Consider the following 115,343-nt stretch of genomic DNA (forward strand, 5'->3'; position numbering starts at 1 on the left):
GGTTTTGTTCGCGATCGCCAATCGGTAATTGAGAAAGCAGTGTTTCAAGTGCAATATCACTTCCTGTTACACCAAAAAACTCATTTCCACGATAGATAGGAACGAGCACACTCACAACCCATTTGTGCCATATATTATCGTAATAAACATTTGACCAAACAGCTTCACGACTTGGGTTGGTAGCTTCTTTAGCGTAGTTAAAGGTTTTACCAGTCGTAAAATTAAAATCGCCCGGAACATTTAGCGCCCAGTTAGGCGGCGCAATACGAATAAAATTGTCTTTTGTGATCAGATAGAAATTGAAAAAGTCTTGGATTAAGGTAGGTGAAACAATTTTCCATAATGACTCGGAATCATTAATTAATTGTTTGTAAAACGGTGAGTAATTTTCTTGTGGTATAAATGCAGCTGATAACCCATCAGCAGAAGTGCTACGAATACTGCCGTCTACAGCAAATTTAATTTCTGAGTTAAAATTACTTTGCAAATGAGAGTCGCTTTGTAGCAACTGACTACTAACAACGGAATTAGCCTGTTCCGCAATATTAATTTTAGTGTTGATTAAATGATTAAACTGCTTTGTTAAGCGTTCACTTGAGTGCTTTAAGAGATCATGCTCTTCAAACACGAGTTGCTTCTCTTCGGATTTGAGCATTAAAGCCGCTGCACAAATACCCGCAATTAAACAAATCGCAGAGATCAGCAGCGACAATTTCATACTTAATGAATTCACACCAAACCGTGATGGCGGTCGTCGATACACCACAGGACTACCTTATTAATAATTGTTATTATTTATTATGCAAAAACAAATATACCAGATTCATTTTTATATTTATAAATTTTTTATGAAGATTAATGAATTTTCCTAATCAGTGTACTCATTTATAAATTACTGCGATATGCAGTTGACTTTGTGTACAAGTGTTTTTACATTAAAGCAATGAATAAAATTATCTCTCGCACACGTTTTTCGTTTTTTAGCTTCTTTAGATAGAGGAGGCTTAACTGTTTGCGAGATAAATTCACCGAATAGCTAAAGCCTCCCTCTTGGGAGGCTTTTTTGTTTGTGCACTGTTTTGGAATGAGGAAACCAACATGAGCAATGATGTATTAAATGCATTACGACACGATATCAATGAAATAGATTCAGATTTATTAGTCTTACTGGCCAAAAGACGCCGAATAAGCCATAGCGTTGTTGAGTATAAAATTGCTAACAATAAACCAATACGAGATGAAGCACGTGAGCAAGCGTTGCTCGAAAAGCTAATAAGCTATGGTAAATCACTTGGCCTAGACGCCTACTACATAAACAATGTCTTTCAGACCATTCTTGAAGACTCAGTTTTAAATCAGCAAGCCATGTTGCAAAAGAACCTCAACCCTGAAGCAATGAGCGAAACACACCGCGTAGCATACTTAGGTGGACAAGGCTCATATAGCCAACTAGCTTGCCATAAATATTTTAGCCGTCGCCCAGGTAAAGTAATTGAAATGGGCTGTACTAGTTTTGATCAAATCACAGGTAAAGTAGAAAGTGGTCAGGCAGACTTTGGCTTATTGCCTATTGAAAATACCAGCTCTGGCAGTATTAATGAGGTGTTTGATTTATTACAACATGCGCAAGTATCCATTGTCGGTGAAGTGACACACAGTGTTGAACATTGCCTATTAGCGATGCCTGGCACGGAGCTTTCTCACATCAACAAAGTGTTTGCTCACCCTCAGCCTTTTGCTCAATGCAGCCGCTTTATCCAAGGTTTGGGAGATATTCAGCATGAAACCTGCGACTCAACCTATCACGCCTTAAAATCAGCTGTTGAAACACCTAACAGTGCCGCAATTGGTTCAGCACAAGCCGGTAAAAATGTTGGCCTAGAGGTTGTTAAGTCAGGTCTTGCTAATCAAAGTGAAAATCATAGCCGCTTTATCGTTGTAGCACGTAAGCCGCTACAAGTTTCAAAGCAAATTCCGACCAAAACCAGTTTAATTATGGCTACAAAACAACAAGCCGGTTCTTTGGCAGATGCACTGATGATTTTCAAACACCATCAGATCAATCTAGTAAAGCTTGAATCTCGCCCTGTACCTGGTAACCCATGGGAAGAAGTGTTTTATGTCGACCTTGAAGCGAACCTTGATGACTTACATGTTAAACAAGCGCTCGAAGAGCTAAAAGAACACACCCAGTACACCCGTGTATTAGGCTGTTATCAAAGTGAATCATTACAAGCAGTAAGCGTTTAATCCACCTTATTCTATTAGTTAAATAAAGGAGCCAACAGGCTCCTTTTTGTTTAATTTTATCGCAGAGACTTGCACCCCCTTCCCAGTGTAAGCATAATCTTGAAAACATTTTTAAACTGGAACATACATGAATTGGTTAGCAGAATTAGCAACTAAAAGAACACCTTGGCTATTATTAGCCGTGATATCCTTAGCATTTGAAATCACCGCATTGTTTTTTCAATACAATATGGGTCTTGAGCCATGCATCATGTGTATTTATCAACGTACAGCAGTATTAGGCTTACTTGCTGCAGGTGTTATAGGTGCGATTAACCCGCAGGCGATGGTATGTAGAGTAGTAGCATTTGTCAGTTGGGGTATATCAGCAATTTGGGGTTATTTTATCGCCAAAGAACACATTGCAATGCAAAACAACACTGATCCTTTTGCATTCAGCTGTGCTTTTGAACCAAACTTTCCGAGCTTTATGCCTCTTCATGAGTGGATCCCAAGTTTCTTTGCTGCTACAGGTGATTGCGGCAATATAGATTGGCAGTTTGCATCACTGAGTATGCCAGCTTGGATGGAAGTGATCTTCGCTGCGTTCTCTGTCGTATTTTTAGTGGTTATAATTAGCCGCCTTGTATGCAAAAAGTCACTGTAATGATATATTTTTTTACCAGTCAAATACCTGAATTAAAGGCCTTTAAAGTGAGGCAGCGCCAGCAAATCATTGCCCTTGCACTTAGCCATTTGAGCCCTATGCACAAAATCACTTTATCTGTCTGTAAACTTGCTTTTTTGGCACCACTATTTTTAGGGCTCGCGTATTTTGAAGGATGGATGCTTCTGCCCTGGTTACTGTTAGCGGGGGTAAGCTATCCGCTTCTAACCACACCACTCGAAAATATATTTGCATTGCCACATCTGCAAACCGCTATTAAAGAATACAAACAGGGCTGTTAGGCCCTGTTTGACAGAGTGGCTTTCTAAAGCGTAATTTGTCCCTTTAATTTTTGGTAGAGTTTCTCACCAATCCCCTTAACCTCTTTTAGCTGTTCGACAGTTTTAAAGTTACCTTGGCTCTTACGATATTCAATAATTGCTTTGGCCTTTGCTTCACCAATACCTGGTAATTGAGTAAGCTGCTCTAACGTGGCTTTATTCAAACTTACTTTTTGTAGCTTAACATCTGCAACATCAACAGGTTTCGCTGCAAGTGCAGCTGTGGCGGGCAAAAGCGCAAGGCTTGAAGCTAACAATAGACTTGATAATAATTTCATATTTTCCTCCATGATGTCCTTACTTGGACAACTAATTTCCTTTGTTACCAAACACTCGCTCCATCGCTTGTGTTCTTAAAATTATAGGCCTAGCAGTTTTCCGATGCTTGGATAGATTTTAGGTAACAATTTAAATTAAGCTAATTTCGCTTTCTTTGTCAAATGATAGAAAGAAAAATGTAAGTTGCTACTTGCAAATAATGTCACAACACATTACTGTATATAAAAACAGTAATCAAGATGGCGATTTTACGCTACAAATGCCACGCTTAAATGCAGGAGAGATCATGGCTGTTGTTGTTAAATATGTTGTAGAAAGAAACGGAGTCGAGCGCATGACGTTTACTACTAAAAAAGAAGCTGATGCGTATGACAAAATGCTCGACATTGCTGAGTCATTGGAACTAATGCTTGAAAAAGTTGATGTACCATTAAGCGAGCAACAAATTGAGTCACTGGCGCTTGAAATGGCAAAAGAAAAAGACCAATTTATGGCTGTACTCAAAGGTGCAAAAGAAGCACCTGCGAAGCCTAAAAAAGCAAAGTCAGACGATAACGTTGCAGATATAAAAGAGAAAGCTGCAAGCTAACCATTCGCTTTAAAATTAAAAAAGGGCAACATCTGTTGCCCTTTTTTGTGTTTAATCAAAAATTACAGTGATGATTCAACTTCATCAAATAAGTCTGTAATTTCCTTTTTAGGCTCGGCTGTCATAAGGCTTACAGCAACAATCGCTATCGTTGATAAAATAAAGCCAGGGACAATCTCATAGATGATTGCACTTAGAGCTTGGCCGTCAATAGTGATTGGCGCGTAAATCCAAAACAACACTGTTGCTGCACCAACAACCATGCCACTGATTGCTCCTTGTAAGTTCATGCGCTTCCAGTACAAACTAATTAGCACAAGCGGACCAAATGCAGCACCAAAACCAGCCCATGCATTACTTACTAAATCAAGGATTGAGCTGTCACGGTCATACGCAAGATAAATAGCAAATAAAGCAACCAAAATAACGCTGATACGACCCACTAACACTAGTTCTTTTTGTGAAGCGCTACGATTTAAGTAAATCTTATAGAAATCTTCTGTTAGTGAACTTGAACATACTAATAGTTGCGACGAGATAGTACTCATGATCGCCGCTAAAATAGCAGCCAATAAGAAACCCGCAATAAGTGGATGGAAAATAAGCTCAGATAACACCAAGAAAATCGTTTCTTTATCATCGATTGGCATTTGATTTTCAAGCATGTACGCTGCGCCAAATAAGCCTGTAAATACGGCACCAATAGCTGAAAGCGTCATCCACGACATACCTACACGACGCATCGTTGGCATATCTTTAACAGAGCGAACTGACATGAAACGAACAATAATATGTGGCTGACCAAAATAGCCTAAGCCCCATGCCATTGCAGAAATAATGGCAATTGTTGAACCACCAGCGAACCAGTCCATCATGTTAAGTGCATGTATTTCTGTTTCTTTAGGAGAACTTAATAATAAGTCATAGCGTGCATTTGCAAGCGTATCCATAAATGGTTGATCAAGCATAGTGTAGGTTGCAATAGGCACCGCTAACAGCGAGATAAACATGATACAGCCTTGCACGAAGTCAGTTAAGCTCACTGCTAAAAAGCCACCAAATAAGGTGTAAAGCACAACAACACCCGTAGTAATGTACAAGCCCATTTCATAACTCATATTAAATGAGTTTTCGAACAGCTTGCCGCCCGCGACAACTCCTGATGAGGTATATAGAGTAAAGAATACAATGATAACGACTGCAGAAATAACACGTAAGATATTTTTATTATCTTCAAAACGGTTTGCAAAGTAATCAGGGATAGTTATCGAATCATTGGCTTTTTCGGTGTAAACGCGTAACCGAGGTGCCACTAAAAAGTAGTTAGCCCATGCACCAAGCACTAAACCGATTGCAATCCAAACCTTGCTTAGGCCAAATAAGTACATTGCACCTGGTAAGCCCATTAATAACCAACCACTCATGTCTGATGCACCCGCTGAAAGCGCCGCAACACTTGGAGATAAGTTACGTCCACCTAGCATATAACCTGACACATCATCTGTTGATTGCTTATAGGCATATAGCCCTATTCCCAACATTACGATGAAGTATAATGCTAACGAAATTATCATTCCTGTTTCCAAATTAGCCTCCAAAAATTAGTTAATGTTGGCTTTTAATCCGAATAATGACTCGCAAGTTATTTAATTATAAGACATTATTGGGGTAAAAACCGATATCACTCATGACTATACCACGCTTCGACACTATAACTCCAATAGTGCCGATAACCAACTAAGTTTACATTTACAACGATACGCTAACAAAATTGTGATATTTAATCATAACTTATAGAATTTCATTACGATTTATCCTAGTCTTAACGTTAAGATAAAATCATAATTTATCCCCATATCTTGTCATTTTATTAATGCTATTTTAGATACAATGGCATATATTGCGAGGGGATAATGAAATAACTGATGTGGACAAGCTTGGACTATGTATTTTTACGCTGCGCGCCAACCGATTTTAGATAAGGAAAAGAAACTAGTCGGCTACGAACTCCTCTTTAGGGATGGAGTAGATAATGTGTTTCCAGATATTGATGGCGATGAAGCAACGTCACGGCTCATTGAAGGCAGCCAATTTAACTTTGGTTTGGAAGACTTAACAGACAACAAACCTGCTTATATAAACTTTACGTTAGAAACATTACAAAAGGGTTACCCGTTATTATTAGGTAAAGACAATGTTGTAGTTGAAATTCTTGAAACTATTCAACCTGGTAAACGATTACTGGCTCTTGTCAAAGATTTGAAAGAAAGAGGCTATACGCTAGCACTTGATGATTATATTCACCAACCAGTTTGGCGTCATTTTTACCCTTATATTGATCTTATAAAAATCGATTTTCTAACCTGTACACCTGAATCTCTGCAGACGGTGATTGAAGCTATAAAGCCTCACCCACACATTAAGTTGTTGGCAGAAAAAGTTGAGACCCATGAGAAGTACCAACTGGCCCTCGATATGGGTTTTAGCTACTTTCAAGGCTTCTTCTTTTCGAAACCTGAGATGGTGCAAAGCAAAACTTTACCACCGTCTGAGATGGCATTAGCTGAGCTTTTGTATGAAACATCGAGTATTGACTTAAATCTTAAAAAAATCACCGATGTATTTGAAAGAGATGTTAACTTATCTTACAAGTTACTGCGTTATTCAAACTCTGCAGCATTTAAACGTCGTGCTGAAATCAGCACCATCAAACAGGCACTTATCGTTTTAGGTAGCGAAGAAATTAAACGTTTCTTATCGCTGTTATTCGCCGCACAAGTGGCTGCAGATAAGCCTGCTGAACTCATCCGCTTATCACTCACGCGAGCTCGCTTTGCTGAGCTGTTAGCTATCAGTCATGGGCAATTACGCGATACTGGAATGGCATTTTTGACCGGTATGATGTCGCTTATGGATGCAATCTTAGATGAAGATATGCCAAGCGTAATGGGCAAATTACCGCTAACAAATGAAATTAAAGGTGCCCTTCTTCATGACGAAGGTTTATTAGCAACGTATTTACGCCTTGTGAAGTTTTACGAGCAAGCTGACTGGGAAAGTGCCAAAGAGATCCAACAACAACTCGGCCTCAAACCCGAAGAGGTGCCCGATGCATATCACGATGCATTGAACTGGTCGAATGAACAAATGTCTGTATTCGGCGACTAATGTTCGAAATGTAAATACAAAAATGCCAGCAATATAGCTGGCATTTTTTCGTTGTGGTCAACGCTATTAAAGGTTTTCTAAGAAGTCTTCATCAAAATCGTCTGGCTCTTTTTCCATTGGTGGATTGCCATCATGAAGCTCATATAATTGACGCTGGAAATAGATATCTTTAACAAATATGTACGGGTCAAGTGACTCATTTAATAGACTTTCTTGAGGTATCAAAGAAGCACGCGCTTCAACCGCTTTCAGTGCAAACACTAAAATGGTTTGAGGTGTTGTTAACGCTATTTCAGGTAATACTATGTTATCAACTACATCACCCGTTAAATTTCGTACTGTACTTGGCCCCATGCCAGGTATCATCAAGTAGGCACCATCTCCTACTCCCCACACACCTAGCGTTTGGCCAAAATCTTCATCAACGATCTCTAACCCTAATGAAGAGGCCACATCGAACAAGCCAAATAAGCCAACCGTCGAGTTCACTAAGAAACGCGCAAGGCTGATCCCCATATTCGCTGGTTTGCCCTGCAAACCAGCGTTAACCATATCAGTTGGTGCAGTAATATTATCAGTAAAGTTAACAATACTGCGCCTAACAGGCATAGGTGTCACTGTAACATAGCCCACCGCAGCAGGGCGCAGAATATAAGCATCAAGCACGTCCATGTTAAAGTCATACATAGGACGATTGAATGACTGCAATGGATCTCGCTCATCCGCTTTTTCTTCGGGTACTTGTGCGCATCCTGCAAGTACAGCAAAAAAAATTAAAAATATACTATGCCTAAACATTGGCTATCCTTAAGGTATTAACTCATTAATTAGCAACGAATATTCTTTAACGTTAGCACGCTCCAAGACATCCGACTTGCCTTCCAACTCGCCGCTAGAAGTTACCACAGTTGCATCTTTCGATAAACGCGCGGTTAAAATAATTTGCTCAACACTCGATAAATTCAGGCCATCAACCATTGCGTTAGCATCACTTAACGTCACTGTTAGTGGAAAGCTATATTCTGTCATTTTTACCACAGCTAATGGCATTTGCGGACCACTGGCTGCTTTTGCAAAAACAAATAACGTGCCGTTTTGTGGCTGTGAGTCAGCAAGTGCTGGGTCCAAATCAACTGTGATCCTAATTTCACTGTTTGAAGCATCAGCTACTTCTGTATTTGTGACTTGCTCATTATTTAAATGGGCATCAATTTCAGCAATACGCTCTGCAATCATGCTATAACGAGGGTCGTTTTGCTCCATGCTCGCTAGCAGTACTTCAAACGCGGTTTTAGCTTGCAGCCAATCTTTACGCTCGTAGGCAATTAGGGCCAACAATGAGATTGCATCAATATTGGTTGGCTCTGCTTTTAACACTTTTGAAAGCATAGTCGCAGCCTGAGACATGTTCGCGTCATTGCCTTCCATTAGCAGAACTTGCGAGTAGCTGATCAGCACTTGCTTGTTATCCGGATTCATTTTCAATACTTTATCAAATGACTGCTTTGCCATATCAAATTCATTTAACGACATCGCAACACGTCCAAGTAGCATCCAAGCTACTTCGTCATCACCACTTTGATCAAGTTTAGTACGCAGCGCTAATGCAAATGCTTGAAGTTCATTTGCAGTCAACGGCTCACCATTTTGCATCACAGCTCGCTCACCGTATGACTTTAGATTTGCCATTGCATCATGCCAGCCTTTTATTTGCTGCTGACTGCCAGTGTAGCCATAGAAAATAGCTGTTAAAACGATTAAAAAGCCTGCTCCTGTTAAAGCAAATATACGATTGTTACCTTTGCTGTTTAAGGCTTTTTCTGGTGATAACTCATTAAGTAAACGACGCTTTTGCTCAACAACTGCCTCGTCATGCATTTGTGCATCGATACGTTGATTTTCAAGATCGTCTTTAAGCTCATCTAAACGTTGGTAATAAATTCGGATCAATTCCGAGTTTGCATTGTGATCAAGGCGTTGAATACGTTCGCGTTTAAAAAACGGCACGACAACAAACAGCAATGCAATCAGTGTGAGTAAAACAAAAGAAGCCCACATTAATGCCATTTAGCTTTGCTCCTGACGTTGATTTTGTTCAATTAGTTTTGCAAGTAATTTCTCGTCTTGCTCAGTCCATGTTTGCTTCACTGATGCTTTACGCTGACGCAATACAATAAAGCCAAAGCCAAGCACCACAATGAGCACTGGTAAAACCCAAAGCACAAGTGTTGCTGGAGTGACAGGCGGATCGTAATGAACGAAGTAACCGTAGCGGTCAATCATATAGTCAATCACTTCGTCTTTTGTTTTGCCTTCTTTTACTAAGGCTAATACTTTATCGCGCAAGTCTTTGGCAACAACGGCGTCTGAGTCGGCAATATTCTGATTTTGACATTTAGGGCAGCGTAACTCTTTAGTTAATTCACTAAAACGCGTAGCTTGCTCTTTATCATCGAACTGGTACTTGTCTTGCTCTGCAATTGCACTAAAGGCGATCAGCAAGCTTGCTAGAAGAATAACGAATCTCATTGCTGTAATTCCTGCATTAACGGTGCAAATTTAGCACGCCAAACACGTGGATTAATATCACCGGTGTGATGAAGCAAAATTGTGCCCTGCTTATCAACTAAAAACGTTTCAGGCGCACCTGATACCCCTAAATCAAGGGCTAATGTACGCTTTAAATCCAAAATATTGAACTGATAAGGGTCGCCAGCGCGATTTAGCATGCTGGTTACATCTTCACGTAACGCATTAATATCAAACTGGCCATCAAAGTCAGGGTCATAACCTTGCTCGTAATATAAGCCAATAATCTTAACGCCCTGCTCTCTAAGCTCTGTTAAATAACCTAACTCAGCTAAACAGGTCGGGCACCATGTGCCCCACACATTCAGCAGGTATACTTCGCCTTTCAGATCGGCATCAGTCCAACGCTTTGACTCATCCATCAAATCAGGTAGGTTAAATGTTGGCATAGTCTGACCAATACGCCCTGTTTGCAGCTCACGTGGGTTTGCAAACAAGCCTTGATATAAAAACACACACAACAAAACGAAAACCAATAATGGCGCTAGCGCTAACAATTTGCGGTTCATGCTGAAGCCTCCTGCTTAGTCGATTTCTGGCGATAGCGTTTATCACCAAGCACTAAAAAGCCTGCCAGTGAAATCAAGATGCCACCGAGCCACATCCAACGAACATACGGTTTATGGTAAATACGTAACGACCACGCACCTTGGCTTAATTGCTCACCTAGCGCTAGATACAAGTCACGGGTGAAGCCTGCATCAACAGCTGCTTCTGTCATAAACTGCATGCCAATGTCATAACGGCGTTTTTCAGCATGTAAAACCGTCACTTGTTTATCGTTTTTCATCACGGTGACAACCCCAGCATGGCCACTGTAGTTAGCCCCGCGAATAGACTTAACACCGTCAAAGCGATACTGGTATTCATTTAAAGCCACTGTGTCACCCGGTTTCATTGATACATCACGCTCAACCGAGTAAGCAGAGGTTAACGTGACACCTGCAATTACAAACGCTAAACCAATGTGACCTAAAACCATTGCCCAATAGCTTAGACCTAATCGCTTAAAGCCTTCACCTATGGTTTTATGAATAGTCACTTTTGCAGCTAAATCTATCAGTGTAGTAACAAAAATCCATACTGCTAATGCGGTTGCAATAAAGGTAATTGGCGCAATTACGTCGTAGCTTGAATATAACCATGCACCGGTAACAACCACACTGACCACAGCCGATAATAACAGCTTGTTCTGTAGCATTGACCACTTGTTTTGCTTCCAGCGTAACAGCGGACCTATCCCCATTAAGATAGCAAATGGCACGAGTAAAATAGCAAACATCTTATTGAAGAATGGTTCACCTATCGATATGCTGCCTAAGCCAAGTTCTTTGTGGATCATTGGCAATAAAGTGCCCAGTAAAACAATCAGTGTTGCCACAACTAAGAAAATATTATTTAACCAAAGCGCTACTTCACGTGAAGCAAACTTATAGCGCCCCTCACTTTTAACCTGCGAAACACGCAGTGCATAAAGCGATAAACCACCGCCAACGACAATGGCCAAGAAAGCTAAAATAAACATGCCGCGATTAGGGTCTGACGCAAAAGCATGCACAGATACAATAATGCCCGAACGAACAATAAAGGTACCCAGTAAGCTTAACGAGAATGCTGCTATAGCTAGTAATACGGTCCAAGACTTAAATACACCACGTTTTTCTGTGGTTGATAATGAGTGCAACAACGCGGTTGCCACAAGCCAAGGCATTAGTGATGCGTTTTCAACGGGATCCCAGAACCACCAGCCACCCCAGCCGAGTTCTGAGTATGCCCACCAACTACCAATGGTAATACCGAGTGTTAAAAAGCCCCATGCAGTCATTGTCCAAGGACGAGACCACTTTGCCCAAGTATTATCAAGTTTGCCTGTAAGTAACGCCGCAATGGCGAATGAGAACGACACAGATAACCCAACATAGCCCATATAGAGCAATGGCGGGTGAATGATCATACCTGGGTCTTGCAGTAATGGGTTTAAATCGCGACCTTCAACAGGGAAATACGGTAATAAGCGCTCAAATGGGCTCGACATTAATAAGGTGTACAGCATAAAGCCAACACCTAAAAAGCCTAGCACGCCCAGTACACGAGCACGTAATACCCAAGGTAATGATTGTGAGCGCATAGCAACAACCGCTGTCCAACCTGCTTGCATCACTAACCAAAGTAAAATTGCTCCTTCATGGCCACCCCATGTTGAGGTTATTTTGTAGTACCAAGGTAAGGTGCTACTTGAGTGATAAGCAACATACGAAACGGTAAAGTCGTCGGTTAAACTGGCATAAATAAGTGCTGCAAAAGACAAAAGTACGAATACGAACTGACCAATTGCCAGTGATGGGGCTGCACGCATTAACCTTAAATTGCCGGTATGCGCCCCCCACAAAGGAAAAATACACAGTAGAACACTGAGCACCATGGCCAGTGTTAAAGAAAAATAACCGAGTTCTGGGATCATATTAATTGCCGTTATCTAAGTTATAGGTCGGTTTTTCGTGTTTGATACCCTTCACAGCTTCTGCGACTTCTGCTGGCATGTATTCTTCATCATGCTTTGCAAGTACCTCAAAGGCATCAATTTCATTCGCTTTCACTAACACGCCCTGCGCCACAATCCCTTGGCCTTCACGGAATAAGTCCGGCAAAATTCCTTGATAATTAATTGTCACCATAGGGCCCGTATCGATTAACTTAAAGCTTACCTTTAAGCTTGATTCGTCACGGACAACTGAGCCTGGCACAACCATGCCGCCGATACGTAGTTTTTGCCCAATATGCGGTTTTTCTTTATTAGGCCCTTTTCCATCAACCAATTCACTTGGTGTATAGAATAAATTAATGTTTTCTTGCAGTGCATACAGCACTAAACCAATCGTTGCACCCACACCAAAAATAATGGCTACAACCGCTAATAAACGCTTTTTACGTCTTGGATTCATTGCCCTGCCTCTTGCTTCGCTTTCTTAATGCGCTCTTCACGTTGTGCTTGCTGCTTTACTGAAGAGAAAATACGTTTTGTGTCGTTTAACGAACTAAATAAAATACCAAGTAAAATTAATGCACAGCTGCCAAACGACAGCCAAACATAAAAGCCATAGCCACCCATGGCAATAAAATCTGCAAAAGAATCAAACTGCATGATTAACCTCGCTCAAGCATATCACGCACCCAAGGGCGGTGCTTTTCACGTTGTAAAATTTCGTTCTTAAGACGTATTAACGTCACCGTACCGACGAACGCTGCGAATGCCACAATATTCACCATCAGTGGCCAAAACATGCTTGGATCAATGGCTTTAGTATCAAACTTTGTAATGGTTGCACCTTGATGCAAGGTATTCCACCACTCAACCGAGAAGTGAATAATCGGTAAATTGATCACCCCGACAATCGCTAAAATACAGGCTGCCCGACCCGCCGCTTTTTTATCTTCAAAAGCATGATAAAGCGATAACACACCAAGGTATAAAAATAACAGAATGAGCTCAGAGGTTAGGCGTGCATCCCACACCCACCAAGCGCCCCACATAGGTTTACCCCATGCAGCACCGGTAATTAATGCTATCGCTGTCACACATGCCCCAACAGGTGCAATTGCAATCACTGCGAGTTCTGCATTACGTAATTGCCATACTAGTGCGATCACTGCAGCAATCGCCATAGAAGAGTAAGCGCCCATAGATAAAATAGCTGAAGGCACATGGATAAAAATAATTCGGTAGCTGTCTTTTTGTTGGTAATCGGCTGGGGCATAAGCAAGCCCCCAGACCCATCCAACAATCATACAGACCACCGTAACGACGGCGAAATAAGGCAGTAAGGTGTTACACAATTGGTAAGCACGATCTGCTTTTGCGTAGGGATGTAACCACTTCCACATATTAACTTACACTCACTTTCAATGCTGACGATATGGCAATTGGCGCCGCTATAATCGCTACGATTAGCATGGCACCAAGGATTGCAAGCTGTCCGCTATAGGCAAGCTCCATAGAGCTGGTATCGATAGCCGAGGTTGCAAAAATTAGTACAGGGATATACAAAGGCAAAACAAGTAAACTCATTAAAATGCCACCTTTTTGTAATCCCACAGTCAGTCCAGCACCAATTGCGCCAATGAAACTCAGCAATGGCGTCCCTAACAATAACGTCAGAACGGTTGCTAAAAGCGCTGAACTTTCTAAATTCAATAATAAAGCAAATACCGGAGTCATAAGCACAAGAGGCAGCCCCGTAATAACCCAATGAGCCGCAACTTTAGCAAGAACGGTCAGTGGTAATGGGTATGCCGAAGCGATTAACTGCTCTAGTGTTCCGTCGTGATAATCATCACGAAATAACTTATCTAGGCCTAACATGGTCGACAGTAACGCAGCGACCCAAATAATGCCTGGCGCCATACGAGCAAGTAGACCGGGTTCAGGGCCAATTGCTAACGGAAAAAGTGTAATTACAATAAGAAAAAACAAGATAGGGTTAACGATTTCAGCACGCTGACGAAACGCTAATTTAAGATCTTTTGAAAAAACCGCAGAGAATAGTTGCCAATACGAGTGCTGCTTTACCATCAGTGGCGATACTCCAAAGTCACTGTTTTAAGGTCACTAAAATGTGCCGTTAAATCTTGGTGGGTGGTTAATAAAATAGCTCCACCCGCATTAAGATGCTCAACAAATCGCTCTTGCAAAAACGCCACCCCACTTTTATCAAGCGCAGTAAACGGCTCGTCTAATATCCACAGTTTGGCGTTATTTAACCAAAGACGAACCAATGCAACACGACGCTGTTGTCCTGCTGATAACATGCGCACAGGTACGTCTTCAAGACCCACTAGACCTATCTTAGCTAAGACCGGATATAAGTCTTGCTTGCTATCATAGCCGTTTATTTTCAGCCAAAAAGCAAGGTTTTCAAGTGCCGTAAGTTGACTATTTACACCTGTCTTATGACCGATAAATAATAACTCATCAGCAAATTCATCATAGTATTTTGCGATAGAACGTTGTTGCCATAATACCTCACCTTCATCAGGCATAGCGAAACCTGCGATAATACGCAATAATGATGTTTTACCAGCCCCATTTGGACCAGCTAACTGCATAATTTGCCCAGATTTTAAGCTGAAATTAAGATCCGCAAACAAACAACGATCTTGCTTGATGCAGGTGACGGCCTTAATGTGTAACAAGATGACGATTCTCTATACCCAAAATTAGGCGTTAGTCTACCATAATGATAGGGTAATACGAATATTGCTTTAAAACGATTAACTTATATTTGATCTAAAATAATGAATAAACAAAGCCAGTTGACTCTCAGCACCCAGCTTAATATTGACCCTAAAAGTATTAGCAGTGCTTCACAACATTCATCAAGCGAGGCATTAAAAATGCTCGCTGATCAGAGTCTAACTGCCCGTAATATCGTGATTAGCAAACACAGTGTGCAGATGGATGTATTAATCAACAATGCATGGCAAACATTGCGTTTATCTACTGAGCAAGAAAATCCCAAAACTGAACGATTCTTATCGGCAAACATCCAATTAAGTAATGATGGCAAAGGGCTCACTATTACACCTCTGCCTATCACAATTACACTGGGTAAAAGTCAGCAAATGCAAGCACTTCTTAACTTGTTCACACAGGGGAATGCAAATACAAACACGCCCTACCCGGCAACTATTGCCAGCAATCAGCCAATGTTGCAACTGCCATCATTGAAAACAGAGTTTGCCCTTAACAATACCTTGGCAACACTGTTAAAAACTGAAGCGCCACTCAAAGCAATCTTGTTGCCAGCTACAAATCAGCAAAATAGTTTTAACTTAAACATCATTAATCGCTTTGGGGATTCACTGCATCAACAAAGTGTTAGCCAACAAAAAGTCGCTGATTTAGTCGCTAAACTAGTCCCAGAAATAGACTTAAAACTCACCGGCCAACAGCTACAATTGAGTTTAGCAACCAAACAAAATAGCGAGTTAACGCTGCCACTTGCAGCAATCCCCCCAAAACAAGCAAAACAAATTCAAGCGCATTGGCAATTTAATCCTCATACGCTAAAACTGCTATCACAGCGCGTAAAAGAGACCATTGAACTTGTCAACAAAGCGCCAATACAACATTTGTTATTAAAAAACTCACTCTCAGATACATTTACACATGCTCTTAAAAGCCAACCACTTGACAGTAAGACAACGCCTTTGGCTCCATCAAGTAATAATGATTCACCAATACGCTCTTGGTTAAAAGACAGTTTTGCCGATTTGAAAACCCGTATTAGTGATGCAGTGCGTTACTTTGAGCGTTTACCAGCAACAACAAAATCAACAGCTAACTTATCTGTTAGTCAAACGCCGGACGCAAGCAACAGTGTAAGCCAGCTAGGGTATAATGCTAAACAAATCAATATAATTAAGCTCGCGTCTTTAGACCCAAATTGGTCGAGGTTAATGACCTCTAACTCGCCTTTAAAACAACAGCCGGGCACACTTTTGCCTACCATCAATGTCAATGTGCAGTTGCCCGCCACAAAGTCTGCTGGCGAACAACCTATGTTGCCTGTCAGCTTTAATAAGTCGGCGCCGCTAATTAAATTGTTTCAGCAACTTAAAGTAAGTCTTGAACCATTAATAAATACGCCCGCAATCAACGACAAAGCAGCACTCATTAATAGCGCTCAAATAGCCGAAAAGCCTCCTACAACTTCAGCGGCAAATGCTATAAATAAGGCGAACTCTATACCCGCTCAAGCTTCAAACATCGCCACTAATATTGATAACGCAGTATCGAAAGACAATCCAGCGCTTGCAACTAAGGCGATTAAACAAACTGTGAGTGGTGATAAGTTGCAATCCTTAGCGAGAACAAAGGGTGCAATTACAGAGCAAACGGCAAATCATTTAAAAGTTAAAGCGGAACTGCCTGCATCAATAACAAGCCAAGTTTCTTCTCTCGCTCCTTTTTTAGCAGCAAAAGAGCCTAATTTAGGTCAACCCCTACTCGCTATTAGGCCAATTGAAGCCGCACTAATAGCCAAGTTAGTGCCAATGCCACAGAGTCAAAAGCCCACAAGCACGCCATTACCTGTGCAGTTAAGTGAAAAGTTAGTCGCTCTTAGTGAGCAAAGTACGTCTTCTTCTGTTGATCTAAATAGGTTAGTTAATCAAGCATTTAGCCGCATGATTTCAAGTCAAAACATACACCCAGCAACGATCGAGCGTGAACTACTAAGTATACTTAGACCAGCATCTTTAACACCACAAAACCAACAAGCAAGTTTTAATCAAGGTCTAGAGCAACTAGCAGTAACCGCTTTGGCTGCACCTATTATTAATCAGGCTCCCACTAATTTAAGCTTTAACAACCAAACAGGTCTTGATGCTTTATTGCAAGTGCTAGTACCCAATTTTAAAGCCGTTAATGGCAGTAAGTTACTGGAGCAATTACAACAACCCAATTTGCAAGCCTTAGCGGGTGAGTTAAGCCAAGTAAAGAATACTCTCACGCAAGTACAAACGACGCCGATAAACCAACAGCAAGATAGTAACCCGCTTGCACAATTTTTCTTACCGATGAAACTCCCAGCAGAGGCAGGGCAAACAGAAATCAGCTTAGGTCAATACAAAAAGCCGAGCAAAAACAAGCTTGAAAGTAAAAATGTATGGTTTGTTAGGCTAAACTTTGACTATGCGCAGCTTGGTAAATTACAAGTTACCGCAGAGGTTATGGACACAGCGGTAGATTGCCAATTATTAGCCTCTTCACAAGAGGTCACGGCTCTTGCACATCCGCATTTAGAAACGCTGCGTCATAAACTAGCAAGCCATGGTCTAAATGTTGGCGAGCTTAATTTGCAACAAGGTACGCCAAGTCATCAAGCCTTTTACAAGTCACATGCGATTATTAACATCAAGGTCTAAACTTTATGAGCGAACAATATCAACATAAATCTGCTATTGGCCTACTCTACGAAGCGGGCAGTTCGCCTCGAGTAACCAGTAAAGGCTTTGGTGAACTTGCTGACGAAATTGTTAAACTTGCCGAACAAAAAGGCATTTTAATACATCAAGACGCTGACTTAGCACAAACCTTATCGCACCTTGAGTTAGGTGAAGAAATACCAAAAGAGCTTTACTATGTCATTGCTGAATTAATTGCATTTTCGTATGTATTGCGTGGTAAATTTCCACCGGGTTGGCAAGATTTTCAGGGTAAGCTCAACATTCAAGCTTAGGGCTCAGAAGTGCTCCAATAAAAAAGCGCCTCATTGGGCGCCTTTTTGTTTATGAAGAGACATAAGAAGTTCAGCTTCGGCTCTGGGTAACTCGCATTCACGAATTATTTCTTCTAAATCAGCACCTAGCTCAACCATTTTAACCGCTCGCGAATAGATTTTCGCATTCGGATCATCATATTTTTGTGCGTCTTGTAGTTGCTCAAGTTCTCTACTTTTTTCTTCAACAGCTACAACACGTTTGCCAATACTGAGCATTCCTGCACGCATTTCTGCAACTTCACTGCGTAATATACTCAATTGTTGTTGAGCATCTTGCAGCTGTTTTTGCTTAGCCTGAATTGCGGCAGCTTGTTTATTGTTATTGACAAAAATAAGCCCCAAACACACTAAAACTAGTAAGATTGAGGCACCAAACAAAGAGTATAACAGCATATAGTTTCCAAGCGTTTATAGTGCGCTCAGCTCGTCCCACTCATCGTCATTTAAAAGCTTGTTAAGGTCTACCAAGATCAATAACTCACCATCACGGTTTGATACACCTTGAATAAACTTAGCACTTTCTTCTGTGCCAATATTTGGCGCACTGTCAATTTCTGAGCTACGTAAATAAACCACTTCAGCGACACTATCAACTAAAATACCAATGACTTGTTTTTCAGCTTCGATGATGACAATACGTGAGTTGTCGGTAACTTCTGCGCCCATCAAACCAAAACGTGCACGGGTGTCGATCACTGTTACAACATTACCGCGAAGGTTAATAATACCCAACACATACGAAGGTGCGCCTGGAACAGGAGCAATCTCGGTATAGCGAAGCACCTCTTGTACTTGCATTACGTTAATGCCGTACGTTTCTTCTTCAAGCTTAAAGGTTACCCACTGTAACACTTCATCGTTGCTATCAGCATTTTTATTAGCTGACAGTAGTCTTTCTTCACTCATGCTATTACTCCGTAAAAATAGTTACTGCTCACGGCTGTCTAAGCCCTGCTCTAGCAATTGATATAAATTTTCAACGTCAATCAAGGCGCACATTTTCTCTTTGATAACACCGGCTAACCATGGCCGCTTACCTGATTTTGCTCGCCATTTTACATCTTCTTTTTGAAGCGTAATATTATTTACGAGCTTTTCTGCCAATAATCCCCATTGACTATCACCTAAAGTGATTAAATACTGATAATTTAATGCTTGTTCTAATCTTTCATCATATTTTTCTGGCATAACCCAACGTGCAGTATCAACAACATTGAGCTTTTCATCTCGGTTAAGCATTACGCCTTTAAACCATTTTGGTTTACCAAACAATTGGTTAACCTCTGTCAGTTGATGAATTCCCCCTAATGCTTTTAGTGGTACTGCTAAGGTTAAACCTGCAACTTCAAAAAACAGTGCCTGAAACTCGCCATCAAAGTAATCTTCTTGGCGCTCAGACGATGTCTTAGCAATAATATCTGCATTAGATTCTGCAACTATATCTTTGATATTAGCTTGGTTCTCGGTTTTCTCAAGCTCTTTAGTTGACTCAACACTCGGTAAAGGCGGTTCAGCAGCAATTACTGTGGAGGTAATCTTTTCTTCTTGCTTTTGTTCAGGCTCATTAACCTGCTCGAGTAATTTAGCTACGGGTTCAAGATTCTGCTCGCTAGGTTCATCTTCACACAGCAAAGCACCCAAATATTGGGTCATCACTTTTTCATTAGCAAATAAATGCTTACTCATCATTAACCTTGTGCAACTAAATAATCAAGCAAGGCGCGATAGGCAAATACACCTCGAGAACGAGGGCAAAATTGAATCGGCACTTGTTGTGCTAAACTAGCATCTCTAAATTTTGTATCGACTGGGACAACACCCGACCATACTTTGTCTTTGTAATTATCCTGCAGAGTTTTATACGCTTCAAGTGATGCTTTAGTCCGTTTGTCGTACATTGTAGGAATAATAGTATATTGATACTGCTTTGACTGCGATGTTTGCATTAATTCCATCGTCCGCATCATTCGGTCAAGGCCTTTAAGAGCCAAAAACTCAGTCTGTACTGGCACCAAAATACGCTCACTGGCTGCCAAGGCGTTAACCATCAACACCCCTAGTACTGGTGGGCAGTCAATAATTGCATAGTCATAATGGTCACTAATTTTTGCCAGCGCTTTCTTAAGAATTAAGCCCATACCATTTTTATTACCCATGCTTCTATCAAGTGTCGCAATTGCCATAGTGGCAGGTAAAATATCAAGGTTTTCTAATGTTGAAGGGCATAACGCTTGCAAAATTTCTTCACTTGCCATGCTGTTACCGCGTGCAAAAATATCATACACGCTAACCTCAAGCTCTTCAGAATCAATACCAAAATAATAAGTTAAAGATGCATGTGGATCGGTATCAATAAGTAAAACACGCTTACCTTGTAATGCAAGAATACCCGCAAGGCTGACAGCTGTTGTTGTTTTCCCTACGCCACCTTTTTGATTTGCTACTGTCCAAACTTTCACATCACACCTTATTATTGTTCATTGCGCGTGGTTATTCGAATGCCACCATGAGGTAATTGAATCACTTTAATGGTGTTATCATTGCTTGGCAACTCAATTTCAGGAGCTTGTTGCTGCGGCTTTTCTGTGTCTTCATCACTAGGGGTTGTCGGTTCTGGTGGTAAACCATATTTAGAAAGCGCAACCACCACTTTACGGTTTTCAGCTCGGCCTTGTTCTGTATCGTTACTCGCAAACGGTGAATATTGTCCGTAGCCTTCAATCGCCATACGTGCAGGGTTGATACCTAAGTTTTCAAGTTCAACTAACACAGAAGTGGCACGTGCAACCGACAATTCCCAGTTAGAACGAAACATTTCATTGCGAATACCTTCGTTATCGGTATAACCACGTACACGAATATAGTTATCTACAGGGGCAATTATATCTTTGACTAAGCTTACAACTTGCTTGGCTCGTTGCTGAGCCACCGCACTTCCAGAAGAGAACAACATACCCGAACTCAATTCTATAATTAGCCAATCTTGATGTAACTCAAGACTTGCCTCACCATCGCGAATTTCATCTATCAGTGCAGACTGTAACTTGGTAAGAAGGCTATCGAGTGGTTTACCTAGGTGCTTCTTATCAATATTACTGGTCTCACTTTGCCCATCAAGTAGCTCTGGGCCTTGTTCATCTTTACGGATGCTTTCTCCGTATAAAATATCATTTTCGGGACTGACTCGGTCAGTCAAAATACCCGTGCCGTTGACACCTGTTCCAACTTGCTGCTGCTGACGGGCTGATTTTTCAAAAACTTGTTCAAGAGAATCTGAGAGGATTTGGAAATCTTCATTTTTACTAATTGCGATCGCGTACATCACCACAAAAAACGCAAACATAATAGTCATATAATCTGCGTATGAAACCAACCAACGTTCAGTATGCTGACTTTTTTGAGTGTTTTGACGCAAGCGACGGCGCAACATGATATTACTCGTCAACTAAACTTGGGCGATCAACACGGTACGCCTCAAGTTTAAGTTCAATGTTTAGTGGGCTTTCGCCTTGAGAGATTGCAATAATACCTTCAGCAAGTAACTCATGATAAAGCATTTTTTGTTCAATTTGCTGCTTCAGCTTGTTCGCCATAGGTAAAAACAACAGGTTTGCTAAGCCAACACCATAAATGGTAGCGATAAAGGCGGTTGCTACACCCGCACCTAATTTTTCAGGATCAGTAATAAATTGCATTGCTTGTATTAGGCCTAATACGGCACCTAAAATACCGATTGTCGGGCTGTAACCCCCCATCGCTTCATACACTCTGCTAACTTCAAGCAAGCGCTCACGTTCAAGCATTAAGTCGATTTCTAGCGTATCTCTAAGTCTATTCTCATCAATACCGTCGACTAATAAGTTCAACCCTTTTGCCGCGTAGGGGTCTGAATGAGCAAGTGCTTCAGACTCTAATGATAAATAGCCCTCTTGCCTCGCTTTATGTGACCAGCGTTTTACTTGTTCAATGGCGGCGTCGATATCATGATATGGAGGAAAAAAAACCCAATGACTAATTTTAAGTGTTTTTGCAAAAACACTGCCTGGGGTTTGCAGCATCACCGCACCTAAGGTACCGCCAAGTACGATAACTAGCGCAGGCCCGTTGAATAAGGCCGTTACCACCCCTCCTTCTAGCGCATAACCAAAGGCAATTGCGCTGACAGCAACGATTAAACCAAGAAAGGAAAGCTTATCCACAGCCAGTCTCTCGCGTTAAACGAGCCGCAACATCATTTAATGCAAGACTTTCACTGGCAAGGCCTGCATTAGCAACAGCTTGAGGCATACCATATACGACACTCGTTTTTTCGTCTTGAGCCCAAATTGTCGCACCTGCTTGCTTGAGCATGCGGGCACCATCTCGGCCATCAGCCCCCATTCCCGTTAACACGACAGCTAATACATCTGCCCCGTACGCTTTGGCTGCACTGGCAAAAGTAACATCTACACTTGGTTTATAAGTAATACGAGGACTATCGTCTTCAAACACGCGTAGCGTACGTGAGCTGCCACGTCCTTCTACCAGCATTTGCTGACCGCCCGGAGCTAAATAAGCTGTGCCAGCAACCAGTTTATCGCCTTGCTGTGCTTCTTTTACGTTAATTTTACACAAGCCGTTTAGCCGTGCTGCAAATGCCGGAGTAAACGCCGCAGGCATATGTTGGATAAGTAAAATAGGATGCGGAAAATTAGCAGGTAATTGCGTCAAAATAGTTTGCAATGCCACAGGGCCACCCGTTGACGTACCAATTGCGACCAACTGATATTGTTTACCAGAAGCCCGAATGTTACTTGCTGCAGATGGCGATGAAGAGCCCGCAGTCGGTGTTGAACGACTAAAACTGCGATCTGGCTGTACAATACCGCTGCTGCGTGAACTGGTAGAAGTTGACGGTCTTACAACAGGTGCTGGGCGGGTAAATCGAGAGATTCTACGACGGCCAATCTCTTTTACTTTATTTTGTAATAATGCAATTGCATCTTCATTATTACGTGCAATGTCTTCAAATTTCTTTGGTAAGAAATCAAGCGCACCGGCATCTAATGCATCAAGAGTGGCTGTTGCACCATCACGAGTAAGCGATGAAAACATTAAAATAGGCGTGGGTGTGGCTGCCATAATTTCTTTAACGGCACTTATGCCATCAAGTACAGGCATTTCCACATCCATGGTAATAACATCAGGCTTTAGTTCTCGGGCCTTATCAACCGCTTCGCGCCCATTTACTGCAAACCCTATTACCTGAATATTGCTGTCTTGCTCTAATATTTCGCTCACTCTACGGCGAAAAAAGCTTGAATCATCAACAACTAATACTTTGACTGCCATTGGCACTCTCTTGTTATTTATCGTATTTAATGCAGCCTATTGGCTGCAAATTACTATTTCTTATTAGCCAACGTAGTGCTTGAGCATACTCGGTACATCTAAAATTAACGCAATGCCACCATCTGAAGTGATTGTTGCACCAGCCATACCAGGTGTACCTTGAAGTAATGCATCAAGAGGTTTAATTACGACCTCTTCTTGACCAATCAATGAGTCAACAACAAACCCTACTTGCTTGGTACCAATTTGCACAATCACCACGTGACCTTCTGCTTTTCGCTCTTGGCGGTTGGCTCCTTTCACTAACCAGTGTTGTAAATAGAAAAGCGGAATCGCTTTTTTACGCACAATAATTGTTAGCTGACCATCAACAACGTTAGTTTTAGTTAAATCAAGATGGAAAATTTCGCTAACACCTGCAAGTGGTAATGCGAAAGTTTGCTCACCTACCACAACCATAAGGGTCGGTAAGATAGCCAGTGTTAATGGCACCTTGATTTCAAGCGCAGTACCTACTCCCAATTCTGACTGGATATTAACCGAGCCATTAAGCTGGGTGATCTTCGTTTTTACTACATCCATGCCGACACCACGGCCTGAAATGTCAGAGATCTCTTCTTTCGTTGAGAAACCCGGTGCAAAAATTAGATTATAAGCCTCGGTGTCAGATAAACGACTTGCTTGATCGTGGTCAATAACCCCTTTGCTAATCGCTATTTTCTTCAGCTTTTCAGCATCCATACCTGCACCATCATCACGAATGGTCAGTAAGATATGGTCACCTTCTTGAGATGCCGATAAAGTAACAGTACCTGTGCGAGGTTTACCCGCAGCTTCACGCACTTCTGGCATTTCAATACCATGGTCAACAGAGTTACGCACTAAGTGCACCAATGGATCTGCTAACGCTTCTACAAGGTTTTTATCTAAATCTGTTTCTTCACCAACCAGCTGCAGATTAATATCTTTTTTCAAGCTACGTGCTAAGTCTCGTACTACGCGAGGGAAGCGACCAAATACCTTTTTAATTGGTTGCATGCGGGTTTTCATTACCGCACCTTGCAAGTCTGCTGTAACCACATCAAGGTTTGAAATAGCTTTGCCCATTGACTCACTGTTTGTGTTATTAGCAAGGCTCACTAATCGATTGCGCACTAATACAAGCTCGCCCACCATGTTCATAATTTCATCTAGGCGTTTTGTATCAACACGTACAGTGGTTTCGGCCTGAGGTGGCGGCGCTTTTTTCGGTGCAGCAGCAGACTCAGGCGCTTTAGCTGGTGCAGGAGTCGCTTTACTTGGTGCTGCTGGTTTACTCGGTGCAGCTTGTTGTGGCGCAGCTTTAGCAACAGGTTTCTCTGCTTGCGTTGGTTTCTCTGGCTCTACGTTCGGTGCGGCTGTTGGGGTGCTTTCAAGTGACTTTGGTGCACTCCCTTTGCCATGTAATTCGTCAAGTAATGCTTCAAATTCATCATCACTGATCTCGTCATCACCATCACTACTTACAGTGGTGGTGCTAGGAGCAGCAGGTTTTGGAGCTTCAGGTTGAGGGGTATCGGGTTGTTTAACTTCACCAAAACTGCCCACACCATGAAGTTCGTCTAATAAGCTATCAAACTCATCGTCGGTAATGTCATCACTATCATTGCTGCTTGAATCGAGAGTTGCAGCTGCAGGTCCTTGACCTTTACCATGTAACTCATCAAGTAAACTTTCAAATTCGTCTTCAGTGATTTCATCAATATTCTGTGAAGCACTCTCTTGGGCTAAACCACCACCATCAAATAGCATATCAAAAGCAAACGGGTCGCTTTCATCAATATTATCAGTGTTTATGTCGGCTGTTACATCAGCAGTATCAACAACAGGTTCTTCTACTACTGGCTCTTCAGGTGCAGGGGTTGTGTCTTCAATAACACTTGTGTCTTCTCCTGCAAGCTCTTCTGCTGTTGGTGGCTGACTTAACTTATGAAGTACATCAAGTAGAGCAGGATCGGCAGGCTCTGGTTGCTCACGATTTTGAATAGTTGAGAACATTTCGTTGATGGTATCAAGAGCTTGAAGAATAACATCCATTAATTCAGGTGTTACACTACGCACACCTTGGCGAAGTAAATCGAAGACATTTTCTGCACCATGACAAGCGTCAACAAGCTCTGTCATACTCAAGAAACCTGCCCCACCTTTTACAGTGTGGAAACCTCTAAAAATTGCGTTAAGTAAGTCTTTGTCTTCTGGGTTGTTCTCAAGCTGAACCAATTGTTCTGACAAAAGCTCTAGAATTTCCCCTGCTTCAACAAGGAAATCCTGTAAAATATCTTCATCGACTTCAAAGCTCATGCAGTTACTCTCCTCTTAGAAGCCCAAACTTGATAATAGGTCATCAACTTCATCTTGTCCTGAGACAACATCATCACGTGACTCTGCATCAATAATTGGCCCTTCAGGACCTGCTAGCGTATCGCTTGTTGCAGGTGCTTGTTCTGTGGCCTGTTTTTCTTGTTTTTGCTGACCATCTTCTTGACTGCCGAATACAGTTAAGAGATTAATTAAACTGTCTTCAACTTCTCGTACTAGTTCAATAACACGGCGAATTACCTGACCAGTTAAATCTTGGTAGTCTTGTGCCATAAGCACATTGGTCATCAAGCCTTGTAATTCATCAGTTTTAGTATGAGAGTTGTTCATGAACTTATCTAAGCTATGGCATAAGGTTTTAAACTCACCAAGCTCAATTTCTCGGTTCATCAATCGATCCCACGTGGGCTTGATTGTTGCAATTTCATCAGCAAGTTGTTGTGCAATAGGTAAACTTGCCTCAACAGCATCCATGGTTTTATTTGCTGCATTTTCTGTCATTTCCATGACATAGTTTAATCGCTGTTTAGCGTCGGGTATCGCATCGGTAGTTAAATCGGCGAGACGAGTATCAAGATCAAAGTTCTTTAACGCTTCATGCAGTTGACGCGTCAATTTACCGACTTCGGCAAACAACTCTGATTGTTCTTTTGATGCGGCTTCAAGAATTAGCTTATCTGCCTTCTCTTGTTCACCTTTTTCAAGATACTCAACAAGTTGACGAGCTTGCTCTAAACTTATATGAGGCGCAGCAGGTGCTGACATAAGCCTCTCCCCTTAGATTAACCTAAACGTTCAAACACTTTTTCCAATTTGGTTTTAAGTGTCGCAGCAGTAAATGGTTTAACAATGTAGCCATTAACACCTGCTTGAGCAGCAGCAACAATTTGTTCTTTTTTCGCTTCAGCTGTTACCATTAAAACAGGAATGTGTTTAAGGCTATCATCGGCACGTATAGCACGTAACAAATCAATACCTTGCATGCCAGGCATATTCCAATCTGTTACAACAAAATCAAATTCTTGATTTTGTAGCATTGGTAATGCTGTTGAACCATCATCAGCTTCCTGCACATTGGTAAAACCTAAATCCCTTAATAGATTTTTAATGATACGTCTCATTGTAGAAAAATCGTCAACAACAAGAATCTTCATGTTTTTATCCAAAACATCCTCCGGTGAGGTTTGAACCTATATTTACTTACTACTAATTAATCCAGTCATTGATTTTTGCTTTGAGCTTAATCATCGCCTGACCATGTATTTGACTCACACGCGACTCGCTAACATCGAGTATGTGTCCTATTTCTTTCAAGTTCATTTCATCGTTGTAATACAAAGACAAAACAAGGGCATCTCTTTCTGGTAACGATTGGATAGCCGTTAATAGAGACTGGTTAAACCGCTCATTTTTAACGTTATTAAACGGTTTGTCTAGTGCTAAATCATGACCCATTGGTGTTATTACGTCTTCATCTACACCTAAATCCTCGATACCTAATACTTTACTAGAATTAACGTCATGTAGAATATGATGGTACTCATCTAGTGTAATATCAAGTTTTTCAGCAACTTCTGTGTCTTTGGGCTCGCGGTTTAAGGTACTTTCTAATTCAGCAATTGTTTCTGCGACTAGACGTGCATTTCGATGCACAGAGCGTGGTGCCCAATCGCCTCGACGGATTTCATCAAGCATTGCACCGCGAATTCTGATACCTGCAAAGGTTTCAAAACTTGCACCTTTACTAGCGTCGAAGTTTTTTGACGCCTCAATAAGGCCGATCATGCCTGACTGAATTAAATCATCGAGCTGAACACTAGCAGGTAAACGAGCAATCAAATGACACGCCACTTTTTTGACTAAAGAGGCGTGCTTTTCAACAATCGCATTTAAATTCTGTGCTGATTGATATCCCATCGCTTTATTCACCGATGTTGTCATAGTTAGCCGTTTACTAGTTTCTCAATAAAAAATTCTAAGTGACCAGACGGTTGGTTAGGGATCGGCCACTTAACTGCTTTCGTTGCTAATGTTTTAAACGCCACCGCTGCTGGTGAGTTTGGAAATAACTCAACGATAACCTTTTGACGTCGCGTAGATTTACGCATATTTTCGTCATAGGGAATCGTTGCGACTAATTCCATAGAAACATCTAAAAAACGATCCGTTACTTTTGAAAGTTTAGCAAATAATTCTTGCCCTTCACGCATGCTACGCACCATGTTGGCAACAATTTTAAATTTATATACACCATGCTCTCGGCTTAACACTTTAATAAGCGCGTAGGCATCTGTAATTGAGGTAGGTTCATCACATACAACCACAACGACATCTTGTGCTGCACGTGAAAAGCTTAATACCATGTCCGAAATACCTGCGGCGGTATCGACAATTAAAATATCAAACTCGGTGTTTAATTCGCTAAAAGCGCGAATAAGGCCAGCATGCTCAGAAGGAGTTAACTCCACCATGCTTTGCGAGCCAGACGTTGCTGGCACAATTTTAATACCAGCAGGGCCTTCTACAAGAATTTCATCAAGCTCACATTCGCCAGATAAAACATGAGATAAATTACGTTCAACACGTAAACCAAGCATCACGTCGCAGTTTGCCAACCCTAAATCGGCATCCAATACTAATACGCGGTTTCCTTGCTGACCTAATGCAATTGCAGTGTTGAGTGATACATTCGTTTTTCCCACACCACCTTTGCCGCCAGTAACAGCGATAACTTTAACGCCACTATTATTATTTTGATTCATTTTGCGCAGGCCGCTTGCTTGATCTAATACTGTGTTAATCATACATCCCTACTGTGTTCGACGCTACTGCTTGACGTCGTGAATGTTGTGCTTTTGCTCGTTTTAAATACAATTGTTCAGCTTTTTTCACTAGTTTTTCAGCATTCGCTACGCGAATATCTTCTGGAACACGCTGACCATTAGTAAGATACCCTATTGGCAGGCGATTTTGAATCGCTATGCTAATAATCTCACCTAAACTCAACGATTCATCCAATTTAGTGAAGATACAGCCACTTAGCTGAACCTTTTTAAAGTGTCTTACGGTTTCTTGTAGCACATTAATTTGTGCTGTAGCACTCAACACTAAATAACTACGAATATCAACTCGCTGATTACGCATTAAGGTATTAAGTTGCTCAGTTAAGCGTAAATCACGTTGGCTCATACCTGCAGTGTCTATTAATACTAGACGCTTATTTCGTAAATGGTATAGCACTTCAGCCAATTCATTGGCATCTTTTACTTGCTTCACACCACAACCAATAATACGGCCATAAGTTGCAAGTTGCTCGTAGGCACCAATACGGTAAGTATCAGTCGTGATAAGCGCCACTTTATCGGCACCATATTTTTGTGCACCAAGTGCTGCGAGTTTTGCAACAGTGGTTGTTTTACCAACACCTGTAGGGCCAACTAAAGCGAATACACCACCTTGACGCAGGATTTCGTTATTCGTTGTATGCATTTGGTTTTCAACCATTTGCAGAAGTGCTTGCCAAGCTTGTTGACGTGATACATCGTCAGGAATAAAACAGGCCATTTGCTCTGCAACGTCACGCTCAATACCCATACCAGCTAAACGGTCAATCATACACGCACGAGTCGGATCGCGACGCGCCATATCTTGTTGCATTAAGCCTGATACTTGATGTTCAAGTAATTGACGAATGGCATTCATTTCTTCGCGCATTGTCGCAATTTCAGATTGGTTTGCCGGCGCTGCTTGTTTGCGCTCTGTAGGTGTATCAAGATCATCAAACCCTGAGTCTAAGTCATCATCAAAACCTAAACTGTGCGCTTGTGTTTGCATACGTGGAGCAGCTTGCTCTTGATAGCGTGGTTTTGGAGCATATTCAGGACGAGGTTGATCATAACTTTGCTCTTTAGGTTGATAGTGTTCACTCGTATCAATACCTGACTGACTGAACATTGACGCCAGCTCTGGCGAACGAGGGCGTGGGGCTTGACGCTCTAGTAACGCTTGTAAGCTATCGGCAACTTTTGCTTGCGGCTCAGGCTTGGCACGCATTGGCTCAGGTTTGACGAAGTTATGCTGTGGCGCAGGTGCTGATTGCACTGGCGCTGGGTTTGCTTCTGCTTTCGGGGCTGCTTTGTCATAATCAACAGCTGCAACGATTTCAACGCCGTTGGCTAGCTTTTTGTTTGACATAATTACCGCATCAACACCTAACTCGTCTTTCACTTCCTTGAGTGCTGTGCGCATATCTTTGGCAAAAAAACGTTTAATTTTCATGGTTCAACCCCTTTACTATCCTATTGTTGGCCTACTGAGCTGACAATCTTAATCTGTCTTTCGTCTGGTACCTCTTGGTAAGACATCACCCTTAAACCTGGGATGGTGTACTTAACGAAGCGAGATAACACAGTACGTAACATTCCTGACGTTAACAGTATCGAAGGTTCACCGGCCATTTCTTGGTTTTGATGCGCTTCGTTCAATGATTGTTGAAGTCGCTCTGCAAGGCCTGGCTCAATTCCGGCACCTTCGTCACCTGCATTCTGAAGTGACTGATGCAACATCTGTTCCAACTCAGGCGCCAAGGTTATGACAGGGATTTCTGAAGACATACCAACGGCGTCTTGAACGATTAGTCTGCGCAGTGAAATTCGCACTGCAGCCGTTAGTACATCAGGGTCTTGGCTACGTGGGCCATATTCAACAAGGGTCTGTACAATTGAGCGCATATCGCGAATTGCCACCCCTTCGTTTAGTAAATTTTGTAGCACTTTTACGATTGTTGTGAGTGGTAATACGTCAGGAACCAGTCCTTCAACTAAACGAGGATGACTCTTCGCTAACATATCTAATAAGTTTTGCACTTCTTCATGGCCAAGTAGTAACGCTGCACTGTTAGTAAGTAACTGACTAATATGAGTCGCAACAACAGTTGCTGAGTCGACTACGGTGTAGCCTAATGATTGCGCTTCATCTTTTTGATCTGGTTTGATCCATACCGCATCTAAACCAAATGCAGGGTCTTTAGTAGCCACGCCTTTGATTGGGCCAAATACTTGACCAGGATTGATCGCGAGCTCATCGCCATGCTTAAGCTCGCCCTCGCCGCTTGAAACACCCATCATCGTGATTCTATAAGCGTTAGGGTCAAGTTCTAAGTTATCGCGAATGTGCACAGGAGGCACCAAGAAGCCAAGCTCCTGAGACAGCTTCTTACGCACACCTTTGATACGATTTAACAGTTCACCACCTTGAGATTGGTCAACGAGTGGAATTAAGCGATAACCTACTTCTAAACCAATCACATCAACTTGCTGTACATCATCCCAACCAAGTTCTTTTTGCTCTTGTTTGTTAGCAACACCCGTACCCGTTGCACCGCCATTAGCTTCTTGCTCTGCTTTCTCAGCTGCAGCTTTAAGTTTTTGTTGTTGCGTGTAATACGCTAAATAACCTAACAATGCACCTAAGCTTAAAAATGCAATATGTGGCATGCCCGGTACTAAGCCCATAATGATTAGGATACCAGAGGCAATGAACAACGATTTTTCATTACCCAATTGCGTTTTAAACTGATCGCCCATGTTGTGCGATTCATTTTGACGGGTTACAACAATCGCTGTGCCGATTGATAATAATAGCGAAGGTAATTGCGCAACAAGACCATCACCAATGGTTAGAAGAGTGTAAACTTCCATTGCACGACCAAAAGTAAGATCATGCTGGATCATACCAACAAATAAACCACCAACAATGTTAATGACCAAGATGACAATACCAGCAATCGCATCACCTTTTACGAATTTACTCGCACCATCCATCGAGCCATAGAAATCGGCTTCGCGAGTTACTTCTTCACGGCGTTCACGGGCTTGCTCAGCACTAATAAAACCAGCGTTTAAGTCAGCATCAATTGCCATTTGTTTACCTGGCATTGCGTCAAGGGTGAAACGAGCTGACACTTCAGAAATACGGCCAGCACCTTTGGTGATAACCACAAAGTTAATGATGATAAGAATAAGGAAGACGACTAAACCAACCGCATAGTTACCACCGATAACTACCGAGCCAAAGGCCTCGATTACTTTACCCGCAGCGTCCCCACCATTATGACCTTCAAGCAATACCACACGGGTACTGGCTACATTCAGTGCTAAGCGCATAATGGTTGCAATCAGAAGTACCGCTGGGAACATACCAAACTCAAGCGGTTTCATGGTGTACACAGTAACAAGTAACACCACTAGGGCTAACGCGATATTAAACGAAAAAAGAATATCTAAAAGAAATGGAGGCAGGGGTAAAATAACCATACCCAAGGCTGCAAGTACCAGCAGTGGCGTACCTACACCCTTAGCATATTCTTTTTTATCTCTGTTAAGTTGTTGTAATACCGCTTTAAATTCCATAATTCAACAATTTCAAAAAATTGACACTACACGGAATTTGCAATAACTATTCCAAGTTATATGGCTAGGAATTAATATTTGTAACCATCTGGAATCGGTAACTTTTTGTCGAGTGGAACAGGCCGTTTACCACGCCCTTTTTGGAAGCGTTTTAACTGGAATACATAAGCGAGAACCTGAGCAACTGCAGTGAACAGCTGATCCGGAATTTGCTGGCCCACATCGGTGGTGTGATAAAGCGCACGAGTAAGCATTGGAGACTCAACAATAGGCACATCGTTTCCTTTACCAACCTTACGAATTTGCATAGCAAGTTCATCAACCCCTTTAGCAAGCACAATAGGCGCACCCGCTTTGGCTGTATCATATTTTAGCGCCACAGAGTAATGAGTCGGGTTGGTAACAATAACATCGGCATCAGGGACATCTTGCATCATGCGCCTTTGCGACATTTCACGCTGTGTACGGCGAATACGCGCTTTAATTTGTGGGTCACCCTCTGAGTTTTTGTATTCGTCTTTTACTTCTTGTAGGGTCATTTTCAGCTCTTTATGATGCTTGTGGCTTTGATATGGAGCATCAATCGCTGCGATGATTATCAATGTGCAGGTCAATCCTAAAAACATCCAAGAGAGGATCTCAAGCGCATGAATAAAATTACTGGGTGCACTTTCTTGGCTCAAATGAAGTATTTCATCAAAAAAGGTATTAATTAAAAACACCGCAAAGCCTGCAACCACTGCAAACTTCAAAATGGATTTAACAAGCTCTACGCCAGCTTGAGGGCCAAGCATACGTTTAATACCTTTTGCAGGCGACATTTTACTCGCTTTTGGTGCTGCGGCTTCCCAGCTAAAATTAAATCCGCCTAGCAAGGTATTTCCTATAAAACCAGCAATGACAATGATAAAAACGAACATCGCCATAGGGAAAATCAACGCATCAGCAACAATTCCCCACACAGAGAACATTTTAGTGGTGTCGTAGGTTTCATTGCGGTTCAGGCTCAATAATCGGCCCATAATGTTGTACAAACCTTTGCCGATTTCAGGACCATAAATTAGTAACGAAATTGCAGAGAAAATAAGTACAAACATAGTGCCGAGCTCTTTTGAGCGCGCTACTTGGCCTTTTTTCTTGGCATCTTCTATTTTTTTCCCGGTGGGTTCTTCGGTTTTTTCTTGACCTGAATCTTCAGCCATGGCTCGCTCCTAAGGTGTACAACCAACAAGGCTGCACATTAACTCAACCATTTTTAACCACTGAAACTCAAACTGAGTCATAAAGTTACCAAGCGTTGCCCAAATAATCACAAGCCCAGCAACAAGAGTAAACGGGAAACCTATGGAAAAGATATTAAGTTGCGGCGCTGCACGGGTCATTACACCAAACGACATGTTAATAACCAGCATAGCTGTTAGTGGTGCCAAGGCAAGTACTAAGGCTGTGGTAAACATCCAACCGCCCCAAGTAACGATATCCCAGTAATGATCCACCGCCCACCAATTACCATCGATTGGCAATACCTCAAAGCTATGAATAACCATTTGAATCATCATCAAATGACCGTTAAACACAAAAAACAGCAAAGTAGCCAAAATGAGATAAAACTGGCCCACTGCTGGAACATTCATACCGTTTGACGGGTCAACGACCGACGCAAAACCAAGACCGGTTTGCATTGCTAGTATTTGTCCGGCAAGAACAAAGGTATTGAGCAGTAAGACTGAAGCAAAGCCAATCGCAACACCAATCAGCATTTGCTGTATCACGACTAATATCATTTCAAATGAGAAAAGATTATTAAAGCTTGCCTGCGGCAACATAGGTACAGCAACAAACGTTACTACAATAGCTAAACCTAGTTTAATTCGTGTGGGAACGTTTTTCGCGCCAAGGCCAGCCATAATCATGATCATTGAGCTTATGCGGACCAACGGCAGTAGAAAGTCACTGAGCCATTGAATTATGACTGCAAATGGAAACTCCATTTAGCCTGCAATCTCCGGTATCGACATCACTAAACGCGTAAAGTAATCCATAAGCTCTTGAGTAAACCAATGGCCCCCGATAATAAGTGCACTTATGGTAATTAACAAACGCGGTAAAAAGCTTAAGGTTTGCTCATTGATTGATGTTGCCGCTTGGAAAACTGCCACTACAAGACCAACTAATAAGCCTGGCACCACGATTGCAGACACTAACTTTATGACTAAAAACAGCGCGTCACTGAGTATATCGACAAAAATTTCTGGTTCCATTTTGTCTCTCCTACCTAATTATGTGCTTGTAATTGCATGGCTACACCCCAAGCCCAAAGCTCTTCGCCAGTGTGCCCATCACAAGGCTCCAACCATCTACTAGCACAAACAGCATAATCTTAAAGGGTAAGGATACAATCATAGGTGAGAGCATCATCATACCCATGGCCATTAATACCGAGGCGACAACTAAATCAACTATCAAAAACGGGATGAAAAACATAAAACCAATGATAAAGGCCGTTTGCAATTCGCTGGTAACAAACGCAGGAATTAAAACAATTAGCGGGGTATCTTCTGGTGAATCTAATTTATCGTAGCCGGCAATTTTTGCGAAGGTTTCTAAATCTTTTATGCGAACTTGCGAGAGCATAAAAGCTTTCATTGGCTCTTTTGCAAGCTCCAATGCTTGTGTAGAAGTAACCTGTTCATTTAAATAAGGCTCAATTGCACGTTCGTTTACCTGCTGATAGATAGGAGCCATTATAAAAATACTTAAGAACAATGACATACCAAGCAATATTTGATTCGATGGTGTTTGTTGTAAACCAATAGCCTGACGCAATATAGCAAGTACAACTATGATACGTGTAAATGAGGTCATCATGATGACTGCGGCAGGAATGAAGCTCAGCGCAGTCATGATCGCTAACACTTGCAGCGTTACCGAGTAATCTTGCGAGCCATCAGGGTTAGTGGTGATAGTGAGCGCTTCGACACCTTCTGCATTGACGGAAGGTAAAAACAACACACTTGCTAAAATAACGAGCCACTTGATCATAGCGTTAATTCTTTTTATTAGAAGGTGATTGTGGGTTTAATAGTTTGCCAAATCGTTTTGCTAGTTCTGGCAATTCTTTTTCTTTTAAGGGTGTTTCAAGCTTATGTAAGTAATTAATACTGTGAGGTGTCACACCAATTAAGTGTTGAGCGTTATCTATTTCAATCACCATTAATCGCTCACGTGAGCCTAACGGTAAACTTCGGACAACTTTAAACTCATCACTGTTAGCGAGATTCGGATTAAGCTTTTTTACAAAAAAGGCTAATCCAATAATAACAACCAACACCAAAAGCAAAGACATCACCATAGACAGAAGATCTGCCGTCGGTGATGCCGTTGGAAACACAGTGCTCGACGCACTCGATAAAGCGATAAGTGCGTTCATCGTAACTTTTTAATACGCTCTACTTGGCTAATCACATCCGTTAAGCGAATACCAAACTTGTCGTTTACAACGACCACTTCACCATGCGCAATTAGCGTACCATTAACCAACACATCAAGCGGTTCACCTGCAACCCGATCAAGTTCAACCACAGAACCTTGGTTTAATTGCAATAAGTTACGAATATTGATTTTTGAACGACCGACCTCCATCGAAATAGTCACCGGAATGTCTAAGATGGTATCAAGCTTTCGTTTTTCGTCACTTGAGAGCTCATGCCTTTCATCTTTTAATTCATCAAGCTCTGCCACAGAAGCATCACTTGTGGCATTTTCGGCTTCCTCAGCTTCGGCTAAGGCCGCAGCCCATTCGTCCATTGTATCTTGATCATCACTCATTATATTTAACCTTATAAATCGACTACCAGTCTAAATCGACACCATCAGAAAGGTGTAGATCTTCTTCTAGTTCTGCTAATTCTGCATCTGAATCCAGTTTTTTGCCACCTTTTGTGAACACATGAAGCTCAGACTTAACTGATTCAGGGCGTTTAATTTTTTCGCTAATTTGTAGAGCAACATTATCTCTAGAGCGGCCCATTTTTGCTCTAAATGTCGGTAACTCTTCAACAAACACAGTGATATGCTCTGGCATTTCAACCGGAATAATATCACCCGCTTTAAGCTCCATAATCTGCTGTAGCGTTAAATCTATTTCGAGAAGCTGTGTTGATAAGTCAACCTCAACATCCATAATTTCGTCGCGCAGCGCTTTACTCCAGCGTAAATCAGTATCTTCTGTATCTGATTGCACACCGGCATCAAGTAACTCACGGATAGGTTCAAGCATTGAGTAAGGCAAGGCGATGTGAAAATCACCACCACCACCATCAAGTTCAATGTGAAATGAACTGATAACAACCACTTCTGTTGGGCTAACGATATTGGCCATGGCTGGGTTTACTTCTGAGTCTAAATACTCAAACGACACATCCATTACCGGCGCCCATGCTTCTTTATAATCTTCGAAGATAATTTTAAGCAGCATTTGCACGATACGGCGTTCTGTTGGGGTAAATTCGCGGCCTTCAATTTTGGCATGGTAACGACCATCACCCCCAAAGAAGTTATCCACCAAAATAAACACCAAGCGTGCTTCCATGGTGATAAGCCCTGTGCCTTTTAACGGACGAAAACGCACCATATTCAAGCTTGTAGGAACAAATAAGGTATGAATATATTCACCGAATTTGATCATTTGAACGCCGTTAATCGAGACTTCAGCGGTACGGCGCATCATATTGAATAAGCTAATGCGCATGTGACGCGCAAAACGTTCATTCACGATTTCCAGCGTCGGCATTCGGCCACGTACGATACGATCTTGTGAAGAAAAATCATATTGCAGTGTATTACTGTCTAAGTCATCACCTTCGTGAATATCTTCCTCATCGACTTCATCAACACCATGTAAGAGCGCATCAATTTCGTCTTGAGATAATAAATCGCTCACGCTGACCCCTTATTGCATCACAAAGCCGGTAAACAGTACCCGCTCGATCACTTTGCTGCCTTCCACATCACTTAAAGCAGATTGCACTTTTTCAAGTGCTGCAACACGAACAGACTCTTTACCTTCACTGGTACCTAGCTCATCCGCTGTCGTTGTTGACAGTACGCTTAATAAGGTACTTTCAATGAGTGGAATATGCTTTTTAGCCGTTTCTTCATTTACTTCGCCACGTACTAAAAGCTGCACTTTAATTTGCACAATACGGTCACGACTAGCGCCCGGTACATTGAAAACAAAAGGACGAGGCATAGCAACATACAAAGCAGAGCCAATTTCAGCAGAACTTGAAGGTGCCGCGGCTTCTGCTGCCGTTGTTTCGTCGGCAAGACTTTCTACTGGTTCTTCACCACCCATAAATAAAAAGTAGCCTGCTGCAGCAGCCACTATCACAACGACCGCAGCAATGATAATTATGAGCTTCTTTTTACCTTTACCTGTATCTTCTATTTCTAAATTTGCTTCTTCGGCCATTGTCACTTCCTTAAGCGTTACAACAGTTAGGAAATATACTCATTGTAACTATTTTATTTCTTATAATAGCAGGACTTATGCATAGTAATCTATTGATGATGAAGATTGTTGTCGAGAAGTTTCTGCACTTTGTGCTGTTACCTCTTGTTGCTGCTCTTCACTGTGCTGATTACCAGCTAACTGGCCTAGACCAGGCTCTCCATCCTGCTGCTGCTCAGGGCTACCCTGCTGAATACTACTTTCACCTAGCTCTATTCCCTGCTGAGCAAGCATTTCGCGTAGTCGGGGCATAGATTGTTCAAGCGCTTCTTTAGCTTGCTGGTTTTGTACTACAAAGTTTATTTGTGCCTGCTCTGCGTCACTGCGGATACGTATTTGCATACTGCCCATTTCAGGCGGATCAAGACGGATTTCAGCTTCTTTATTATTAATATTTAACAAAGCACTAACTCGTTCCTGAAGCATTTTCGCGGCATCACTTTTAATGATATTAATCGCTTGCATAACCCCAGGATCTACACTCACCGACTTGCTCTGTGCTTGCTGAGTTGTTTGCGTCTGCATAATATGCGCATCTATTGCATTTTCATGATGATGCTGAGCAATATCATGTGCTGTTGGCTGAATCGACGTCGCCACAGGCGACGTTAACTGATTTAATAACTGAGTAATTCGCGGGGTACTAACCTCCTGCGAACGTTCAGCATTAAGCTTAATATCTCGCTCGGCTGATGACTCTTCAGAATTATTTACGTTACCTACCGCAGGGGCTAACTTTTCAGCTCGCGTAGGTGTTGTATTACTATTTTCTACCGCGCTTGCATTGGCTGTAGTAACCGGCGTAGTTAGATTTGTTTTCCCGTTAGTGTTAACAGCCTCTGAAAGCCAAGCCTTAGCTGCTGTTAGTTTTTCAAATTGGCTAGTACCAGCTGTGACTGTTTGTAGTTGTGCATTAACCTTGTTCAACAGCGCTTGTTGCTCATCTTTTGTCAATGCAGCCAGTTGCTTTTCAACACCTACAGGCAATTTAAAGTCACTTGTTTTTTGCTCAGATAACTTAACACCTTGCTGTATTTGCGACTCATCAGCCGTTAATTGTGAGGCTTGATTTTGCGTAACTTGCAACGGCGTAGTTTTGTTCATCAATTCTGTAAGCAAGTTTTTAATAGTTTCAGCGTCTTTTGAGTCTAACTTGTGATCTGTCTTTAACTGATTAATTTGTTGTTCAAGCTGTTGTTGCTGCTCGTGGGTAAGTGATAAACCTTTTGCAAATTCACTGACAGCTTTACCATCACCGCTTTGCACCTTAGCAAACAAACTGATAATTGATTTATCTGTTACAGAATTTTCTATCCCTTGGTTAACTTTAGGTGAATCAGGGTTTTGCTCTGTAGAGGAAACAGTTTTGGCATTAGTGACTTCTGCAACCACTGAGCTTGCGACACTAGCTTGGTTATTTTGAGCGGCGAGCTGTGCTGATGTTGGTTTTTGAGCATCAGCCTCTCCCGTAGCCTTTAACAGACTATTAAGGCTATTTTTTTCCGAGAGGTTTGCTTTTGTCTCTTTAGCTGATTCTGACTGTTGCGGCACTGTATTTGGCGTATCAGCTGCAGAAACAGTTAGTTTTTTATCGATTAATGGGCTATCAGTATCAGACGTTTTTGCATCTTTCTGCGGTATTTCAGTACCAGCCTTTAACTGATTATCGACAGCTGTCGCAACTTTTGATTTATGTAATACGCTCGCAGCAGTATTGTTGATATCAGAATTGCCAGCAGACTTATCAGCATCAGACATAGAGTTCATTGGTGATGGAATTATTGGAGTAACAGAATCACCAGAAACTGGCTTTTTAGCAGTTACATCATCGCCTAACTCATTATCTTCAATAAGTTTATTAACCCGTGTACTCATCGCTTGGGCTGCATTAATTTGCGAAAGTAATGAGTTTTCTTCATTTAGGCTTGAGTCTGTTTGTGACTCATCTTGCTGTTTTGTTACAGTCTCATTCGCATTCTTTTTGCTATCGCTTTCATCTGCTGTGGCTGATTCGTGGTCATAGTCTGTATCGACTGTCAGCTCTTCAGACTCTTGTTCACTTTTTTCAAGACGAGAATACTCGTTGTCATTTTTAGATTGAGAGGTTGTTTGGGCATTTGCCGCTTCACTTGCTTCTGTTAATGACGTTAAAAAGCGCAACCCTGAAGCTGTATCGTAAGACTCCGTCTCTTTGCTAGAAAAACCAGTACCTTGCTCAGTTTTAACCTGCAAATTGATATCACTGATCGCCATAATTCACCTAAAAAGAAAGAGGCAATTTGCCGCCGCAAGTGCCAAAATTAATGCTTCTGATTAAGTAAATGCAATTAACATGCCTAAAAAGGTTAGGATTTTAGAGAAGTGCGTTTTTAAGCTGACGTTGATAAAACTGATTTGAAGCAAATTCGTCCAACATTTTTTGCTCCGCTTTCGCCACTAGCATCGCTTGCTTTTCAGCTTGTTTCTCAATTAACTTTGCCACCGCTTTTGCTTTCACTTGCTGTTTTAACCACAAGGCTTTGCGCTGCGTAACAACTTGCTTTGCGGTATTCACAGTGCTTGCTTGCTGGCGAATCGCTTCTTCTATTTTGGCAATAAAGGCATGGTATTGGCTAAACCCAGCACTAGACAGACCTGAGCGCCCTTTCAAATGTAACTGCTGAGAATACTCCATGCGAAAGTTATTCAGCCCCTGCAGTTTTTGTTGATTACTTTGTAAGTGCTGCTGCGCTTTTAAGTAATCCATACGTAACGATTCTTCTTTATCACTCTCAAGCTTTAACAATAAATCAAGTTTACTTTTAGCCATTAACCTTGTCCTAATAACTGCGCTAGACCTTGCAGACCATCATCATAACTAATAACGTCTTTCATGCCTTGCTGAAGGAATTGATTGACTCGCGGCATCATATTGATTGCTTGGTCGAGCATAGGGTCGGTACCTTTTTGATATGCACCTAACGTAATCATGTCTTTATTCTGTTGATACATTGAATACACTTGCTTGAGCACTCGCGCTTGCTGCATATGCGCTTCAGAGACCACTTGCGGCATAACACGGGAAATTGATTTTTCGATATCAATAGCCGGGTAATGACCGCTGTCGGCTAAATCCCGAGATAAAACAATGTGACCATCTAAAATAGCACGGGCAGAGTCTGCAATTGGGTCTTGCATATCATCGCCCTCACTGAGCACGGTGAAAAATGCCGTAATCGCACCTTGCCCTTCACCACCATTACCAGCACGCTCCACCAGCGCAGGCAGTTTAGCAAATACTGAAGGCGGGTAACCTTTGGTTGCAGGCGGCTCACCTACAGCCAAAGCGATTTCACGTTGTGCCATGGCATAACGGGTAACAGAGTCCAGTAACAACAATACGTTAAGACCTTGATCACGAAAATATTCAGCAATGGTTACTGCACTTTCGCAACCTTTTAAACGCATTAATGGTGAAGCATCGGCCGGTGCAGCTACTACAACTGAACGTTTACGACCTTCAACACCTAAAATCTCTTCAATAAATTCTTTTACCTCGCGGCCACGTTCACCCACCAAACCGACCACAATCACATCAGCCTCAGAACCACGTGTCATCATCCCAAGTAGCACTGACTTACCAACACCAGAGCCTGCAAATAGCCCCATACGCTGACCTTGACCTACGGTAATAACAGAGTTGATAGCCCGTACACCTACATCCATAGGCTGGCTAATTGGACGTCTTGCAAGGGGATTTATGGAATTTTGCGCAAATTTAAGATGGTGCTCAGCATTAATCGCCCCTAAACCATCGAGTGGACGACCAAGACCATCAACGACACGCCCAAGCAAACTCATACCCACAGGTAAACCAGTTTCATTCATCTGCGGGATCACTCGTGCACCAGGCAGTACACCAGAAATATGGTCATTGGGCATTAAATACAAAGTTTGGTCGTTAAAGCCAACCACTTCTGCATCAACAAAGCCATTTATAGTCTCAATTTTACATTGACTACCAACCGGCGCTCTGAGCCCTTTCGCTTCGAGTGTTAAACCAACAACACGCGTCAAAATACCAGCAACAGCTGGTTTTGGGGCTTTTATATGTTTTTCGTAGCGTTTTAAGCGATCGCTAAGGGTCATTGCGTGAGTACTCATAAAGAGCCTAATAAATGTTATATACCACTGCTATGCAAAAAGTTTTCCAACGTTTCTTTGACGCGGGTTTTAACTGTCATATCCAAAGATGACTGCGGGGTTTTGATTTCACAACCACCACGTTCTAAGGTTGGCTCTGCAACTAACTGCCAGTGATTATCTGCAATAGTTTGTTCGCCATAACTTTGTGTAATTAATGCTATGTCATCAGGATGTAAGTGAATACGTACTTTCGCTTGTTCTTCGCCTAATGCGTCAATGGCCTGCTTTAATGCATGCAAGATGACTTCTGGTGAGGTTTTAATTTCTTGGTAAACTAATACCTCAGTTAGCATGACCGCTAACTGCACCAACTGCTTCTCTGCACTTTCATCAACTTTTGCTAATGGTTGAGATAAGCTATCAAGCAAACTTCTCAGTGTGGTTAACTGCTCTTCTAAAATTGGCTTTATTTCTTCTTGGCCTTGCTCTTTGCCTAGTTCAACGCCTTCTTTGAAGCCTGCTTCTTTGCCTTCATGGGCCCCTTTTTCAAAGCCATCAATATAGCCTTGCTCATGACCTTGCTTAAGCCCTTCTTCGTAAGCATCTTGGCGAATTTTTTCAAGCTCTGCCATGGTCAGAGCAGGAATTTCCGGCTCTTCGGGCTGTTCTTCTACCGCTTGTTTTTGACGCTCCTTGCGGTACATGTCAGCTAAAGGCGTACCATAGGCAGTTGAACGTCCAGCCAACTTTCTGGTGTCTTGTGCAACATCAGGAATTGGCCAGTTTTCAAGAAGTTCATCCACTGCTTCACTAGGGTGAATTGGCCGACCTTTATGTAAAGAAGGTTTAGACATGGTTTATAGGAACTCCTCACCACCGCCGCCGCCAAGCATTATTTCGCCTGAGTCAGCTAAACGACGTGCTGTCGACAAGATTTCTTTTTGTGCGGCTTCAACTTCACTGATACGCACAGGTCCCATCGCCTCAAGGTCATCTGCTAATAGCTCAGCAGCACGTTTCGACATGTTACTTAAAATCTTCTCTTTCAGTGCTTCATCTGTTCCTTTAATTGCTTTCATAAGTACATCTTGTTGTACTTCACGAAGAATTGCTTGAATGCCTCGGTCTTCAACATCCATTAAGTTTTCAAATACAAACATGAGATCTTGGATTTGCTGCGACATTTCTTCGTCATGCTCTCGGATCGAATCCATCAACTGACCTTCAATATTGGTATCTAGGTAGTTCATGATATCTGCCGCTGCTTTCAAGCCACCCATTTTCGCAGCTTGCGCACCTGCTTGACCTGCGAACTGTTTCTCCATGATTTCGTTTAGCTCTTGGAGTGCTGCTGGTTGAACTTCTTCAAGGTTAGCAATACGCATGGTTAAATCTAAGCGCACTTTTTCAGGAAATTGCGACAAGATTTCAGCTGATTGCTCAGGTTCTAAATACGATAAAACAATAGTTTGGATCTGCGGGTGCTCATTACGAATAATATTCGCCACTTGTTTTGAGTCCATCCACTTCAGTGAATCAAGGCCTTTGGCGCCAGAGCCCATAACAATTTGGTCAATAAGGCTGGCAGCCTTATCTTCACCAAGTGCCGCTGTAAGCGCTTTTTTGATAAAGTCTTCAGATTGGAAACCTATGGTGCTGAAGCTTTGAATTTGCTCAATAAACAAGTTGTGAACAGCGCTAATTTTCGCTTGTGATAAATCATCCAGCGCCGCCATCGCCATACCTACTTTTTGTACTTGCTTAGGCTCTAAATGTTTTAGAATTTGCGCAGCATCTTCTTCCGATAAACTCAGCAATAAAATAGCTGCTTTATCGACACCGTCTAATTTATCAACATCAAACGCCGGTGGTAGTTGTTTTTGTTCTTGATCAGTCATCTTCAGTTAACCACGCTTTCACCACTTGAGAAGACAGTTCTGGTTCATTAGCAACCAATGCACGAACTGCTTTGAGTAAATCTTCATCGCCATGTAAATCTGGCAGCTGTAGTGTACCATCACTTGAGAATCCTACAGCAGCAGAGTCAAAGTCTTTATTTAGCATATCTAGCGTGCTATCACCAATATCTACACCCGCACTTAACGCATCTTCATCATACTCTTCAAGTGTATCGTCTGGGTAGATTAAGCGTTTCAGCATTGGTTTAACAACAGCCAAGATAAGTACGATAATAACCAAGGCACCTAACGCTAAGCGAAGCATTTTCATGAACCAGTCTTGTTCCCACAGCGGCACTTCAATCGCCATTTCTGTGTTTTCACGAACAAACGGAACTGTGACCACTTCAAGTGCATCACCACGTTGCATATCAAAGCCTACACCACCTTGTAGTAAACGACGAATATTTGACAATGCTTCGACAGAACGAGGCACCATAGTCGTTTCACCGTTTTCACCAACTTCTGGTACGTAATCAACAGCGACTGATACGCTAATACGACGAATAACACCTGTTTGCTGACGCTTATGAGAAATCGTGGTATCTAACTCGTAGTTGCGTGTTGCTTCTTTGTGAGAACGGCTAGGGTTAGTCGCTGAGCCTGCACTGCCTTGACCAGCAATTTCAGGAATATTTGAGTTTGCAGGTGGCTGATTTGTAAGCGCACCAGGAATACCTACAGCAAGACCGCCGATGTTATTTTCTTCGAAAGTCGTTTCGCTGCGCACAGCGGGTAAGTCTGGGTTATAGCGTTTTTGAGTTTCTTCTACTGCACTAAAGTCCATATTTAAATCAACTTGTGCAGTGTAGTTACCTAAACCAACCACTGGAATGAGAATGCTGTCGATTTTATTTAAGTACTCTTCTTCACGTTTGCGCTCTATTTCATACTCTTTACGAGAGCGTGCAGCGAGTGAGTTTTGTGAGCCTGAGTTTAGTAAGCGACCATTTTGATCGGTAACAGTAACACGCTCTGGCGATAAACCTTGTACCGCTGAGGCAACAATATCAACCACTGAGTCAACTTCTTCACCATCAAGCGTACGGCCGCGTTTAAGTGTTAAAACCACTGTAGCTGAAGGTTGTTTTTCGCGACGAGCAAATACGTTTTCTTTTGGAATAGCTAAAAGTACTTTGGCGCGAGTAACATTTTTTAGCTCTTCGATAGTGCGAGCAAGTTGTTGCTCACGACCATGTTTTAAACGTTCACGTTCTAGGCGTTGGCTTACACCAAATCCCATATCTTGCATGATGATGTCAGTACCTGAGCTTGGCGCTTGCTCAAGGCCTTCACGAGCCATCAATAACTTAATGTTTTGGTACTCACCTTCTTCTACAGAGATGACATTACCATCGAGTTCGTAATCAATCTTTTGCGCGTCTAAAAAGTCTAGCGTTTGAATAAGCTCTTCCGTTGGCATTTTACCAAGCGGACGCATATCTGGCTGACGTGCCCAAATGATAATAAAAATTGCGATAGCCAAACAAATTGCCAAAGCAATCACTAAAGTAACCTGGCGTAAAACATCTACACCGTTTAAGGCACTTAAGTAGCCTGACTTTTGCTCTTGTTGATCATCAGTATCGGTAGAATCGATACCGCCGCCTGCTAGGGCTAGATCAGTTGATTGATTAGATTGCGCCACGATAATTCTCCACTACCTAGTTACACAGGCATGTTCATGATTTCTTTATATGCTTCAACAAGTTTATTACGAACCTGTACCGTTGCTTCGAATGCAACTGATGATTTTTGTGAAGCAATCATCACATCTGCAAGCGATACACTGCGATCACCCATTTCAAGAGCCGTCACTTTTTGCTTGGCTTCTTGTTGCAAGCCATTCACTGTATCTAATGCATTGGTAAGTAGATCACCAAATTGTGCCGTTGATGTAGGCTGTGTCTGAGTTGGTAAATTTGTAATTGAGTTACTACGGCTAGCTTCAAGGGCCATAGATTGCATTTCTTGAAATAATGCGCTGTTTTGAACTTTCATAATACTCTCTGACAATACAGTTTACTTATAAACTGATAAAGCACAAACCGTGCCATAAAATAAAACTAATATTTTCAATAGCTTATACCATTCGCTTTGCTTGTCAGAGTTTTGACAGCAAACAAGCCCACATGCTGTGAGCTTGTTTGACACTGTTTTGGAAGGAGAATTAGGCTGGCAGTGCAATCCCAAGATCGCGCATCTGCGCTAGTTTATATCGCAAGGTGCGGGGGCTAATGCCTAAGGTCTCAGCCACCTCTTTTCGCTTACCATTACAGCGTGCGAGGGTTTCTAAAATAATACGATGCTCTTTGTCTTTAAGCTCGTCTTTATAATTACCTTGCTCACTCACCTGTGGCACTGTATCTAAATTAACTTCAACGGGTTGCTCTTGATACACCGGTGCATTATGCGGTGGCGTAGCAACTGACTTTATCTCTACCGTTAGTAACTCTTCAATGAAGACATCATCTTCATGAATGCTGTTACCATCACATAATATCAGCGCACGTTGAATAACATTATCAAGCTCTCGCACATTACCCGGCCAAGCATGTGTTAGCAGCTTTTGCTTAGCTGACTCGGTCAACATAGCAATGGGTTCTTTACTTTTCAGGCAATGGCGCTCAATTAAATGCTCTGCCAATACAACAATGTCGCCCGGGCGTTCTGCTAATGGTTTCCACATCAGCGGGAACACATTTAAGCGATAATATAAATCTTCTCTAAATAGATTTTCACTCACCGCTTCTTTTAAATCACGGTTACTCGTAGCTAGGACACGAACATCAAGCTCAATCGTTTTACGGCCGCCTAAGCGCTCTACTTCACGCTCTTGTAGTACACGCAGTAATTTTGCTTGCAGACCTAAATCCATCTCGGTGATCTCATCAAGTAAGATGGTACCGCCTTGTGCTTGTTCAAATTTACCAGGGCAGGCCTGGATGGCACCGGTAAACGCGCCTTTTTCGTAACCAAATAAGGTTGCTTCAAGCATATTTTCAGGAATAGCGGCACAGTTAATGGCAACAAAGGGAGCATCTGCACGATTCGATTTATCATGAATATAGCGGGCTAACACTTCTTTACCTGAGCCACTTGGGCCAAGTACCATAACACTGGCATCTGAACGCGCTACTTTGCTCGCAAGTTCGAGTAACTTAATACTCGATGGATCTGCAACAATTGGCCCGTCTGTTTCTTTTTCCTTTTCGGGTAAATAACGACTGACCATATTAAGCAATACTTCTGGGGCAAATGGTTTTGCCATGTAATCAATCGCACCTAAGCGCATTGCCTCTACAGCATCATCAATGGTGTCATAAGCTGTCATCATAAGTACAGGTAGTTCAGGGTAGTTGAGCTTAATACTGCGAAGTAAATCAAGGCCACTCATCGCGCCCATTTGTACATCGCTGACCACTAATGAATACGTGCCTTGTTTTAACAGCACCATTGCTTGCTCAGCACTATCTGCTGCGATGCAATCAATTCCTGACATTTCGAGTGTATCAATCAAAGCTTCTCGTAAGCCTGCGTCGTCTTCAACGACTAAAATTGCGTTGGTATTCATTTTGCCTCCGCTGACGTAAATTCTGCACTTATTGGCAGGATCAAGCTAAAACATGCCCCCCCATGGGCATTATTAGTCACTTCAACCCGTCCTTGGTGCGCATTAGCGACTGAACTCACAACAGCAAGTCCAAGCCCTGTGCCTTGGCTTTTTGTAGTAAAGAAAGGTTCAAATAATTTCTCGGCCTGACTCATATCTACGCCAGGACCGTTGTCACTTACACTGATGCGAACACTATTATCATTTGCGGTGTCGCGCTCAGCACTAAGCGATACTTCTGCATGTTTGCCAATTATTTGAATACTGTTATGAATTAAGTTTTGAATCGCACTGGCAAGTGCGGTTTTATTACCCACAATCTCAATGTCTGGTTCTGGCAAGTTAACGGCTAAGGTACTTTGGTTTTGTGCAACCATTGCATCCGCCCCCGCTTTTACTTCATTGAGTAACTGTTGCATCGAGACACTTTCAACAACTTGCTGTTCGCCACTTTTTGCAAATAACAGCATGTCATTTACTTGGGTTTCTAAATCTTTTAAACGTGACATTAATTTAGTATGAAAATTACCACGCGAGCTTTCTGGTAAACGCTTTGAACCCAAGTTTGCGGCATAAAGCATGGCGGCTGACAACGGCGTTCTGACCTGATGAGCAAGCGAAGCAACCATTTTACCAAGCGCACTTAAGCGCTGCATATGTGCTACTCGTTTTTGTAAACGCCTAGTTTCTGTTAAATCTGTCATTAAAATTAACTGCCCTGGCTCAGGTGCAAGCGCAGTAATATCAAGCTTTATTAAACGCCCATCTTTGAGTGATACCTCATGACCATCATCTTGCTTTGGTCGAAATGAGCGCTGAATAACGCTAAACCATTTTTCACCTTCAAGCGGTTCACCCAGCATATCAATAGCAATTTGATTTGCTTTTGCAATCATGCCTCGACCATCTAAAACCACAACGCCCGCAGGCATAGTATGCACTAAATGACTTAGCCAACTAGCTTGCTGGCGAAGCTCACTCAACTCGCCAACATACTCTTCTTGCTGTAAGCATGGGTTATATTGATTAGCTGTGATAAATTGTGGTTTTAATACATGTGCCAAGGCCATAATCGATACTCAAAAAATCGTGTCTACACAGCTAAATGCACAATTCATACCATAATTATTTTTGTTTTATTTCAATAAATTAAAGTCAAAATAAACACCGACAAAAAAATGACATTTGCGAGGGAACAATGCAAAAAGAACACCACTGTCGCTGCCCGTGGCTCGACACCAGCAAAGAAGATTATGTGGCCTACCACGACCAAGAATGGGGGGTGCCATTATATGATGATCACCGTTTGTTTGAGTTTATAACCTTAGAGTCAGCACAAGCCGGGCTTAGTTGGTATACCATACTTAAAAAGCGTGATGGCTATCGCAGCGCCTTTAAAAACTTTGTTGTTGAAGAGGTTGCCAAAATGACTGAGGATGATATCGAACGGTTAATGCAGTTTGATGGCATTATTCGTAATCGAGCCAAGATCGCCGCGACTATCAATAACGCGCAGCGTTTTATTGAAATTCAAAAAGAGTTTGGTAGTTTCTCAAACTACCAATGGCAGTTTGTAGGTGGTAAGCCTTTGGTAAACAACCTAGATAAACTAGAGGATTACCCGGCTATTACTGAAGCCTCCACAGCATTTGCCAAAGATTTAAAAAAGCGTGGTTTTAAGTTTTTAGGCCCAACGACTGTGTATGCGCATATGCAGGCCTGTGGTATGGTGAATGATCACAGTAATGATTGTTTTAGAAAAGCCGAAATAGTGAGTGAATATTAGCCGCAAATCTGCAGAAACATGCTTTATGTAGAGAGCGTTAAACCTACCGCGAGTTAATCTCGCGATAGGTTATACTTTTTCATCTTCTCAACGAGAGTTGTACGGCGTACACCTAAGATTTCAGCCGCACGCGCTACGACATAATCATAGCGCTCTAATGCTTGGCTGATTAAGCTGATTTCAAGCTCAGCAAGGTACTCTTTCAGCTCAATGCCTTCATCGGGTAATAAACCAGAGTCAACCGTTGTTGCTGGCGTATCAAGCTCTTCGTCTTCGTAATCACTAAAGCCTGTGCTAAAAATATCGTTGAAAGCATCTCGTTCCATCAGCTCTTCAGGGTACTCAGGCTCATAGGCTTCGACCTCAATGTAACGATATTTAGCTGGTAGGTCTGGCACATCAACCACTTTATCAGGGAACATAATGACCATGCGCTCTACTAAGTTGGCTAGCTCACGGATATTTCCCGGCCATGCATGCTCTTTTAAGCTTTGAATTGCCCGTTCGGTGAATTTTGCTGTTGTGCCACTTTGCTCATTCACACGGCGCATTAACTCTTTTAAAAGTAGAGGAATGTCGTCTGCACGCTCACTTAGCGAAGGGTTTTCAATTGGAAACACGTTTAAGCGATAAAAAAGGTCTTCGCGGAAGTCGCCCTTTTCAATCATTTCTTCAAGATTACGATGTGTTGCAGCAATAATTCGTACATCAGCTTGAATAGGCTTTGTCCCACCTACTCGTTCATAGCTGCGCTCTTGTAATACTCGTAAAAGCTTAACCTGCATTTGCAGTGGCATGTCACCAATTTCATCTAAAAACAGTGTACCGCCTTGTGCTAATTCAAAACGCCCTTTTCGCGCTGAAATTGCCCCTGTAAATGCCCCTTTTTCGTGACCAAATAACTCACTTTCAAGTAATTCACCAGGAATAGCACCGCAGTTTACTGGCACAAATGGCCCGCTATTTCGTTTAGATAGTAGGTGAACGTTTCGTGCTACCACCTCTTTACCTGTGCCAGACTCACCTAAAATAAGTACATTGGCATCAGTTTTAGCCACCTGCTCAATTAAAAAACGAACATCTTTTACAGCATCAGTTTCACCAACAAGTCCATCAAACGATTTTTGCGACTTAGACTGTTTATGAGCACCAGGCAGCATACGCTGATATTGCTGACAGTCATGCAATAACTGAGTGGTTACGTCATGATTGAAAGGCTCACATATCAAGCCTACAACATTAGCAATACTCAGGAGGGGTTTGAGGGTTTCACCTATTAACAAAAATGGAATAGCTGGAAACTGTTTGATCACAGCTTCATGATTAAGCTGCTGTAGAGCCCCCAAAATGACCATACATTCTTGTTGCTGGTGTTTTTCACAAAATGCTTGAAGATTTGTTTCATCAACTAATTGTGCTGTTTCACCAATGAAGGTGAGTGAAGCATGTAAACCTATCGCACGATTATTATTATTGTCTAAAATTAAGATCATTATTGGCGAACCACAGTTACCACGGGGTTTGTTAATGTTAAATTGTAAGCGAGTTTAGGAGGGATGCAAGCGCTAAGCGGCAATTTATTGACATCAACGCCAAAAAATAGTCACTTAACGCCTAAAAACAAGACTAAAGTATTAAAGCAAACCTAGGATAGATTCTGCTGAACGATTCGCTTGACCACGTAAAGCGATTGAAGCTTGCGACAAAATATCGTTAGCTACTTGATCAGACACTGCTTTTGCGTAATCAGTATCTTCAATGCGGCTTCGACTCGCAGCAATGTTCTCCCGTTGGTTTCCCAACCCTTTTATCGTACTTTCTAAAGTGTTTTGGAAAGCGCCAAGTTCAGCACGCTGATTATTAATCTCTTCTGCAGCTTGATCGCTGATATCAATGGCCGCTTGCGCACCTGCTTGGGTAGAAATATCAATACCCGCAATCACAGAAGCAATACTGCCATCTGAAGGCGTTACTGATTGCGTCGTGTTGGCATCAGGACCAACCTGAAACGACACTTGCTCACCATCAAATAAAGGCTTGCCAGCAAATGTCGCATTTTCAAATGTTTCTGAAATTTGCGTTTGTAATTGTGACACTTCTTCTTGTAGTGCTGCTCTGTCAGTATCTGTGAGCGCACCGTTACCCGCTTGGATAGACAGCTCTCTAATGCGTGATACTGCATCATTTACACCTGATAGGTTTGATTCAGTAACTTGTGAATAAGAAATACCATCGTAGGCATTGTTGATAGCTTGGCTATAACCATCTTGCTGCGATGTTAATCTATCAATAATTTGCAGTGCAGCGGCATCATCTGCTGCTGAGTTTACTTTTTTACCTGACGCTAATTGCTCAGCAAGCTTATTACCTGTTTGCTGAGTCTGATTTAAAAACCCGGTATTGGGTGATTGAATTTTCATGGCGGCCTCCGACAAACCGATTGCTTAAATTATAGCTTAATTTGCCAAAATTTGTACTTTGTACCATGGTTTAGATAAATTAACTTGGCATCTGACTTGCTAGTGTATTAGTTAATAGTTAAATTACTGAGAATTGAGTCAAAATTCTCTTTTTGCGTATCAAACGCCAATGATAAATAACTTAGGTAACGCTATGTTCGACAACAAAACGATTTTAATCACCGGTGGTACCGGTTCATTCGGTAAAAAATACGTCAAAACTTTATTAGAACGCTTTAAACCTAAAAAAATCATTATTTTTTCACGGGACGAACTAAAGCAGTTTGAAATGCAACAAGAGTTTGACCAACCTTGTATGCGCTATTTCATTGGTGATGTACGTGACAAAGACAGGCTTCGCCGTGCCATGCGCGGCGTGAACTATGTGATTCACGCAGCAGCATTAAAACAAGTACCTGCCGCTGAATACAACCCAATGGAATGTATCAAAACCAATATTAATGGTGCTGAAAACGTCATTGATGCTGCCCTTGATAATAACGTAGAAAAAGTCATTGCACTGTCGACTGATAAAGCAGCGAACCCAATCAACTTATATGGCGCAACGAAGCTTGCATCAGACAAACTATTTGTTGCTGCTAATAATATTGCTGGCGGCCATAAAACAACCTTTTCAGTAGTAAGATACGGTAACGTAGTGTGCTCGCGTGGCTCTGTAGTGCCTATTTTCCAAAAGTTTATCGACCAAGGCCGTGACCATATTCCGATTACTCATGAAGAAATGACCCGCTTTTGGATTAGCCTGCAACAAGGTGTTGATTTTGTTCTAACTAATTTTGAGCGTATGCTGGGTGGTGAGATTTTCGTGCCGAAGATCCCTTCAATTCGTATTACTGATCTTGCCAAAGCCATGGCACCTGACTTACCAATTAAGGTTATAGGCATTCGCCCAGGTGAAAAGTTACATGAAGTCATGTGCCCGGCCGACTTATGCTTTGAAACGTACGAATACAATGATCATTTTGTTATCGCACCGGGCATTAAATTTAGTAGCCGTAGTAACGATTTTACAGTTAATGCTATTGGTGAGAAGGGTAAAAAAGTAGCGCAAGGATTCGAGTATAACTCACTTGATAACCCTGATTATATGAGCATTGAAGAGATTAAAAACTTCAACGTTCAAGCTTTACTGTAATACTTCTCATGACAAATAAGCTAATTCCCTACGGTAAGCAAAGTATTTCGCAAGATGACATTAATGCCGTAATTGATGTCTTGCAGTCTGACTGGTTAACACAAGGTCCTAAAGTACCCGCATTTGAAAGTGCTATAGCAAAATATTGCGGTGCTGACTATGCCTGTGCCACTAACAGTGCTACTTCAGCGTTACATATTGCTTGCCTTGCTTTAGGCGTAGGTAAACATGACATTGTATGGACATCACCAATTTCCTTTGTCGCATCAAGTAACTGCGCACTGTATTGTGGCGCAAGTGTCGACTTTGTTGATATCGACCTTGAGACAGGCAATATGTCTGTCGTTGCCCTTAAAGAAAAACTAGCGATAGCCAAACAAAACCAGCAACTCCCTAAAGTTGTGATCCCAGTTCATTTAGCGGGCCAGTCATGCGATATGGCAGCAATCAATGAACTTGCCAAAGAGTATGGCTTTAAGGTGATTGAAGATGCCTCTCATGCTATTGGCGCCAAGTATAAAGGCAACCCTGTTGGCAGTTGTGATTACTCTGACATCACAGTTTTTAGCTTTCATCCAGTTAAAATAATCACATCTGCTGAAGGGGGTATGGCTGTTACCAACTGTGAAACGCTTGATAAAAAGATGAAACGCTTACGTAGTCATGGCATTACAAATCATCCTGATGAAATGACCGAGCCAAGTCACGGTCCTTGGTATTATCAACAAATTGAACTTGGTTTTAATTATAGAATGACTGAGTTGCAAGCCGCATTAGGGCTTAGCCAGTTAAAACAATTAGATAACTTTATTTCTATTAGAAACCAAATAGCTGAAGATTTTGATAAGTACTTTACAAGTCAGGGGCTTGAGCCGTTAAAACAAAAGTCAGAGTGTTACAGCAGTTATCATTTATATATCTTGAAAATCAACTTTACGGCCCAGCAACAACAAGCTCAGATGGTTACACGGCTAAGAGAGCAAGGTGTTCAAGCTCACCTTCACTACATTCCGATTTTTTTACAGCCTTACTACCAAGAACTTGGGTTTAATAAGTGTGACTTTTCGCAAAGCATGCAGTATTACCAACAAGCAATGACAATTCCATTGCATCCATCTTTGTCATCACAAGATATTGATTATATTAAGCAGGCTGTGCTCAAAACCTATCAGCAATTAATTTGAAAACGCCATTAATAGATTTTCGCCATCCCACAGGTAATTGAACGTTAACGCTGAACCGAGAGGTGTTACTCTAAGCGCGTGGGAAGATAATTTTTCTAGCTCGGAAGTGGTTAAGCCAAAACAAGAAACAGTTTGTAATTTTGCATGTGTCGCAAAATCAAAATTTTCTAGTTCAAAGCTTAGTAAGAGTCCATCGCCTTTGTGATCAGCTAAAATAGCTAAATCAAAAGGTGCAGCTTCACAAATTAAACCCGCAACAGATTTATAAGTGTTTTCGACACTAAATTGATGCATCAATAATAATCGCTGAAAGTTATATAAACGATTATATTGAGCGGTTTGTGAAAATGCTTCATCACCATACTGCACTTTATCCTTTAAAGACTGCCAGAATAACGCTTGTAAGGATTTACTTGTTTTATGCCACAAAACCGCTTTTATAGAAGAGCAAGCTTGTTGTGAGAAAGGTACATAATCACGTGTAAAGCGTATAGCAGCATCTTCTATTTCAGCTTCACTTTCAAGGTGTAACACGGCAATGGAGAAGCGATCTGGAAAGCAAATCTGGTTTGTTACGGGTGATTGCTGGTTAATTTTAGCAATTGCGTCATCACCGCCCCAAATTACCCGCATATCACATAGTTCACTAAAATACCGTGTTAGCTCTTCAGCTGAACTTGGGTAAGAAACAATGCAAATTAAAGCATGTAATACTGATTGAGGACGCTGACTTAAAAAGCGCTTTAGAGAATCAATTAGCTGATACGCTTCATCCCCACTTCGATCACTAATGCGCACTATGTTGCTGTTACCACACAGAATACTAAGGATTAAGCTGTAAAAATAAACGGTATCAACATTTGCTGGGGTAATATGGAAGATAAGCCCTTTCGGTGATGATTGAGCAAAGCTTTTAAAATCGCTCTTCATTGCCAATACGTTACTTTTACGGCACCAAAAACCCAACGCTGAATGAGCATTAGAGTGCTGTGCTTTTAAAAGAAAAGTTGAAAAAGCAGTTATTTCATTTATGACATCATCACTAAATGCCGTGTCTAAACAACTCAAGTTAGCCGGGTTACCAAATAAAAACTCTACTTGAGGATCATCAACTAAAGGTATCACTGCAACCCCTCACCTGCGACTTCGCCAAACGGCCAAGCACTGAAAAATATTTACCTAAGCGACCACAAGCACAATCATCTTCACCATGGATCACTCCTAAATCCTCGGTCAATAATCGATGACCAGGGTAACTCTTTGGTAAAACCGAATTAAGAAGAATCACGCCCGCTTGATTAATACCAAGAGGCTCAGCGGTGGCTGCATCAACAACAGTTATGTCTGACCAAACAGGTGCGTGTAAATGACCATGTTCACACTCAATATAAATGGTACCAGTTTGTTCAACCATACCGTAATAATCATGCACGCTAATAGCACCAAGAGATTGCGCTATTTGCTGCTTAAACACATCATTGCTTACCGCTGATTGCTGCATTTTTTTCCAGCCGCCACCATGAAGTAGCATGCCTTTTGAAAACGAATAGCGTTTCCCCATTTGCACCAGCTGTTGAATAAACTGCTGCCAAACAATAAAAGTAAAGCCAAACATAAAAACTGGGGTGTCTTTATACTTCTCAAAAAATTGCTCAATGACTTCAATATTTAATGTCATGTCATCGTTTAATGCAAAATGTGGATCGCGGCCAAAAAACAACATGCCTTGAATACCAGCTGCGCGGGCGGACATACCAGCTTTCTTTTGTATGGTTGCCTTTGCATCAATAACAAGCATTGGAAGCCGTTGCTTCCCTAGCCAATGCTGTAAGGTTTTCGTTAAAATCCTACTTTGTAACTGCGCAGTTTCAGAATCTAACGTTATTTTAGAGGTAGGTCCTTGCGTGCCTGATGAGGTTAGCAAACGATGCTGATCCTCGGCTGTAATACTGGTTAACAAAAACTCTTTAAATAATGGTACTGTCAAAGGCGATACTTGCTCACAGCCTTGTTGCAAGCGCTGATACAAGGCACAGTGCTGAAGGTGGTAGTTATCTAAAAAGCTTAATTGCGATGCAAGAAACGCCTGCTTTTGCGCTTTGTTTAAGCCATAAATTGGCAACTCGAGGAGTTGCTCATTGCTTAAGTGCATTATAGTCCACCTTAGAGTTACTTAGTCTTGGGATCGCTTCGAGCACGACTGTTTGTATTAAACGACTATGGCACTTAAGCTTAACGGCTAATTGTTTTATTAGTTCCGCTTCGATAGGTTGCTCTGAATAAACAACTATTTCATCTTCACTACCAACACAGACCACTTCAAATTGGCACAAAGCGTCGAGCCACGATTGCAATTCATCAAGATTAATCCGACGCCCAGCTATTTTACAGATGCGCTTAGAGCGCCCGACAATTTGATATAAACCCGATGGCGATTGTATTGCAATATCGCCGGTATGGAGCAAAGAAATATCTTCGAAATAGCCCAGCTCTGCCAGTGTTTCACTATAACCGCCAAATATATTGCCACCACGAACACACAGCTCACCTTGGCTATCAAACTGCTCAACTCGTTCACCTTCTGAGTCAAGAAGCTGTAGCTCAACACCGGGGATCTCTTTACCAATAAAACCAATTTGACGACTAAAATACTCTGCGGGTAAATAGGCTATGCGCGCTGTTGCTTCGGTTTGACCATACATAACAAAAAAATCAATGTCATTGTTGTGCGTGTAATCACTTAATAATTGCCAATCACGTGCGAGTAACTTACCACCAGCTTGTGCCATGTAACGAACATTGCCAAGCGGCATTTTTTCAAGGCCCAGTCTATTAAGCAATTGATAACTCAGTGGTACACCATAAAAGCTGGTCACCTTATAGTGCTCAAAATTATGCCAAAAATCAGCCGACATAGGGCTATCTGATTGCAGCACAATACTCGCACCCATTGCTAAATGGGTATGCAAAATAGACAAACCAAACGAATAGGATAACGGTAAAAAGGTCATTACCACATCATCTTTAAGTATCGGTAAAAACTGATTTATTGAAGCGCAGTTTGCAGCCAAATTAGCTTTACTTAACTTTACCAACTTAGGGGAGCCCGTTGAACCACTGGTTGATAGTAACAAACATAGTTCATCAGCTAATTGATGTGTGTAATTACTTAATGAGTGAATTTTATTTCCTTCAATAAGCAGATTAACTTGATAGTGCTCTAGTAGCTCATTTATGTCGTTTTCAGCGAGGCCTGCATCAACTAATAACACAACATGAGATTGTCTAAGAGCTGCTAAGTAAAAAATGACAAAGTCGAGTGTTGATTGCGCAACTAAAGCAATTAAACAGCGCTCAGATGGCAATGAGTTTACGGCCTGCTGCACTTGAGCTTCTAGCTCATTGTAATCTATGCAATGGTCTTTGTAATAAAGCTTTGCCTCAGGGTTTTTATTATCTAATTGCCAAAACTCACCATGCATATTACAACCTTAAACCACCATCAACAGCGATATTTTGTGCTGTAATATAGCGACTTTCATCAGCTAATAAAAAACGAACTAAATTAGCGACTTCGCTTGCCGCGCCTAAGCGTTTTAGTGCTGACTTTTCTGCTAGTTGCTGCTTTTTTTCATCATCGTAGTGAGCAAGCAAAGGAGTGTCTATTACGCCCGGACTTACACAGTTAACGCGAACATTAAACGTACCGAGCTCTTGAGCAAGACTTTTAACCAATCCGCTCATCGCTGACTTCATACTTGCATAAACAACTTGCCCACTGCTTCCTTGTTCAGCCACAACAGAGCTTACCAGGACTAAACTGCCCTGTTTCGCTCTAAGCATCATTTTACTGGCGCTTTGACAAAGCATTAGTGCAGATTTTAAATGGACAGCGTATTGCTCATCAATTTGCTCTTCTCGTACCATCATCAATGGCGCTTCAAGCATACTTCCCGCGCAATGGACAAGCCCTGACAATGAACATTTTTGTTGCTGCAAATAAGCAAATATTTTCTTTATTTCAGCAGGAACAGACGTGTCGGCAACAAAAACAATAACATCTGCATCTGGATAATCCGCTTTAAGCGCTTGCTGCGCTGCTTGTAAACGTTGTTCGTCCCGCGCTACCAATAATAGTTTTGAGTCATCCTCTAGCAGTCGCTTTGCCACCGCAAAGCCAATACCGCTGCTACCACCAGTGATCAATACTCGGCTGCTATTACTTGTCAAATGACACCCCATATTTTGATAGAATTTGTTTGGCTTTTAAAAACGAACTCATATCAATAATATCATCCGTATCAAGCATAATATCAAATTGCGCTTCTAATTCTGCCACCAGCATCATATGGCTCATAGAGTCCCATTTGGGATGCTCTGAATAGCTTAACTGATCACATACTTCGCCTTGTTCGATTTCTAATACGCTAACAAACGCATCTGTCAGTTTATTAAGTGACACATTAACCTCGGTTTAAAAATGACTTAAGTTTAGGCGTTGCATGAAAATAGTCGTCATGAGTTAACGAAATACTGACTAACGCCTGGTTTGTTGGGTGGTCTGCCAATTGGTAGCCAAGTTGTTGATTATAGCGGATTGCCGCTGTATTTTCTCGCCTTACTTCTGAATATAGCTCTTTAACATTTAACTCATTAAAAAGATAATCAATCAATGCAAGCGAAGGCGCAAAGGCAATTAAATTACTCAAAAAATGAGTGTCACTGATATAAACACCAATTTCAGCGCGGTTGGCGTTTTCAATCGGCTGTTCTGACTTAACATTAATCACGCCAATTGGCTGCTCTTTGTAATAAATAACAAAATGACGTTGGCAATTATCAACCAACATATTCTTAAACCAAATTTGGTGATCATCCCATGGGATAGATTGTTGGTTAGTCATTTGCAGACGCACATGTGGCATGTTGCGCCACTGCCAGACACGCTCACAATCTTGTTCGGTTACCCGCTTTAATGTAACAGCATAATTTGCGATGTGCATATTATTCACCTAAGCGCTTTTGATGTACATGTAAATTAAGCTGTGCAATAGCTGGATGCTTTGAAAAAAAAGCCATTATATCTTGACTGCTTGCACACAGAAGATCATCAGGGTAGGCAGCAACTAGCGCTTCAAACATTGTAAAATCGGCAGGCTCATCAATACATAACCTCGCAGCACTACTGATATTAGTCAACGCTTTAAAGTGACCACATTTGAATAACTCTGGATGCTGATAGATGTACGGTGTAACGTGTTCACGCTCATAGTCCTTAGTAGCTTGTTTAGCTGCATACCTAAGTGCTGCAACTGACATAATTTCTACGTCAAATCCACGAATAAGATTGCCTGTATTAAGACTTGTATAGTCATCACCTTGCGCTAAGTGACTACTAACTAACTCATCAATCAATTTGCCATCAACTAATGGACAATCAGCCGTCAAACGAATAATACGGTCCTCGTTATCTAATGCTAATTCATCTGCCACTGCGTTGAAACGAAGCAGTACATTATCTTTGCTGCCTCTGATAACTCTAACGCCCCGTTGTTCGCAAAATGCGACTATCTTATTGTCATTTTCATTCTCGCTGGTCGCAATAACATGCTCAACCAATTTTGTAGTTTGAGCAACACGGCTGATGTGGTAGTCAAGTAACGACTTCCCCCCAACCTGTAGCAATACTTTTCCGGGTAACCGTGTTGAATCAAGTCGCGCTTGTGAGCAGGCTACAATCTTCATTGTGTTACGTACTCTAGTTTCATCGGTGTTCCTTTCGTTAACGCTTGTTTCGCAGGTTTACCAATTAATTCATCTAAATAACGCGGATGCAATCCCGAGCCAGGACGTACAGAACGCAGGTTTTGTTCGGTAAATAACTCGCCCTCTTTGATATCTTCTGCAATATAAAGTGAACGACGAAATGCAACATTATCTTGCTCGCTTTTTGCCAGTCTAAAACTAGGCTCACCCAGTGCGCTTTTGGTATTTTTAACCGCAGACACCATGCGAGAAAATTCATTTGGATCTAATGAAAAAGCGGCATCGACACTTGTTGTATCGTTCGCCATTTTGAAGTGCTTTTCAATAATACTGCCACCTAAGGCAACAGAGGCAATCGCAGCAGTATCCGCCAAACTGTGATCACTTAAACCCACAGGTATATCTAGATACTGATGTAAATAGGCCAAGGTTGAAAGATTACAATCAGCAATTGGAGTAGGATACCCACTCACGCAATGAAGAATAGCTAACTGCGTGCCACCCGCTTCTTTCACAGCAGTGACTGCTTCTTCAATCTCAGCGAGCGTCGCCATCCCCGTCGACATGATGATAGGCTTACCCGTTTTAGCAGCGTATTGAATCAGACCAATATCAGTAATTTCGAATGAGGCTATTTTATATGCAGGGCAATTTAAATCTTCGAGTAAATCAATTGCTGTTTTATCAAATGGTGAAGAAAACAAAGTGATGCCATGCTCTTTAGCTCGTGCAAATAATGCCTCGTGCCAATGCCAAGGTGTATGTGCTTCCTCATATAATTCATATAAGGTGCGACCCTGCCATAATTTATCTTTCACAACAAATTCAGGACCATCATGATCCAGGGTAATTGTATCTGGACGATATGTTTGAATTTTAATTGCACTTGCACCCGTTTTTGCTGCTGCATCAATTAGTTCAAGTGCTTTATTAATATCGCCACCGTGATTTCCTGAAAGTTCGGCAATCGTGTAAGGTTGATAATTTTCACCAATATCGACACCATCAATATTGATACTCTTGTGCAATTGCCCAACATCAAATTTTTTCATTATATTACTTCGACCATTATTTGATTAATCTAGCGCTTCAATAATGCGCTCTGCTGCCATGCCATCAATTGCCTGTTGGCCATAAAGTGACAACTTTCTCTTTTTATCGGCTGAATTAAGCAAAAATAGAGCCTGTTTTACCACATTAGCAAAGTCAGTCTGCTCATTTCTAAAATCTATGCATTGATAAGCCGTATTGTTTAGTGAGGAGTCTAACGCTTGAGATTGGTTATCAACCAAAACTAAAGCAATCGTTGGTACGCCTAAATACATTAATTCGTACAAACTCCCCCCTGCTGACGTAATAGCAATATCAGCTTCACTCATTAATCTAGCGAGATTTGGATAATCAATATGTAATTCAAACTTAGCATGTTGCTTTAACCTGTTGAGCAAAGTAAGTGTATTTTCTGAACAACTACTACTCACTGCAACAACGAGCTTTGTAATATCATTACTAGCAACAAGTTGTTGGCAAAGCTCGGGAGTCAACATTTTGACATCCGTACCACCTAAACTAATGAAGATACTCTTTTCAATAAAGCGTTCGCGCGCCCTATACGATTTAAACTCACTTCTTATTAGCCGATAATCTAAACTTTGTAACACCCTAGGCGCTTTATGAATTGTATCGACTACATCACTAGGATTGACGATTAAATCAAATTCTAATGGCTCCTGATACGTGCCATCATCAAATATAACAAGTTGTTTTACGGTGTTTTTTAACTGAATTATTGTTTCGTTTGATAGAGCATAATCATCGACAATTAAAATATCGGCTTTTGATAGCATGGTTACAAGAGCGATTTCATCTACAGCAAACTTTAAAACCACCCCCATCCCGCTGAGTTTATCATGCAATTGAGGGGCTAAATCACGGTAAAAAAGTGTGACCTTATGCTGGTTGTTAAGCAGCACTTCGATCAACGCTATTTGTCGCATTACATGCCCATAGCCAATTTGCTGGCTTGCATTTGCATAGATTGCTATCATACTGAATGCCTATATTAACTTATTGAAAAAGTTATAAATTAGCTTAAATTAAAGTCACTTTATCACGTCGTGTGGCAAGCTTAATAGAGAAACGTGTCCACAACCAGAACCATTAGGCTAAATGACCACTTTATTATGGTCTATAATTTGCTTACAAAAAAACTATAAATACCAAAGAATTATATTATGTCGCACGCTATTTTTATTTTTGGTGCAGGTGAAGCCGGTAAAGCCGCTTTGAAATACCTGCAAAATGACTTCCAGGTACTGGGCTTTGTTGATAATGACACAACCAAACAGGCTAATAAACTGGCAGGTTTAACAGTGCATGCGCCAGAAGAATTGCTAAAAATGCAATTTGATTATATTTATGTCGCCAGCGAGTTTTTTGAACAAATTGAACGCCAACTACAAACTGAATTAGCAATTAATGTAAATAAAATACGTATCCTCCCTGCACATGCAATCAAAGGAATTCAGCTAGGTAATACAGAAGCCAACCAAAATGCTCTTAAGTTACTTGCGATAGTAACAGAGACATTAAACAAAGATAATGTCGCATATTATGTCGATGCAGGAACTTTGCTCGGTATAGTTCGAGATAATGCGCTTATCCCATGGGATGATGACTTAGATATAGCCATAAATAGCACAGACACAGATAAGTGTTTTCAATCAATTACCTCCCTGCTTGAAAGACTAGAGCTAGAATTTAATACACCTTGGGAGCTCTTTATAAATAAAGCGCGTAATGACTATAACAGTATCCATCAAGGTGATTGCGCTTCATTTAAGTTAAGACCAATCAAAGCTCAGCGCAAACTTGCACAACTTGACGTTTTTATTAAATACGTTGATGAGGAGCTAATGCATTATGTTATTTCATCGCGAGGATTTACTATGCCTAGTTCACACCTTTTAACTACAGAAAAATACCAGTTTAATAATATCACTCTCAACTTACCCTCTAATGCGACAAGTTACTTAGCAACACATTACGGTGACGATTGGCAAACCCCTAAAAAAGACTGGAATTTAAGTATGATCAAAAGTGCAACAGTATTTGAGAGTTAATTAATGAAAACAATACTTACATACGGCACCTTTGATCTTTTTCACATAGGCCATCTCAACTTACTGAAGAAACTAAAAGGTATGGGAGATCATCTTATCGTCGGCGTATCTACTGATGAATTTAATTTAGAAAAAGGCAAACAAAGTATTTATAAATATCAGGATCGTGCCGATATAGTAGCTGCACTTGAATATGTTGACTGTGTAATCCCAGAACATAGCTGGAAACAAAAAGTACAGGATATTCAGAAGTATAATGTTGATGTTTTCGCAATTGGGAATGACTGGCAAGGTAAATTTGACGAATTGAAATCGTATTGCGAAGTTATTTACCTGCCTAGGACTGAAAATATCTCATCAACCGCAGTGAAAGAAAGTATAAACGCACTAAATGCTGCAAAAATTGATGAGTTAAAAACAGCTCTAGATGGCATCAAAGCGATTATTAACACGATTCAGTAAGAAATAGGCTTCTGATGAATTTACACGATTTATATTTAAATAGCGAAATAAGCGCTGAAATTGATCTTATCTTTAAAAATAAAGAGGTTAAGGTCGTATCTTTTGATATTTTTGACACTTTATTAAGACGTAAGTGCGGCGCTCCAACTGATATATTTACGTTGGTTGCAAAAACAGCTATCGAACGAAATATACCAATAAAATCTGATCCTGAAACATTCAGAAATAGTAGAATTTTCTTCGAAAAAAAAGCCCGATTACAAAGCCCCTATCAAGATATCACTCTACCAGAAATTTATGCATGCTCACCTTATACGGAATCAGTTCAATTATCATTAATCGAAATTGAGCATGAAGTTGAAGCAAAATATTTATACCCTGACCCTATCTGTAAAGAAGTTATCCAACATTTGTTTAAATACAATGTCGAATTTATTGCTACATCAGATATGTATTTAAGTAATTCGTTTTTATCAAAACTACTCAGAACCAATTTTCCAGAAGTTAACTTCACTCATATTTTTGTTTCAAGTGAAACTCGCTTAACAAAAGCAAGCGGTGATATGTATTCACATTTATTGGACCAACTTAATATTTCGCAAGAGCAAATAATTCACATAGGCGATAACTTAAAATCAGATGTTATAAATGCTTCAGCTGCAAAAATAAAGTCGCTACATTTTGCTCCGCCACGATGGATTCAGCGTGTCTTATCACGAGAGAAAATCTTCAAAGATTTCTATCCTAACGAGATTAATCAAGCTCGAATTTTCGCAGCAATGCTCGCTCCTAGCTTCTTATCGTTCGAAGAAAAACTAGCATTCCTTATTGGCGCCGTAATACATGGCCCAACGTTGGCAGGATTTGCCAAATGGATTAAAGATCAATGTGAGCATAATGAAATAAGTCACCCCCTATTTCTGATGCGTGAGGGTGAAATATATAAGCATGTTTTTGATTTTTTCTTTCAGGAAGCGGGGGTATTTTCAACAAGAAAGTTTTATGCTTCTCGAAAAGCAACCTACTTACCATCAATAGATCCAAAAGAATTGAGTCGTGACATATCTCAAGTTCTTACAAGAAAAAATTATTGTGTTAAGAATCTACTTACCGACCTCCAACTTCCTTATGAGAAAGATGACTCTTTACAATCAATTCTTGATGAGGAAGTTAATAAAATTTCAAATGATAAGGTTAAAGTTCAACTTATTAATGCATTCTTAGAAAAGCATCGTGAGCAGCTTACACTATCAATAAAGCAAAAACAGACTCTGTTAGACTTGTATATTGAGCAAGTCACAAAAAATGAAGACTATGCTTTTGTAGACTTTGGCGCAGGTGGCACTATTAACCATCAGATTGAAAAATCGACAACAAAGTCCGCAAAACTCAATATTCTTTTTTATACAACGGAACGAGCTTACAACCATGCTAATGAATTAATTTTCATGTCGTTTCTGCCTTTCGTTACATCTACTTTTACTGATGTAATGGCTATTTCTCGAAGCCCAGAAATAGTGGAGTATTTTTTAGTCGGCAAAAACACAACTACTTTAGATTTTACTATTGAAAATGAAAAAGTGGTGCCTATTTGCGCAAAAGATACCTCACCAGAAAAACACAAGCAGCTAGTCACTGCATTTAATTTTGGCGTTGACAGCTACTTATACTTCAGTAAATCATTAAATTTAAATGAACATACTTACAACAACAGACTGGCGGCAGTTACTTCTATTGCACGCCAAGTTAGATTTCCAACTGAAATTGAAGCAAAGTTTTTAGGTAACCTGAAGCATGAAGATAATTTTGGTTCAGAAAGCCAATATTCAATTATCGAACAAAATGAGATCGATGAAATAAGAAATATTGGTTTGAATGAGTTTTGGAGTAATCACTTAACATTCAAAGGACTTTTATCTAAGCGTGTTACTTGGCCTCAAGGTTTAATAACTCGACTTGATCCTCTCTTTTTGTCAAAAAATGTTTTTTTTCACAATGAAACTGAAAGCAAACACCAAGAATCTATAATGACAATCCACGAACAGTTAAAAGAGCTGAAACTAACAGAAGTTGTTGTCTATGGTGCAGGAGAGTTTTTTGATGAACTTGAGTTGCTACTAAAGTCCCTTAGTATAAGAATTGTCCACTTAGTTGATAAAAAAGCAGAATTTGGAAATTATAGCAAACGAGGCTTTAACGTTATAAGCCCTACTCAAGCATCTAACTTGAATTTACCTGTCGTGGTAGCATCTGAATCATTCTTAGATGAAATCCAAAAGCACATTGAAAATCTGAATATAAGTAACGGAGTTATAATTAAATGCTGAACTTCAAGAATGAATTAGAAAAAAGAAAGTTTATATTTCATCCGGAGCAAACTTTAGATTGGCGAGTTAGCAAGAGCTTGGCGGAGTTAGACTGTAGTTTGAAGTCACATATTATATCTGACATAAAAGACTTAAGCCTTCTTATAGCAGAGATCCATGCTTTAGACTTTCAACAAGAACTAATACTTACGTTGGTAAATGAGCACTTAAATACTGCGAAAGAAGAAATTGAGAATGAATTATTTGAACATGGTTTTGTAAGAAGTTATATCGACTATCATTATTACACTTACGATAAGCTTTATGATAATCAGAAGTTTACTTTAGGTAGTTTTCGATTTTTAGGAAACACTCAAGACACGCAAGACTCGTTAATATGGTTGAAAGAGAACCGCGACTTGCATATGGACATGCTTAGGGAGTCTGGCGCCCGCTCAGATGCCCACACCTACCGTTATGTATGGGCATGTAACTTTATACGAGAAGGCGATACTGTCATCGATTGCGCTTCAGGGTTAGGCTATGGTGGCTATTTACTTTCAAACTTATCAAAAGCACAACGTGTTTATGGCTTAGATATTTGCCAAGATAGCGTCAATTATTCGAATACTATTTATGGCAATAGTGAATTATCTTATCAACAATATGATTTAGATCTACTCGATAAATTAAATACTCCTCGCGTAGATACCATAACGTCTTTTGAAACGATTGAGCATCTTAGAAACTATGAGAACTTTTTTAAATTTTGCACTACCAATTTAAAACCTGATGGTCGCTTAGTCCTTAGCGTTCCATATTTATGGGTGGATGAGACAGGTAAAGACCCTAACCCGTTCCATTTTCATGAATTTGATTGGAATAAGTTTAAAACGCTTATTGAAAGCTATGGGTTCATGATTGAAAAAAGATTCGCACAAACCGCGCCTGGCGGATTTAAACTCCTTGATGCTGCAAGAACCTATAGCGAACTATCACCTAGCCAAGGCGAATTTGAAACTGAATGGATTATCGTTGTTGCGACGCCAAATTTAACGAATCCAATGTGGGCAAAAATCAATAGTGATTTAAGCTACGAGAATCCCCAATACTCAAGTAACAACTTACCTTCGTATATTGACTTTGCGAACGGTATGGACTCCCCTTGGCTGCATAGACAGGTTGTTCAAGTTGGCCAACGTATTGAAGACAAAAAATTAAGATCTTCTTATGCGCTCGAACTCCTTAATAGCGATACCTCTTTGCAAAACAGATTGCTACTTAACACTATTATAAGCTATGCAGAAGATGAACATACCCAAAAATGGCTCGATGACAGCTTGGCCTTACTTGATGAAGCTGAAAAGGCAAAACCTTCTGGCTTTACATTAAGGTGGCTAATTTCACTGCGCTTCTCTCTCGGAAGTTACTTCTATAGCACAGGTAACTTTGCAGAAGCTGAAAAACAATTTTGCATTCTTGAAGGCTATAGAATTGATAAGTTTTGCTCACTATTAGTAACCAAAACTGCTCAATCAAGCTTATATTTAGCACTAATTTTATTATCAAGAGGATTGAAAGAGAAAAGCCACTATCACTTAACACTTGCCAAAAATAAGGTTCTAGAAGCGAGTGAGGCAATTTATCATGAACTTAAAAATGGCCGTGATAATAACGCTCCATTCTTATGGACAGAACTTGCAGAAATTATTGACTTGGGTGATAGCATAAACCGCTGTATTCTTGCGCTAGATGGAGCAAATATAGAAAAGAATAAGCTTACGATTGCTAACATATTGAACTCTCGCAGGTTTGGTTTATTCGATCTTTCAGAAAAACTGAAACTACTTAATTCTCGGGTAGACTCTCATCAAGTTGATCAAGTTCTAAGAATTATCGACATTAATTTGATTAAAAAAATAAAACTTATTCAACCAAAGAAAGTAGCTTTTTGGGGAATTTCAGCTTTATCAAACCATTTAGAGAGTTCCTTGAAAGAGTACATTGGTGATAACTACTTCTTCATCGATTCTAATCCTGATAAACATGCTTCGTCACTTACTAAGACTATAATGACACCGCTAGAGGCGTATAAAGAGCATCCAGATTTAATAATCATTTGCTCTATAACATCTGCTGATGCAATTAAGAATCAAATTCCAAAAAATATAAAATCATTAAGTATCTCTATAAGTGAATAATGAGATGAGTTTAGACAAATTAATAGATAGCATTAAAAGTGAATATGATGAGCACGACACCCTTATCTTAAGAAATCACGAATTAAAAAATGAACTAAAAGCAAAATTCTTACCTATTGTAAGTTCTAATTTTGGTGAGAACATATGGGTTGGTGCAAAAAGCAGTCGATTTTTTGACAAAGGTTTAAAACCAAAAGTAATCAGCTACTACACTAAAAATACAAGTTATCAAGACTGTGCAATGGAACTTAAAAGTTCACTTGATACTATTGGGTACGATAATTACCTAATACATGGTGTTGACTCCGCGGGTGATTGGGAAGTCAATTGCAGTTTAAAGCCTGAATTCATTTTAAACACATTAAAAGAAACTAAAGGCCCCGTTCTTTGGGTTGACGCAGATGCAAAAGTAAAAAGAGCTCCATTGATCCCTCATTATGTAGACTTTGGTGTTCATTTATACGATGACTGGGAATTCGCCAGTGGAACTCTTTTTTTCAATTACACCGAAAACGCCATTGAGTTATTAGAAAACTGGACTTTTTTAAGCAAAATAAAGCCCTTGATATGGGATCAAATGTTATTAGATCAGGCTTGGTGTGAAGTTTCGACTTCTTCGCCACTGATCACTTGTTGGTTACCGAATAGTTACACTTATATATTCGATCAAAAAAACTGTATTTCTGCGCCGCACATAATCCATTATCAAGAGTCACGCACGCAAACTAAGAAGAAAAAACCTAACTTTAGTAATAGGCTAGTATCTTCACGTAAAAACAATATAGCTAATGAAGAGAGGTTTGATATTTTGCCTACAGGAACATCAATTGATGACTATACTTGGCCAGACATTATTCTGGACCTCAATATATTAATAGATAGACTTTACAGCATTAAAGGTGGCTCTGGTAAGCGCTTTGAGTTTATTCAAGTCGGTGCTATGGATGGTAAACGATTCGACCCCCTTCACAAGCATATAAAAGCGAAAAATTTAAAAGGAATTCTATTAGAGCCAAATAAAGAGATGTTTGACTTATTGGTAGAAAATTACCGAGCTTATGATCAATTAACACTCATCAATGCTGCAATTCATGATGAAGAAAAAATCATACTCAATAGGATCCCCAGAGATGTAATAGAAAATGAAATCTTACCTGAATGGGCATTAGGAATTTCATCTATATATACAGACAGAAATGCATTAGGGGGAAAGCAAGTAGACAATGAAACCCTCTCGCTAATACAAAAATATATGGTCTCTGAAGAAGTTGATTGTGTCACACTTGAAAGCTTAATTTCTGAATATAACATCTCAGAATTAGATTTACTTCAGATAGATACGGAAGGCCACGATTGGCAAGTGTTATCTTCATTTCCAATTAAAAAAATAAAGCCAATGATTATAAACTTTGAATATTATAATCTACCAAAAGATGAACAATTAGAGGCTCAACAATGGCTTATAGACCATGGTTACGCTTTTACAAAAGACCATAAAGACATCACAGCTACATTATTGAGGCTTCCTAAATGAATCAATTTGAAGTGTACATCTACTTTGCATCAATGGGGCGTTCAGGAAGCACATTAATCGCTAATTACTTTACAAAGCCTGATGCCAAACAGTTTATGTTTGTCGAACCTAATGTATCAGAAAATAATCGCTTTAATGTTAATTTAATAAATCAATTAACCGACTTTTCTTTACAAAATGACCCTAGCTCATTGCCTGAAACGTTAAAATCATTAAAAGGAAAAAACTATAAAATAGGAATAAAAGAAGTAAAGTCTGACATACACTCTCAAGTTAACAAGCTTATCTTTCCTGAAAAAATCGTTGTAACATGCAGAAATATTAAAGATATTTATTTAAGTTTAGTTGAGAAACACAGGCAACAAAATGTGCCTTTAAACGAAGATTGGTCTTACGAATATTGCTTAAGAGAATCAAAGTATATATTAGGTTTTTGCGAAAAGAATAGCTGTTCTAAAATCATTCGATACGAAGACTTTATTGATTCTTATGATTACAGAAGTGAGCTTTGCCAGCTACTAGAACTTGAAGGGGAAGGTGTTGTAGATAGAAATTTTGACATCTACAACAGGACATTTGAACAGGAATTATTTAAAGGTGAAATAAGAAAACGTGACAAGCCTTACAGGCATATTGTTCAAAAAGATATCCAACAAGCTGAAAAGCTTTCTGAAGAGTGCCAAGCTTACCAAGCTTATTTTGATTACGTGTAATAATACATTAGCTTATCTAACCAACGTCTAGGCGTTGGTTAGATAATCTTAGTACCCATATAAGTTAAGTAACTCATGACAATTAGCTTCTATTTCTGCTCTTTCTTCATTTGTTATATATTTGAGAAGTAGCTTGTCATTCTCAATGTATGAGTTGAGGCTTACAATTTCTTCTTCTGCTGTTTTAACTATATCTTCATCTAATAAATTCGCTATCTCAGTATTAATGATTGATGGACTGAGAATAAAATCTTCAAATTTAATTACCACCATGCTCTTCAAGGTAAGATTAAATTTATAGTTATAATAAGAACAAAAGTTAGCTAAAGCAGATTGACCACTTGAAATTATAGACCTAAATTTCTTATCCTTGAATGCTTTAACCATTGACATTAGCTTGCTAGTAATTTCTAGCTCTAAATCTTTGCTATTGATATAGTATTTTTTCATTTCAGCATACATAAGCACAGGATTTCTTATAAAAACAACCCCCTTCTCGTTGCCAATAAAATCAGATAGCAGATTATTAAAAATGATAATGTCATTTTTCTGAAAACCTAACTCGCTGATCAGAGGATCGGCAGTATAAGCTTCTATGCATTCAGACGATGAAAATGATTTAACAAGCTTCCTAGAAGCAACTGGCTCATCAACTAAATTTCGACCTACAAATTTAAAGCTTGAGTCAAGCTTAGATAAATATTGATATAAAACATCTACAGCAGTATATGCAGAACTATATACTTGTAACACTTTTAAAGGATTGCCTTGTTTCAAAAGCGTAGGACTCTTAGAAGCAAAGCTCCAGTCACATTTTTTATTACATGATACTGGAAAGTCACTTCTTATATCACTTAAGTAAGATAACCATATCTTATTTAAGCCATTATAAATCTCTATATTATTTTCTTCCTCATTCAAGCTATAGAGCACAGATTGCATTGGTGTATGGAAATATAATAATGAGCCTTTTAAAATGTTGAAGTAAAATCGATTAACCGTGTCTTTATATGAGTATATATACCTTGACTGTCTCATCAAGTTATCAGCAGCCTCTTTAACGGTGAGCACACTTTCACTAGCTATTGATATTAAGTGACTTATAATTTCATCAAAAACTGTTTTAATTCTCTCAACATGTGAATTTGAAGGTATATTTATCTGCGAGAATAAGCCTTTAACGAAGTCTACTTCTTCAATTTTATTAACACTATAACCTAGCTCAATTAGCTCATCACTGTGAACAGGAGTAGCACCATTGATTGATAACCCATCTCCAACATTTTTAACATCGCATTTTGGAAACAAACTTATTAATAGCTCTAATTGATTATTAGACATCTTAAATGTGCTATTAGTCTTAATTAATTTATTGAAGTTTCCAATAACTGAATCTGAGTCTAAATCCAACTCTTCGTAATCAAACTTACCTTTATGTAAATCATTATAAACACTTAATTGCGAGTGAATAAGCCCTTCATTGACACTCCCATTATCAACACCAAATAAATATATATCCTTGAAGCCAAAGCTCAAAGCAAAGGATAAAGCTGTATTTGCGACAAGAGGATTCGAATGCGGTATAAATGGCAGCCCTTTTTCATTCTTAACATAGTGCTGAAGATTAATATAGTCAGAGCCGGCTTCGTTACCTTTAAGAGCCAAACCTGACCACTTATATAAATCGACTGTATCTGGATAAACAGTATTAACAGATAATAAATTAACTTTTTTATACTCTTCAACAGTTAGCATGTCTAACAAAGCTTCATAATTGCGCAGCGGCCTCTCCACTAATACATGAAAATCCGCATTTACACCGGCCTTAACTAATGAGCCAAGCGCAGTCCCGCATGCAAAAATAATTGCTTTATCTTGATTTCGCTTAATGTACTCTATTGAGTCATCTAGAGAAGGGCCATTTCCTATTATGAATACTGGAGGATTGGTTCCATTTCGTTTTATTTTACCTAAATCTTGATTGAAAAAATTTTCATTGTTTTGCGCATGAATCAAAGAGTGCGCAAAGCCAGTAATTGCATCATTATAGAAACCAAAACCGAACTGAAAACGAAAATAATTTGAGTAAAAATTCTGCGCCAATTTTGATAACTTATCATCTTGATAGTGCTGAAAACAAAAACTATTTACTATACAGAAAGCACCAATATCTTCTGCTATAGTACTGAGATCCTCCGCTAATTCCTGCTCGCTAGCTCCTAGCAGTAAAAATAAGCACCCTTTTTCGTCATCAATCCTTTGAATTAACTTAGACCAATCTATGCAAAATAAACTAGCAAAGAAGACTTCAAAATCTGGTTCAATGATAAATATATAAGAAAACTCAACACGCTCTATCAAGCTTTCAACAGCATAACCTAACCCTAAACCAAAGATCATTGCAGAAGGAAATGATCCCTTAATCTCACTTAAGCTATCTGATTGCTCGTATAAACCAATCTTCCTGATATATTCGACTAATTTTTGCATGTATTGAATATGCAAGCGTTCATCGAAGTTTAATAAGTCTACTTTTGTATATTCAGTTTTAGCAATGGTTGGGTTCGTTAGTGCCGCATTCACTTGTCTATTGACTTGCTGATAAGGATCTTCACCATATAGCGGAGCTTCTTTTCCTTTTGGCACAAAATTGCCATGACCAGACTTAGTCACATGAAGGCAAAAATCTTCTCTCGGTTGAAACTCCTGGATCGCTTTAAATACATCTGGGTAGTATTGTTCAAAGGCTGCGAGGTTTTTAGAAAATCGTTCATTAGCTTCAATAGCAAACTTTTGCTCTCGTAGCTCATGTGCTTGAGCTTCAGCTAATTTTTGCTCGAGTTGCTTAAATTCTTCGTTAAAATTTTCTGGGAGGGTCATAAAAATATGCCTATTTCAGTTGGTTATAGATCCCAACCTTTTTTTTATTTTTTACAAGTGTAGATAATTCTTGCTTAGTTTGCTCTTTCTTTTCAGCTGTGTCTTTACAGAGCTTTATCAAACGAGAGTTAATAGAAGTGAGCACTTCTTTTTGCTGTTCAGTGATAGGGTCTTCCGAATCGAAAATAGACTTTAAGCTAGTGGTAAGCTGCTGAATACGAGAGCTAGATTCATTAATATCTAGCTCATTTAAGTGTTTTTCTAGTTCAGATAGAGTTAACTCAATTTGCTCTAATTTAGCTTGCATGAGCACTGTTTTCAGCGAAAGTTTGATTGCGTATATCAACAGGAATTGCATCCCATGCAGATTTGATTTCTTTTAACAAACCAGAAACTTCGTCAACGATAGAAGTATCATTTTGAATACTTGCGTCGATAAGCCTGTCAATCATGTAAGAATAAAGCGAGTAAAGATTTTCAGTTACTTCACCGCCTACTTCAAAATCTAAACAGCCTCTAAGCGCTTCTAAAATTGCGGATGCTTTAGATAAATGCTCGCTTTTAGCTTCTAAGTGCTTCTTGTCGATTGCTACTTTTGCTAAGACCATCTTTTCAATTGCACCTGACATAAGCATCTGAATAATTTCGTATCTGTCTGCGCCGGCGACTCGCGTCTTTAGCGCTTCTTTTTGATAGTTTTTTACTCTGGCGTTATACATAGTTCACCTTTGGTCTTAAATAATAAATTTAAATTCGCTTATTTAGGTTTCGAAAAGCCTGGTAAGCTTGAAAGCTGGGCACTTAAATACGTTTGAGTAGATTGCATTTGCGCAAGCAAAACATCTAAACCAGCATACTGCTCTCTTAACCTAGCTTCTAAAGACTCCATACGGTATTCGTGATTAATCACATCATCCTCTAAATCATCTAATTGTGAATTTAATGAATCTTCTCGCTGCTTCATAATGCCTTTAGAATCAACATAATTGTCTAAAAGAGATTCTAACTGCTTAGCGATACCGTTTTCACCTGCAAAAGCCTTGCCAATATCATCGTAGTTCTCATCCATTGCCTCATTCAAACTACGAACTAAGGTAGACTTTTCTAGATATCCATCTTTATCTACGCCTAAGCCAATATCAAAAATGCTAGTAAACGGACCAGCGTCTGTTATCTCTGTAGATAAAGCATTAACTAATTGAGAATCAAATGAACGTATTGTTGAATCACCATTAAGAGGTTTTCCAACACGAGTCTGAAAACCTATTTGACCAATTAAATTGTTATAATTTTTTATAAATTCATCGACGAGCTTAGTTACACTGTCTCTGTCAACTTCAACAGAAAGCTTAGCTGTTTCATTGTCAACACTCTGACGCTTAGCGACGATAGTCATATCTTGAACAGCATCTTTAAATGTATTGGTATCACTAACGATAGAAATACCATCCACTTTGATCATCGCACTTTTGGCTTCATCACCTGCAGCAATAGCAATACCACCAGCACTCACACCATCGTTAGCAAGCGTTGAAACATTATCTAATTCTGCGGTGTCATTAGTAATAACTAAGTCATTACCTGCACCTGACACATTTGATGTAAGTACTAATTTTGATTCAGTGCCCGTATTGATAATATTTGCTGTTACACCAAAGTTATCGTCAGAATCATTGATTGCATCACGTAAGTCAGCAAGCGTTGCTCCTGCATCAAGGGTTAAGTCAAAGCTTTTATCACCCGCTGCGAAAGACAAAGTACCGCCCGATGCGGTCACTACATCATCTGTTGAGGTAAATAGACCTGCATTCGAGGTAGCACGGCTACCCTGAGCCAGCCCAACAACTTCAATGTTAAAATCCCCTGGAGTTATTTTAGATGTCGTTGTAACTGAAATTAAATCACCATCATCACTGGTCGGTTGCTTAATATTCGCAATACGCTTATTGAAGTTATCGATATCTGCTAGTTTTTCTATGGTGTCTTGCAGTTTAGACATTGCAGATTTTACTTCTCCTAACGAAGATAGCTCAACCTGTAACGTTTCTTCTTTTTTTGCAAACGCAGCTAATTTAGGGGTATTCTCAGCTGCAAGTGATGCACTGATTATGCTCTCTAGATCAAGACCAGAGCCAACCCCTGCAGATGTTATTAATGCCATTGTAATACTCCTAAATACTAACTTTATGCAGTTCTATCGAACAACAAACCTTTATTGCTCAATTTATCGGCAAACTCTTCTAAAGCTTTAGCAACTTCACGAAATTCTTCCGTTGGAATCTCCCGAATAACTTCATCGTTTTCTCTATCTAAAACTTTTATTATTGGCGGATCACCTTTCTCATCAAATTCAAAAATTAAATTTGTTGAAGTAACTGGAATAAAGTCATTCAATTTATCCAAATTCTGCTTAACTTCAGCAATCAGATCTTTTTTGTCTTTTTGCTCAGCTTTACTTGCCTTCTCGATATCGATTGGTTCCCTTCCAGCAACTTCTGTGCCTTTTAGTAACTTAGCATCGTTAAGTTCTGTTTTTACACTGCCGCTAGCACTTGTTGGAAGGTTTTCACTCGACCTTTGAGTTGAATTAAGATCTATCATCGTAATACCTCAAAATTTTTACTCTTAAAGATTATAAGCCACTTCAGGAAAAAATGCCTAAGTCCAAAGTGGCTTATAAATCAAGTATATTAACCAAGTAGCGACAGAGCTACCTGAGGTCGTTGATTTGCTTGACTTAAAATTGATTGGCTAGCTTGTTGTAAAATTTGCATCTTAGTTAAGTTCGCTGTTTCTTGCGCAAAGTCTGTATCTTGAATACGTGATTTCGCAGCACTAAGGTTCTCAGCAATATTCGATTGGTTACGAATTGTTGATTGGAAACGGTTTTGTACCGCACCTAGTTCTGCACGTTTCTTGTCTACTACCGCAATCATTGCGTCCATACCTGCCATAACAGCTTGCGCATTAGCTTGAGTTGACACAGAAATACCATCCGCAGTGAAAACATCAGCAAAACTTGTAGCGTCAGGAGCAGAACCTATACTAGCATTAATAGTATTTGTTACAGACTCTAAAGTTGCTCCCGAAACCGCACTAGCAGCACTTGCAATCCCGGACATTGTAAACCCACCATTAGCTGTAATACTATTATTACCTTTTGCAGCTGTGGTTGAATTACCGATTGTTTCCATACTGAAACTAATATTCTGTACTGCATCAGCCCCTACTTGGAAGTTAGCTGAGTAAGTTCCATCAAGAAGATTTTGACCACCAAATGTTGTATCTTCTGCGACACGGTTAACTTCTTCAGATAAAGAGCGAATCTCATCTTGAATCGCTAAACGATCTTCATCTGTATTTGTACCATTCGATGCTTGTTGCGCAAGAGTACGCATTCTTTGGAACATTGACGTTACTTCGTCAAGTGCACCCTCAGCTGTTTGCGCAAGTGAAATACCATCGTTAGCATTTCGGTTACCTTGATTTAAACCATTAACTTGGCTAGTTAAACGGTTAGCAATCTGCATACCTGCAGCATCATCTTTTGCACTGTTAATGCGTAAACCTGAAGATAAACGCTGAAAAGATGTATCAAGTGAATTGCCAGATTTCATTAACTGGCGTTGTGCGTTCAATGAACTCACATTAGTGTTTACGTATAAAGCCATATTAGCCTCCGCTTTATCATTTTATAGTTAAACAGCGGGATACCCCTACCCTGCTATTTAACCGACTTAGAGTCCTAGGTTTATAGTTCTCTAACTCGTTTATCGTCTGATAAAGCGAAAGCTTTAGCTTTATTTGTAAATTTTTTAAATTATTTTTAAATTTAACCTTGCAACAAGCTTAAAGCCGCTTGAGGTCGTTGATTTGCTTGACCTAAGATGGTTTGGCTAGCTTGTTGTAAAATTTGGTTTTTCGTTAGTGCTGCCGTTTCTGCTGCAAAATCAGCATCTTTAATCCGTGATTTTGCGGCACTTAAGTTTTCAGCAATGTTAGATTGGTTACGAATCGTAGATTGAAAACGATTTTGTACTGCACCAAGTTCTGCACGCTTTTTATCTACTACCGCAATCATTGCGTCCATACCTGCCATAACAGCTTGCGCATTAGCTTGAGTTGAAACACTTATTCCATCTGCGGTAAAAACATCAGCAAAACTTGTCGCGTCAGGAGTAGAGCCTATACTGCCATTAATAGTATTTGTTACAGAGTCTAAAGTTGCACCTGAAACTGCACTAGCAGCACTTGCAATCCCTGACAATGTAAACCCACCATTAGCGGTAATACTATTATTACCTTTTGCTGCAGTTGTTGAATTACCAATTGTTTCCATACTAAAACTAATATTCTGAACCGCATCAGCGCCGACTTGGAAGTTAGCCGAGTAAGTACCATCAAGAAGATTTTGACCACCAAAGGTAGTATCTGAAGCAATTCGGTTTACTTCTGCTGATAACTGACGAATTTCTTCTTGGATCGCTAAACGATCTTCATCGGTATTTGAACCATTGGCAGCTTGTTGCGATAGTGTTCTGATTCGCTGAAAACTCGAAGTTATTTCATCCAGCGCACCTTCAGCTGTTTGCGCAAGTGAAATACCGTCATTGGCATTTCGGTTACCCTGATTTAGACCAAGAATTTGTGACTGTAAGCGGTCAGAAATTTGTAAACCGGCAGCATCATCAGCCGCACTGTTAATACGTAGGCCTGATGAAAGACGCTTAAACGAAGTATCTAAATCACCACCAGTTCTCTCTAGTTGTCTTTGTGCATTTAGTGCACTCACGTTAGTATTTACATATAAAGCCATAATTTACTCTCTTCTTATCTGTCAAAGTAAAGTCACTTTTAAAAAGTGAACTTGACAAAGTGACCCTTACAACGGCAATTCTAAGTCGCCTAGGGCAAAAAACTGCCACTTTGCTGATTAGTTGATTAACTTAAAAGAATTAGAGCAATTAATAGGCCAACTATTAACTAAACACTAAAGAATGAGAAAAGGCTCCTATAATAGGAGCCTTGAAAGAGATAAGTTGAGAGTGGGTTAAATCAACACAAACTATGGCACAGTCTGTGCTTAGTATTTTATGTTCTTACAAATGTTAGAACACTACTGTCAGGATTTTGAGCGCCTCCGCTTTATAATCCGATCTTAGCGCCTTTGTTAATACCCCATTAGACAAAGGCGCTTTTCTTTTGAGTCAAAGTTTTGACTTCACTTTAACTCAAGTTTCCAACTATTAACCTAGTAAGCTTAATGCAGCTTGAGGACGTTGATTAGCTTGGCTCAAGATTGTTTGGCTGGCTTGTTGTAAGATTTGCATCTTAGTTAAGTTCGCTGTTTCTTGAGCAAAGTCAGTATCTTTGATACGTGATTTCGCAGCACTAAGGTTCTCAGCAATATTCGATTGGTTACGAATTGTTGATTGGAAACGGTTTTGTACCGCACCTAGTTCTGCACGTTTCTTGTCTACTACCGCAATCATTGCGTCCATACCTGCCAAAACAGCTTGCGCATTAGCTTGAGTTGACACAGAAATACCATCCGCTGTAAAAACATCAGCAAAACTTGTAGCGTCAGGAGCAGAACCTATACTGGCATTAATAGTATTTGTTACAGAGTCTAAAGTTGCCCCTGAAACCGCACTAGCAGCACTTGCAATCCCTGACATTGTAAACCCACCATTAGCTGTAATACTATTATTACCTTTTGCAGCTGTGGTTGAATTACCGATTGTTTCCATACTGAAACTAATATTTTGTACTGCATCAGCCCCTACTTGAAAGTTAGCAGAGTAAGTGCCATCAAGAAGGTTCTGACCACCAAATGTAGTATCCGCAGCAACACGGTTTACTTCTGAGGAAAGTGAACGAATCTCATCTTGAATTGCTAAGCGGTCTTCATCTGTGTTTGAACCATTCGCTGCTTGTTGTGAAAGCGTTCGCATGCGTTGAAACATCGCTGTTACTTCGTCAAGCGCACCTTCAGCTGTTTGTGCTAGTGAGATACCATCATTCGCGTTACGGTTACCTTGGTTAAGGCCGTTAATTTGTGATGTTAAACGGTCTGAAATTTGTAGACCTGCCGCATCGTCAGCTGCGCTGTTGATTCGCATGCCTGATGATAAACGCTTGAATGATGTATCAAGTGAGTTGCCAGAATTCATTAATTGTCTTTGTGCGTTTAATGAACTAACATTTGTATTTACATAAAGTGCCATGATATTTCTCCCGAAGTAAACTTATCATTTACTCTCAAACTTACTCAAATTAAGCGGTAACTGTTATTTGCTACGCTGCTTGGTTAATTAAGTTATCGGTCCGGTCAAAAAATCCTTTAGCGAATTTTTAAACAATTTTTCATTTTTTATTTAAACCGTTGTTTTTAAATAAAAATTAATTTTAAAAATCTTTATCAATCATTTTAGAGTAGCTAAAAAATAGTTTTAGATATGTATTTTAGACGTTTAAAACTTTATAAATATTTCGCTCAAAAGGCTCTTTGGTAGGTAATTTAAAGCAGGTTTTAAAGGTTAAGCCCAAAAAATGAGCTTAACCTAGATTAATTATAGATAATCAAACAAAGAAAGATTGGCTAAACGACCAAATGTGGCCTGCGATGCCTGCAGTGCAGTCTCTTGTTTAGTTAGCTCTGTAATTGCTTCAGCCATATCAAGCTCAACTAACTCGGCTTTTGCAGCTTTGTTGTTAATATCAAGGTCGCTATTAGACTCTTCAATTTTCTTTGCTGTGTTTAAACGGCCACCTAAGCCAGCCTGAACAAGAGAAACCTGATTTTTGGCATTATCAAGTTGTACAATGGCATCCGCTAAAACCTGATCAAACTCATCTTGAGTTAAATTAGGATTTGTGAGTCCTGCAATCAGATCGTCCAAAGTATTTAACGCATTTTCTTTTTGTGGCGCTTCAAGGTCTACGTCGATTTGGCCGTTTGCAACAGGCGAAACAGAAATTTCCATACCTTGATATTCGATTTTACCGTTTTCAAAGCTGCCGCTGCCAATTGTTACACCCGCTTGCTGTACCACGTAAGTATTTGGTGTACCTGTGGTGGTAATAAAGCTTAATGTATTTGCATTCGCTGCTGCAGCCGGATCAGCATTGTAGTTAGATTTATGGAAGCTATCAAAATCGCCCTGCTCTGTGACATAAATTTTAGAACTTGTGATACCGCCTGACACAGTGCCGTTATTTGACGCTACATTTAAACGGGCATTTACTTTTTCGAACGTATCAAAACCATTGTCACTTGATTTAATTTCTACACCTTCAGCTACTTTGATTTTGTGCTGACCTTGGTCACCACCGTATTCGTAACGACCTGATGCACTGTCATAGCTATAAGTAGGCGTGTTATCTTGGTAACCAGAAAAGATATATTTTCCGTCTTCCGTTTTTGCATTCATTAAATCAAGCACCGTACTTTGCAATGCTTTAACTTCTTCAGCAATACCTTCACGGTCGATATCACTATAAGCACCATTACCTGCTTGAATAGATAATGTATAAGCAGATTCAAGTGCGCCTTTGATGTTTTGCAGCACACTTTCTTCCGTCGTTAAACGACTATTCAGCATAGTGATATTTTTTGTGAACTGTTCATTACCTTGAATGCGGTCGCTATAAAGTAACGCACGTGCAGTTGCTGAAGGATCATCCGCAGCAGTTAATACGCGCTTTTGGGTATTAACCTGCTCTTGTGCTTTATTAACATTTTGCTGTGAGTTAAGAATAGAATTAAGGTTATTCTTATACATCATGTTATTTGAAATACGCATAATTACCTCGCCGCACTTAATAAGGTGTCAAAAATAGTACGTGCTGTTGCAAGTACCTGCGCTGATGCCGCATAAGACTGCTGAAAACGAAGCAGGTTTGCCGCTTCTTCATCAAGGTTTACACCAGATAATGACTCGTACCAAGCTTCAGATTGATCAGCCAATGCGGTAAAGGCCGCACCATTGGTTTGCGCCTGACTCGTAACAACACCAATATCAGTGACAATGCCAGAGTATGCTTGGTTGAATGTTTTATGATTATCAGCGGTGCTGCTTGCTTCAACATTTTGACGCACTAAGTCGCCAGTTTGTAAGCCTGCCAGTAATAAACCATTACGATTATCATCAAAACCACCTGTGTTAAATTCAAGCGTAAAGGTATCGCCGGTAGCAGGTGTGCCTTCTATGTTAAAATCAAAACCGTAGCTGTCATATGGCGCCCCTGCTTGCGCAAGAATATTCTCTGCCGGAGGTGTGATTGTAAAGGTGCTAGTACCGTTACCATCTGTGATTTGATACTCGTTAGCATTCGCCGTTTTTACTAATGTTATATCGCTATTGGCCAAACTAGGTGGAGGCCCCACTGTAATACCCGTCGAGTTTGCTATGTCAGTAACCGTACCCGGCGAAATATTGGCGTCACCGGTATTGTTTATATCATTTTGAGTACGTATGGGCGAAGCAAGCGCTAAGTCTTCAGGACGCTCAGTTGCAAGCTCTAACGTTGTTGCAGCTTGTGAGTTAAGCTTCACCATAAATTGGTCACCGGCATTTGCTGTGCCTGATACATTAAGCTGTAAACCAAACGCTTCACCGCCTGTGATGGTTGATGAATCAATCACCCCTGCCGTCACATTCGCTGTTGACGCTGTGCCAATTGGCTCACCTTTATTATCAATAGCTTGAATTTCGACAGTGGTAGCACTGGTATAGGTGACAATAAAATCACTTGCTGGCAATTCGCTGCCTTTACCTGGTTCAACCGTTGCCGTCATGGTTGATGAACCGGTATTGGCTTGGTAGCTAAATGCATCAACGGTTGGAATAGCGAATATATCACCACCAATTTCACCATTGGCGTCCATACCTAGGCGGTTTTGCTGATTAAATGCATCTGCCAGCGCTAACCCCATTTGACCAAGTTGATTCTGGGCAGGGACTAAAATGTCATCACGAAAAGCAAGCAGCCCACCAATTTTGCCTTTTAATTTACTTACATCAACTTCAAGCGGCACGGCTTTGCCACCATTGACGTCGAGCTTTAACTCTTTAAAGTTTGGATCGGGGTCGCCACTAAATGAAAACAGGTTAAATGTACCGCTTTGCATAACAAGTGCTTGACCTGAGCCTAAATACACTTGTTTTTCGCCGTTATTACCATCAAGTGTTTCAATATCTATCAACTCAGATAAATCACGAATTGCTTTATCACGCTCATTGTATAAACCACTAGAGACTGACTCACGATCAGTACCATGAACCGCCGCAATTTTAGTATTCAAATCACTAATATTTTGGATAAGGTTATTCGCCTCATCTGAGAAGATTTCTAATTGTTCATTCACAACCGCTTTTTGATCAACCACGATGCTCGATAACCTATCCATCTGATCAATCAAGTTCTGTGCATCAGTCATTACTAGTGAACGAGCGACTCTTGACGAAGGCTGATTTAAGCTTTCTTGTACGTTGTTAAAAAACGAGTTGATACTGGTCGATAAACTATTTGATTCTTCTGAAAACAGGCTATCTACTCGGCTTGCTTCAGTTACAAACTGATCAAAAAATGCCTTATTTGAGGTATCACGATTTAATTGCTTTTGGGCAAACTCATTTAACAAGCGATACGTTTCGCCACGACCCACTTGGTTGTCGATCATGGTTGTGAACTCAGTGCGTTCACGCACATAGCCTTCAGTATTCACATTCGCTATGTTTTTACTGGTGGTTTGTAAAAGCTCAGAATTCGCTCTTACACCGGCATTAGCAATGTCATATAAGCTAAATGACATGAGGGTTTACTCCTTAACGTACCAATGAAGCAGCGACACTTTGAAGCTCAACACGCTTCAGCACCTGCTTTATTTTATCGGCATAATTTGGATCAGTTGCATAGCCTGCTTTTTGTAACGAATCTAAAAAGGCAGCAGGTTCTGCAGTGTTTTTTAGTGCTTCTTCGTAACGCGGGTTTTCATTTAAGAAGTCAACGAAGTCATTCACACTGTCTTTAATTGATTGATATGCGCGGAAACTTGCTTGTTTTTTAACAGGCACGCCTTGTTCAAACTCAAGGGTAAGCTTACTTGCTTTATCACCTTGCCAACGCTGATCTGATTTAATATTGAATAAGTTGTTACTGCTTGTACCATCCGCTTTGCTGATGATGTGTTTACCCCAACCCGTTTCAAGTGCGGCTTGAGCAACCATAACCGCCGGATTCAGGCCAATCTTTTGTGCAGCATTTTTGGCATGTTCCCAGATAGAACTAATAAACGATTCAGCATCGTCAAAACGATTATTAGCCTGCTCATTTAGCTCAGTATCTGTAACCGATTTAGTTTGAGCATTAGCATCATCTTGCCCTCTTGCTCGTTTATCACTATCAAACTCAGTCGTCGTTCTTAGTACTGAGCCTGGGGTAAACTGTTTACCGTCTGGTGATAACTGCTGAACGATTAAATCAGCTAAGCCTAGCGAGCCATTCGACGACAACTCGACTGAAAGCTGTTGGTCATGCATTTCTTCAAAGAACTTCACGCCACTTGAATTAAATGGGCTATCTTTATCTTCGAATGCCTCATTGGCTTTACGCATACTTTTAAGCAGCATTTGCGTAAAGATAGATTCGAATTGTGCCGCCGCTTTTTTCAGCGCCTCTTTGGACGCATCGCTAGAGGCATCACTTTTCAGGGCACTTTGACGTAGTGAGTCTAAGTTACCTAAATCAAAAAAGTTTTGCTTGTCGAGATGATTAGTATCCATCAGCTTTTTGACACAATAGTTAATAATGCAAATTAAAATGCAAAAATTGCGCCAATAAAAATCTTTAGAAATGAATAGCTAATAAGTGATATTGGTTTTGACTAACTTTAAAACAATAGTTTTAGCTAATGCTTGAAGAGTGAAAGATATAAAAAGTGCTAAAAGATATGAAAACAAAAAACGCGCCCTAGAGCGCGTTTTAATTTAAATGATAACCAGTTGCCCGTTTATCGCCCCCGCTTCTTTTAAAGCTTCAAGTATTGCCATTAAGTCACCCGGTGCAGCCCCAACCTCATTGATTGCGCGTACGAGATCATCAAGATTAACACCTGGATTAAATACAAAAGCACGTGAGTCATCTTCATTCACATCAATAATGCTTTGATTGGTAACTGTGGTTTCACCCTCACTTAACGCATTTGGCTGCGATACATTTTGCTGCTCAGCGATTGTCACCGTTAATCCACCATGCGTAATAGCCGCAGGCTGTAGCTTCACGTTTTTGCCAATCACAATGGTACCGGTACGAGAGTTAACGATAATTTTCGCTGCTGTGTCTGCAGGTTTAAACTCTAAGTTTTCAAGAGTAGACAAATAAGCAACACGTTGAGACGCATCTCGCGGTGCTAACACGCGTACTGAGGCTGCATCGATTGCCTGTGCACTATCAGGGCCCACTAAATCGTTAATGGTTTGCTCTAAGCGCTTTGCTGTTGTGAAATCTGGACGATTTAAATTAAAAGTAATGTAATCGCCTTGCATAAACGGGCTTTTAATAGCACGTTCTACAATTGCACCATTTGGAATACGACCTACTGTTGGTGTGTTAATAATAACTCGGCTACCATCAGCACCTTCAGCACCTAGACCGCCCACAACTAAGCTACCTTGTGCAATCGCATAAGTATTGCCATCAACCCCTTTTAAGAAGGTTTGTAATAAAGTACCGCCACGTAAACTGCCCGCACTACCTATAGACGAAACCGTAATATCAATAGTTTGCCCAGGCTTTCTAAACGCTGGAAGCTCGGCGTGCACAGCCACCGCTGCGACATTCTTTATTTTCGGTTTTAAGCTATCAGGTAAAGTGATACCAAAGCCATTTAGCATGGCTTTAAAACTTTGTTGTGTGAACCGGCTTTGCTCACCTGTGCCTGGCAAACCAACAACAAGGCCATAGCCTACCAACTGGTTAGAGCGTACACCCTCAACCATAGACACATCTTTAACTCGCTCAGCTTGAGCAGAAAACTGTAGGCTGATTAAGCAAAGAGCAATAATGTATTTAAACCCATTCATGACTTTGTTCCTCTAAAATGGGAAAAGCGAACTGCTAAAGAATCGAGAAAGCCAGCCAGCACTTTGTGTTTCTTGCATTTGCCCTTTACCAGAATATTGTATACGTGCATTCGCTATACGGTTTGACGTGACTGTATTACTTGCTGAGACATCTTCTGGACGAACTAACCCTTCCAAACGAATAAACTCTTCACCGGTATTTAGCGTGAGCCATTTTTCACCACGGATCACTAAGTTTCCATTAGGTAAAACGCGCATCACATTGACAGAGATATCACCAAATAGACTATTCGATTGATTCGACTTTGAGTCACCTTTAAATGATGACCCTGAACCAATGCCAAATTGAATGCTGTCACCACCAATGTTAACCGGATTTCCACCTAACCCAATTACAGGGTCTAAGTTAGCATCTGTTTCTTTATCGGTTTCGGTTTTTGCTGCTTTAGTTGCTTGCGTTGACTCTTGCAATTTAACAGTGATGATATCGCCAGCACGCAGTGCCTTTTTATCAGAGTACAAATCGTTTGATGTATAGCTATCAAACAAAGACCCTGTTGGCACCATTTGTTCTGTTGTAGGCTCTGGGTACATAGGCGCATAGTAAGGGTCATCCTGAACCACATGATGATTTTGCGTTGTTATACAACCACCCAGCATAAAAGCTGCTGATGTGACTAAGATAAGATTACGCATGCTGCCTCCTACGACTTATAACTGTTGATTGATGTAACTAAGCATTTCATCCACTGCTGAAATCACTTTTGAATTCATTTCATAAATTCGTTGCGTTTCAATCAGATTAACCAGCTCTTCTGTTACATTTACATTTGACGTTTCAAGCGAACCTTGTACCACAGTACCTAAACCATCAATCCCCGGATTACCTTGCACTGGTGCGCCACTTACAGCTGTTTCTGTGTATAAGTTTTGCCCCATTGGCTCAAGACCCGATGGATTGATGAAGTCTGTTATAGTGAGCTGACCAATTACCACATTTTCTGCCTGACCTGCTACACGAACAGATACTTCGCCATCTTGTGACACCGTAATTGATTGCGCATCATTTGGCACATTCATTTCAGGTTGCAACGGGAAACCCGCACCTGAAGTTACGATACGACCGTCTTCATCTGTCGTAAATTGACCATTACGTGAGTAAGCAATATTGCCGTCAGGTAGCTGTACTTCAAAAAAACCTGGGCCTGAAATCATCCAGTCCAGTGAGTTTTCGGTCGTTAACATATTACCTTGCGAAAAGTTCTTTTGGTTTGCTACAACCTTAGCGCCAGCGCCAAGCATTAAACCTGATGGCATTTCAGTATCTTGAGACGAACGACCACCTGGTTGATTAATGTTTTGATATAGTAAATCTTCAAATACGGCGCGGCTTTTTTTGTAACCGACCGTGCTGGCATTCGCGAGATTATTTGAGATCACCGAAATATCGGTTTGCTGGGCGTCAAGCCCGGTTTTACTGATCCACAATGCTGGATTCATAACTCTACCCTCTCAGTCATCTTAAACAATGCGTAACAGCTGATCTTGACGCTCATCAAGCTCTTCGGCTGTTTTCATCAATTTAACTTGTAATTCAAATTGGCGTTGGTTGCTGATCATGTCGACCATTTCATGGACTGGATTAACGTTCGACATTTCAAGCGTACCTGACAGTACTTTTACATTGGGTGAAATATCACAGAACCCACAAAGATCATTGACCAACATATCTTCTTTTGGTCTAAATAAACCGTCATTACCTTTTTCAAGCTGAGTGTTATCAGCTTCGATCACTTTTAAGCGGTCAACCACTTCTAAAAAGTTGGCAGGTGCACCTTGCGGGCGCACTTGGATCGCGCCATCTTCGCTAAACTCAACCTTCTCAATTGGCAAAGGCAAGATAATAGGCCCGCCCTCGCCAATAACTTGACGGCCATGGCTGGTGATCAATGCGCCGTCAGGTGTGATGTTTAGTGTGCCTGTTTTGGTATAAGCTTCGTTACCTGATGCATCTTGCACACTGAGCCAACCACGGTCGCTCATGGCAATATCAAGCTCTCGGCCTGTCTCAACGAATCCACCCGATTCCATATTTGAACCAGGACGCTCTTGCATCGCAAACACACGTGATGGCAAGCCTTCACCAAAAGCCTGCATGGAACGCGCTTGTGCAAAATCAGCTTTAAAGCCAGTGGTGTTAGCATTAGCAAGGTTGTTAGCCTTTAACTCAAGACCACGCAAGCTTTGCTTAGCACCAGACATGGCAATGTAGACCATTTTGTCCATAACATTGACTCACTAAAAATACGATAACTAAAGAAATGCAATAAAAGTGCCAAAGTAAAATTGACGCATAAATAGGATGGTAAAAATGAAAAAAGGCTGCCAATTGAGGGAGCAGCCTTCGTGTCGGATTAAGCTCAGAGCCGTTTAGATTAACGGATCTGTAGGATGTTTTGTTGTAGTGTTGAGTTAACTTCTAATGCACGTGAATTTGCTTGGAAATTACGTTGTGCACTGATCAAATCAACAAGTTCACTTGTTAAGTTGACGTTTGACTGCTCAAGGGCTGATGAGTTAATTGAACCTAATGTACCTGAACCTGGTTCACCGGCAATTGGCTCACCAGAGGTTAAGCTTTTCTTCCATGCCGTGTTACCCACTTGCTGTAAACCTTGTGAGTTAGAAAAGCGCACCATTGCCACTTGGCCTAAGAATGAAGTATCACCATTACTGTAAGAAGCAACGATTTTACCATCTGTACCAATATCAATACCTGATAGACGACCTACAGTCGCACCATCTTGCTCTAGCGCTTTCACTTCAAAGTTACTTGCATATTGAGTCGGTATTTTATTCGTTGTACCAGCTTCATCGCGCCAATTGATGTTTACATCATCAGGGAAACTCGCACCGTTAGATAATAAACCAGATATACCGCCTGAAGGTATTGTTAATGGATTAAACGTAGCATCTGTATTTGCAGTTCCATCAGTGCTTTGAGGTAAACCACTTGAGTCAAACTGAAAAGTTGAAATAGGCGTATATGGCGACGTAGTTTGCTCAGTACCATTAGCAGCAAACGGCTTTTCATCAAGTGTTGCAAACACTTGCCATTCATTGTCATTACCAGTCACTGCTGCGTCAGTTTTAACAAAGAAGAACTGTAAAATGTGTGGCTCACCTAAAGAATCATACACTGTTGTTGATGTTGAACTGTTATACGATGCACTTGTCTCTGGGTCAAATGGTGTAACTGCTGGCGTTAATGCACGCGAATCTAAGTTAAACGACGAATAAACATTAGTCGTAGCGCGTGGAGAACCTGATGCATCAGGAATTTGTAGCGCAGAAGATGTGCTTAAACTAACAGAAGTTGTATCACCCGTTGCTTCATCAACAGGGAAACCTTGTAAGTAGTTTCCGCTAGCATCCACAATAAAGTTGTCTTTATTCAGTTTGAACGCACCAGCACGAGTATATGTAAAATCTTGTGCACCTAGGTCATTTGCCATGGCAAAGTAGCCTTCACCAGTAATTGCTAAGTCCAGTGAGTTATTAGTGAAAGATAATGAACCTTGGTGGAATTGTTGTGCCACCATTGTAGTTCTTACGCCGTCACCATTTTTAGTTTTACCTGAGCTAAATACTGATGATGCGTACACATCAGCAAACTCAGCACGAGACTCTTTAAAGCCTGTGGTGTTAACGTTAGCAATATTGTTTGCTGTTACATCTAAGTCTTTTTGCGCGGCAGCAAGGCCGGTTAATGCAATATTGAAGCTCATAAGTCACCTCTAAAGTGTCAATCTGTAGCACTAGGCTAACTAGTTAATCTGTGTAATTAAGCGATTTCTGCAACATCAGTTAGCCTAACCGCGCCTTCTTTAGTATTAATAATAATGCCGCTAGATCCATTGATATTAACGCTTTCAATATTTTTGAAAGTCGCTAAAGGTAGACTGCTATAGTCACCATTTTGGAATCCTTCAGCTTTAACTTCGTATTCGCCTGGAGGCAAAAGCTCTCCATCGTCATTTTTACCATCCCACTCAAAACGAACTGCGCCAGCCGATTGAGCGCCCATGCTGATGGTACGTACAAGTTGACCTGACTCATCAGTAATGCGAAGCGTAAGATCTTCAACAGGCGTTTCTGCAATTGCCGAACCTTTAGCAACGTTACTACCATCAAAATCAATCGTATTTGATTCTAATAGTGCTTGTTTACCAACTAAGGTCGAAGCTTGTAATGCCGAGTTCGATGTCATTGACGCAGTAAGTGCATCAAATTTTGAGTTTAAATTCGAGATCCCTTCAGCCATGGTAAAGTTGGTCATCTGAGCAATCATTTGATCATTATCAGCCGGCTTGCTTGGGTCTTGAAACGACAACTGTTGTGTTAAAAGCGAGAAGAAGTCTTCTTGCGTTAAAGTGTCATCTTTCTCTTCTGGTTTGTTTTGATTGTCCTGCCAACGTAAATTATCTAAATACGTGGATGACGCACTGCTGATGTCGTTACTCATAACTTATCCTCGGTTACCGCTGCCCAAGCAACAGTGTTTTACTTAACATTTGCTTAGCTGCATCAGCAACTTGCACATTTGTTTGGTAAGAGCGAGAGGCAGAAATCATATTAGCCATTTCTTCTACGACATTAACGTTAGGTTTGTAGATATAACCGTTTTCATCCGCACTGGGGTGATTAGGGTTGTACTCTATTTGCAGAGGCTTATCGCTCTCAACAATACCCAACACTTTTACGCCAACAGAAGAGCCCTGAGGATTGCTTTGTGTTGCTGACGCTTTAGTCAACTCCGCAGCAAAAACAGGATGGCGCGCTCGGTATGTTTTGTCTTGACTAGAGCTAATCGTATTCGCATTCGAGATATTACTTGCTGTTGTATTAAGACGCACATTTTGCGCGCTCATACCAGTGCCTGAAATATCAAAAACATTATATAAACTCATGATTAAGCTCCTTGACTACCGAGGGCTTTTTTAAGGCCTTTAATTTTACTACTCATAAATTGCAGGCTTGCCTGATACTCTAATGAGTTCTGTACATACAAGTTTCGTTCCACTTGTATATCAACTGAGTTACCATCACCTGTATCTGCTTGATTTGGCGTACGAAACATTTCTGCGTTACCAACAAACCGACTTCCACCGGCAAGGTGTTTTGCGTCAGTTCGTACCATGTTATTGCCGCCTTGCTGGTTGCTTTTTGCCGCTTTTAGAGCCGCCGCAAAATCGATATCTTTTGCTTTGTAGCCCGGCGTATCAGCATTAGCGATGTTTGTCGCTAATAACTCAGCGCGTTGTGAACGGATCAACATTGCATGCGGGTGCACACCAAATGCTTTATCAAAACTGATAGCCATAACCATCTCCAAAAAATTGACTCCGCTGGTGCAGATGCAAAAGGCAAGCCAAAATTAACTAGATAGATAAAGCACGGTAAGCTTTTGAATAATAAATAATTTAGCAACCTAAGAGCTAGGTTGCTAAGAAGAGGTTACTTTTTCTGGTAGATAATACCTGGGTTACAACGAACCATCTCGAAGCTATCACTTAAGCCAGCCATAGATTCAGATGCCCCTAAAAATAAATACCCTTTTGGATTAAGGGCCTGAGCAAATTGAGAGATAATTTTTGCTTTTACCTCTGGAGAGAAGTAGATCAGTACATTGCGGCAAAAAATGATATCAAACTTGCCCATTAAGGCGTAAGAATCTAATAAATTCAAATGCCTAAAGCTCACCATTTTTTTGATTGGATCAATCACCTGCGCCATGCCATTGCCGCTGTCTTTAAAAAACTTTTGCCGTCTTTCAATTGATAAACCACGGGCCAGTGCCAACGAGTCATATTCAGCATTTTTACACATATCAAGCATGGTATTAGATATATCAGTGCCGATAATCTGCGCGCCCATTTTAAGTACGCCAGGGTTTTTCGCCTGAAACTCAGCAACCGACATAGCAATTGAGTACGGCTCTTGGCCTGATGAACTTGCCGCTGACCAGATTTTTAGTGGCCTACGCACATCTTTCAACTCAGGAAACAGCTTTGTTTTGAGCAATTCAAATGGGTATTGATCACGAAACCATAAGGTTTCATTCGTCGTCATGGCATCCACAACAGCAGCACGAAGCTGTCTTTCATGTGGACTGAGCGTTTTACTAACTAACTGCGATAAAGACTCAACATTAAAGCGCACCATTAATGGCGCAAGACGACTTTTCACTAGGTAAAGCTTATTGTCGCCTAACACAATGCCACACTGTTGCTCTAGAAAAGAGCGAAATTGATCGTATTCGCTTTGTTGTAAGTGCTTATTTTCCAAAGTAATACCACCTATAAATAATTAATCACAATGAACCCACTTTTTAACAGCCGTTGCTAATTCGTCAGGGTTAAATTTTGCAATAAAATCATCTGCACCTACTTTTTGGATCATTGCTTGGTTAAATACACCGCTTAAAGAAGTGTGTAAGATCACATGCAAAGGTGATAATTTTGGATCCGCTTTTATCTCTGCCGTAAGGGTATAACCATCCATTTCAGGCATTTCAACATCTGAAATTAATAACCCTACGCGTTCAGTAATATCGTTTTGGCAATCGAGTTTTGCAATCTCACGTAACCGTAATAAAGCCTCTTTACCATTTTTAGCGAGTTCAGTTTGTACACCTAATGGCTCAAGCGCTCGTTTAACTTGGTTTCGCGCAACAGCAGAGTCGTCTGCTATAAAGACAATACGTTCGCCTAAGTCTCGCTGGATTTCACCATCACCCACTACTTCTGCACTTACTTCTGTATTCACAGGGCAAATTTCATTCAAGATTTTTTCTACGTCTAGAATTTCAACCAGCTCGTTTTCGATTTCGGTGACCGCAGTTAGGTAAGAATAACGACCCGCACCTGATGGTGGAGGCATTATTTTTTCCCAATTCATATTAACGATACGTTCAACACCGCCAACCAAAAACCCCTGCACAGAGCGGTTGTATTCGGCAATGATAATAAAACTGTCTTTGATATTTTCGATAGCAGGACCGCCAACGGCCATTGATAAATCAATGACTGAAATAGTCTGACCGCGAATGTGAGCTACGCCTCGTATATAAGCATTAGATTTGGGCATGTTTGTGAGTGGTGGGCATTGCAAAACCTCTCTCACTTTAAACACATTGATACCAAAGCGTTGTCGCCCTCTGAGTTTGAATAATAGTAATTCAAGGCGGTTTTGCCCAACCAACTGCGTGCGCTGGTTCACTGAGTCTAAAATGCCTGCCATTTCAATCTCCTAAAGATAAACAATCAGAGCCGGAACAATAATTGCTTTCTTTGTGTTAAAGCTACATAAGGTTACAAAGCGTCTGTTTTTTGACGCAAAATATTTATACCTTGTTTTCAACCATAAGCATAGTCGAAACAATATGAGTTTGTTAAAAAAAAGCCGAAGATACAGTGTTTTTTATTTCCTTGCTAGCTTGTTGTCCATTACACAAGTGCATGCAGAAGTATATAAAAACGAGCAGCTTCAACAGATCGCTATCGATTTTGTTAGTGAGCAGCTTACTGATCTAGAAAGTACACCACAAGTGAGTGCATTGCCGCTTGATAGCCGCATACCCGACAGAGTGTGCGAATCACCTTTAAGTAAAGAAGTACCAACAACACCTCCTTTTAATCGGCAGGTAACTGTACAACTTAAGTGCGAAGATATAAATAGTTGGACCCAATACGTACACGTGCGCATCATTGAGCTTGAGCCTGTGGTTGTTGTGACAACTCATTTAAGTCGTGGTGAAGTGATCAGGGCTGAACATTTACGTCTTGAAATGAAACCAAAACAGTTTGTTAGAACGCAATATGTGCAAGATGAGTCTATACTTATTGGCAGTCGAATTAAGCGCAATTTGCGTGACGGTACACCAATTGTAATGAGTCAGGTTTGCATGGTTTGTAAAGGCGACAACGTGACTATTTACGCTTCACTACGAGGCCTTAGAATTAAAACGACAGGCATTGCCCTTGAAGATGGTACGTTAGACGAATTAGTGCGTGTAAAAAACAAAAAATCAGGTAAAGTATTAAATGCACGTGTGGATGGTGTCGAGTCTGTTCAGGTAAATATTTAATTTTTTATATTTATGCTAAAGTATCCGCTGTGCCTGCCGATATAAAGGCATATGTTGGGTAATGTATAGGTCAAATATTATGGTAAGCAATGTCAATAATGGTCAACAACAAACCTCTGTGTTGACAAATACCAAGCAAAAAAAGCTTGATTTACAAAAAGATAATGCTAACGCTGCTGAAGCTAAGTCAGCTGCGCCAAAAGCAAGTGTAGATTCTGTAAGCTTAACACCTCAAGCTAAACAGCTTAAATCTTTGCAAGAAAAAGCAGAGCAATCGTCTGGTTTTGACAGTAACAAAGTTGCCGAGCTAAAAAAAGCAATTAGTGAAGGTAAATACCAAATTGATGCTGAAAAACTAGCGAAGAACATCGCCGCATTTGAGTTTGATGTCTATGGCTAATCATAATCATTTAATTGCCAGTAAACTAACACAACAAGTTTCTTGCTTGGAGTCTATTGCTGCGCTTTTAGATGATGAACTCAATGCAATCGCATCGAAACGTGGCGAAGGGTTAAAAAGTATTGCCCAACAGAAAATCTCTTTGCTGCAACAAATTCAAACTATCGACAAAGAAGTGCAGAAACTATCAGTCAATAATGATTCTAAAGATGACGACGTTACTGCTCTTATTAAGCAAGTGAACAGCCTACTTGCTGAATGTAAAAAGAAAAACGATGTTAACGCTCATGCTGCGCATCAAGCCCAACTAAGTGTTAAACAACTTAAAGATATCTTAATCGGTTCGCCTTCATCGATGACCTACGATCAAGGCGGCAGTGTGGTTCAAGGCGACAAAACAATTGTACATAACCTAAAAGCCTAGCAACTGATATTAAATTGAATACAAAAATAAAGCGCGATAATACCAAATTATCGCGCTTTATTTTTTAGAGCAGATTATACATTTCTGATGTTGTAACCTAGTAATAGGTTACTTTTTTCACTTCGCGTGGTTTTATTTCGCCAATATAAAGGTCATATACGCGTTTCATATCAAGTTGTAATTCAGTTGCGTAGGTATCGCCTACTGCATAAGTTTTTATAACCTGCGCACCTTTTATGACACCTAATACTTGGCTTTGTAATTGATCGTTTTGAGCAATACTGTTTTGCACTGTTGTGCCTGCGGAAATTTTTTGCCCATACACTTGCTCAGCAAGTTCACGGTAAGCTTCAAGCTTTGACGCTTTAATTGCAAGTAAGGTGCGTTGCGACTCATTGCTACTTGGTTGAGCGCTAATTGGCGCGTAACCTATTGCTTTTAGTACTGGATAATTATCAGGCTCTACATAGCGATACTCGACATGCTTGTCGAAAATACTGCTGCAACCTGTTAATGCTGTGCAGGCAACTAGCCCGCTTAATAAAAGTGCTCGCATAATTTGCTTCCGCTTAGAACTCATTTCTCGTAAATATGCACGTTTAATGCCACATCTGGTACAGTCCTTGCTCATTTACCTGTAATCTATGAGTATCAATGCTAGGTGTCAGCATGAAAGTTAAAATTATGGCAAATATAAAATGGCTTGGTTTAGTCAGTGCAATTGTTTTTTCAAACAATAGTTTAGCTCAATGGTTTGAGTCTACAGGGCATGCTACGGTCAAAAATGGTGATACTAGTCAAGCAAAATCAGCCGCAATAAAAGATGCGATAACGCAAGCTTTAGTATTCTCTGGCGCTCGAGTTTCCTCTGTACAAACCTTAGTTGACGGGGTTTTGACACAAGATCAACTAAAGATCAGTAGTCATGGTGAAATACAAAAAATTGAATTGATCAGCGAAAACCGCCATAACGACACCTATGCCATTACCCTGCGTTTAGATATTTTCCCACAAGCTGAAGAGTGCCCAGCAAATCAATACACTAAATTTATTGCAGTTACACAAAGCCAGTTGGCTAATCGTGAACAAGCTCGTATGGGCCAAATTTTTGACGTAAACAAAGCGATTAGTGAGCACCTGTATACCAGCTTAGAGAACACTCAAATGGCAGCTAAACCCACGGCTTATTATAATTTGCCGCTTAGAGTCGATCATTTCTTTACACAGCAATATGACTACAGTAATGCATTACTTGAAGAGATCACCAGCCGCAGCAATTCGCAATATGTATTGTTAAGTCGTATTCGCGACTTATCGGTCAACCATAAAATCAATAACGACTATGCTTTTTGGCAAGACGATAGTTTTAAGCGTGCATACAAAGTTGACTATGTGTTATTTGATGGCACGACATACGAAAAACTTTGGCAAAAAAGCTATCAAACAGAAGGGATTTGGCCATACAAAAAAACCGAAATTATCGATGTTTACAGCGACCGATTTTGGGCAACCGATTATGGCAAAGCCATTACCGACATAAACCAAACATTGACCTATGACTTGCAAGCAGTTATGGCTTGCTTGCCTACTCAAGGTAAAATTCTACATATTGAAAACGATAGGCTAATCATTAATCTTGGTAAAGCGCATGGTCTTGAACAAGGGCAAATACTAAATATTGCACATCATAATTACTTAACCGATGCGCAAGGTAACAAGTTGCCCCATAAGATAACCACGTTAAACCAGTTAAAAGTTACACAGCTTTATCAGCAGTCTGCGGTTGCAATAAGCATTGACCAACAGCCACTGCCAAATATTCAGATTAACGATATTGTTGAACTAGCTGGAAAAGAGCAAATGAGCTTTTAAACCTTCATGGTGGCTTAGCCATTGCGCTAACAACTCTACTCCAGCAATATGTGGGTAATGCTTACGCGTTGCAATAACCACATGGCGTTGCTGGTTTGGTTTCATCGTAAGGTAATTTATTCCAGCACGTGCTGTACATGCTAGTTTTGGTACAAAGGTAATGCCGTCATTCATCGCCACCAGCGCAAGTAAAGTTTCGATGCTATTACCTTTGTACTGATTAGACACTTCAACTCCTGCCGAAAAACAGAACTGTTCAGCTTGCTCTTTAAAGCAATGCCCCTCGTTTAGCATTAAAATATCGCATTCGTTTAACTCACGCAGTGCCACCTCTGTTCGGCTTGCAAGTGGGTGTTGTTCAGACACTGCCACTAAAAAATCTTCTTTATACAAAGACGAAATATGATAGCTCGCTAAATCTGGCACATCAGCGACAATCGCAATATCAATATCGCCGGCATCGAGTGCTGTCAGTATTTGTGCGGTTTGCATTTCAATGAATGAAAATTGTGTTTCGTTGAAGGCCTGCTTCATTGAAGTTAACAAGGTCGGCAATAAATAAGGCGCGATGGTAGGAATAATACCAACATTAACCTTCCCCTTGAGTGGATCGTGAGAGCTTGCCGCCAACTCTTTAAGCACCTTGGTTTGTTCAAGGATAAGAGAAATTTGACTAAGTAAACGCGTTCCTTGCGCTGTTAAAGTGACTTGTTTAGTAGAGCGATCAAATATTGTCACTCCAAGCTCTTGTTCAAGCTTTTTAATTTGTCCACTGAGAGTTGGCTGACTGACATAACAAGCATCTGCGGCTTTACGAAAGTGTTTAAACTGCGCCACCGCTTTTACATATTCAAAATCTTTTAAATTCATCGCAAACTCATCAATAGTTTTTAACTATCATAACGATAAAAACAAACGATTGGAACTATTAAGATATGGACGACATAATAGCACTCAACAAATCAAGAGGAATTAAAACAATGCTAAACAATATTGAAGGTCAAAAAGTACCAAACGTTACATTCGCAACCCGTGTAGACGAGCAATGGAAGTCAGTAACTACTGATGAAATTTTTAAAGGTAAAACGGTTGTGCTATTTGCATTACCCGGTGCATTTACACCAACTTGCTCATCAACTCACTTGCCACGTTACAATGAACTTGCAGGTGTGTTTAAGCAAAATGGTGTTGATGACATTGTGTGTATATCAGTAAATGATACCTTTGTAATGAATGCTTGGGCACAAAATCAAGAAGCGCAAAACATCACCCTATTACCAGATGGCAACGGCGAATTTACTGATGGCATGGGTATGCTAGTCGACAAAAACGACTTAGGATTTGGCAAGCGTAGCTGGCGCTACTCGATGCTAGTGAAAGATGGCGTTATTGAAAAAATGTTCATTGAGCCACAAAAGCCAGGCGACCCATTTGAGGTATCTGACGCTGATACAATGCTTGAATATATTAACCCAGCTCAAGTAAAGCCTGAGCCAGTGAGCATTATTACTAAACCTAACTGCCCATTTTGCACAAAAGCTAAGGCATTGTTAGACAGCAAAGGTTATGTTTACGAAGAAATTATTATAGGTAAACATGCTTCATTAACGAGTTTAAAAGCCATTTCAGGCCGTGAAACGGTACCACAAGTATTTATAGGTGGTGAGCATATAGGTGGTTCTGACGATTTAGAGAAACACTTTGCATAATTTTCAAGTTAGGGCTGCACTATGCAGCCCTTTTCAATTAAAACCACCACAACCTATTGATTAATATATAGATTAAGCAACTGGTCTGCTCTCGCCATCATCCATATTTATATTCAAAATACTAACTTCTTAGTTACTAATTTGTTACATAACCAAAAGAATGAATCTAAAATGTCTGCAGCTACATGCACACAACCCGTAACGAAATTAAAATGAATTAATTGGAACATACAATGAAAAAACTACTACAAGGATTGATCCTGTCCTTGCTAAGTTTCGCTGGCCAAGCTCATGCTGCGTCAACCGGTACTATCGATCTACTCACCCACCCTGTTGGTATTATCTGCCTTGTCATTTTTATCTTTGCTTATGTACTGGTTATCCTTGAAGAAAAAATCCATCTACGTAAGTCAAAACCCGTTCTTGTTGCTGCTGGTATCATTTGGACATTAATTGCTTGGCAATACAGTGCTTACAATATGTCAGACTTGAGCACAGATGCATTTCGCCATGCCTTGCTAGAGTTCTCTGAACTGATGCTATTTCTATTGGTCGCCATGACCTATATTAATGCCTTAGAAGAGCGCAGACTGTTTGATGGCCTACGTTGTTGGCTGATCGCCAGAGGCTTTAGTTATAAACAATTATTTTGGATCAGTGGCGTACTGGCTTTTTGTATTTCACCCATCGCCGATAACCTCACAACAGCGCTACTATTGTGTGCAGTCGTAATGAAAGTTGCCGCAAATGATAACCGCTTTATCGCCATGTCATGCATTAATATTGTGATAGCAGCCAATGCCGGCGGTGCATTCAGCCCGTTTGGAGACATTACCACGCTAATGGTTTGGCAAGCTGACGTTGTTGAATTTACAGAGTTTTTTGTATTGTTTTTACCTGCACTTGTAAGCTATATCATTCCTGCAGCGGTAATGTCTTTATTCATCAATAATAAACACCCTGATACTGTCGACGAAGATATTGAATTAAAACGCGGTGCACTACGAATCTTATGCCTGTTTTTATTAACAATTTTAACTGCCGTAGTACTAAAAACAGCCTTTGGCTTACCTCCTGTTGTAGGCATGATGATGGGTTTAGGTTACTTACAATTTTTTGGTTACTTTTTACGAGTCACCCTGCCCGGCTCGCTTGCCAGAAAACGCGCGATGGCAGAGCGTGAAGGAGATAAAGAGCGCTTGTCTCGCCTAGGTAACGTTGTTCCTTTTGATGTATTTAGCCGGGTATCACGTGCTGAGTGGGATACATTATTGTTCTTCTACGGTATTGTTATTTGCGTCGGTGGTTTAGGGTTTATAGGCTATTTAGCACTGCTTTCTGATTTACTTTATACGAATTGGTCTGCAACTGGCGCAAATATTATATTAGGCTTGATGTCAGCGGTAGTAGATAACATTCCTGTGATGTTTGCTGTTCTTCAAATGATGCCAGAGATGTCTCATGGTCAATGGCTTTTGATCACCCTAACAGCTGGGATTGGCGGTAGTTTACTATCGATAGGTTCAGCCGCGGGTGTTGCACTAATGGGACAAGCACGAGGGATTTACACATTTAATAGCCACTTAAAATGGTCGCCTGTCATTTTACTGGGTTACTTTGCTGGTGTATTTACTCATTTATACCTCAATACAGCCTATTTCGGCTAAGCCTTGAAAATGTCAAAGTTAAAACCCTGATGGTTAATTTAGGGTTTTAACTTCAATTCTATCGACGATTAAAGGCTTACTCGTTTTAAATTCGTACCAAGATACCAATAAATACTCATGATCTTTTTGTTTTAAAAAATCATAAATGAAGAATTTATAAACAGCATTGTCGCAATTTGTTGTATTTTTGGCGTAAAAAGTCAAGATATCACCAGTCACTTTACTTTAGTCTAGAGATCGAAACGAAGAAACTTCTTCGTGATTGATCGAGGACACACAAATGACCCAAATGAACTCTGTAGCCATGCAAAATGGTAAACTGCATGTAAAACAAATTGATATTCCAACACCAGGACCAGGCCAAGTACTCGTAAAAAGCCTTGCTTGCGGTATTTGCGGTTCAGATATTCATATCACCCGCCATACCAGTGATGTATTTGATATCTATAAAAACTTGGGCATCATGGCAAACGATGCAGGTGATGACCAAGAAGTATTACTAGGTCACGAGTATGCGGCAGAAATCGTCAGCTACGGCCCAAATACCAAAGGCGAACTTGCTAAAGGCACCCGTGTAACCTCAGTGCCAATCTTACTCTCTGCGGGCGGTGCTGGCGTAGGTGTAACCCCAGGGCTGTATGGTGCCTATTCTGAATACTTTATCGTTGATGAAGCTTTGTTATTACCTATTCCTGATGCAGTCCCATCGGAAGCCGCAGCCATTACAGAACCCCTTGCTGTTGGCTTGCATGCGGTAAACCGCGCACAAATGAGTAATGACGACATAGCAATCGTGGTTGGTTGTGGCCCAATTGGCCTTGCCGCAATTGCAGCACTTAGATTACAAGGTGTTAAACATATTATTGCCTCAGACCCACAAGAGAGTAAAAAACACGTCGCTCTTGAGTTTGGTGCGACTGAATATGTCAACCCGACCCTAGACGATGAAGTAGCCAAAGCAGCAGCCCTTGCAGACAATAATAAAGTGGTTATTTTTGAATGTGCAGGTGTAAGCCGCTTATTAAACGACTACATTTTACGTGCGCCAGCAAAAGCAAAAATCGTTGTAACAGGTGTACATACCGCGCCACTTAACGTTAACTTTGCCTATGCCACAGTGAAAGAGTTAGACCTTATTTTCTCTTATTACTACCAGCCAGAAGAGTTTGCACAATCACTTGAGAACATCGCGTCAGGCAAGATCGCATGGCAAAAAATGCGCACTGGTAAAGTCGGCATAGACGGCGTACAAGGTGCGTTTGATACCTTATTTAAACCAAATGACCATATCAAAATCATCATTGAACCGTGGCGCACAGGTGAGCTTGAAAAAGTAGCTGGTTAATTTAATTGGGGCTGCTGAAGAAACTTGGTAGCCAAAAACCTAGCAATTCAAGATATATTTAGTGGAGGGTTAAATAGCTTTAGTTTGCACCTATTAGTCCTTCACTATGTAAGCTACCTAGTTTTGGCGAGTTTAGGGTCAATATGAGTTTTAAATTGACGCTAAGGTATACTCACTTAGCGTCAAAACAGGTAGCTGCTACAGTTAACTAAATTGTTAAAATAAAAGAAAAACAATAACAGTAAAATTAAAATAACAAGCGAGATTTAACTAGTGAGATCAATAGCTTCTCTTAAAGTTAAACCTTTTCGTAACCACTTAGATGCCTGCTCAGCGGTAAAACCCGCACGATGCCAATTTATAATAGTTAGAGGCGAATCTATTCCATATTGAATCCATTGTTTTACGTCCATAGGCGCAAAGCCATTTCTTCTAAACTCTAGAGCACTGCTTGGCGATACTCCAATGCTAGACCAAGCTTGACTCTCTTGATAAGGCATATCTCCCCAAGGGCTAGGGCTGCTCGAACAACCTGCCACCAAAATAGTACCAGCAAAAAACGCTATTCCTAAAACTTTCTTCATCTTATTTTCCTTTTAAAGAATTCCTTGAAAACTTAATGTTTATAAGTATGGCTATGTAGGCTTATAAAAAACTAAATTACCCTTACTTATTAATAGATTAACTTTATTTCTAACATTTAACAATAAGCTAAAATAAGAGCACTCTCATTAAAATAAGCTTTATATCAATTACTAACTAAAGTTTAAACGCATAACAAAGGTTGTGTGGGTTTAACATATATATCAAAAACAAGGATAGACCTATAAAGCTTCATTACGATGTTAACGTGAATGAAGAAACAGGCGAATGCTCACTAAGCTATTATGATGGTGAGTTAATCCAAAAAGTAAAAGGTATTTGGTTTGCGGGTAAAACCTTTGTTACTCGCTTCTACCAATGGCGTTTAGAAAAAGCATAACAACATTACTTTAAATAGCTAAAGCCCTATTATGAGCTTTAGCTACCAAGTCATATTCAAAGCATTGTTTTGATGCTTTTCAGAAGACCTAAAGCTATAAAACGAGCTTTAGGTAGTTCAAATCCTCTACCAAACTTCAAAAACAACCTTTAGCTACCCACTTGCCAGAATGGAAAGAAAGCTCTTACTTGGAGTTCTGTAAATAACTGTACTAATTAATTATAATTTATGTAGTAAAACAAGTTTAAAACATTGAGCCTAATTGACTTAATGTGATTCATGTGCAAAAAAATCATAAAAGTTACGAATAAAGGAAAAAGTTAATGCATGATTATAAGTTTCACACATTAAGCCCTAGAGATTTTGAATATCTCTCAAATGATTTAGTAGGCGCCAAGCTAAAGGTAGATGTGAGGAGCTTTGCGACAGGAAGAGATAAAGGAATTGATGGTTGGCTTATTGATAAAAATCAATTAACTGTAGTTCAGTCTAAGCACTGGGAGAACACTAAAAACTCAGTATTGATCTCTAGACTAAGAAATGATGAACTACCAAAAATAAAAAAGCTAAAACCTAAGCGTTATATCTTATCTGTTTCAAATGATTTAACGGTTGATCAAGTAAAACAACTAATAAATGATTTTAAACCATATTTGAAAGAGGATGATTTACTTGATAGGGGCAAGATAAACAAATTAATTTCTGAAAACCCTTCCATAGAAGCAAACCACTATAAACTTTGGTTTAGTAGTACTAACATACTTAATGAAATGATTAATTCCGACCTACACAATCAGACACAGTTTGAATTGGAGGAAATAAAAAAGTCAATTAAAACATACGTTAGAACCCGCAATTACTATAGTTCAAAAAACAAACTAGATCAGAACAACTGTATAATAATTACAGGTGCACCTGGTGTAGGAAAAACCACATTATCGAGGGTTTTAGTTCATGAACTAATTGTTGAAGAAGAAAAAAGAAATAAAAGCAACTATGAATTTATATACATTGATTGTATTAATGACTTTAACAGAGCATACAAAAGCAAACTAAAGCAAATATTTTTATTCGATGACTTTTTAGGAAGAAATTACCTATCTGAGGTAAGGAACAGTGACGATAGAAAATTAAAAGAAATCATCGATAGGATAAGAAAATCAGCAAACAAAAAGCTGATACTAACGTCTAGAGTATCTATTTTAAATCAGGCTAAAAATATTTCAGATGACTATGACAGCTCAACTTTCATTTCAAATGAAGAATTAATTGACGTTTCAGATCTATCAAGAATAGAAAAAGCTAAAATACTTAGCTCATACTTCTTCAATACAATGAGTACTATAAAAGAAACTGGTGAGTGTACAATTGAAATTGAAGATTTCACAAATCAAGATTTTTATTTGAAAATTATTGATCACAGAAATTATAACCCTAGACTTATCGAACACATATTAAACAAAGATAATTTCAACGCTTCCAAACACACATCTTTTAAAAATTTTTCTTTAGCCGCCTTAAACAACCCATCTAAAGTTTGGGAAAAACCAATAAAAAACAATTTAAATGATATACAAAGAGAGATTCTATATTCGGTTATATTTACTAAAGAAAGAACAAACCAAGAAAAAATTTACGATCTAACTTTAAAAAATAACAATATAAAATCACAGGAATTCTTCGACTCATTAAAAGTTATGAATGAATCCTTTATAAGCATTTCAATAGACTCATATAATTGCAATAGATACATAAAACTACTTAACCCATCAATAGCAGACTTCCTGATCCCTAAACTAATTAACGAGTCACCATCAGAACTCGCTAGTTTAATTGTAAGTATGGGTAGCTTACTTGACATATACACGCTCCCAAACAATATGGAATTAAAGAGAGAGAAAAATAAGTATATAAACAAACATTTATTTTTTAAAAAACTAGTAGAGAACTTAAAAGATAAAATAAAGTTTGATAAAGAAACCATAACACTAAGCATTTATGCGCTGAAGAATGCTAACAGTGAAAAAAATAATTGTTCTGAAAGCCTACTGCTTGACAAGATAATAGAGAATACAAGCACAATAACCCAATACAAGCAAATAAGCGAAATACTTGAAATAACTAAAAAATTTAAACACTCAAAAGAATTTGATTTTGAAAAGTTGAGTAAAGAACATCTAGATTTATTAGATGACCATGATGAACTTGCTGATTTTTCATTCTTCTACAACTCAAATACAACAGATTGGCATTTAGATAAAGAAATTGAATACAAGGCTATAGAATACTGGAGTAGTAACCTCGAAGAAAAGTTAAAGTCAGAAATAAGTTCAGATGACTTTATTAATGATGACATCATTGATCATTACAATCAGTTTGATGAAGTTGATGAAGAAAGCGTAACTGCAGAAATATATGATGAAGTAGAAAAAATTGTTTTAGATATTTGTAATGAATACGACATCAATATACATGAAGATGACATCTTATCATGTTTTGATATTGACAGTTATTCTGAAAGCTTAATAGATGAAATCCTTAACACTCTTGAAAATACTGTAAGACATGTGATTGATGAAAATCAAGGCACACTTGATTTGGAGTTTGAGGATGAAGATGAAGATATAGATGATGAAGATATAGATGATGAAGATAGCGAAGATGATGAGATTAGGAACCTATTTTATTAAAGGTGAAATTTAAAAATCGCTACAAATATGCTACACCAAAATAAAAAACGACAGGCAACAACCAGTAAACTATTGATTTTATTGGTAGCCCCTACAGGAATCGAACCTGTAACTGCCCCTTAGGAGGGGGCCGTTATATCCATTTAACTAAGAGGCCACTCAAAAGCTGAGGTAAAGCTTGTAGCTTGTAGCTTGTAGCTTGTAGCTTGTAGCTTGTAGCTTGTAGCTTGTAGCTTGTAGCTTGTAGCTTGTAGCTTGTAGCTAAAATTATAACGGGCTAAGGCTTTTTGAATCAAGCATTTGTACCAATCGGTAAGGTACTTTACCGATTGGTATTAATAAGCTGCTAATTTAGTTTGGCTGTTGCTAATTGAATCGACTCATTTTTGAGTACAAAGTACGGGATCACTTTTTGCGCGCTAGCAACAACGAGTTTGGAATTTAAATTCACTACTCGGGCATTTACTTCTACACCATTGGTTCGGTAGATTAGTGTGCCTGCTAACACATGGCTAGCGATACGGCGCTCAGCAAGCTCTTCTACGTCACGCGACATAACAAAATCACCGCGGGCGGTTACGTTAATTACATCCATCGCTTTAAAATCAACAACCCCATAACCAAACTTTTGTAGTTGATACATCATAGACTCGGCGATTTGATTGCCAAGTTGCGAGCTGCTTTTTAAGCTTGTATCAAGATCGACAAACGTCGTTATTGCAATACCTAACTCACTTTCTTGCTGCATTGTATCAACTAATTCAAGTGCCATTTGCTCAACATAATTAACCAACGTTTTATGATGCTGATAAGGCACAAATAAGCGGTGATTTTCGTTAGTTTGTTGCGACTCTTTTTGCTCGAGCTCTTGCAACATAGCAACGTAGTCAGCTTGTGATGATGTGGTGTTAGCCGTGCTTTGATTTGCCTCACCTTGCTCAGCAAGTAATTGGCAACCTGACAGCGCTAATAATATGAATGCTAATAAAATACCTTTCATACCTTACTCACTTGCTTGTTTTAGCATTATTCCGTCGCTACGATTGGTGCTATCTAAGGCATCGACCACAGATTGCGGAATAAATCCTTGTGCAGATCCCACCACGGCTTTACTTGCCAAACCAACGATACGAGCATTCACCAGTACCCCGCTTTGATGGTTAACTAAGGTGCCGGCTAGCACATAATTAAAGTTTTGGTCTTGGTTAAGCTCTAAATAATCTCGGCTAAATACATAATCACCACTAGGCGTTACACGCATATAATCGGTCGTTTTGAAATCGACAACAGGTACACCAAAGGTATGCAGTTCGTGAATAAAACTTTCAGCGAGCTGGTTACCTAGTAACGTGGTTGAGTTGTAGTCAGCATCAAGATACACAAAGCTTGAAACAGCAATGGGAGTTTTATCGTTCACATATTGCAAGTTTTCAACTAAGTCTTGCATGATGCCACGTACATAATGATTGATATTTTTACGAGTTGGCGCTGCGGTAAAACTACTGTTGTTTAACACGGCTTGATTAGTTTGAAATACGCTGTCGTTACTATGCGGTGCAGCCACTTCTCGTTGAGCCATTAGCTGCGGTTCATCGTGCTGTTCAGGTGTATCACTAGCAAGCATCGAAGAGCAACCAAATCCCATAGGCAAACACATACTTAAAATTAAACGTTTCATTAATTGAATTCCTCTTAATATTCGCTTCGATACAACTGACCATTACGCTGCTGTACTTTTTCAGCTCCCCACATAACGTTTATCGGGATCTCTGTACTTGCCGCAGATACAACACGCTGATCTTTTGTATTGACGAGTCGAGCATTCACTATATAGGCATGTTGTTGCCGGGTAAGTGTGCCGGTAATAACAAAGTCAATATTCTGACGTTGGCGTAAGGTTTTTATATCGCGACTAAGTACACTATCGGCCGTTGGCTGCAAATTTAAAGTATTTTCTAGTCGATATTCGATAGTATGAAAGCCTAGCTGGGTAAATTGCGTAAGTAAGCTCTCTTGAATTTGCTGACTCAAGCCACTGCCTTGGTCTTGCGCCAACTTAGTCCCCAGGCCATCTGCCATGTAAAAGCTCGTAACAGCAATGCGCGCATTACCTTTGTAAGGGCCTTGAATACGACTTAACTGACTACTTAAATCAGTAACATATTGATGCACTGTATAAGGAGCCATCGGTGATTTTGGCGTTTCTCTAGGGGGCGTTTTTTGTTGCTCTTCGGTTAAGCTACAACCCACCAACACTAAAAAAACGAAATAAACTAACAGACGCATATTTGCCATCCTCTTTCAACATGACAAATTTAAAGCAATAATTATGCCTAACTATTATTATTGGCGAGATTTACTTTGATAGTCTAGAAACGAGAAACTCTGATACCAGTTTGGTTATTTAGCTGTTCCTGGCAGTTGCTCCTGCATTGCCCTACCCTCTGCATCCATACAATCGTAAATAAGTAATTTTTAACGCAGCTAGCTTCAGGCTTATCCCTTTAAGTGGTTTCTGTATTTCGGGTTGGTATTTATCTAAGCGAATAAGCCTTTTAATGATAGGTCTGCTTGCTGTTTATAATCGCTACTCAGGCCGAGTATGTGAGGCTGGTAATTATGAAGAGCAAAGTAGCTGCGATTATTATTTAATACAAAAAGCAATAGTTAAAGCATCTCCCCAACAAATGTTGCAGTTACACATGACTGACCCATTTTTTTAGCAATCTCACAAAAAGCGCTGGCCTGGCTGTAGTTTTTAAATGGTCCTGCACGCAGCGCATACAAAGTGACTCCCTTTTGATCACGCTGTTTAAAGCGAAAACTAAGCCCTTGTAAAGCATTAGGATAATCACGTTTTAGCTTCAATACTTGATGACTCACTTTATTCACTGACAAATATAGCCCCAGCTGCACACCTGCAGCTTGATTACTGTCAGTAGCGAGCTCAGGTTGCACTTGCTGCTTAGTGTAAACAGGCTCATCTTGCTCTTGCGTCATCATACACGCTGCCAAAGTTGATAAACTTAAGATAATGAACAAATGCCTAAGAAAAGTAAAAAAAATCATGTAAACGTCAACTCTAAAAAATAGGTATAAATTCTAGCAAACAAAATGCCAACCCAATTAAAAAGAATTACATTAAAAGTAAACGCGATTATCCGTGTACTTGCTTACGAAGCAATCGATCCCTTGACGTTTTATGGCTTCGCAGTCTGCTTGTGCGTTTTTAAAATACTTGTAACCACCATATTTAAGACGATAAAACGTGTGTTGATCAACAGTAGCGGTTTCAATATTTAAAATAGGCTCACCTTGAAAAATATTGGGGGCACGCTTGGTCATTTTTTTAACAGAATAAGCGAGTAATGGCTTTGATTGAACCGATGCAAGTTGTACAGCAAAGGCATATTCATGTTTAAACGGTTGCTCAATTAACGTGCTATTCAATGAACCAGCAGAAACTGTTTCAAGCGCTGCGTGTTGGTTAACTAAAGAGGGAGAGCTATCTACTTTTATAATATTTTGACTCAACAATTGCACAAGGTGCAATAAAGGCCATTGTTTAGGGGAAAGAAAAGAGGTTGTCGTATTATTGCAACCTGACACAGTCAAACACGCCACTAGGCATATACTGTAACGTAAAGGCTTCACACAACATTTCATAATCAGAGTTCTTAAACATACCATAAAAAATTTCTTCTCATTCAAGAAGACTCGCTGTTAGCACTTACCTGTACACCAAGGCGAATAAGATCATTTTAGGTATCAAATAAAAATACTAACACATTGTTTTTTATTTAGCGTTTCAAAAAGCGGCCATGAAAAAATATCCACTTCAAGTCTACGTCCTAAAATGGCAAATAATGCAATGAGCTAGGTTTCAACACTTGAGTAGAATAAATTATCAATCAATATGCAATGAAACATTTTAATTACATTCAATCATAACAATGTGTTAGGACAAAGGTATATCAGAAAAGTCATTATTTGCATAATGAACAAAAAATTAGGAAGGTAAATAAACATAAAAAAAGTGCCGTATAGGCACTTTTTTTATTATTTTTAATTAGATAGCTTAACTATTTAACAAGCGATTTAATAAAGTCGCTTAATTCATCTTTAAATTCTTCTCTGCGAAGCGCAAATTCAACAATTGCTTTTAAGTAGCCAATCTTGCTACCACAGTCATGGCTTTTGCCTTTCATTGAATAAGCATCAACAATTTCTTTTTCCATCAACATAGCAATAGCGTCAGTTAATTGAATTTCATCGCCGGCACCTGCTGGAGTTTTTGCAAGTAGTGGCCAAATATTTTTGCTTAATACGTAACGGCCAACAACCGCAAGGTTTGAAGGAGCCTGATCAACTGGCGGTTTCTCAACCATGTTTAAAATAGCTGCACTTTCGCCTTGCTGAATTTTTGCATCGCCTAGGTCAACAACACCAAATTTGTCTACTTCGTTTTTTGGCACAGGCTCGACCATAATTTGGCTCTCACCTGTTTTTTCAAAGCGTTGGATCATCTCTGCTAAGTTGTCTTTTTTAAGATCGCTTGCTACATCATCAATGATCACATCAGGTAAAATAACCACAAATGGTTCATTACCAATAATCGGAGCTGCACAGTTGATAGCATGACCTAGCCCTTTCGCTTCACCCTGACGAACATGAATGATGGTTACATCTTTAGGGCAAATTGATTGTACCTCAGCAAGTAATTGGCGTTTAACACGCTTCTCAAGAGTCGCTTCTAACTCGAAGCTCGTGTCAAAATGGTTTTCAATTGAGTTTTTACTTGAATGGGTAACTAAAACAATTTCTTTAATACCAGCCGAAATCGCTTCATTCACTACGTATTGGATCAAAGGACGGTCGACAATAGGCAACATTTCTTTTGGAATCGCTTTCGTTGCAGGTAACATTCGCGTGCCAAGGCCAGCAACTGGGATCACAGCTTTCATTGATTTCTCCTTAAATTTTATTGTTCTTACACTGAAAACGGATACTTAATTGCATCGTGACACTGATAACCTACTACTTCAAAATCGTCTTTTGTAACCCAGGTTTCAATGTCTTCTAGTGATTTAATATTTGGGTTTATTTTTAATTCTGGCGACGCGAAAGGCTCACGCTTAAGCTGCACATCACGCATCAACTCCAGTTGATTTTCGTAAATATGCGCATTAGCAATTTTATGGTATGCCTTGCCCGGTTTGTGCCCTGTGATTTGTGCAACTAAAGCAAGTAACACAAAACATTGTATTTGATTAAAGTTTAAGCCTAGCGGCACATCACAGCTGCGTTGATATGATGTTAAGTATAGAGTATCACCCAACAAAGAAAAGGTATGAGTGTGCATGCAAGGGCGTAAACAGCCCAGCTCAAACTCACCAGGGTTATAAAAAGTGATGATCTCACCGCGATCATCAATACCTTTTGATAAGTTATCAATAACCTTTTTTAGCTGATCAAGGTGGCTGCCATCAGGGCGTTGCCAACTACGGCCTTGCACACCATATACACGACCCATGTCGTCTTCGCCGCGACGATGGGGGTTTTCGAGCCAAGCCTTATTCTCGTTAGCGTTTGCATTCCAAGTCATGCAGCCAATTTCACGAAACTGTGCAGCGCTATCGTAACCACGCAAGTAACCAAGTAACTCTGCGATTGCAGCCTTATAAAAGCTCTTGCGTGTAGTGATCAGTGGAAACTTATTGTTTGCCACATCATACTCAAGATCGGCATTAATAACGGTTAAACATTTGGTGCCAGTGCGCTTATTTTCAACCCACACACCTTCATCAACGATGCGTTGACATAAATCTAAATACTGTTTCATTGATTAGCTCTTGTTATGCTTTGCTTGCCACGCTGTGTTGCGGCTTTTTATAGGCCCATATTAACAAACCAAGGCCACCGATGACCATTGGCAATGATAAGATTTGTCCCATTGAAATAACGCCTGCGAATAAACCTAAATGAGCATCTGGCTCACGGAAGTATTCAACAATAAATCTAAACACACCATAACCAAGTAAGAACACCCCAGCAACACTGCCCGCTGGACGTGGCTTTTTAATAAACCATTGTAAGATTAAAAACAGCACTAACCCTTCTAAAAAAGCTTCGTATAATTGTGATGGATGACGAGGCTCTGGACCACCTGTAGGGAAGATAAACGCCCATGGCACATCAGTTACTCGGCCCCATAATTCACCATTGATAAAGTTACCTATACGCCCTGCAAGTAGGCCAAGCGGCACTAAAGGTACAACAAAATCGCCTACTTCAAACAATGACTTTTTACGTGTCCACGCAAATATAGCTATTGCTGTAATAACACCTAGCGTACCACCATGGAAAGACATGCCGCCTTGGTCAATTCTGAATAAATAAAGCGGGTTTTCAATAAAATAACTAAACTGATAAAACAATACATAGCCAACACGACCACCGAGTATTACCCCGAGCATGCCGTAAAATAGCAGGTCACTTACTTGTTCTTTTGTCCAACCTGAGTTTGGCTTTTCTGCTTGGCGATTAGCAAGCCACATTGCCAAAGCAAAACCAATTAAATACATTAAACCGTACCAACGTACGCTGAGCGGGCCTACCGAAAAAATAACCGGATCGATATCTGGAAATTGAAGAGCCATATAAATAAAAACCTTTAACTGAACACCATTTTAAGCGCAATTATGACAAGTAAGAGCGCAAATACTTTTTTTATTGTTGCCACTGGCAAGTAATGCGTTGCTTTAGCACCTATTGGTGCAATCAGCGACGAGGTAACCACAATCCCCACTAAAGCAGGTAAATATACAAACCCAGCAAATCCATCACTGAATGATGTTAATTGCCATCCAGCAGAGACATAGCCCACTGAACCAAACAGCGCAATGACAATACCACATGCAGCAGCACAACCAATGGCCTTTTTTATATCAACAGAAAAATAATGCAGTAACGGCACAATTAAAGCACCACCACCAATACCAATAAGTCCTGATAAAGCCCCCATTATGGCACATAAAAAGCCTAAAATGGGGCCTGAAGGTAATGGTTTTTCACTAGCCGCTTTAGCTCGGGTTGATAACACCATTCTGAGCGCAATAAACACCACGCTGCCAGCAAATACAAAACGTAATAATTGTTCAGGAATAAAGCTTGCTGCAAAGCCACTGATCAATGCGCCAAGCCCAACCCCAGTCATCACCCAAGGGGCAATTTGCCAAGGCACATTAGCATTGCGATGATGAGCAAGGGCTGAAGAAGTTGAAGTAAAAATAATGGAAGCTAACGATGTTGCAATGGCAATGACTAAAACATGACTTGGATCAGCAACGTTAAATGACACTAGCAGCGCACTAAGAACAGGAACAATAATTAGTCCACCGCCAATCCCAAGCAACCCGGCTAAAAACCCCACTACGCTTCCTAAAATTGCGCAGTACACCATTAAAAGTATTACGTCATGCATAGCACACTCAAATATTCAGTTTGTTATATACATATACTAAACTAATATATATACCCAAACCACCTCAAGATGCGAGTTTCAGTTGGAATTAAAAGCGATTTAGGCAAGGCATTGATTGCAAGTAATAGTGGTTCTATTGTTAAAATCAATAACGCAGTATAAATCGCTTTTAAACCAACCCTTTGGGCGTTTCACAGCACAATTTGACGTCATGATTGCCCTTGGCTTGGGGTGTAAAATAATTCCCCCAGTTGATGCTCTATCATGAAGTTGCGCGTTAATCTAAGTACGTGTTTTGCCGTTGGCTGCATTAAACACTCTGCAAGTAACTTTTCCATATCACTGACATTTAAACGTCTGAGCACAAACTTAATTTTACTAATTGATGAATAGTTCATACTCAAGCTTCGATAACCCATAGCAATGAGCAGTAATGCGCCTTCTGGGTCGCCGCCTAGCTCACCACATAAACTAAATGGCAGTTCATGTTGATGACACTCTTGGGCAATTTTTAACAACACCCGCAGCACACTAGGATGGTATGGATTAAACAACTCGGCAACGCGAGCATTAGAACGGTCAACTGCGAGCATATATTGGGTTAAATCATTACTACCCACTGAGCAAAAATCGACTTTTTGTGACCACTCTTCGAGCATAAATACACTTGAAGGAACCTCAAGCATCACCCCGACTTCTGGGCGTTCAATAGCTTGCTCTGGATATTGCTCACTTAATTCAAAGTATGCTTGTTCAAGCAACTTTAATGATTCATCAACTTCTTCTGAACCGCTGATCATCGGCAGCATTATTTTTAAATTACCTAAACCAATATTCGCTTTTAACATGGCTCTAAGTTGATCTAAAAAAAGTTCAGGGTGATCAAGAGTAACGCGTATACCGCGCCAACCTAAAAACGGGTTTTCTTCTGTTATGTTGAAGTAGTCTAATACTTTATCGCCACCAATATCTAAAGTACGCATCACCACAGGGTTCGGGTGATAGCTGGTTAGTACTTCGCGGTACCAAGTTTCTTGATCAGATTGGGAAGGAAACTGGCCTTTTTGCATAAACCAAGCTTCAGTACGATAAAGCCCGACACCGTCGCAGAAAGGTTTATTATCATGCTCAGTGTTTAACTCAAGGCCAGCATTTAGTAGTAAGCTAATGTGCTCACCATCACGCGTTACAGCTTCTAAACTTTGCTCTGCAAAAAAGCGATCATTTAATAGCGTTTCTTGGTATTTAAGTTGGCTATATTCTTCGTGTAACACTTGCGAAGGAGAAATATATAAACGCCCCGCATAGGCGTCTAAAATCATTGGTTTGCCTTCAAACTGCAATAACGGCACATCTTCAATACCCCAAATAGCTGGGATCCCCATCGCGCGGGTTAAAATTGAAGCATGGCTGTTCGCAGCCCCGTTCACACTCACCACCCCTGCTAAATGCCCTTTTGGCACTTCTGCAAGCATTGCTGGTGTCAGCGTACTAGCAATTAAAATAGTATCTTTAGGGTAAGGCTTTGCTGCATGTTCGGTATTCACTAAGTGATGTAAAACCCGCAAGCCGATATCCTTAACATCAACGGCACGTTCTTTGATGTATGGGTCTTGCATGGCATTAAACTGTGAAACAAGCTTTTCGATTACAATTTTAAGTGCACTTTTAGCACTCCACCCCTGTTGAAGCTGGGCTTCAACATTTTGTCCTAGACTTTTGGCATCAAGTAATTGTTGGTACACATCAAATACAGCAAGCGCTTCTTGAGGTATTGAATCGCTAAGTGTCATCGATAAGGTGTTAAACTCGTTACGCGTCGCAGCAACAGCTTGAGTGAATAACTTACGCTGAGCGCTGATGTCATCGTCTTTTTGTAATTCGATAGACGTAAAATCTAGCTTTGGGATCACCACGAAGGCTTCGCCTATCGCTATGCCTGGTGCACTCGATACTCCTTTAAGTACCGAAGTCTGATGGGCAAAATCATCTAGCCTTAGTAACTCTTTTATTTCTGCATGGGCTAGCTGAGAAGCAAGTTGTGCCGAAAGCGTAATTAAAAATGACTCTTCGTCAGGGCTAAAAACTCGCGCTAATTTTTGCTGAACTACAATAACGCCTAAAACCTTTTTTTGGTGCACGACAGGCACTGATAAAAACGCGTTATAGCCTTCTTCATTAACTTCTGGCGAGAGTTTAAAGCGAGGATGTGACTTTGCAAAAGCAATATTGATGGGCTCTTCACGCTGCGCAACAAGCCCAACGAGACCTTCAGTAAAGCCTATACGAAACTTTCCAACCGCATCTGGGTTGAGGCCTTGGGTGGCCATCAATACAAAGTTGTCTTGACTGTAATCTGCAAAATAAATCGAGCAGCACTGTGTTTGCATGGCATCTTTTACCATTTGCACAAAACACGCTAGCGCACTGTTTAAGTCCGCCTGTTGCGACACTGCCTCAGCAATTGATCTGAGCGTGGCTAACATGATGCTGCTCCTATAATTTAGATAAGGCAGGCCTTATCGTTTTTGTCGCCAATGATCTTTTTGTTGCTCTCGTTTATTAAACGGCATTGCAAACGGAGCAAACTCTTTCATTACTCGACGATATACATCGCGCTTAAACGAAACAACTTGCCTAACCGGATACCAATAACTCACCCATCGCCAATCATCAAACTCGGGGTGATGAGTTTTAAGTAAATCTACATCTTCATCTTTACAACGAAGTTTCAGTAAAAACCATTTTTGTTTTTGTCCAATACATACAGGACTTGAGTCTCTGCGAATTAAACGTTTGGGTAGTTTATAGCGTAACCAATGTTTTGAACTTGCGACGATCTCGACGTCTTCAGGAAGCAAGCCCACTTCTTCGTGTAATTCTCTGTACATGGTTTGCTCTGCTGTTTCACCATCGTCCACACCACCTTGGGGAAATTGCCAAGAGTGTTGACCATAACGACGAGCCCAAAATACTTGTCCCTGATTATTGCAAATTACAATTCCGACATTGGCACGAAAACCTTCGGCATCAATCACCTTAGTGCCTCATTTGTAAGTCGATTTTTATTGATTGTTCCACATAACCCGCGATACAGCAAACACTTTACACCCAAGCACAAAGGAGATTTAAAATAACTCATTTAACACGCCCATTTAATCAAGGTGTTACAAAGCTATTTTGATAAAAATACGCTGTTTGAATAAAATAACTATTTACAACCTCTTTTTTACCATCTTACCCACAGCTTGTGCATAACTTTTATAAAACATGCCTAATTTGCAAACAAATCCACAATCCACAGTTGAAATATCCACTTTCTCCACAGAAACTGTGGATAAACATGTTTATATATCTGTATTTATACAAACAACTAATCACTTAATATCGAAGCACAACGCAACAAAACAACTAAAATATATAAATTTCAACTGGTTATACAATCAAGCCCACATATTCCACTGGTTATTTTTAGCTCACACTTAACATGCGCAAAAAACACCCAAACACAAAGAT

115 protein-coding genes and 1 tRNA gene (1 of these 116 only partly in view) are annotated in these 115,343 nt (G+C 40.2%); 25 read left to right on the forward strand and 91 right to left on the reverse strand.

Going from position 1 to position 115,343, the window contains the following annotated elements; all coding sequences use genetic code 11:
- Nucleotides 1-766, reverse strand: the beginning of a protein-coding gene (locus L1264_RS00250; protein WP_199527881.1) for a bifunctional diguanylate cyclase/phosphodiesterase. It extends 2,234 nt beyond the left edge of the window; the window shows 766 of its 3,000 coding nt (coding positions 1-766); it begins with the start codon at nt 764-766; the stop codon falls past the left edge of the window.
- Between the two features lie 332 nt (nt 767-1,098).
- Here L1264_RS00250 and L1264_RS00255 point away from each other — a divergent pair, with 332 nt between their 5' ends.
- The 3 genes from L1264_RS00255 (at nt 1,099) to L1264_RS00265 (ending at nt 3,198) form a co-directional block, all read left to right on the forward strand.
- Nucleotides 1,099-2,250 carry a chorismate mutase gene (locus L1264_RS00255; protein WP_135923901.1) on the forward strand — a complete coding sequence of 384 codons (1,152 nt, stop codon included), beginning with the start codon at nt 1,099-1,101 and terminating at the stop codon, nt 2,248-2,250.
- A gap of 127 nt (nt 2,251-2,377) precedes the next feature.
- Complete coding sequence (dsbB, locus tag L1264_RS00260; protein WP_199527882.1) at nt 2,378-2,896, forward strand: disulfide bond formation protein DsbB; 519 nt, start codon at nt 2,378-2,380, stop codon at nt 2,894-2,896.
- The gene (locus L1264_RS00265; RefSeq protein WP_235382065.1) at nt 2,896-3,198 is read left to right on the forward strand and encodes a DUF6170 family protein; all 303 of its coding nucleotides are present in this window, start codon (nt 2,896-2,898) and stop codon (nt 3,196-3,198) included. The genes dsbB and L1264_RS00265 overlap by 1 nt, the downstream gene beginning before the upstream one ends.
- Before the next feature lie 23 nt (nt 3,199-3,221).
- Here the strand turns inward: L1264_RS00265 and L1264_RS00270 are convergent, their stop codons facing one another.
- Entirely contained in the window at nt 3,222-3,515 is a 294-nt protein-coding gene (locus tag L1264_RS00270; RefSeq protein ID WP_135923898.1) for a ComEA family DNA-binding protein, read from the reverse strand.
- A gap of 287 nt (nt 3,516-3,802) precedes the next feature.
- On the opposite strand from L1264_RS00270, the gene L1264_RS00275 reads away from it, so the two are divergent.
- Nucleotides 3,803-4,105 carry a YebG family protein gene (locus tag L1264_RS00275; RefSeq protein WP_135926253.1) on the forward strand — a complete coding sequence of 101 codons (303 nt, stop codon included), beginning with the start codon at nt 3,803-3,805 and terminating at the stop codon, nt 4,103-4,105.
- 62 nt (nt 4,106-4,167) lie between these two features.
- Here L1264_RS00275 and putP read toward each other — a convergent pair whose 3' ends face one another.
- Nucleotides 4,168-5,679 carry a sodium/proline symporter PutP gene (gene putP / locus L1264_RS00280; RefSeq protein ID WP_199527883.1) on the reverse strand — a complete coding sequence of 504 codons (1,512 nt, stop codon included), beginning with the start codon at nt 5,677-5,679 and terminating at the stop codon, nt 4,168-4,170.
- Nucleotides 5,680-6,049: 370 nt separating this feature from the next.
- Between putP and L1264_RS00285 the strand changes: the two genes are divergently transcribed.
- Nucleotides 6,050-7,273 (forward strand): EAL and HDOD domain-containing protein, encoded by a 1,224-nt coding sequence (locus L1264_RS00285; protein WP_199527884.1) that lies wholly within the window; start codon nt 6,050-6,052, stop codon nt 7,271-7,273.
- 66 nt (nt 7,274-7,339) lie between these two features.
- On the opposite strand, the gene L1264_RS00290 is transcribed toward L1264_RS00285, so the two are convergent.
- Genes L1264_RS00290 through ccmA form a run of 10 tightly spaced genes read right to left on the reverse strand, consistent with a single transcriptional unit; the run spans nt 7,340 to nt 15,052 of the window.
- Nucleotides 7,340-8,071, reverse strand: coding sequence for an MlaA family lipoprotein (locus L1264_RS00290; RefSeq protein ID WP_199527885.1), 732 nt, complete (start codon nt 8,069-8,071; stop codon nt 7,340-7,342).
- 9 nt (nt 8,072-8,080) lie between these two features.
- Nucleotides 8,081-9,340 carry a c-type cytochrome biogenesis protein CcmI gene (ccmI, locus tag L1264_RS00295; protein ID WP_199527886.1) on the reverse strand — a complete coding sequence of 420 codons (1,260 nt, stop codon included), beginning with the start codon at nt 9,338-9,340 and terminating at the stop codon, nt 8,081-8,083.
- On the reverse strand, nt 9,341-9,802 hold the full coding sequence (locus tag L1264_RS00300; protein ID WP_135923893.1) for a cytochrome c-type biogenesis protein: 462 nt from the start codon (nt 9,800-9,802) through the stop codon (nt 9,341-9,343). It abuts the gene before it with no gap.
- Nucleotides 9,799-10,371: a DsbE family thiol:disulfide interchange protein gene (locus L1264_RS00305; RefSeq protein WP_135923892.1), complete on the reverse strand. Its 573-nt coding sequence runs from the start codon at nt 10,369-10,371 to the stop codon at nt 9,799-9,801. Before L1264_RS00305 ends, L1264_RS00300 begins: the two co-directional genes overlap by 4 nt.
- A complete protein-coding gene (locus L1264_RS00310) occupies nt 10,368-12,323 on the reverse strand; it encodes a heme lyase CcmF/NrfE family subunit (RefSeq protein ID WP_235382067.1) in 1,956 nt (651 codons plus the stop codon). The genes L1264_RS00305 and L1264_RS00310 overlap by 4 nt, the downstream gene beginning before the upstream one ends.
- Nucleotide 12,324: 1 nt before the next feature.
- Nucleotides 12,325-12,804 carry a cytochrome c maturation protein CcmE gene (ccmE, locus tag L1264_RS00315; protein ID WP_135923890.1) on the reverse strand — a complete coding sequence of 160 codons (480 nt, stop codon included), beginning with the start codon at nt 12,802-12,804 and terminating at the stop codon, nt 12,325-12,327.
- A complete protein-coding gene (gene ccmD / locus L1264_RS00320) occupies nt 12,801-13,004 on the reverse strand; it encodes a heme exporter protein CcmD (protein WP_054553244.1) in 204 nt (67 codons plus the stop codon). The genes ccmE and ccmD overlap by 4 nt, the downstream gene beginning before the upstream one ends.
- Nucleotides 13,005-13,006: 2 nt before the next feature.
- On the reverse strand, nt 13,007-13,744 hold the full coding sequence (locus L1264_RS00325; RefSeq protein WP_135923889.1) for a heme ABC transporter permease: 738 nt from the start codon (nt 13,742-13,744) through the stop codon (nt 13,007-13,009).
- Between the two features lies 1 nt (nt 13,745).
- Nucleotides 13,746-14,432: a heme exporter protein CcmB gene (gene ccmB, locus L1264_RS00330; protein ID WP_135923888.1), complete on the reverse strand. Its 687-nt coding sequence runs from the start codon at nt 14,430-14,432 to the stop codon at nt 13,746-13,748.
- Nucleotides 14,432-15,052 carry a cytochrome c biogenesis heme-transporting ATPase CcmA gene (gene ccmA, locus L1264_RS00335; protein ID WP_135923887.1) on the reverse strand — a complete coding sequence of 207 codons (621 nt, stop codon included), beginning with the start codon at nt 15,050-15,052 and terminating at the stop codon, nt 14,432-14,434. The genes ccmB and ccmA overlap by 1 nt, the downstream gene beginning before the upstream one ends.
- Nucleotides 15,053-15,154: 102 nt before the next feature.
- On the opposite strand from ccmA, the gene fliK reads away from it, so the two are divergent.
- Together fliK and L1264_RS00345 are read left to right on the forward strand one after the other, a co-directional pair.
- On the forward strand, nt 15,155-17,788 hold the full coding sequence (gene fliK, locus L1264_RS00340) for a flagellar hook-length control protein FliK (RefSeq protein ID WP_235403562.1): 2,634 nt from the start codon (nt 15,155-15,157) through the stop codon (nt 17,786-17,788).
- Nucleotides 17,789-17,793: 5 nt separating this feature from the next.
- On the forward strand, nt 17,794-18,102 hold the full coding sequence (locus tag L1264_RS00345) for an EscU/YscU/HrcU family type III secretion system export apparatus switch protein (protein ID WP_135923886.1): 309 nt from the start codon (nt 17,794-17,796) through the stop codon (nt 18,100-18,102).
- A gap of 30 nt (nt 18,103-18,132) precedes the next feature.
- Here L1264_RS00345 and L1264_RS00350 read toward each other — a convergent pair whose 3' ends face one another.
- From L1264_RS00350 to L1264_RS00500, 31 genes are all read right to left on the reverse strand, one after another.
- Complete coding sequence (locus L1264_RS00350; protein WP_135923880.1) at nt 18,133-18,537, reverse strand: DUF2802 domain-containing protein; 405 nt, start codon at nt 18,535-18,537, stop codon at nt 18,133-18,135.
- Nucleotides 18,538-18,552: 15 nt separating this feature from the next.
- On the reverse strand, nt 18,553-19,050 hold the full coding sequence (locus tag L1264_RS00355) for a chemotaxis protein CheW (protein ID WP_054553251.1): 498 nt from the start codon (nt 19,048-19,050) through the stop codon (nt 18,553-18,555).
- A 21-nt stretch (nt 19,051-19,071) separates the two neighbouring features.
- The gene (locus tag L1264_RS00360; protein WP_199527888.1) at nt 19,072-19,830 is read right to left on the reverse strand and encodes a chemotaxis protein CheW; all 759 of its coding nucleotides are present in this window, start codon (nt 19,828-19,830) and stop codon (nt 19,072-19,074) included.
- Nucleotides 19,831-19,832: 2 nt separating this feature from the next.
- Nucleotides 19,833-20,603, reverse strand: coding sequence for a ParA family protein (locus tag L1264_RS00365; protein WP_135923878.1), 771 nt, complete (start codon nt 20,601-20,603; stop codon nt 19,833-19,835).
- Nucleotides 20,604-20,614: 11 nt separating this feature from the next.
- A complete protein-coding gene (locus tag L1264_RS00370) occupies nt 20,615-21,574 on the reverse strand; it encodes a flagellar motor protein MotB (RefSeq protein WP_135923877.1) in 960 nt (319 codons plus the stop codon).
- A 4-nt stretch (nt 21,575-21,578) separates the two neighbouring features.
- Nucleotides 21,579-22,343 carry a flagellar motor protein gene (locus L1264_RS00375; RefSeq protein WP_135923876.1) on the reverse strand — a complete coding sequence of 255 codons (765 nt, stop codon included), beginning with the start codon at nt 22,341-22,343 and terminating at the stop codon, nt 21,579-21,581.
- Nucleotides 22,336-23,475 (reverse strand): protein-glutamate methylesterase/protein-glutamine glutaminase, encoded by a 1,140-nt coding sequence (locus tag L1264_RS00380; protein ID WP_199527889.1) that lies wholly within the window; start codon nt 23,473-23,475, stop codon nt 22,336-22,338. Before L1264_RS00380 ends, L1264_RS00375 begins: the two co-directional genes overlap by 8 nt.
- 63 nt (nt 23,476-23,538) lie before the next feature.
- Nucleotides 23,539-25,815, reverse strand: a complete 2,277-nt coding sequence (locus L1264_RS00385; protein ID WP_199527890.1) for a chemotaxis protein CheA — start codon at nt 25,813-25,815, stop codon at nt 23,539-23,541.
- A gap of 15 nt (nt 25,816-25,830) precedes the next feature.
- Nucleotides 25,831-26,598, reverse strand: coding sequence for a protein phosphatase CheZ (locus L1264_RS00390; protein ID WP_135923873.1), 768 nt, complete (start codon nt 26,596-26,598; stop codon nt 25,831-25,833).
- A 17-nt stretch (nt 26,599-26,615) separates the two neighbouring features.
- Nucleotides 26,616-26,999 carry a chemotaxis response regulator CheY gene (gene cheY / locus L1264_RS00395; RefSeq protein ID WP_016708035.1) on the reverse strand — a complete coding sequence of 128 codons (384 nt, stop codon included), beginning with the start codon at nt 26,997-26,999 and terminating at the stop codon, nt 26,616-26,618.
- 40 nt (nt 27,000-27,039) lie between these two features.
- Nucleotides 27,040-27,750 carry an RNA polymerase sigma factor FliA gene (locus L1264_RS00400; protein WP_135926251.1) on the reverse strand — a complete coding sequence of 237 codons (711 nt, stop codon included), beginning with the start codon at nt 27,748-27,750 and terminating at the stop codon, nt 27,040-27,042.
- Between the two features lie 26 nt (nt 27,751-27,776).
- Nucleotides 27,777-28,637 carry a MinD/ParA family ATP-binding protein gene (locus L1264_RS00405; protein ID WP_135923872.1) on the reverse strand — a complete coding sequence of 287 codons (861 nt, stop codon included), beginning with the start codon at nt 28,635-28,637 and terminating at the stop codon, nt 27,777-27,779.
- Complete coding sequence (gene flhF, locus L1264_RS00410; RefSeq protein ID WP_135923871.1) at nt 28,630-30,111, reverse strand: flagellar biosynthesis protein FlhF; 1,482 nt, start codon at nt 30,109-30,111, stop codon at nt 28,630-28,632. Before flhF ends, L1264_RS00405 begins: the two co-directional genes overlap by 8 nt.
- A gap of 20 nt (nt 30,112-30,131) precedes the next feature.
- Nucleotides 30,132-32,243, reverse strand: a complete 2,112-nt coding sequence (flhA, locus tag L1264_RS00415; RefSeq protein ID WP_135923870.1) for a flagellar biosynthesis protein FlhA — start codon at nt 32,241-32,243, stop codon at nt 30,132-30,134.
- Between the two features lie 71 nt (nt 32,244-32,314).
- Nucleotides 32,315-33,445: a flagellar biosynthesis protein FlhB gene (flhB, locus tag L1264_RS00420; protein ID WP_135923869.1), complete on the reverse strand. Its 1,131-nt coding sequence runs from the start codon at nt 33,443-33,445 to the stop codon at nt 32,315-32,317.
- Nucleotides 33,446-33,454: 9 nt separating this feature from the next.
- A complete protein-coding gene (gene fliR, locus L1264_RS00425; RefSeq protein WP_135923868.1) occupies nt 33,455-34,234 on the reverse strand; it encodes a flagellar biosynthetic protein FliR in 780 nt (259 codons plus the stop codon).
- The gene (gene fliQ / locus L1264_RS00430; RefSeq protein WP_054553264.1) at nt 34,235-34,504 is read right to left on the reverse strand and encodes a flagellar biosynthesis protein FliQ; all 270 of its coding nucleotides are present in this window, start codon (nt 34,502-34,504) and stop codon (nt 34,235-34,237) included. It abuts the gene before it with no gap.
- A 40-nt stretch (nt 34,505-34,544) separates the two neighbouring features.
- Nucleotides 34,545-35,285 (reverse strand): flagellar type III secretion system pore protein FliP, encoded by a 741-nt coding sequence (fliP, locus tag L1264_RS00435; RefSeq protein WP_135923867.1) that lies wholly within the window; start codon nt 35,283-35,285, stop codon nt 34,545-34,547.
- Nucleotides 35,286-35,289: 4 nt separating this feature from the next.
- Entirely contained in the window at nt 35,290-35,673 is a 384-nt protein-coding gene (gene fliO, locus L1264_RS00440; protein WP_135923866.1) for a flagellar biosynthetic protein FliO, read from the reverse strand.
- Nucleotides 35,670-36,071 (reverse strand): flagellar motor switch protein FliN, encoded by a 402-nt coding sequence (gene fliN / locus L1264_RS00445; protein ID WP_135923865.1) that lies wholly within the window; start codon nt 36,069-36,071, stop codon nt 35,670-35,672. Before fliN ends, fliO begins: the two co-directional genes overlap by 4 nt.
- Before the next feature lie 22 nt (nt 36,072-36,093).
- On the reverse strand, nt 36,094-37,185 hold the full coding sequence (gene fliM, locus L1264_RS00450) for a flagellar motor switch protein FliM (protein WP_135923864.1): 1,092 nt from the start codon (nt 37,183-37,185) through the stop codon (nt 36,094-36,096).
- 9 nt (nt 37,186-37,194) lie between these two features.
- Entirely contained in the window at nt 37,195-37,716 is a 522-nt protein-coding gene (fliL, locus tag L1264_RS00455; RefSeq protein ID WP_138557429.1) for a flagellar basal body-associated protein FliL, read from the reverse strand.
- Nucleotides 37,717-37,791: 75 nt separating this feature from the next.
- On the reverse strand, nt 37,792-40,008 hold the full coding sequence (locus tag L1264_RS00460) for a flagellar hook-length control protein FliK (protein ID WP_199527891.1): 2,217 nt from the start codon (nt 40,006-40,008) through the stop codon (nt 37,792-37,794).
- Between the two features lie 100 nt (nt 40,009-40,108).
- Nucleotides 40,109-40,564 (reverse strand): flagellar export protein FliJ, encoded by a 456-nt coding sequence (gene fliJ / locus L1264_RS00465; RefSeq protein WP_063706592.1) that lies wholly within the window; start codon nt 40,562-40,564, stop codon nt 40,109-40,111.
- A complete protein-coding gene (fliI, locus tag L1264_RS00470) occupies nt 40,564-41,883 on the reverse strand; it encodes a flagellar protein export ATPase FliI (RefSeq protein WP_421966304.1) in 1,320 nt (439 codons plus the stop codon). Before fliI ends, fliJ begins: the two co-directional genes overlap by 1 nt.
- A gap of 32 nt (nt 41,884-41,915) precedes the next feature.
- The gene (gene fliH / locus L1264_RS00475) at nt 41,916-42,734 is read right to left on the reverse strand and encodes a flagellar assembly protein FliH (RefSeq protein WP_135923860.1); all 819 of its coding nucleotides are present in this window, start codon (nt 42,732-42,734) and stop codon (nt 41,916-41,918) included.
- A gap of 3 nt (nt 42,735-42,737) precedes the next feature.
- Nucleotides 42,738-43,778, reverse strand: a complete 1,041-nt coding sequence (fliG, locus tag L1264_RS00480; protein WP_036970138.1) for a flagellar motor switch protein FliG — start codon at nt 43,776-43,778, stop codon at nt 42,738-42,740.
- Nucleotides 43,771-45,486, reverse strand: coding sequence for a flagellar basal-body MS-ring/collar protein FliF (fliF, locus tag L1264_RS00485; protein ID WP_135923859.1), 1,716 nt, complete (start codon nt 45,484-45,486; stop codon nt 43,771-43,773). The genes fliG and fliF overlap by 8 nt, the downstream gene beginning before the upstream one ends.
- A 20-nt stretch (nt 45,487-45,506) precedes the next feature.
- Nucleotides 45,507-45,839, reverse strand: a complete 333-nt coding sequence (fliE, locus tag L1264_RS00490) for a flagellar hook-basal body complex protein FliE (protein WP_135923858.1) — start codon at nt 45,837-45,839, stop codon at nt 45,507-45,509.
- 169 nt (nt 45,840-46,008) lie between these two features.
- Nucleotides 46,009-47,412, reverse strand: coding sequence for a sigma-54-dependent transcriptional regulator (locus L1264_RS00495; protein ID WP_235403565.1), 1,404 nt, complete (start codon nt 47,410-47,412; stop codon nt 46,009-46,011).
- Nucleotides 47,409-48,521: a sensor histidine kinase gene (locus tag L1264_RS00500; RefSeq protein ID WP_135923856.1), complete on the reverse strand. Its 1,113-nt coding sequence runs from the start codon at nt 48,519-48,521 to the stop codon at nt 47,409-47,411. The genes L1264_RS00495 and L1264_RS00500 overlap by 4 nt, the downstream gene beginning before the upstream one ends.
- 128 nt (nt 48,522-48,649) lie before the next feature.
- On the opposite strand from L1264_RS00500, the gene L1264_RS00505 reads away from it, so the two are divergent.
- Nucleotides 48,650-49,237 carry a DNA-3-methyladenine glycosylase I gene (locus tag L1264_RS00505; protein WP_199527893.1) on the forward strand — a complete coding sequence of 196 codons (588 nt, stop codon included), beginning with the start codon at nt 48,650-48,652 and terminating at the stop codon, nt 49,235-49,237.
- 53 nt (nt 49,238-49,290) lie between these two features.
- Here L1264_RS00505 and L1264_RS00510 read toward each other — a convergent pair whose 3' ends face one another.
- Together L1264_RS00510 and L1264_RS00515 are read right to left on the reverse strand one after the other, a co-directional pair.
- Nucleotides 49,291-50,730 carry a sigma-54 dependent transcriptional regulator gene (locus L1264_RS00510; protein WP_138557426.1) on the reverse strand — a complete coding sequence of 480 codons (1,440 nt, stop codon included), beginning with the start codon at nt 50,728-50,730 and terminating at the stop codon, nt 49,291-49,293.
- 141 nt (nt 50,731-50,871) lie between these two features.
- Nucleotides 50,872-51,657 (reverse strand): flagellin N-terminal helical domain-containing protein, encoded by a 786-nt coding sequence (locus L1264_RS00515; RefSeq protein WP_138557424.1) that lies wholly within the window; start codon nt 51,655-51,657, stop codon nt 50,872-50,874.
- 193 nt (nt 51,658-51,850) lie between these two features.
- On the opposite strand from L1264_RS00515, the gene pseB reads away from it, so the two are divergent.
- Both pseB and pseC read left to right on the forward strand, forming a co-directional pair.
- A complete protein-coding gene (gene pseB / locus L1264_RS00520) occupies nt 51,851-52,852 on the forward strand; it encodes a UDP-N-acetylglucosamine 4,6-dehydratase (inverting) (protein WP_199527894.1) in 1,002 nt (333 codons plus the stop codon).
- An 8-nt stretch (nt 52,853-52,860) separates the two neighbouring features.
- Nucleotides 52,861-54,036: a UDP-4-amino-4,6-dideoxy-N-acetyl-beta-L-altrosamine transaminase gene (pseC, locus tag L1264_RS00525; RefSeq protein ID WP_199527895.1), complete on the forward strand. Its 1,176-nt coding sequence runs from the start codon at nt 52,861-52,863 to the stop codon at nt 54,034-54,036.
- On the opposite strand, the gene L1264_RS00530 is transcribed toward pseC, so the two are convergent.
- Genes L1264_RS00530 through L1264_RS00570 form a run of 9 tightly spaced genes read right to left on the reverse strand, consistent with a single transcriptional unit; the run spans nt 54,028 to nt 61,850 of the window.
- A complete protein-coding gene (locus L1264_RS00530; RefSeq protein WP_199527896.1) occupies nt 54,028-55,161 on the reverse strand; it encodes an acyl-CoA reductase in 1,134 nt (377 codons plus the stop codon). The two genes, pseC and L1264_RS00530, sit on opposite strands and share 9 nt — an antisense overlap.
- Nucleotides 55,145-56,188, reverse strand: coding sequence for a LuxE/PaaK family acyltransferase (locus L1264_RS00535; RefSeq protein ID WP_199527897.1), 1,044 nt, complete (start codon nt 56,186-56,188; stop codon nt 55,145-55,147). Before L1264_RS00535 ends, L1264_RS00530 begins: the two co-directional genes overlap by 17 nt.
- The gene (locus tag L1264_RS00540; protein ID WP_199527898.1) at nt 56,172-57,518 is read right to left on the reverse strand and encodes an AMP-binding protein; all 1,347 of its coding nucleotides are present in this window, start codon (nt 57,516-57,518) and stop codon (nt 56,172-56,174) included. Before L1264_RS00540 ends, L1264_RS00535 begins: the two co-directional genes overlap by 17 nt.
- Nucleotide 57,519: 1 nt before the next feature.
- A complete protein-coding gene (locus tag L1264_RS00545; protein ID WP_199527899.1) occupies nt 57,520-58,266 on the reverse strand; it encodes an SDR family NAD(P)-dependent oxidoreductase in 747 nt (248 codons plus the stop codon).
- Nucleotides 58,256-58,498 (reverse strand): acyl carrier protein, encoded by a 243-nt coding sequence (locus tag L1264_RS00550; protein WP_199527900.1) that lies wholly within the window; start codon nt 58,496-58,498, stop codon nt 58,256-58,258. Before L1264_RS00550 ends, L1264_RS00545 begins: the two co-directional genes overlap by 11 nt.
- Nucleotide 58,499: 1 nt before the next feature.
- The gene (locus L1264_RS00555) at nt 58,500-59,039 is read right to left on the reverse strand and encodes a GNAT family N-acetyltransferase (RefSeq protein WP_199527901.1); all 540 of its coding nucleotides are present in this window, start codon (nt 59,037-59,039) and stop codon (nt 58,500-58,502) included.
- A 1-nt stretch (nt 59,040) separates the two neighbouring features.
- Nucleotides 59,041-59,781, reverse strand: a complete 741-nt coding sequence (locus L1264_RS00560) for a cytidylyltransferase domain-containing protein (protein ID WP_199527902.1) — start codon at nt 59,779-59,781, stop codon at nt 59,041-59,043.
- Complete coding sequence (pseI, locus tag L1264_RS00565) at nt 59,778-60,854, reverse strand: pseudaminic acid synthase (RefSeq protein WP_199527903.1); 1,077 nt, start codon at nt 60,852-60,854, stop codon at nt 59,778-59,780. Before pseI ends, L1264_RS00560 begins: the two co-directional genes overlap by 4 nt.
- A gap of 24 nt (nt 60,855-60,878) precedes the next feature.
- Nucleotides 60,879-61,850 (reverse strand): PseG/SpsG family protein, encoded by a 972-nt coding sequence (locus L1264_RS00570; RefSeq protein ID WP_199527904.1) that lies wholly within the window; start codon nt 61,848-61,850, stop codon nt 60,879-60,881.
- A 186-nt stretch (nt 61,851-62,036) separates the two neighbouring features.
- On the opposite strand from L1264_RS00570, the gene L1264_RS00575 reads away from it, so the two are divergent.
- The 6 genes from L1264_RS00575 to L1264_RS00600 all read left to right on the forward strand — a co-directional run bounded on the left by L1264_RS00575 (nt 62,037) and on the right by L1264_RS00600 (nt 70,140).
- Nucleotides 62,037-62,924: a LicD family protein gene (locus L1264_RS00575; RefSeq protein ID WP_199527905.1), complete on the forward strand. Its 888-nt coding sequence runs from the start codon at nt 62,037-62,039 to the stop codon at nt 62,922-62,924.
- Nucleotides 62,925-62,927: 3 nt separating this feature from the next.
- Nucleotides 62,928-63,386, forward strand: coding sequence for a glycerol-3-phosphate cytidylyltransferase (tagD, locus tag L1264_RS00580; RefSeq protein ID WP_135923841.1), 459 nt, complete (start codon nt 62,928-62,930; stop codon nt 63,384-63,386).
- Between the two features lie 14 nt (nt 63,387-63,400).
- Entirely contained in the window at nt 63,401-65,713 is a 2,313-nt protein-coding gene (locus L1264_RS00585) for an HAD-IA family hydrolase (RefSeq protein WP_199527906.1), read from the forward strand.
- 98 nt (nt 65,714-65,811) lie between these two features.
- Nucleotides 65,812-67,893 (forward strand): class I SAM-dependent methyltransferase, encoded by a 2,082-nt coding sequence (locus L1264_RS00590; protein ID WP_199527907.1) that lies wholly within the window; start codon nt 65,812-65,814, stop codon nt 67,891-67,893.
- Nucleotides 67,886-69,427 (forward strand): FkbM family methyltransferase, encoded by a 1,542-nt coding sequence (locus tag L1264_RS21480; RefSeq protein WP_235403566.1) that lies wholly within the window; start codon nt 67,886-67,888, stop codon nt 69,425-69,427. Before L1264_RS00590 ends, L1264_RS21480 begins: the two co-directional genes overlap by 8 nt.
- Nucleotides 69,424-70,140: a hypothetical protein gene (locus tag L1264_RS00600; protein WP_199527908.1), complete on the forward strand. Its 717-nt coding sequence runs from the start codon at nt 69,424-69,426 to the stop codon at nt 70,138-70,140. Before L1264_RS21480 ends, L1264_RS00600 begins: the two co-directional genes overlap by 4 nt.
- A 48-nt stretch (nt 70,141-70,188) precedes the next feature.
- Here the strand turns inward: L1264_RS00600 and L1264_RS00605 are convergent, their stop codons facing one another.
- The 21 genes from L1264_RS00605 to L1264_RS00705 all read right to left on the reverse strand — a co-directional run bounded on the left by L1264_RS00605 (nt 70,189) and on the right by L1264_RS00705 (nt 92,408).
- Complete coding sequence (locus L1264_RS00605; protein WP_235403567.1) at nt 70,189-73,020, reverse strand: motility associated factor glycosyltransferase family protein; 2,832 nt, start codon at nt 73,018-73,020, stop codon at nt 70,189-70,191.
- 10 nt (nt 73,021-73,030) lie between these two features.
- On the reverse strand, nt 73,031-73,327 hold the full coding sequence (locus tag L1264_RS00610) for a hypothetical protein (protein ID WP_199527910.1): 297 nt from the start codon (nt 73,325-73,327) through the stop codon (nt 73,031-73,033).
- Entirely contained in the window at nt 73,317-73,739 is a 423-nt protein-coding gene (gene fliS / locus L1264_RS00615; RefSeq protein ID WP_199527911.1) for a flagellar export chaperone FliS, read from the reverse strand. The genes L1264_RS00610 and fliS overlap by 11 nt, the downstream gene beginning before the upstream one ends.
- A gap of 38 nt (nt 73,740-73,777) precedes the next feature.
- Nucleotides 73,778-75,181, reverse strand: a complete 1,404-nt coding sequence (fliD, locus tag L1264_RS00620; RefSeq protein WP_199527912.1) for a flagellar filament capping protein FliD — start codon at nt 75,179-75,181, stop codon at nt 73,778-73,780.
- Nucleotides 75,182-75,204: 23 nt separating this feature from the next.
- The gene (locus L1264_RS00625; protein WP_199527913.1) at nt 75,205-75,621 is read right to left on the reverse strand and encodes a flagellar protein FlaG; all 417 of its coding nucleotides are present in this window, start codon (nt 75,619-75,621) and stop codon (nt 75,205-75,207) included.
- Nucleotides 75,622-75,710: 89 nt separating this feature from the next.
- Complete coding sequence (locus L1264_RS00630; protein ID WP_199527914.1) at nt 75,711-76,691, reverse strand: flagellin N-terminal helical domain-containing protein; 981 nt, start codon at nt 76,689-76,691, stop codon at nt 75,711-75,713.
- 161 nt (nt 76,692-76,852) lie between these two features.
- Nucleotides 76,853-77,836, reverse strand: coding sequence for a flagellin N-terminal helical domain-containing protein (locus L1264_RS00635; protein WP_119853532.1), 984 nt, complete (start codon nt 77,834-77,836; stop codon nt 76,853-76,855).
- A 430-nt stretch (nt 77,837-78,266) separates the two neighbouring features.
- Nucleotides 78,267-79,247: a flagellin N-terminal helical domain-containing protein gene (locus L1264_RS00640; RefSeq protein ID WP_199527915.1), complete on the reverse strand. Its 981-nt coding sequence runs from the start codon at nt 79,245-79,247 to the stop codon at nt 78,267-78,269.
- Between the two features lie 345 nt (nt 79,248-79,592).
- Nucleotides 79,593-80,825, reverse strand: a complete 1,233-nt coding sequence (gene flgL, locus L1264_RS00645; RefSeq protein WP_199527916.1) for a flagellar hook-associated protein FlgL — start codon at nt 80,823-80,825, stop codon at nt 79,593-79,595.
- A gap of 2 nt (nt 80,826-80,827) precedes the next feature.
- On the reverse strand, nt 80,828-82,837 hold the full coding sequence (flgK, locus tag L1264_RS00650) for a flagellar hook-associated protein FlgK (RefSeq protein ID WP_135923827.1): 2,010 nt from the start codon (nt 82,835-82,837) through the stop codon (nt 80,828-80,830).
- 13 nt (nt 82,838-82,850) lie between these two features.
- Nucleotides 82,851-83,807, reverse strand: coding sequence for a flagellar assembly peptidoglycan hydrolase FlgJ (gene flgJ, locus L1264_RS00655; RefSeq protein WP_135923826.1), 957 nt, complete (start codon nt 83,805-83,807; stop codon nt 82,851-82,853).
- A 204-nt stretch (nt 83,808-84,011) separates the two neighbouring features.
- The gene (locus L1264_RS00660; RefSeq protein ID WP_135923825.1) at nt 84,012-85,106 is read right to left on the reverse strand and encodes a flagellar basal body P-ring protein FlgI; all 1,095 of its coding nucleotides are present in this window, start codon (nt 85,104-85,106) and stop codon (nt 84,012-84,014) included.
- A 12-nt stretch (nt 85,107-85,118) separates the two neighbouring features.
- On the reverse strand, nt 85,119-85,802 hold the full coding sequence (gene flgH, locus L1264_RS00665) for a flagellar basal body L-ring protein FlgH (protein WP_135923824.1): 684 nt from the start codon (nt 85,800-85,802) through the stop codon (nt 85,119-85,121).
- 15 nt (nt 85,803-85,817) lie between these two features.
- Nucleotides 85,818-86,606, reverse strand: coding sequence for a flagellar basal-body rod protein FlgG (gene flgG, locus L1264_RS00670; protein ID WP_135923823.1), 789 nt, complete (start codon nt 86,604-86,606; stop codon nt 85,818-85,820).
- Between the two features lie 21 nt (nt 86,607-86,627).
- Complete coding sequence (locus L1264_RS00675) at nt 86,628-87,392, reverse strand: flagellar basal body rod protein FlgF (RefSeq protein WP_054553307.1); 765 nt, start codon at nt 87,390-87,392, stop codon at nt 86,628-86,630.
- Between the two features lie 149 nt (nt 87,393-87,541).
- Nucleotides 87,542-88,894 carry a flagellar hook protein FlgE gene (gene flgE, locus L1264_RS00680; protein WP_135923822.1) on the reverse strand — a complete coding sequence of 451 codons (1,353 nt, stop codon included), beginning with the start codon at nt 88,892-88,894 and terminating at the stop codon, nt 87,542-87,544.
- A 56-nt stretch (nt 88,895-88,950) separates the two neighbouring features.
- A complete protein-coding gene (locus L1264_RS00685; protein WP_135923821.1) occupies nt 88,951-89,631 on the reverse strand; it encodes a flagellar hook assembly protein FlgD in 681 nt (226 codons plus the stop codon).
- Between the two features lie 13 nt (nt 89,632-89,644).
- Complete coding sequence (flgC, locus tag L1264_RS00690; RefSeq protein ID WP_135923820.1) at nt 89,645-90,076, reverse strand: flagellar basal body rod protein FlgC; 432 nt, start codon at nt 90,074-90,076, stop codon at nt 89,645-89,647.
- Between the two features lie 2 nt (nt 90,077-90,078).
- Nucleotides 90,079-90,489: a flagellar basal body rod protein FlgB gene (gene flgB, locus L1264_RS00695; RefSeq protein WP_135923819.1), complete on the reverse strand. Its 411-nt coding sequence runs from the start codon at nt 90,487-90,489 to the stop codon at nt 90,079-90,081.
- Nucleotides 90,490-90,623: 134 nt separating this feature from the next.
- Complete coding sequence (locus L1264_RS00700; protein WP_135923818.1) at nt 90,624-91,454, reverse strand: CheR family methyltransferase; 831 nt, start codon at nt 91,452-91,454, stop codon at nt 90,624-90,626.
- Nucleotides 91,455-91,475: 21 nt separating this feature from the next.
- Nucleotides 91,476-92,408 (reverse strand): chemotaxis protein, encoded by a 933-nt coding sequence (locus tag L1264_RS00705; RefSeq protein ID WP_135923817.1) that lies wholly within the window; start codon nt 92,406-92,408, stop codon nt 91,476-91,478.
- 142 nt (nt 92,409-92,550) lie between these two features.
- Between L1264_RS00705 and flgA the strand changes: the two genes are divergently transcribed.
- From flgA to flgN, 3 genes are all read left to right on the forward strand, one after another.
- Nucleotides 92,551-93,255 carry a flagellar basal body P-ring formation chaperone FlgA gene (gene flgA / locus L1264_RS00710; protein WP_135923816.1) on the forward strand — a complete coding sequence of 235 codons (705 nt, stop codon included), beginning with the start codon at nt 92,551-92,553 and terminating at the stop codon, nt 93,253-93,255.
- A gap of 79 nt (nt 93,256-93,334) precedes the next feature.
- Nucleotides 93,335-93,655, forward strand: a complete 321-nt coding sequence (gene flgM, locus L1264_RS00715; protein WP_199527930.1) for a flagellar biosynthesis anti-sigma factor FlgM — start codon at nt 93,335-93,337, stop codon at nt 93,653-93,655.
- Complete coding sequence (flgN, locus tag L1264_RS00720) at nt 93,648-94,079, forward strand: flagellar protein FlgN (RefSeq protein ID WP_135923815.1); 432 nt, start codon at nt 93,648-93,650, stop codon at nt 94,077-94,079. The genes flgM and flgN overlap by 8 nt, the downstream gene beginning before the upstream one ends.
- 97 nt (nt 94,080-94,176) lie before the next feature.
- Here flgN and L1264_RS00725 read toward each other — a convergent pair whose 3' ends face one another.
- The gene (locus L1264_RS00725; protein ID WP_199527917.1) at nt 94,177-94,635 is read right to left on the reverse strand and encodes an LPP20 family lipoprotein; all 459 of its coding nucleotides are present in this window, start codon (nt 94,633-94,635) and stop codon (nt 94,177-94,179) included.
- A gap of 113 nt (nt 94,636-94,748) precedes the next feature.
- On the opposite strand from L1264_RS00725, the gene L1264_RS00730 reads away from it, so the two are divergent.
- Nucleotides 94,749-95,951 (forward strand): flagellar assembly protein FlgT, encoded by a 1,203-nt coding sequence (locus L1264_RS00730; protein ID WP_135923813.1) that lies wholly within the window; start codon nt 94,749-94,751, stop codon nt 95,949-95,951.
- Here the strand turns inward: L1264_RS00730 and L1264_RS00735 are convergent.
- Nucleotides 95,922-96,821 (reverse strand): LysR substrate-binding domain-containing protein, encoded by a 900-nt coding sequence (locus tag L1264_RS00735; protein ID WP_235382555.1) that lies wholly within the window; start codon nt 96,819-96,821, stop codon nt 95,922-95,924. The two genes, L1264_RS00730 and L1264_RS00735, sit on opposite strands and share 30 nt — an antisense overlap.
- 110 nt (nt 96,822-96,931) lie before the next feature.
- Between L1264_RS00735 and L1264_RS00740 the strand changes: the two genes are divergently transcribed.
- The 3 genes from L1264_RS00740 to L1264_RS00750 all read left to right on the forward strand — a co-directional run bounded on the left by L1264_RS00740 (nt 96,932) and on the right by L1264_RS00750 (nt 100,672).
- Nucleotides 96,932-97,660, forward strand: a complete 729-nt coding sequence (locus L1264_RS00740; RefSeq protein ID WP_199527919.1) for a glutathione peroxidase — start codon at nt 96,932-96,934, stop codon at nt 97,658-97,660.
- A gap of 233 nt (nt 97,661-97,893) precedes the next feature.
- Nucleotides 97,894-99,327 carry a sodium:proton antiporter NhaD gene (gene nhaD, locus L1264_RS00745; RefSeq protein WP_235403568.1) on the forward strand — a complete coding sequence of 478 codons (1,434 nt, stop codon included), beginning with the start codon at nt 97,894-97,896 and terminating at the stop codon, nt 99,325-99,327.
- A 280-nt stretch (nt 99,328-99,607) separates the two neighbouring features.
- Nucleotides 99,608-100,672 carry a zinc-binding dehydrogenase gene (locus L1264_RS00750; RefSeq protein WP_199527921.1) on the forward strand — a complete coding sequence of 355 codons (1,065 nt, stop codon included), beginning with the start codon at nt 99,608-99,610 and terminating at the stop codon, nt 100,670-100,672.
- A gap of 266 nt (nt 100,673-100,938) precedes the next feature.
- Here the strand turns inward: L1264_RS00750 and L1264_RS00755 are convergent, their stop codons facing one another.
- Entirely contained in the window at nt 100,939-101,256 is a 318-nt protein-coding gene (locus L1264_RS00755) for a hypothetical protein (protein WP_167657905.1), read from the reverse strand.
- A gap of 266 nt (nt 101,257-101,522) precedes the next feature.
- On the opposite strand from L1264_RS00755, the gene L1264_RS21415 reads away from it, so the two are divergent.
- Complete coding sequence (locus L1264_RS21415; RefSeq protein WP_268833779.1) at nt 101,523-101,654, forward strand: hypothetical protein; 132 nt, start codon at nt 101,523-101,525, stop codon at nt 101,652-101,654.
- Between the two features lie 323 nt (nt 101,655-101,977).
- Entirely contained in the window at nt 101,978-104,344 is a 2,367-nt protein-coding gene (locus tag L1264_RS00760; RefSeq protein ID WP_199527922.1) for a restriction endonuclease, read from the forward strand.
- 82 nt (nt 104,345-104,426) lie between these two features.
- On the opposite strand, the gene L1264_RS00765 is transcribed toward L1264_RS00760, so the two are convergent.
- The 12 genes from L1264_RS00765 to rppH all read right to left on the reverse strand — a co-directional run bounded on the left by L1264_RS00765 (nt 104,427) and on the right by rppH (nt 114,865).
- A tRNA-Arg gene (locus tag L1264_RS00765) sits at nt 104,427-104,501 on the reverse strand.
- Nucleotides 104,502-104,690: 189 nt separating this feature from the next.
- Nucleotides 104,691-105,344: a FlgO family outer membrane protein gene (locus L1264_RS00770; protein WP_199527923.1), complete on the reverse strand. Its 654-nt coding sequence runs from the start codon at nt 105,342-105,344 to the stop codon at nt 104,691-104,693.
- 3 nt (nt 105,345-105,347) lie between these two features.
- Nucleotides 105,348-106,022 carry a FlgO family outer membrane protein gene (locus tag L1264_RS00775; protein ID WP_135923806.1) on the reverse strand — a complete coding sequence of 225 codons (675 nt, stop codon included), beginning with the start codon at nt 106,020-106,022 and terminating at the stop codon, nt 105,348-105,350.
- A 14-nt stretch (nt 106,023-106,036) separates the two neighbouring features.
- The gene (locus tag L1264_RS00780; protein ID WP_138558642.1) at nt 106,037-106,630 is read right to left on the reverse strand and encodes a FlgO family outer membrane protein; all 594 of its coding nucleotides are present in this window, start codon (nt 106,628-106,630) and stop codon (nt 106,037-106,039) included.
- Between the two features lie 381 nt (nt 106,631-107,011).
- Complete coding sequence (locus L1264_RS00785) at nt 107,012-107,347, reverse strand: SPOR domain-containing protein (protein WP_199527925.1); 336 nt, start codon at nt 107,345-107,347, stop codon at nt 107,012-107,014.
- A 138-nt stretch (nt 107,348-107,485) separates the two neighbouring features.
- Nucleotides 107,486-107,878: an SPOR domain-containing protein gene (locus L1264_RS00790; protein WP_235403569.1), complete on the reverse strand. Its 393-nt coding sequence runs from the start codon at nt 107,876-107,878 to the stop codon at nt 107,486-107,488.
- A 548-nt stretch (nt 107,879-108,426) separates the two neighbouring features.
- A complete protein-coding gene (galU, locus tag L1264_RS00795) occupies nt 108,427-109,308 on the reverse strand; it encodes a UTP--glucose-1-phosphate uridylyltransferase GalU (RefSeq protein WP_135923802.1) in 882 nt (293 codons plus the stop codon).
- A 26-nt stretch (nt 109,309-109,334) separates the two neighbouring features.
- Nucleotides 109,335-110,186, reverse strand: a complete 852-nt coding sequence (locus L1264_RS00800; RefSeq protein WP_135923801.1) for a thymidylate synthase — start codon at nt 110,184-110,186, stop codon at nt 109,335-109,337.
- Between the two features lie 13 nt (nt 110,187-110,199).
- Entirely contained in the window at nt 110,200-111,003 is an 804-nt protein-coding gene (lgt, locus tag L1264_RS00805; RefSeq protein WP_199527927.1) for a prolipoprotein diacylglyceryl transferase, read from the reverse strand.
- 14 nt (nt 111,004-111,017) lie between these two features.
- Nucleotides 111,018-111,827, reverse strand: coding sequence for a sulfite exporter TauE/SafE family protein (locus L1264_RS00810; protein WP_135923800.1), 810 nt, complete (start codon nt 111,825-111,827; stop codon nt 111,018-111,020).
- Between the two features lie 209 nt (nt 111,828-112,036).
- Nucleotides 112,037-114,313 (reverse strand): phosphoenolpyruvate--protein phosphotransferase, encoded by a 2,277-nt coding sequence (gene ptsP / locus L1264_RS00815; RefSeq protein WP_138557319.1) that lies wholly within the window; start codon nt 114,311-114,313, stop codon nt 112,037-112,039.
- Between the two features lie 33 nt (nt 114,314-114,346).
- The gene (gene rppH, locus L1264_RS00820) at nt 114,347-114,865 is read right to left on the reverse strand and encodes an RNA pyrophosphohydrolase (RefSeq protein ID WP_138557318.1); all 519 of its coding nucleotides are present in this window, start codon (nt 114,863-114,865) and stop codon (nt 114,347-114,349) included.
- Nucleotides 114,866-115,343 lie beyond the last annotated feature (478 nt).

It is taken from the genome of Pseudoalteromonas sp. APAL1, assembly GCF_021532475.1.
GTDB lineage: Bacteria > Pseudomonadota > Gammaproteobacteria > Enterobacterales > Alteromonadaceae > Pseudoalteromonas > Pseudoalteromonas lipolytica_C.

Coding starts and splice junctions, on each gene's coding strand:
- L1264_RS00760 (WP_199527922.1), top strand. CDS start 101,978: ATGCATGATTATAAGTTTCACACATTAAGCCCTAGAGATTTTGAATAT.
- L1264_RS00535 (WP_199527897.1), bottom strand. CDS start 56,188: ATGCACTTAAGCAATGAGCAACTCCTCGAGTTGCCAATTTATGGCTTA.
- flgL (WP_199527916.1), bottom strand. CDS start 80,825: ATGCGTATTTCAAATAACATGATGTATAAGAATAACCTTAATTCTATT.
- L1264_RS00810 (WP_135923800.1), bottom strand. CDS start 111,827: ATGCATGACGTAATACTTTTAATGGTGTACTGCGCAATTTTAGGAAGC.
- L1264_RS00405 (WP_135923872.1), bottom strand. CDS start 28,637: ATGATTAACACAGTATTAGATCAAGCAAGCGGCCTGCGCAAAATGAAT.
- fliI (WP_421966304.1), bottom strand. CDS start 41,883: ATGACCCTTAGCGATCGCTTAAAACGCTACGAAAAACATATAAAAGCC.
- fliL (WP_138557429.1), bottom strand. CDS start 37,716: ATGGCCGAAGAAGCAAATTTAGAAATAGAAGATACAGGTAAAGGTAAA.
- fliH (WP_135923860.1), bottom strand. CDS start 42,734: ATGTCTAAACCTTCTTTACATAAAGGTCGGCCAATTCACCCTAGTGAA.
- fliE (WP_135923858.1), bottom strand. CDS start 45,839: ATGAAAGTTCAAAACAGCGCATTATTTCAAGAAATGCAATCTATGGCC.
- L1264_RS00360 (WP_199527888.1), bottom strand. CDS start 19,830: ATGAGTAAGCATTTATTTGCTAATGAAAAAGTGATGACCCAATATTTG.
- L1264_RS00685 (WP_135923821.1), bottom strand. CDS start 89,631: ATGAGTAACGACATCAGCAGTGCGTCATCCACGTATTTAGATAATTTA.
- L1264_RS00755 (WP_167657905.1), bottom strand. CDS start 101,256: ATGAAGAAAGTTTTAGGAATAGCGTTTTTTGCTGGTACTATTTTGGTG.
- L1264_RS00310 (WP_235382067.1), bottom strand. CDS start 12,323: ATGATCCCAGAACTCGGTTATTTTTCTTTAACACTGGCCATGGTGCTC.
- L1264_RS00255 (WP_135923901.1), top strand. CDS start 1,099: ATGAGCAATGATGTATTAAATGCATTACGACACGATATCAATGAAATA.
- L1264_RS00560 (WP_199527902.1), bottom strand. CDS start 59,781: ATGAAGATTGTAGCCTGCTCACAAGCGCGACTTGATTCAACACGGTTA.
- L1264_RS00780 (WP_138558642.1), bottom strand. CDS start 106,630: ATGCGTCTGTTAGTTTATTTCGTTTTTTTAGTGTTGGTGGGTTGTAGC.
- L1264_RS00735 (WP_235382555.1), bottom strand. CDS start 96,821: ATGAATTTAAAAGATTTTGAATATGTAAAAGCGGTGGCGCAGTTTAAA.
- flgG (WP_135923823.1), bottom strand. CDS start 86,606: ATGAATCCAGCATTGTGGATCAGTAAAACCGGGCTTGACGCCCAGCAA.
- L1264_RS00325 (WP_135923889.1), bottom strand. CDS start 13,744: ATGTGGAAGTGGTTACATCCCTACGCAAAAGCAGATCGTGCTTACCAA.
- fliN (WP_135923865.1), bottom strand. CDS start 36,071: ATGAGTGATGATCAAGATACAATGGACGAATGGGCTGCGGCCTTAGCC.
- pseB (WP_199527894.1), top strand. CDS start 51,851: ATGTTCGACAACAAAACGATTTTAATCACCGGTGGTACCGGTTCATTC.
- dsbB (WP_199527882.1), top strand. CDS start 2,378: ATGAATTGGTTAGCAGAATTAGCAACTAAAAGAACACCTTGGCTATTA.
- L1264_RS00740 (WP_199527919.1), top strand. CDS start 96,932: ATGCTAAACAATATTGAAGGTCAAAAAGTACCAAACGTTACATTCGCA.
- L1264_RS00385 (WP_199527890.1), bottom strand. CDS start 25,815: ATGAGCTTTGAAGTCGATGAAGATATTTTACAGGATTTCCTTGTTGAA.
- L1264_RS00370 (WP_135923877.1), bottom strand. CDS start 21,574: ATGTTGCGCCGTCGCTTGCGTCAAAACACTCAAAAAAGTCAGCATACT.
- ccmE (WP_135923890.1), bottom strand. CDS start 12,804: ATGAATCCAAGACGTAAAAAGCGTTTATTAGCGGTTGTAGCCATTATT.
- L1264_RS00570 (WP_199527904.1), bottom strand. CDS start 61,850: ATGATAGCAATCTATGCAAATGCAAGCCAGCAAATTGGCTATGGGCAT.
- fliR (WP_135923868.1), bottom strand. CDS start 34,234: ATGGAGTTTCCATTTGCAGTCATAATTCAATGGCTCAGTGACTTTCTA.
- L1264_RS00555 (WP_199527901.1), bottom strand. CDS start 59,039: ATGCACATCGCAAATTATGCTGTTACATTAAAGCGGGTAACCGAACAA.
- L1264_RS00725 (WP_199527917.1), bottom strand. CDS start 94,635: ATGCGAGCACTTTTATTAAGCGGGCTAGTTGCCTGCACAGCATTAACA.
- L1264_RS00750 (WP_199527921.1), top strand. CDS start 99,608: ATGACCCAAATGAACTCTGTAGCCATGCAAAATGGTAAACTGCATGTA.
- L1264_RS00630 (WP_199527914.1), bottom strand. CDS start 76,691: ATGGCTTTATACGTAAACACTAATGTGAGTTCATTGAACGCACAACGC.
- fliO (WP_135923866.1), bottom strand. CDS start 35,673: ATGAACGCACTTATCGCTTTATCGAGTGCGTCGAGCACTGTGTTTCCA.
- L1264_RS00540 (WP_199527898.1), bottom strand. CDS start 57,518: ATGCATGGTGAGTTTTGGCAATTAGATAATAAAAACCCTGAGGCAAAG.
- L1264_RS00575 (WP_199527905.1), top strand. CDS start 62,037: ATGTCGCACGCTATTTTTATTTTTGGTGCAGGTGAAGCCGGTAAAGCC.
- fliP (WP_135923867.1), bottom strand. CDS start 35,285: ATGATCAAGTGGCTCGTTATTTTAGCAAGTGTGTTGTTTTTACCTTCC.
- L1264_RS00300 (WP_135923893.1), bottom strand. CDS start 9,802: ATGAGATTCGTTATTCTTCTAGCAAGCTTGCTGATCGCCTTTAGTGCA.
- L1264_RS00460 (WP_199527891.1), bottom strand. CDS start 40,008: ATGGCGATCAGTGATATCAATTTGCAGGTTAAAACTGAGCAAGGTACT.
- L1264_RS00705 (WP_135923817.1), bottom strand. CDS start 92,408: ATGGCAGGCATTTTAGACTCAGTGAACCAGCGCACGCAGTTGGTTGGG.
- L1264_RS00510 (WP_138557426.1), bottom strand. CDS start 50,730: ATGATCTTAATTTTAGACAATAATAATAATCGTGCGATAGGTTTACAT.
- L1264_RS00495 (WP_235403565.1), bottom strand. CDS start 47,412: ATGAATACCAACGCAATTTTAGTCGTTGAAGACGACGCAGGCTTACGA.
- L1264_RS00770 (WP_199527923.1), bottom strand. CDS start 105,344: ATGAAAGGTATTTTATTAGCATTCATATTATTAGCGCTGTCAGGTTGC.
- fliK (WP_235403562.1), top strand. CDS start 15,155: ATGAATAAACAAAGCCAGTTGACTCTCAGCACCCAGCTTAATATTGAC.
- ccmD (WP_054553244.1), bottom strand. CDS start 13,004: ATGCAGTTTGATTCTTTTGCAGATTTTATTGCCATGGGTGGCTATGGC.
- L1264_RS00775 (WP_135923806.1), bottom strand. CDS start 106,022: ATGAAACGTTTAATTTTAAGTATGTGTTTGCCTATGGGATTTGGTTGC.
- flgK (WP_135923827.1), bottom strand. CDS start 82,837: ATGTCATTTAGCTTATATGACATTGCTAATGCCGGTGTAAGAGCGAAT.
- flgJ (WP_135923826.1), bottom strand. CDS start 83,807: ATGGATACTAATCATCTCGACAAGCAAAACTTTTTTGATTTAGGTAAC.
- L1264_RS00285 (WP_199527884.1), top strand. CDS start 6,050: ATGTATTTTTACGCTGCGCGCCAACCGATTTTAGATAAGGAAAAGAAA.
- flhB (WP_135923869.1), bottom strand. CDS start 33,445: ATGGCTGAAGATTCAGGTCAAGAAAAAACCGAAGAACCCACCGGGAAA.
- flhF (WP_135923871.1), bottom strand. CDS start 30,111: ATGAAAATTAAACGTTTTTTTGCCAAAGATATGCGCACAGCACTCAAG.
- L1264_RS00380 (WP_199527889.1), bottom strand. CDS start 23,475: ATGGCAGTCAAAGTATTAGTTGTTGATGATTCAAGCTTTTTTCGCCGT.
- L1264_RS00640 (WP_199527915.1), bottom strand. CDS start 79,247: ATGGCACTTTATGTAAATACAAATGTTAGTTCATTAAACGCACAAAGA.
- L1264_RS00505 (WP_199527893.1), top strand. CDS start 48,650: ATGCAAAAAGAACACCACTGTCGCTGCCCGTGGCTCGACACCAGCAAA.
- flgH (WP_135923824.1), bottom strand. CDS start 85,802: ATGCGTAATCTTATCTTAGTCACATCAGCAGCTTTTATGCTGGGTGGT.
- flgN (WP_135923815.1), top strand. CDS start 93,648: ATGGCTAATCATAATCATTTAATTGCCAGTAAACTAACACAACAAGTT.
- L1264_RS00390 (WP_135923873.1), bottom strand. CDS start 26,598: ATGTCAGCACCTGCTGCGCCTCATATAAGTTTAGAGCAAGCTCGTCAA.
- flgM (WP_199527930.1), top strand. CDS start 93,335: ATGGTAAGCAATGTCAATAATGGTCAACAACAAACCTCTGTGTTGACA.
- L1264_RS00270 (WP_135923898.1), bottom strand. CDS start 3,515: ATGAAATTATTATCAAGTCTATTGTTAGCTTCAAGCCTTGCGCTTTTG.
- fliS (WP_199527911.1), bottom strand. CDS start 73,739: ATGTATAACGCCAGAGTAAAAAACTATCAAAAAGAAGCGCTAAAGACG.
- flgB (WP_135923819.1), bottom strand. CDS start 90,489: ATGGCTATCAGTTTTGATAAAGCATTTGGTGTGCACCCGCATGCAATG.
- L1264_RS00515 (WP_138557424.1), bottom strand. CDS start 51,657: ATGAAAATTCAATCACCCAATACCGGGTTTTTAAATCAGACTCAGCAA.
- nhaD (WP_235403568.1), top strand. CDS start 97,894: ATGAAAAAACTACTACAAGGATTGATCCTGTCCTTGCTAAGTTTCGCT.
- L1264_RS00785 (WP_199527925.1), bottom strand. CDS start 107,347: ATGATGACGCAAGAGCAAGATGAGCCTGTTTACACTAAGCAGCAAGTG.
- L1264_RS00800 (WP_135923801.1), bottom strand. CDS start 110,186: ATGAAACAGTATTTAGATTTATGTCAACGCATCGTTGATGAAGGTGTG.
- L1264_RS00610 (WP_199527910.1), bottom strand. CDS start 73,327: ATGCAAGCTAAATTAGAGCAAATTGAGTTAACTCTATCTGAACTAGAA.
- fliJ (WP_063706592.1), bottom strand. CDS start 40,564: ATGGCTAAAAGTAAACTTGATTTATTGTTAAAGCTTGAGAGTGATAAA.
- tagD (WP_135923841.1), top strand. CDS start 62,928: ATGAAAACAATACTTACATACGGCACCTTTGATCTTTTTCACATAGGC.
- L1264_RS00400 (WP_135926251.1), bottom strand. CDS start 27,750: ATGGGATATCAATCAGCACAGAATTTAAATGCGATTGTTGAAAAGCAC.
- L1264_RS00660 (WP_135923825.1), bottom strand. CDS start 85,106: ATGAATGGGTTTAAATACATTATTGCTCTTTGCTTAATCAGCCTACAG.
- flhA (WP_135923870.1), bottom strand. CDS start 32,243: ATGGAATTTAAAGCGGTATTACAACAACTTAACAGAGATAAAAAAGAA.
- L1264_RS00290 (WP_199527885.1), bottom strand. CDS start 8,071: ATGTTTAGGCATAGTATATTTTTAATTTTTTTTGCTGTACTTGCAGGA.
- L1264_RS00305 (WP_135923892.1), bottom strand. CDS start 10,371: ATGAACCGCAAATTGTTAGCGCTAGCGCCATTATTGGTTTTCGTTTTG.
- ptsP (WP_138557319.1), bottom strand. CDS start 114,313: ATGTTAGCCACGCTCAGATCAATTGCTGAGGCAGTGTCGCAACAGGCG.
- fliG (WP_036970138.1), bottom strand. CDS start 43,778: ATGACTGATCAAGAACAAAAACAACTACCACCGGCGTTTGATGTTGAT.
- lgt (WP_199527927.1), bottom strand. CDS start 111,003: ATGGCTCTTCAATTTCCAGATATCGATCCGGTTATTTTTTCGGTAGGC.
- flgA (WP_135923816.1), top strand. CDS start 92,551: ATGAGTTTGTTAAAAAAAAGCCGAAGATACAGTGTTTTTTATTTCCTT.
- ccmI (WP_199527886.1), bottom strand. CDS start 9,340: ATGGCATTAATGTGGGCTTCTTTTGTTTTACTCACACTGATTGCATTG.
- ccmB (WP_135923888.1), bottom strand. CDS start 14,432: ATGGTAAAGCAGCACTCGTATTGGCAACTATTCTCTGCGGTTTTTTCA.
- L1264_RS00730 (WP_135923813.1), top strand. CDS start 94,749: ATGAAAGTTAAAATTATGGCAAATATAAAATGGCTTGGTTTAGTCAGT.
- L1264_RS00600 (WP_199527908.1), top strand. CDS start 69,424: ATGAATCAATTTGAAGTGTACATCTACTTTGCATCAATGGGGCGTTCA.
- pseC (WP_199527895.1), top strand. CDS start 52,861: ATGACAAATAAGCTAATTCCCTACGGTAAGCAAAGTATTTCGCAAGAT.
- fliD (WP_199527912.1), bottom strand. CDS start 75,181: ATGGCATTAATAACATCTGCAGGGGTTGGCTCTGGTCTTGATCTAGAG.
- L1264_RS00635 (WP_119853532.1), bottom strand. CDS start 77,836: ATGGCTTTATATGTAAATACTAACGTGAGTGCACTAAATGCACAAAGA.
- L1264_RS00675 (WP_054553307.1), bottom strand. CDS start 87,392: ATGGACAAAATGGTCTACATTGCCATGTCTGGTGCTAAGCAAAGCTTG.
- fliQ (WP_054553264.1), bottom strand. CDS start 34,504: ATGGAACCAGAAATTTTTGTCGATATACTCAGTGACGCGCTGTTTTTA.
- L1264_RS00345 (WP_135923886.1), top strand. CDS start 17,794: ATGAGCGAACAATATCAACATAAATCTGCTATTGGCCTACTCTACGAA.
- galU (WP_135923802.1), bottom strand. CDS start 109,308: ATGAAAGCTGTGATCCCAGTTGCTGGCCTTGGCACGCGAATGTTACCT.
- L1264_RS00500 (WP_135923856.1), bottom strand. CDS start 48,521: ATGGCCTTGGCACATGTATTAAAACCACAATTTATCACAGCTAATCAA.
- flgC (WP_135923820.1), bottom strand. CDS start 90,076: ATGAGTTTATATAATGTTTTTGATATTTCAGGCACTGGTATGAGCGCG.
- putP (WP_199527883.1), bottom strand. CDS start 5,679: ATGATAATTTCGTTAGCATTATACTTCATCGTAATGTTGGGAATAGGG.
- L1264_RS00265 (WP_235382065.1), top strand. CDS start 2,896: ATGATATATTTTTTTACCAGTCAAATACCTGAATTAAAGGCCTTTAAA.
- L1264_RS00350 (WP_135923880.1), bottom strand. CDS start 18,537: ATGCTGTTATACTCTTTGTTTGGTGCCTCAATCTTACTAGTTTTAGTG.
- L1264_RS00585 (WP_199527906.1), top strand. CDS start 63,401: ATGAATTTACACGATTTATATTTAAATAGCGAAATAAGCGCTGAAATT.
- L1264_RS00605 (WP_235403567.1), bottom strand. CDS start 73,020: ATGACCCTCCCAGAAAATTTTAACGAAGAATTTAAGCAACTCGAGCAA.
- L1264_RS00275 (WP_135926253.1), top strand. CDS start 3,803: ATGGCTGTTGTTGTTAAATATGTTGTAGAAAGAAACGGAGTCGAGCGC.
- flgE (WP_135923822.1), bottom strand. CDS start 88,894: ATGAGCTTCAATATTGCATTAACCGGCCTTGCTGCCGCGCAAAAAGAC.
- pseI (WP_199527903.1), bottom strand. CDS start 60,854: ATGAAAAAATTTGATGTTGGGCAATTGCACAAGAGTATCAATATTGAT.
- L1264_RS00355 (WP_054553251.1), bottom strand. CDS start 19,050: ATGAGTGAAGAAAGACTACTGTCAGCTAATAAAAATGCTGATAGCAAC.
- L1264_RS00625 (WP_199527913.1), bottom strand. CDS start 75,621: ATGATAGATCTTAATTCAACTCAAAGGTCGAGTGAAAACCTTCCAACA.